Source organism: Paractinoplanes bogorensis (assembly GCF_018829635.1).
In the GTDB taxonomy this organism is placed as follows: Bacteria; Actinomycetota; Actinomycetes; order Mycobacteriales; family Micromonosporaceae; genus Actinoplanes; species Actinoplanes bogorensis.
The window spans coordinates 112,844-224,154 of sequence record NZ_JAHKKG010000012.1 but is presented as its reverse complement, the minus strand read 5'-3'; the positions used below and the strand labels follow the sequence as shown (position 1 = coordinate 224,154).

118 protein-coding genes and 1 riboswitch (2 of these 119 running past the window's edge) are annotated in these 111,311 nt (G+C 70.1%); of the genes, 24 read left to right on the top strand and 94 right to left on the bottom strand.

The genetic code is table 11. The annotated features are described in order from the left end of the window. From sucD to icmB, 3 genes are all read right to left on the bottom strand, one after another. Positions 1–537: the 5' portion of a succinate--CoA ligase subunit alpha gene (sucD, locus tag KOI35_RS35105; RefSeq protein ID WP_215792988.1), read on the bottom strand. Its footprint begins 345 nt before the window's first position; only the first 537 of its 882 coding nucleotides appear in the window; its start codon is at positions 535–537; its stop codon lies off the left edge, out of view. A 4-nt stretch (positions 538–541) separates the two neighbouring features. Then, positions 542–1,720, bottom strand: a complete 1,179-nt coding sequence (sucC, locus tag KOI35_RS35100) for an ADP-forming succinate--CoA ligase subunit beta (RefSeq protein ID WP_215792987.1) — start codon at positions 1,718–1,720, stop codon at positions 542–544. A 439-nt stretch (positions 1,721–2,159) separates the two neighbouring features. Continuing rightward, the gene (icmB, locus tag KOI35_RS35095; protein ID WP_215792986.1) at positions 2,160–2,564 is read right to left on the bottom strand and encodes a coenzyme B12-dependent isobutyryl CoA mutase small subunit; all 405 of its coding nucleotides are present in this window, start codon (positions 2,562–2,564) and stop codon (positions 2,160–2,162) included. Between the two features lie 391 nt (positions 2,565–2,955). Here icmB and KOI35_RS35090 point away from each other — a divergent pair, with 391 nt between their 5' ends. Then, positions 2,956–3,696 (top strand): M23 family metallopeptidase, encoded by a 741-nt coding sequence (locus KOI35_RS35090; RefSeq protein WP_215792985.1) that lies wholly within the window; start codon positions 2,956–2,958, stop codon positions 3,694–3,696. Positions 3,697–3,841: 145 nt separating this feature from the next. Continuing rightward, positions 3,842–4,594, top strand: coding sequence for a M23 family metallopeptidase (locus tag KOI35_RS35085; protein ID WP_308121285.1), 753 nt, complete (start codon positions 3,842–3,844; stop codon positions 4,592–4,594). 109 nt (positions 4,595–4,703) lie between these two features. Here the strand turns inward: KOI35_RS35085 and pcrA are convergent, their stop codons facing one another. Continuing rightward, positions 4,704–7,076, bottom strand: coding sequence for a DNA helicase PcrA (gene pcrA / locus KOI35_RS35080; RefSeq protein ID WP_246614306.1), 2,373 nt, complete (start codon positions 7,074–7,076; stop codon positions 4,704–4,706). 199 nt (positions 7,077–7,275) lie between these two features. Here pcrA and KOI35_RS35075 point away from each other — a divergent pair, with 199 nt between their 5' ends. Both KOI35_RS35075 and KOI35_RS35070 read left to right on the top strand, forming a co-directional pair. Continuing rightward, a complete protein-coding gene (locus KOI35_RS35075) occupies positions 7,276–9,120 on the top strand; it encodes a bifunctional metallophosphatase/5'-nucleotidase (protein ID WP_215792982.1) in 1,845 nt (614 codons plus the stop codon). A gap of 273 nt (positions 9,121–9,393) precedes the next feature. Further along, a complete protein-coding gene (locus KOI35_RS35070; RefSeq protein ID WP_215792981.1) occupies positions 9,394–9,684 on the top strand; it encodes a chorismate mutase in 291 nt (96 codons plus the stop codon). Here the strand turns inward: KOI35_RS35070 and KOI35_RS35065 are convergent. The 8 genes from KOI35_RS35065 to KOI35_RS35030 form a co-directional block, all read right to left on the bottom strand. Continuing rightward, entirely contained in the window at positions 9,681–12,932 is a 3,252-nt protein-coding gene (locus KOI35_RS35065; RefSeq protein ID WP_215792980.1) for an NACHT domain-containing protein, read from the bottom strand. The two genes, KOI35_RS35070 and KOI35_RS35065, sit on opposite strands and share 4 nt — an antisense overlap. A 30-nt stretch (positions 12,933–12,962) precedes the next feature. Continuing rightward, positions 12,963–13,970, bottom strand: a complete 1,008-nt coding sequence (locus KOI35_RS35060) for an ABC transporter ATP-binding protein (RefSeq protein WP_215792979.1) — start codon at positions 13,968–13,970, stop codon at positions 12,963–12,965. Then, positions 13,963–14,949, bottom strand: coding sequence for an ABC transporter ATP-binding protein (locus tag KOI35_RS35055; RefSeq protein ID WP_215792978.1), 987 nt, complete (start codon positions 14,947–14,949; stop codon positions 13,963–13,965). Before KOI35_RS35055 ends, KOI35_RS35060 begins: the two co-directional genes overlap by 8 nt. Next, complete coding sequence (locus KOI35_RS35050) at positions 14,946–15,869, bottom strand: ABC transporter permease (protein ID WP_215792977.1); 924 nt, start codon at positions 15,867–15,869, stop codon at positions 14,946–14,948. Before KOI35_RS35050 ends, KOI35_RS35055 begins: the two co-directional genes overlap by 4 nt. Further along, on the bottom strand, positions 15,862–16,788 hold the full coding sequence (locus KOI35_RS35045; RefSeq protein WP_215792976.1) for an ABC transporter permease: 927 nt from the start codon (positions 16,786–16,788) through the stop codon (positions 15,862–15,864). Before KOI35_RS35045 ends, KOI35_RS35050 begins: the two co-directional genes overlap by 8 nt. A gap of 6 nt (positions 16,789–16,794) precedes the next feature. Next, positions 16,795–18,429, bottom strand: a complete 1,635-nt coding sequence (locus KOI35_RS35040; RefSeq protein WP_215792975.1) for a peptide ABC transporter substrate-binding protein — start codon at positions 18,427–18,429, stop codon at positions 16,795–16,797. Positions 18,430–18,645: 216 nt separating this feature from the next. Beyond that, complete coding sequence (locus tag KOI35_RS35035; protein ID WP_215792974.1) at positions 18,646–19,314, bottom strand: response regulator; 669 nt, start codon at positions 19,312–19,314, stop codon at positions 18,646–18,648. Then, positions 19,311–20,600, bottom strand: coding sequence for an ATP-binding protein (locus KOI35_RS35030; RefSeq protein WP_215792973.1), 1,290 nt, complete (start codon positions 20,598–20,600; stop codon positions 19,311–19,313). Before KOI35_RS35030 ends, KOI35_RS35035 begins: the two co-directional genes overlap by 4 nt. 165 nt (positions 20,601–20,765) lie before the next feature. Here KOI35_RS35030 and KOI35_RS35025 point away from each other — a divergent pair, with 165 nt between their 5' ends. Genes KOI35_RS35025 through KOI35_RS35015 form a run of 3 tightly spaced genes read left to right on the top strand, consistent with a single transcriptional unit; the run spans position 20,766 to position 23,809 of the window. Continuing rightward, entirely contained in the window at positions 20,766–22,178 is a 1,413-nt protein-coding gene (locus KOI35_RS35025; RefSeq protein ID WP_215792972.1) for a PspC domain-containing protein, read from the top strand. Next, positions 22,175–22,537, top strand: coding sequence for a phage holin family protein (locus tag KOI35_RS35020; RefSeq protein ID WP_215792971.1), 363 nt, complete (start codon positions 22,175–22,177; stop codon positions 22,535–22,537). The genes KOI35_RS35025 and KOI35_RS35020 overlap by 4 nt, the downstream gene beginning before the upstream one ends. A gap of 27 nt (positions 22,538–22,564) precedes the next feature. Continuing rightward, complete coding sequence (locus KOI35_RS35015) at positions 22,565–23,809, top strand: phosphatidylserine decarboxylase (protein ID WP_215792970.1); 1,245 nt, start codon at positions 22,565–22,567, stop codon at positions 23,807–23,809. Here the strand turns inward: KOI35_RS35015 and KOI35_RS35010 are convergent. From KOI35_RS35010 to KOI35_RS34995, 4 genes are all read right to left on the bottom strand, one after another. Then, positions 23,806–25,038, bottom strand: coding sequence for a HEAT repeat domain-containing protein (locus KOI35_RS35010; RefSeq protein ID WP_215792969.1), 1,233 nt, complete (start codon positions 25,036–25,038; stop codon positions 23,806–23,808). The two genes, KOI35_RS35015 and KOI35_RS35010, sit on opposite strands and share 4 nt — an antisense overlap. Before the next feature lie 66 nt (positions 25,039–25,104). After that, on the bottom strand, positions 25,105–25,971 hold the full coding sequence (locus KOI35_RS35005; protein WP_215792968.1) for a CDP-alcohol phosphatidyltransferase family protein: 867 nt from the start codon (positions 25,969–25,971) through the stop codon (positions 25,105–25,107). A 252-nt stretch (positions 25,972–26,223) separates the two neighbouring features. After that, positions 26,224–27,126: an NUDIX hydrolase gene (locus KOI35_RS35000; protein ID WP_215792967.1), complete on the bottom strand. Its 903-nt coding sequence runs from the start codon at positions 27,124–27,126 to the stop codon at positions 26,224–26,226. Positions 27,127–27,131: 5 nt separating this feature from the next. Next, positions 27,132–28,082 carry an NUDIX domain-containing protein gene (locus KOI35_RS34995; protein ID WP_215792966.1) on the bottom strand — a complete coding sequence of 317 codons (951 nt, stop codon included), beginning with the start codon at positions 28,080–28,082 and terminating at the stop codon, positions 27,132–27,134. 203 nt (positions 28,083–28,285) lie between these two features. Between KOI35_RS34995 and KOI35_RS34990 the strand changes: the two genes are divergently transcribed. Further along, entirely contained in the window at positions 28,286–28,555 is a 270-nt protein-coding gene (locus KOI35_RS34990) for a PspC domain-containing protein (protein ID WP_215792965.1), read from the top strand. 7 nt (positions 28,556–28,562) lie between these two features. On the opposite strand, the gene guaA is transcribed toward KOI35_RS34990, so the two are convergent. From guaA to KOI35_RS34975, 3 genes are all read right to left on the bottom strand, one after another. Further along, positions 28,563–30,110 (bottom strand): glutamine-hydrolyzing GMP synthase, encoded by a 1,548-nt coding sequence (gene guaA, locus KOI35_RS34985; protein ID WP_215792964.1) that lies wholly within the window; start codon positions 30,108–30,110, stop codon positions 28,563–28,565. Further along, positions 30,107–31,225, bottom strand: a complete 1,119-nt coding sequence (locus KOI35_RS34980) for a S8 family serine peptidase (protein WP_215792963.1) — start codon at positions 31,223–31,225, stop codon at positions 30,107–30,109. The genes guaA and KOI35_RS34980 overlap by 4 nt, the downstream gene beginning before the upstream one ends. 101 nt (positions 31,226–31,326) lie before the next feature. Next, a complete protein-coding gene (locus KOI35_RS34975; RefSeq protein WP_215792962.1) occupies positions 31,327–33,126 on the bottom strand; it encodes a S8 family serine peptidase in 1,800 nt (599 codons plus the stop codon). Positions 33,127–33,257: 131 nt separating this feature from the next. On the opposite strand from KOI35_RS34975, the gene KOI35_RS34970 reads away from it, so the two are divergent. Then, complete coding sequence (locus KOI35_RS34970; RefSeq protein ID WP_215792961.1) at positions 33,258–34,322, top strand: LCP family glycopolymer transferase; 1,065 nt, start codon at positions 33,258–33,260, stop codon at positions 34,320–34,322. A 3-nt stretch (positions 34,323–34,325) separates the two neighbouring features. Here the strand turns inward: KOI35_RS34970 and KOI35_RS34965 are convergent, their stop codons facing one another. Genes KOI35_RS34965 through guaB form a run of 3 tightly spaced genes read right to left on the bottom strand, consistent with a single transcriptional unit; the run spans position 34,326 to position 38,422 of the window. Continuing rightward, positions 34,326–35,747, bottom strand: a complete 1,422-nt coding sequence (locus KOI35_RS34965) for a M1 family metallopeptidase (protein WP_215792960.1) — start codon at positions 35,745–35,747, stop codon at positions 34,326–34,328. Between the two features lie 44 nt (positions 35,748–35,791). After that, positions 35,792–36,910, bottom strand: a complete 1,119-nt coding sequence (locus KOI35_RS34960; RefSeq protein WP_215792959.1) for a GuaB3 family IMP dehydrogenase-related protein — start codon at positions 36,908–36,910, stop codon at positions 35,792–35,794. A gap of 24 nt (positions 36,911–36,934) precedes the next feature. Further along, the gene (guaB, locus tag KOI35_RS34955) at positions 36,935–38,422 is read right to left on the bottom strand and encodes an IMP dehydrogenase (protein ID WP_215792958.1); all 1,488 of its coding nucleotides are present in this window, start codon (positions 38,420–38,422) and stop codon (positions 36,935–36,937) included. Between the two features lie 122 nt (positions 38,423–38,544). Here guaB and KOI35_RS34950 point away from each other — a divergent pair, with 122 nt between their 5' ends. Continuing rightward, the gene (locus KOI35_RS34950) at positions 38,545–38,952 is read left to right on the top strand and encodes a DUF5319 domain-containing protein (RefSeq protein ID WP_215792957.1); all 408 of its coding nucleotides are present in this window, start codon (positions 38,545–38,547) and stop codon (positions 38,950–38,952) included. A gap of 124 nt (positions 38,953–39,076) precedes the next feature. On the opposite strand, the gene KOI35_RS34945 is transcribed toward KOI35_RS34950, so the two are convergent. Then, positions 39,077–39,928: a response regulator transcription factor gene (locus KOI35_RS34945; RefSeq protein ID WP_215792956.1), complete on the bottom strand. Its 852-nt coding sequence runs from the start codon at positions 39,926–39,928 to the stop codon at positions 39,077–39,079. Positions 39,929–40,159: 231 nt separating this feature from the next. Between KOI35_RS34945 and KOI35_RS34940 the strand changes: the two genes are divergently transcribed. Further along, positions 40,160–40,549, top strand: a complete 390-nt coding sequence (locus tag KOI35_RS34940; RefSeq protein WP_215792955.1) for a WhiB family transcriptional regulator — start codon at positions 40,160–40,162, stop codon at positions 40,547–40,549. 166 nt (positions 40,550–40,715) lie between these two features. Here the strand turns inward: KOI35_RS34940 and KOI35_RS34935 are convergent, their stop codons facing one another. The 9 genes from KOI35_RS34935 to KOI35_RS34895 form a co-directional block, all read right to left on the bottom strand. After that, positions 40,716–42,308 carry a molybdopterin-dependent oxidoreductase gene (locus KOI35_RS34935; RefSeq protein ID WP_215792954.1) on the bottom strand — a complete coding sequence of 531 codons (1,593 nt, stop codon included), beginning with the start codon at positions 42,306–42,308 and terminating at the stop codon, positions 40,716–40,718. Between the two features lie 61 nt (positions 42,309–42,369). Further along, positions 42,370–44,064 carry a peptidase M16 family protein gene (locus KOI35_RS34930; protein ID WP_215792953.1) on the bottom strand — a complete coding sequence of 565 codons (1,695 nt, stop codon included), beginning with the start codon at positions 44,062–44,064 and terminating at the stop codon, positions 42,370–42,372. Further along, positions 44,061–45,005: a hypothetical protein gene (locus KOI35_RS34925; protein ID WP_246614248.1), complete on the bottom strand. Its 945-nt coding sequence runs from the start codon at positions 45,003–45,005 to the stop codon at positions 44,061–44,063. Before KOI35_RS34925 ends, KOI35_RS34930 begins: the two co-directional genes overlap by 4 nt. 70 nt (positions 45,006–45,075) lie before the next feature. Then, positions 45,076–46,254: an ROK family transcriptional regulator gene (locus tag KOI35_RS34920; RefSeq protein WP_215792952.1), complete on the bottom strand. Its 1,179-nt coding sequence runs from the start codon at positions 46,252–46,254 to the stop codon at positions 45,076–45,078. Positions 46,255–46,288: 34 nt separating this feature from the next. Continuing rightward, the gene (locus KOI35_RS34915) at positions 46,289–47,545 is read right to left on the bottom strand and encodes a sugar ABC transporter permease (RefSeq protein ID WP_215792951.1); all 1,257 of its coding nucleotides are present in this window, start codon (positions 47,543–47,545) and stop codon (positions 46,289–46,291) included. Next, positions 47,542–48,360, bottom strand: a complete 819-nt coding sequence (locus KOI35_RS34910; RefSeq protein WP_215792950.1) for an ATP-binding cassette domain-containing protein — start codon at positions 48,358–48,360, stop codon at positions 47,542–47,544. The genes KOI35_RS34915 and KOI35_RS34910 overlap by 4 nt, the downstream gene beginning before the upstream one ends. Positions 48,361–48,525: 165 nt before the next feature. Then, positions 48,526–49,632: a sugar ABC transporter substrate-binding protein gene (locus KOI35_RS34905; RefSeq protein WP_215792949.1), complete on the bottom strand. Its 1,107-nt coding sequence runs from the start codon at positions 49,630–49,632 to the stop codon at positions 48,526–48,528. A 387-nt stretch (positions 49,633–50,019) separates the two neighbouring features. Further along, positions 50,020–50,505 carry a Cys-tRNA(Pro) deacylase gene (gene ybaK / locus KOI35_RS34900; RefSeq protein ID WP_215792948.1) on the bottom strand — a complete coding sequence of 162 codons (486 nt, stop codon included), beginning with the start codon at positions 50,503–50,505 and terminating at the stop codon, positions 50,020–50,022. Positions 50,506–50,526: 21 nt separating this feature from the next. Continuing rightward, a complete protein-coding gene (locus tag KOI35_RS34895; RefSeq protein ID WP_308121283.1) occupies positions 50,527–51,684 on the bottom strand; it encodes a class I SAM-dependent methyltransferase in 1,158 nt (385 codons plus the stop codon). Between the two features lie 233 nt (positions 51,685–51,917). Between KOI35_RS34895 and groES the strand changes: the two genes are divergently transcribed. The 3 genes from groES to KOI35_RS34880 all read left to right on the top strand — a co-directional run bounded on the left by groES (position 51,918) and on the right by KOI35_RS34880 (position 54,362). Continuing rightward, the gene (groES, locus tag KOI35_RS34890) at positions 51,918–52,226 is read left to right on the top strand and encodes a co-chaperone GroES (protein ID WP_498368237.1); all 309 of its coding nucleotides are present in this window, start codon (positions 51,918–51,920) and stop codon (positions 52,224–52,226) included. Between the two features lie 71 nt (positions 52,227–52,297). After that, positions 52,298–53,947: a chaperonin GroEL gene (groL, locus tag KOI35_RS34885; protein WP_215792947.1), complete on the top strand. Its 1,650-nt coding sequence runs from the start codon at positions 52,298–52,300 to the stop codon at positions 53,945–53,947. Between the two features lie 121 nt (positions 53,948–54,068). Further along, positions 54,069–54,362 carry a DUF1707 SHOCT-like domain-containing protein gene (locus KOI35_RS34880; protein ID WP_215792946.1) on the top strand — a complete coding sequence of 98 codons (294 nt, stop codon included), beginning with the start codon at positions 54,069–54,071 and terminating at the stop codon, positions 54,360–54,362. Here KOI35_RS34880 and KOI35_RS34875 read toward each other — a convergent pair. From KOI35_RS34875 to KOI35_RS34820, 12 genes are all read right to left on the bottom strand, one after another. Continuing rightward, the gene (locus KOI35_RS34875) at positions 54,352–56,109 is read right to left on the bottom strand and encodes an ABC transporter ATP-binding protein (protein ID WP_215792945.1); all 1,758 of its coding nucleotides are present in this window, start codon (positions 56,107–56,109) and stop codon (positions 54,352–54,354) included. The two genes, KOI35_RS34880 and KOI35_RS34875, sit on opposite strands and share 11 nt — an antisense overlap. Continuing rightward, a complete protein-coding gene (locus KOI35_RS34870; RefSeq protein ID WP_215792944.1) occupies positions 56,106–57,797 on the bottom strand; it encodes an ABC transporter ATP-binding protein in 1,692 nt (563 codons plus the stop codon). The genes KOI35_RS34875 and KOI35_RS34870 overlap by 4 nt, the downstream gene beginning before the upstream one ends. 45 nt (positions 57,798–57,842) lie before the next feature. Beyond that, positions 57,843–58,097: a hypothetical protein gene (locus tag KOI35_RS34865; protein WP_215792943.1), complete on the bottom strand. Its 255-nt coding sequence runs from the start codon at positions 58,095–58,097 to the stop codon at positions 57,843–57,845. A 9-nt stretch (positions 58,098–58,106) separates the two neighbouring features. Then, positions 58,107–59,159 carry a tRNA (adenosine(37)-N6)-threonylcarbamoyltransferase complex transferase subunit TsaD gene (gene tsaD / locus KOI35_RS34860; RefSeq protein ID WP_215792942.1) on the bottom strand — a complete coding sequence of 351 codons (1,053 nt, stop codon included), beginning with the start codon at positions 59,157–59,159 and terminating at the stop codon, positions 58,107–58,109. Beyond that, positions 59,152–59,586, bottom strand: coding sequence for a ribosomal protein S18-alanine N-acetyltransferase (gene rimI, locus KOI35_RS34855; RefSeq protein ID WP_215792941.1), 435 nt, complete (start codon positions 59,584–59,586; stop codon positions 59,152–59,154). Before rimI ends, tsaD begins: the two co-directional genes overlap by 8 nt. Then, positions 59,586–60,491, bottom strand: coding sequence for a tRNA (adenosine(37)-N6)-threonylcarbamoyltransferase complex dimerization subunit type 1 TsaB (gene tsaB, locus KOI35_RS34850; RefSeq protein WP_215792940.1), 906 nt, complete (start codon positions 60,489–60,491; stop codon positions 59,586–59,588). Before tsaB ends, rimI begins: the two co-directional genes overlap by 1 nt. Positions 60,492–60,501: 10 nt before the next feature. Further along, complete coding sequence (gene ung, locus KOI35_RS34845) at positions 60,502–61,185, bottom strand: uracil-DNA glycosylase (RefSeq protein WP_215792939.1); 684 nt, start codon at positions 61,183–61,185, stop codon at positions 60,502–60,504. Between the two features lie 3 nt (positions 61,186–61,188). Continuing rightward, entirely contained in the window at positions 61,189–61,650 is a 462-nt protein-coding gene (gene tsaE / locus KOI35_RS34840) for a tRNA (adenosine(37)-N6)-threonylcarbamoyltransferase complex ATPase subunit type 1 TsaE (RefSeq protein ID WP_215792938.1), read from the bottom strand. Next, on the bottom strand, positions 61,647–62,711 hold the full coding sequence (locus KOI35_RS34835) for an alpha/beta fold hydrolase (protein ID WP_215792937.1): 1,065 nt from the start codon (positions 62,709–62,711) through the stop codon (positions 61,647–61,649). The genes tsaE and KOI35_RS34835 overlap by 4 nt, the downstream gene beginning before the upstream one ends. Then, positions 62,708–63,826 (bottom strand): alanine racemase, encoded by a 1,119-nt coding sequence (gene alr, locus KOI35_RS34830; protein WP_215792936.1) that lies wholly within the window; start codon positions 63,824–63,826, stop codon positions 62,708–62,710. Before alr ends, KOI35_RS34835 begins: the two co-directional genes overlap by 4 nt. Before the next feature lie 192 nt (positions 63,827–64,018). Then, complete coding sequence (locus tag KOI35_RS34825) at positions 64,019–65,473, bottom strand: NAD(P)H-hydrate dehydratase (RefSeq protein WP_215792935.1); 1,455 nt, start codon at positions 65,471–65,473, stop codon at positions 64,019–64,021. A gap of 33 nt (positions 65,474–65,506) precedes the next feature. Then, entirely contained in the window at positions 65,507–65,875 is a 369-nt protein-coding gene (locus KOI35_RS34820) for a holo-ACP synthase (protein WP_215792934.1), read from the bottom strand. Between the two features lie 134 nt (positions 65,876–66,009). On the opposite strand from KOI35_RS34820, the gene KOI35_RS34815 reads away from it, so the two are divergent. Beyond that, positions 66,010–66,294: a hypothetical protein gene (locus KOI35_RS34815; RefSeq protein WP_215792933.1), complete on the top strand. Its 285-nt coding sequence runs from the start codon at positions 66,010–66,012 to the stop codon at positions 66,292–66,294. Then, entirely contained in the window at positions 66,291–67,745 is a 1,455-nt protein-coding gene (locus tag KOI35_RS34810) for an alpha/beta hydrolase (protein ID WP_215792932.1), read from the top strand. Before KOI35_RS34815 ends, KOI35_RS34810 begins: the two co-directional genes overlap by 4 nt. A gap of 80 nt (positions 67,746–67,825) precedes the next feature. Here KOI35_RS34810 and glmS read toward each other — a convergent pair whose 3' ends face one another. Continuing rightward, positions 67,826–69,709, bottom strand: a complete 1,884-nt coding sequence (gene glmS, locus KOI35_RS34805; RefSeq protein WP_215792931.1) for a glutamine--fructose-6-phosphate transaminase (isomerizing) — start codon at positions 69,707–69,709, stop codon at positions 67,826–67,828. A gap of 171 nt (positions 69,710–69,880) precedes the next feature. Between glmS and KOI35_RS34800 the strand changes: the two genes are divergently transcribed. Continuing rightward, positions 69,881–70,729 (top strand): MmpS family transport accessory protein, encoded by an 849-nt coding sequence (locus tag KOI35_RS34800; protein ID WP_215792930.1) that lies wholly within the window; start codon positions 69,881–69,883, stop codon positions 70,727–70,729. Positions 70,730–70,745: 16 nt separating this feature from the next. Further along, positions 70,746–71,924, top strand: coding sequence for a pyridoxal phosphate-dependent aminotransferase (locus KOI35_RS34795; protein WP_215792929.1), 1,179 nt, complete (start codon positions 70,746–70,748; stop codon positions 71,922–71,924). Here the strand turns inward: KOI35_RS34795 and glmM are convergent. From glmM to rplM, 3 genes are all read right to left on the bottom strand, one after another. Beyond that, positions 71,913–73,265, bottom strand: a complete 1,353-nt coding sequence (gene glmM, locus KOI35_RS34790) for a phosphoglucosamine mutase (RefSeq protein WP_215792928.1) — start codon at positions 73,263–73,265, stop codon at positions 71,913–71,915. The genes KOI35_RS34795 and glmM overlap by 12 nt on opposite strands. Positions 73,266–73,376: 111 nt before the next feature. Then, positions 73,377–73,883 (bottom strand): 30S ribosomal protein S9, encoded by a 507-nt coding sequence (gene rpsI, locus KOI35_RS34785; protein WP_246614246.1) that lies wholly within the window; start codon positions 73,881–73,883, stop codon positions 73,377–73,379. A 20-nt stretch (positions 73,884–73,903) separates the two neighbouring features. After that, positions 73,904–74,347, bottom strand: coding sequence for a 50S ribosomal protein L13 (rplM, locus tag KOI35_RS34780; protein WP_215792927.1), 444 nt, complete (start codon positions 74,345–74,347; stop codon positions 73,904–73,906). 655 nt (positions 74,348–75,002) lie between these two features. Here rplM and KOI35_RS34775 point away from each other — a divergent pair. Next, a complete protein-coding gene (locus tag KOI35_RS34775) occupies positions 75,003–76,148 on the top strand; it encodes a uroporphyrinogen-III synthase (protein WP_215792926.1) in 1,146 nt (381 codons plus the stop codon). A 148-nt stretch (positions 76,149–76,296) separates the two neighbouring features. On the opposite strand, the gene KOI35_RS34770 is transcribed toward KOI35_RS34775, so the two are convergent. Genes KOI35_RS34770 through KOI35_RS34755 form a run of 4 tightly spaced genes read right to left on the bottom strand, consistent with a single transcriptional unit; the run spans position 76,297 to position 80,628 of the window. Beyond that, positions 76,297–76,914 carry a GTP-binding protein gene (locus tag KOI35_RS34770; protein ID WP_215792925.1) on the bottom strand — a complete coding sequence of 206 codons (618 nt, stop codon included), beginning with the start codon at positions 76,912–76,914 and terminating at the stop codon, positions 76,297–76,299. Next, positions 76,895–77,257, bottom strand: coding sequence for a DUF742 domain-containing protein (locus tag KOI35_RS34765; RefSeq protein ID WP_203379186.1), 363 nt, complete (start codon positions 77,255–77,257; stop codon positions 76,895–76,897). Before KOI35_RS34765 ends, KOI35_RS34770 begins: the two co-directional genes overlap by 20 nt. Positions 77,258–77,287: 30 nt before the next feature. Further along, positions 77,288–77,695 carry a roadblock/LC7 domain-containing protein gene (locus tag KOI35_RS34760; protein WP_184953694.1) on the bottom strand — a complete coding sequence of 136 codons (408 nt, stop codon included), beginning with the start codon at positions 77,693–77,695 and terminating at the stop codon, positions 77,288–77,290. Between the two features lie 2 nt (positions 77,696–77,697). After that, positions 77,698–80,628, bottom strand: a complete 2,931-nt coding sequence (locus tag KOI35_RS34755) for a sensor histidine kinase (protein ID WP_308121282.1) — start codon at positions 80,626–80,628, stop codon at positions 77,698–77,700. Positions 80,629–81,091: 463 nt separating this feature from the next. On the opposite strand from KOI35_RS34755, the gene KOI35_RS34750 reads away from it, so the two are divergent. From KOI35_RS34750 to KOI35_RS34735, 4 genes are all read left to right on the top strand, one after another. After that, complete coding sequence (locus KOI35_RS34750; RefSeq protein WP_215793107.1) at positions 81,092–82,216, top strand: ABC transporter substrate-binding protein; 1,125 nt, start codon at positions 81,092–81,094, stop codon at positions 82,214–82,216. Further along, entirely contained in the window at positions 82,213–82,962 is a 750-nt protein-coding gene (locus tag KOI35_RS34745) for an ABC transporter ATP-binding protein (protein ID WP_215792923.1), read from the top strand. Before KOI35_RS34750 ends, KOI35_RS34745 begins: the two co-directional genes overlap by 4 nt. Before the next feature lie 92 nt (positions 82,963–83,054). Next, entirely contained in the window at positions 83,055–84,251 is a 1,197-nt protein-coding gene (locus tag KOI35_RS34740) for a hypothetical protein (protein ID WP_215792922.1), read from the top strand. A gap of 108 nt (positions 84,252–84,359) precedes the next feature. Continuing rightward, positions 84,360–84,779: a ribonuclease domain-containing protein gene (locus KOI35_RS34735; RefSeq protein ID WP_215792921.1), complete on the top strand. Its 420-nt coding sequence runs from the start codon at positions 84,360–84,362 to the stop codon at positions 84,777–84,779. Positions 84,780–84,858: 79 nt separating this feature from the next. Here KOI35_RS34735 and thiC read toward each other — a convergent pair whose 3' ends face one another. From thiC to KOI35_RS34690, 9 genes are all read right to left on the bottom strand, one after another. Then, positions 84,859–86,310: a phosphomethylpyrimidine synthase ThiC gene (gene thiC, locus KOI35_RS34730; protein ID WP_215792920.1), complete on the bottom strand. Its 1,452-nt coding sequence runs from the start codon at positions 86,308–86,310 to the stop codon at positions 84,859–84,861. A 56-nt stretch (positions 86,311–86,366) separates the two neighbouring features. Then, entirely contained in the window at positions 86,367–87,113 is a 747-nt protein-coding gene (gene thiD / locus KOI35_RS34725) for a bifunctional hydroxymethylpyrimidine kinase/phosphomethylpyrimidine kinase (RefSeq protein WP_215792919.1), read from the bottom strand. Further along, the gene (locus tag KOI35_RS34720) at positions 87,110–87,673 is read right to left on the bottom strand and encodes a thiamine phosphate synthase (RefSeq protein ID WP_215792918.1); all 564 of its coding nucleotides are present in this window, start codon (positions 87,671–87,673) and stop codon (positions 87,110–87,112) included. The genes thiD and KOI35_RS34720 overlap by 4 nt, the downstream gene beginning before the upstream one ends. Further along, positions 87,667–88,446 (bottom strand): thiazole synthase, encoded by a 780-nt coding sequence (locus KOI35_RS34715; RefSeq protein ID WP_215792917.1) that lies wholly within the window; start codon positions 88,444–88,446, stop codon positions 87,667–87,669. The genes KOI35_RS34720 and KOI35_RS34715 overlap by 7 nt, the downstream gene beginning before the upstream one ends. A gap of 2 nt (positions 88,447–88,448) precedes the next feature. Then, positions 88,449–88,646, bottom strand: a complete 198-nt coding sequence (gene thiS, locus KOI35_RS34710; RefSeq protein ID WP_215792916.1) for a sulfur carrier protein ThiS — start codon at positions 88,644–88,646, stop codon at positions 88,449–88,451. Beyond that, the gene (gene thiO / locus KOI35_RS34705) at positions 88,646–89,647 is read right to left on the bottom strand and encodes a glycine oxidase ThiO (protein WP_215792915.1); all 1,002 of its coding nucleotides are present in this window, start codon (positions 89,645–89,647) and stop codon (positions 88,646–88,648) included. The genes thiS and thiO overlap by 1 nt, the downstream gene beginning before the upstream one ends. Then, positions 89,644–90,222: a thiamine phosphate synthase gene (locus tag KOI35_RS34700; RefSeq protein WP_215792914.1), complete on the bottom strand. Its 579-nt coding sequence runs from the start codon at positions 90,220–90,222 to the stop codon at positions 89,644–89,646. Before KOI35_RS34700 ends, thiO begins: the two co-directional genes overlap by 4 nt. Further along, a riboswitch (TPP riboswitch) is annotated at positions 90,216–90,327 on the bottom strand. Its footprint overlaps the gene before it by 7 nt. 16 nt (positions 90,328–90,343) lie before the next feature. Further along, the gene (locus KOI35_RS34695; RefSeq protein WP_215792913.1) at positions 90,344–91,990 is read right to left on the bottom strand and encodes an ABC-F family ATP-binding cassette domain-containing protein; all 1,647 of its coding nucleotides are present in this window, start codon (positions 91,988–91,990) and stop codon (positions 90,344–90,346) included. Positions 91,991–92,023: 33 nt separating this feature from the next. Beyond that, positions 92,024–92,626, bottom strand: a complete 603-nt coding sequence (locus KOI35_RS34690; RefSeq protein ID WP_215792912.1) for a class I SAM-dependent methyltransferase — start codon at positions 92,624–92,626, stop codon at positions 92,024–92,026. Between the two features lie 97 nt (positions 92,627–92,723). Here KOI35_RS34690 and KOI35_RS34685 point away from each other — a divergent pair, with 97 nt between their 5' ends. After that, positions 92,724–93,584: a hypothetical protein gene (locus tag KOI35_RS34685; protein ID WP_215792911.1), complete on the top strand. Its 861-nt coding sequence runs from the start codon at positions 92,724–92,726 to the stop codon at positions 93,582–93,584. On the opposite strand, the gene truA is transcribed toward KOI35_RS34685, so the two are convergent. From truA to rplC, 33 genes are all read right to left on the bottom strand, one after another. Beyond that, entirely contained in the window at positions 93,581–94,396 is an 816-nt protein-coding gene (gene truA, locus KOI35_RS34680) for a tRNA pseudouridine(38-40) synthase TruA (RefSeq protein ID WP_215792910.1), read from the bottom strand. The two genes, KOI35_RS34685 and truA, sit on opposite strands and share 4 nt — an antisense overlap. A gap of 65 nt (positions 94,397–94,461) precedes the next feature. Beyond that, complete coding sequence (gene rplQ, locus KOI35_RS34675; RefSeq protein ID WP_215792909.1) at positions 94,462–95,028, bottom strand: 50S ribosomal protein L17; 567 nt, start codon at positions 95,026–95,028, stop codon at positions 94,462–94,464. 39 nt (positions 95,029–95,067) lie between these two features. Then, positions 95,068–96,090 carry a DNA-directed RNA polymerase subunit alpha gene (locus KOI35_RS34670; RefSeq protein WP_097322755.1) on the bottom strand — a complete coding sequence of 341 codons (1,023 nt, stop codon included), beginning with the start codon at positions 96,088–96,090 and terminating at the stop codon, positions 95,068–95,070. A gap of 93 nt (positions 96,091–96,183) precedes the next feature. Then, complete coding sequence (gene rpsD, locus KOI35_RS34665) at positions 96,184–96,810, bottom strand: 30S ribosomal protein S4 (protein WP_215792908.1); 627 nt, start codon at positions 96,808–96,810, stop codon at positions 96,184–96,186. A 13-nt stretch (positions 96,811–96,823) separates the two neighbouring features. Further along, positions 96,824–97,231, bottom strand: a complete 408-nt coding sequence (rpsK, locus tag KOI35_RS34660; RefSeq protein ID WP_014440747.1) for a 30S ribosomal protein S11 — start codon at positions 97,229–97,231, stop codon at positions 96,824–96,826. 17 nt (positions 97,232–97,248) lie between these two features. Beyond that, complete coding sequence (gene rpsM, locus KOI35_RS34655; RefSeq protein ID WP_215792907.1) at positions 97,249–97,629, bottom strand: 30S ribosomal protein S13; 381 nt, start codon at positions 97,627–97,629, stop codon at positions 97,249–97,251. Positions 97,630–97,780: 151 nt separating this feature from the next. Beyond that, the gene (gene rpmJ, locus KOI35_RS34650) at positions 97,781–97,897 is read right to left on the bottom strand and encodes a 50S ribosomal protein L36 (protein WP_015619018.1); all 117 of its coding nucleotides are present in this window, start codon (positions 97,895–97,897) and stop codon (positions 97,781–97,783) included. Between the two features lie 54 nt (positions 97,898–97,951). Further along, positions 97,952–98,173 (bottom strand): translation initiation factor IF-1, encoded by a 222-nt coding sequence (infA, locus tag KOI35_RS34645; protein ID WP_018347787.1) that lies wholly within the window; start codon positions 98,171–98,173, stop codon positions 97,952–97,954. Between the two features lie 241 nt (positions 98,174–98,414). Next, positions 98,415–99,038: a DUF1707 SHOCT-like domain-containing protein gene (locus KOI35_RS34640; protein ID WP_246614243.1), complete on the bottom strand. Its 624-nt coding sequence runs from the start codon at positions 99,036–99,038 to the stop codon at positions 98,415–98,417. A 39-nt stretch (positions 99,039–99,077) separates the two neighbouring features. Further along, positions 99,078–99,518: a DUF1707 SHOCT-like domain-containing protein gene (locus KOI35_RS34635; protein ID WP_246614242.1), complete on the bottom strand. Its 441-nt coding sequence runs from the start codon at positions 99,516–99,518 to the stop codon at positions 99,078–99,080. A gap of 25 nt (positions 99,519–99,543) precedes the next feature. Next, positions 99,544–100,377, bottom strand: a complete 834-nt coding sequence (gene map / locus KOI35_RS34630) for a type I methionyl aminopeptidase (RefSeq protein ID WP_215792906.1) — start codon at positions 100,375–100,377, stop codon at positions 99,544–99,546. 1 nt (position 100,378) lies between these two features. Further along, positions 100,379–101,032, bottom strand: coding sequence for an adenylate kinase (locus KOI35_RS34625; protein WP_215792905.1), 654 nt, complete (start codon positions 101,030–101,032; stop codon positions 100,379–100,381). A 74-nt stretch (positions 101,033–101,106) separates the two neighbouring features. Then, positions 101,107–102,453: a preprotein translocase subunit SecY gene (gene secY / locus KOI35_RS34620; RefSeq protein ID WP_215793104.1), complete on the bottom strand. Its 1,347-nt coding sequence runs from the start codon at positions 102,451–102,453 to the stop codon at positions 101,107–101,109. A 242-nt stretch (positions 102,454–102,695) separates the two neighbouring features. Further along, positions 102,696–103,145, bottom strand: coding sequence for a 50S ribosomal protein L15 (rplO, locus tag KOI35_RS34615; RefSeq protein ID WP_215792904.1), 450 nt, complete (start codon positions 103,143–103,145; stop codon positions 102,696–102,698). Continuing rightward, the gene (gene rpmD, locus KOI35_RS34610; protein ID WP_215792903.1) at positions 103,145–103,327 is read right to left on the bottom strand and encodes a 50S ribosomal protein L30; all 183 of its coding nucleotides are present in this window, start codon (positions 103,325–103,327) and stop codon (positions 103,145–103,147) included. Before rpmD ends, rplO begins: the two co-directional genes overlap by 1 nt. Then, positions 103,327–103,950, bottom strand: coding sequence for a 30S ribosomal protein S5 (gene rpsE, locus KOI35_RS34605; protein ID WP_202993662.1), 624 nt, complete (start codon positions 103,948–103,950; stop codon positions 103,327–103,329). Before rpsE ends, rpmD begins: the two co-directional genes overlap by 1 nt. A 13-nt stretch (positions 103,951–103,963) precedes the next feature. Beyond that, the gene (gene rplR, locus KOI35_RS34600; RefSeq protein WP_438870644.1) at positions 103,964–104,359 is read right to left on the bottom strand and encodes a 50S ribosomal protein L18; all 396 of its coding nucleotides are present in this window, start codon (positions 104,357–104,359) and stop codon (positions 103,964–103,966) included. Beyond that, on the bottom strand, positions 104,356–104,895 hold the full coding sequence (gene rplF, locus KOI35_RS34595; RefSeq protein WP_215792902.1) for a 50S ribosomal protein L6: 540 nt from the start codon (positions 104,893–104,895) through the stop codon (positions 104,356–104,358). Before rplF ends, rplR begins: the two co-directional genes overlap by 4 nt. 17 nt (positions 104,896–104,912) lie before the next feature. Then, the gene (rpsH, locus tag KOI35_RS34590) at positions 104,913–105,320 is read right to left on the bottom strand and encodes a 30S ribosomal protein S8 (protein ID WP_133873217.1); all 408 of its coding nucleotides are present in this window, start codon (positions 105,318–105,320) and stop codon (positions 104,913–104,915) included. A gap of 75 nt (positions 105,321–105,395) precedes the next feature. Next, positions 105,396–105,581: a type Z 30S ribosomal protein S14 gene (locus KOI35_RS34585; protein WP_014440734.1), complete on the bottom strand. Its 186-nt coding sequence runs from the start codon at positions 105,579–105,581 to the stop codon at positions 105,396–105,398. Between the two features lie 2 nt (positions 105,582–105,583). Beyond that, complete coding sequence (gene rplE, locus KOI35_RS34580) at positions 105,584–106,153, bottom strand: 50S ribosomal protein L5 (RefSeq protein WP_215792901.1); 570 nt, start codon at positions 106,151–106,153, stop codon at positions 105,584–105,586. After that, a complete protein-coding gene (gene rplX, locus KOI35_RS34575) occupies positions 106,153–106,473 on the bottom strand; it encodes a 50S ribosomal protein L24 (RefSeq protein WP_215793102.1) in 321 nt (106 codons plus the stop codon). Before rplX ends, rplE begins: the two co-directional genes overlap by 1 nt. Next, the gene (rplN, locus tag KOI35_RS34570) at positions 106,470–106,838 is read right to left on the bottom strand and encodes a 50S ribosomal protein L14 (protein ID WP_212823021.1); all 369 of its coding nucleotides are present in this window, start codon (positions 106,836–106,838) and stop codon (positions 106,470–106,472) included. Before rplN ends, rplX begins: the two co-directional genes overlap by 4 nt. A 93-nt stretch (positions 106,839–106,931) precedes the next feature. Beyond that, positions 106,932–107,207: a 30S ribosomal protein S17 gene (gene rpsQ / locus KOI35_RS34565; protein WP_133873220.1), complete on the bottom strand. Its 276-nt coding sequence runs from the start codon at positions 107,205–107,207 to the stop codon at positions 106,932–106,934. Continuing rightward, positions 107,204–107,437 (bottom strand): 50S ribosomal protein L29, encoded by a 234-nt coding sequence (rpmC, locus tag KOI35_RS34560; protein ID WP_215792900.1) that lies wholly within the window; start codon positions 107,435–107,437, stop codon positions 107,204–107,206. The genes rpsQ and rpmC overlap by 4 nt, the downstream gene beginning before the upstream one ends. Continuing rightward, complete coding sequence (gene rplP / locus KOI35_RS34555; protein WP_215792899.1) at positions 107,437–107,862, bottom strand: 50S ribosomal protein L16; 426 nt, start codon at positions 107,860–107,862, stop codon at positions 107,437–107,439. Before rplP ends, rpmC begins: the two co-directional genes overlap by 1 nt. Positions 107,863–107,865: 3 nt before the next feature. Continuing rightward, entirely contained in the window at positions 107,866–108,711 is an 846-nt protein-coding gene (gene rpsC / locus KOI35_RS34550) for a 30S ribosomal protein S3 (protein ID WP_215792898.1), read from the bottom strand. Then, the gene (gene rplV / locus KOI35_RS34545) at positions 108,711–109,172 is read right to left on the bottom strand and encodes a 50S ribosomal protein L22 (protein WP_215792897.1); all 462 of its coding nucleotides are present in this window, start codon (positions 109,170–109,172) and stop codon (positions 108,711–108,713) included. The genes rpsC and rplV overlap by 1 nt, the downstream gene beginning before the upstream one ends. Positions 109,173–109,204: 32 nt before the next feature. Beyond that, positions 109,205–109,486, bottom strand: a complete 282-nt coding sequence (gene rpsS, locus KOI35_RS34540; RefSeq protein ID WP_014440726.1) for a 30S ribosomal protein S19 — start codon at positions 109,484–109,486, stop codon at positions 109,205–109,207. A gap of 14 nt (positions 109,487–109,500) precedes the next feature. Then, a complete protein-coding gene (gene rplB, locus KOI35_RS34535; protein WP_215792896.1) occupies positions 109,501–110,340 on the bottom strand; it encodes a 50S ribosomal protein L2 in 840 nt (279 codons plus the stop codon). Positions 110,341–110,352: 12 nt separating this feature from the next. Then, positions 110,353–110,655, bottom strand: coding sequence for a 50S ribosomal protein L23 (rplW, locus tag KOI35_RS34530; RefSeq protein WP_202993667.1), 303 nt, complete (start codon positions 110,653–110,655; stop codon positions 110,353–110,355). After that, positions 110,652–111,299: a 50S ribosomal protein L4 gene (gene rplD / locus KOI35_RS34525; protein WP_215792895.1), complete on the bottom strand. Its 648-nt coding sequence runs from the start codon at positions 111,297–111,299 to the stop codon at positions 110,652–110,654. Before rplD ends, rplW begins: the two co-directional genes overlap by 4 nt. After that, on the bottom strand, positions 111,296–111,311 hold the 3' end of the coding sequence (rplC, locus tag KOI35_RS34520; protein WP_215792894.1) for a 50S ribosomal protein L3. The gene runs 635 nt beyond the window's last position; only the last 16 of its 651 coding nucleotides appear in the window; its start codon lies off the right edge, out of view; its stop codon occupies positions 111,296–111,298. Before rplC ends, rplD begins: the two co-directional genes overlap by 4 nt.

The following is a 111,311-nucleotide window of genomic DNA, read 5'->3' as shown; positions in this document are numbered from 1 at the left end:
CGCCGTCGAGAAGCCGAAGTCACGCAGCTCGTACATGAGCTGGTAGGTCAGCGTGCCGCTCTTGCTGACCAGGCCGATGCGACCGGCCGGCGTGATGTCGGCCGGGATGATGCCGGCGTTGCTGGCGCCCGGCGACGCGATGCCGGGGCAGTTCGGGCCGATGATCCGGGTCTTCTGACCGCGGTCCACGTTGTAGGCCCAGGCGGCCGCGCTGTCCTGCACCGGCACGCCCTCGGTGATCACCACGGCCAGCGGGATCTCGGCGTCGATCGCCTCGACGATGGCGGCCTTGGTGAACGCCGGCGGCACGAAGATGACCGACACGTCGGCGCCGGTCTCCTTCATGGCCTCGGCGACCGACGCGAAGACCGGAAGCTGGGTGCCGTCGAAGTCGACGGTCGTACCCGCCTTGCGCGGGTTGACGCCGCCGACCACGTTGGTGCCCGCCGCGAGCATGCGCCGGGTGTGCTTGGAGCCTTCGGAGCCGGTCATGCCCTGGACGATGACCTTGGATTCCTTGGTGAGCCAGATAGCCATGAAGTCACTTCCCCGCAAACGCGAGCTCGGCGGCGCGAGCGGCCGCTCCATCCATCGTGTCCACTCGCTCGACCAGCGGGTTGTTCGCGCCGTCGAGGATCGCCCGGCCGGCCTCGGCGTTGTTGCCGTCGAGGCGCACCACGAGCGGCTTGGTGACGGTCTCGCCGCGCTCACCGAGCAGGGCGAGGGCCTGGATGATGCCGTTGGCCACCTCGTCGCAGGCGGTGATGCCGCCGAAGACGTTGACGAAGACCGACTTCACGGCGGGGTCGCCGAGCACGATCTCGAGGCCGTTGGCCATCACCTGCGCGCTGGCGCCGCCGCCGATGTCGAGGAAGTTGGCCGGCTTGACGTTGCCGTGCTTCTCGCCGGCGTACGCGACCACATCGAGCGTCGACATGACCAGGCCGGCGCCGTTGCCGATGATGCCGACCTCGCCGTCCAGCTTGACGTAGTTGAGGTTCTTGGCCTTGGCCGCCTGCTCCAGCGGGTCGACCGCGGACTGGTCGACCAGCGCCTCGTGGTCGGGGTGCCGGAACGACGCGTTCTCGTCCAGCGTGATCTTGGCGTCCAGCAGGAGCACCCGGCCGTCGCCGACCTTGGCCAGCGGGTTCACCTCGACCAGGGTGGCGTCCTCGGCCACGAAGGCCTGCCACAGCTTCACCGCGATGTCGACGATCTGCTCGGCGACCTCGGCCGGGTACTGCGCGGCGGCGACGATCTCGCGGGCCTTCGCCTCGTCCACGCCCTTGTTGGCGTCGATGGCGATCTTGGCGACCCGGTCCGGCTGCTCCTCGGCGACCGTCTCGATCTCCATGCCGCCGGCCACGCTGGCGATGCAGAGGAAGGTGCGGTTGGCCCGGTCGAGCAGGTAGGAGAGGTAGTACTCCTCCGTGATGTCGGCCGTCTCGGCCAGCATCACCTTGTGAACCGTGTGGCCCTTGATGTCCATGCCCAGGATGTCGGTCGCCCGGGCCTGCGCCTCGTCCGCGCCGTCGGCCAGCTTGACGCCGCCCGCCTTGCCGCGACCGCCGACCTTGACCTGCGCCTTGACGACGACCTTGCCGCCGAGGCGCTCGGCGATGGCCCGGGCCTCCTGCGGGGTCTCGGCGACGCCACCGCCCAGCACGGGCAGCCCGTGCCGTTCGAAGAGGTCGCGCCCCTGATATTCGAACAGGTCCACGTGTCTCCTTTCGCTCGCGACGCCATGCGCCGGCAAGCCGCACCGTTGCGTCCCGACCTGTGTGCGCGGCGGCCTCTGAGCGGCGTCGCCGGCGGAAGAATGTCCGGCCCGAAAGGGCCTTCATTCGCAGACTAGCGACCCGGACGGGTCCTTCGAAGGCGCGGGTGCGCGGTGTGCAAGACCGCACACCGGAGGAAGGCGGGACGGGTGTGACGGCCGTTGCGGAAACTTCCCCGCGAGAGGTGCGTAACCACCCACAGGGGGCGTCGTTGAGTGTGGTGTCGGAACGCTACGGCGTCCCGGCGCGAAGGCGGCCGATGCCCTGTCGGTCGAGGGGTGGCGGCGGGGCATCGTGCATGAGAGGCCGGACGTGTGAGGGGTGCGTCCGGCCTCTCCCCTTGCCTAAGCCTTTCCTACATTTACGGTAGGAAGAAGCTGGTCAGCCCACCGGTGACGAGACATTGGCGCGAACCCATTCGATGATGGACGCGGTAGTGGTTCCCGGAGTGAAAATGCGAGCGACGCCGAGCTTTTCCAATTCGGCGATGTCGTCGGCCGGAATGATGCCTCCGCCGAATACCACGATGTCGGCGGCATCACGTTCCGCCAACAGCTCGATCACCCTGCGAAACAATGTCATGTGCGCACCCGACAGAACGGACAAACCGATCGCGTTCGCGTCCTCCTGGATGGCGGTCTCGACAATCTGTTCCGGCGTCTGATGCAGGCCGGTGTAGACGACCTCCATGCCGGCGTCGCGCAGCGCCCTGGCCACGACTTTCGCGCCGCGATCGTGCCCGTCCAGCCCGGGTTTCGCGACGACCACCCTGATCCGTGCCTGCATCCTGACCCCTCCGAGCCACTGACCACGTTGTCACCTGAACGAACGGTAACCCGCGCGGGGGCGGCGGGGTAGCCGACGTCCCAAACACGTGATCACCTGCGGTGACGGAAAATGTATTCTGCGTCACCTCACTTTGTGCTTTTCACTTAATTACTCCGCGTGCGCGAACGAATGCAGAAGGAAAGGCCACCAATACGGACATCTGCTGCGCAATACGGACCACGAAGTGTCAGCGATTTGGCGCTGCGACTTGTGGCGCCGAAGCCGTTTGGTTACCGTGGCTCCCGGCTGTCAACCAGTTAACGCTGATCTGACAGCTCGGACGGGCACGGTTCACCGGATTCTTCGGCCTCGTGACCGCCGCCGATTTGCCACCGACGGAGGGTTGTTCGTGCGCCAGCGCTTGTCGTCTGAGCCCGATCGTTATCGCGGTCGTCGCCGCGTACCCACCCCTCCGCGCAGCCGCTACGCCATCGCCGTCACCGCCGCCTTCGCCGGGGCGGGCGTCGTCGCCATCGGCGCCGCGTCCAACTTCCCCGACCAGAAACAGGTCGACGCGCAGGCCCTGCAGGGCGTGGGCCAGGTCCAGTCGGTCAACGACGAGATCGCGAAGCGCGAGGCCGACACGGCCGCCGCCTCCCGTAGCGACAGCCGGGGCGCCTCGTCCAAGACCAAGGTGAGCGCCGACCAGGCCGCGGCCGACGTCTGGCTGCTCCCCCTCGAAGAGTTCGACTTCACGTCGCCCTACGGCACACGGTGGGGCAAGCTGCACGCCGGCATCGACCTGTCCGCCCCCCAGGGCCTGCCCTACAAGGCGATCCACGCGGGCAAGGTCACCAAGGCGGGCTACTACGGCGGCTACGGCTACATGATCACCATCGAGGACGCGCAGGGCAACGAGGTCATCTACGGCCACTCGCGGCGGCTGCTCGTCAAGGCGGGCGACGTCGTCAAGGCCGGACAGGTGATCGGCCAGGTCGGCAACACGGGCGCCTCCTACGGCACCCACCTGCACCTCGAGATCCACGTCAACGGCAACCCGATCGACCCGATCCCCTTCCTGCGCGATCACGGCGTCGACATCAAGCTGAAGGTCGAGTCGGTGTACGCCGGCATGGCCGCTGCCTCTTGATCCTGCACTTGTAGATACCCCGCAGGCCGCGCACAAACCTCCTCGGTTGCAACTCGGGTGAACCGGGTCGCTCCCACTTCACGAACCCTCCAGGCACGCCGACAGGCAGATGTCGGTATCCGTTCCTGCCTGGGAGGTCGTTCGCGTGGCGCATCGTGCCGAGACCCGTTCCGCCGGTCGTCACCGTCGTGAGCAGGTCCGCCGTCACCACGTGACGAGCATCCTCTCCAGCGACCGCGGCCGGGCCGTGCTGCTGAGCGTCGCCCTGGGCGCGGCGCTGGCCACCGGTGTGGCCGGTGGAGCCGCAGCCGCCTCGGGGAAAACCGCTGCCCCCGTGGGCGCACCCGCCCCGGTCCCGACCGTCGCAGCCACCGCCACGCCGGAGCCCGGCCCGTGGAACGTCCCCGTCGAGCCGCTGGCCTCCGGCGCCCGTCGCGGACACAAGCCCGCCCTGGAAGTCGCCGCGATCCCGAAGGTCGCCACGGCCTGGGTCAACCCGAACCCGTCGGGCACCGTCACGTCCTGCTTCGGCCAGCGGTGGGGGCGCCTGCACGCGGGCGTCGACATCGCCGGGCCGGACGGCTCGCCGATCCTGGCTGCCGGGGCCGGCCTTGTGGTGCGCGCGGGCGCGGCCGACGGTTACGGCAACGCCGTGCTGATCGACCACGGGGACGGCTACCTCACCCACTACGGGCACATGTCGGCCATCGCCGTGCACGAGGGCCAGCGCGTCGAGGCCGGCGAGCAGATCGGCGACGAGGGCTCGACCGGCCACTCGACCGGGCCGCACCTGCACTTCGAGGTGCACCAGGGCTTCTACAAGAACCCGATCGAGCCGGTGCGCTGGCTCCACGAGCACGGCGTCGCGCTAGCCGGATGCGAGACGGCCACCAACTGACCCGATCAAGGCCACAGCATTCTCCCGTACGCGGGAAGGGGTCAGATCTTCTCTTTCCCGTACGCGGGCAGGGCGTCAGATCTTCTCTCTCCCGTACGCGGGCAGGGCGTCAGATCTTTTCGATCGGAGCGTGCCGCAGGATCAGCCACATCACCTGATCGCCGAAGTCGATCTGGGCCCGCGCGCCGGGGCCCTGGCCCTCGACGGTGATCACCCGGCCCAGGCCGTAACGCTGATGGTTGACGCGGTCGCCGGCCGACACCTTGGGCGCCTGGGGAAGCTCGCTGGCCGTCGACAGCTTGCTGCCGTCGATGCCGAGCCGGCTCGCCAGCTGCTGAGCCTTGGGGGTGCCGCCGGAGAACCCGCCACCGCGGAACCGGTCGCCCCCGCCACGGCCACCCACGCCGCCGCCCGTGCCCGACCACGACGTGTAGGAACCGGCCGTGCGTTCCCAGCGGATCAGCTCGGGCGGCAGCTCGTCGGTGAAGCGGGAGGGCGGGTTGTACTGCGGCTGGCCCCACGCACCACGCGTGACCGCCCGGGACAGATAGAGCCGCTGACGGGCGCGGGTGATGCCGACGTAGGCCAGGCGGCGCTCCTCTTCGAGCTCGGTGTTGTCGCCGAGCGCGCGGGTGTGCGGGAAGACGCCGTCCTCGAGACCGGTCAGGAAGACGACCGGGAACTCCAGGCCCTTGGCCGTGTGCAGGGTCATCAGCGTGACCACGCCCTGGTGGTCGGGGTCGTCGTCGGGCAGCTGGTCGGCGTCGGCGACCAGCGCCACCTGCTCGAGGAAGCCGGCCAGGGTGGCGGCCGGGGCCTCGTCGGCTTCATCCGCCTGGGCCTCGACCCGTTCGGTGTACTCGCGGGCGACGCTCACCAGTTCCTGCAGATTTTCCACCCGGCCCTGATCCTGCGGATCGAGGCTCTCTTCGAGCTCGGAGAGCAGGCCCGAGCGCTGCAGCACCAGCTCGAGCACCTCTTCCGGCGGCGCGGTGGCGGCCAGCTCACGCAGGTCGTCGAGGAGCTGCACGAAGTCGGCGATGCTGTTGGCCGAGCGGGCGGCGATGCCGGGCGCGTCCTTCGCGCGGCGCAGCGCCTGACCGAACGAGATGCGGTCACGGTTGGCCAGCGCCTCGACGCACGCCTCGGCCCGGTCGCCGATGCCGCGCTTGGGGGTGTTGAGCACCCGGCGGATGCTCACCGTGTCGTCGTCGTTGACCACCGCGCGCAGGTAGCCCAGCGCGTCGCGGACCTCTTTGCGCTCGTAGAACCGGACGCCGCCGACCACCTTGTAGGGCAGGCCGACCCGGATGAACACCTCTTCGAAGACGCGGGACTGCGCGTTGGTGCGATAGAAGACCGCCACGTCTCCCGGGCGTACGCCCTCGCGGTCACCCAGACGGTCGATCTCGCGGGCCACCCAGTCGGCCTCGGCGTGCTCGGTGTCGGCCACGTAGCCGACGATCTGCTCGCCCGGGCCCTGGTCGCTCCACAGCCGCTTGGGCTTGCGCGAGGTGTTGCGGTCGATCACCGCGTTGGCCGCCGACAGGATCGTCTGGGTCGAGCGGTAGTTCTGCTCGAGCAGGATCGTGCGGGCGTCGGGGTAGTCGCGCTCGAACTCGAGGATGTTGCGGATGGTGGCACCGCGGAACGCGTAGATCGACTGGTCGGCGTCGCCCACCACACACAGCTCACCCGGCTCGAGTTCTCCCCCTTTGTCGCCCACCAGCTGCTTCACCAGCATGTACTGCGCGTGGTTGGTGTCCTGGTATTCGTCGACCATCACGTGGCGGAACCGGCGACGATAGGTCTCGGCGACGTGGGGATGCGACTGGAGCAGATGGACGGTGGTCATGATGATGTCGTCGAAGTCGAGCGCGTGCGCCTCCCGGAGGCGGCGCTGATAGACCTCGTACGCCTCGGCGACCGCCCGCTCGGCCGGCCCCTTGGCCCGGTCTTTGAACTCCTCGGGCTCGACCAGCTCGTTCTTCAGGTTGGACACCTGGGCGGTCAGGCCGCGGGCCGAGTAGCGCTTGGGGTCGAGGTCGAGCTCGCGGATGACCAGCGTCATGAGCCGGCGCGAGTCGTCGGCGTCGTAGATCGAGAAGCTGCTCTTGAGGCCGGCGTGCTCGTGCTCGGCGCGCAGGATGCGTACGCACGCCGAATGGAACGTCGACACCCACATCAGCCGGGCCCGCGGGCCGACGAGCTGGGCGACCCGCTCCTTCATCTCGCCGGCGGCCTTGTTGGTGAACGTGATCGCGATGATCTGGCCCGGATGCACGTCACGAGCGGCGAGCAGATAGGCGATGCGATGCGTCAGCACCCGGGTCTTGCCCGAGCCCGCGCCGGCCACGATGAGCAGCGGCGAACCGGCGTGGGTGACCGCGTCGCGCTGAGGGCCGTTGAGCCCCTCGAGCAGGGACTCAGGGTCGAGTCGCCGCCGCGCTCTCGGCTCCTCGGGAGCGCGCGTGGCGGGCATGGCGAACAGGGCGCCGTCGGGGGTTTCAGCTGAAGGTCGCATCGCGGGGTGAAGTCTATGCCGACCCCCCGACATAAATTCCGCTGTCCACAGGCCATCGATGAGACCACTTGTTATCCACAGGCGGTAGCGCCGATCACCATCGATACATCAGGCTGTCGTCGTCGACTTTCAATCGCTGATCGGGAGACCGAACACCATGGACCGTTCCCGGGTCGCGCTGCGTCACCTCGCCGCGCCCGCTCTCGCGCTCGCCGTCATCGCGGCGTTGCCCCTGGCCCGCTCCGCCGACCCGGCCGTGGCCGCGCCACCGCCGGAGTTCCAGCCCGTCAGCGTGAACTACGGGCTGCCCAAGGGCGCGACCGTCAAGGGCCAGTTCCTGAGCTACAACGACTTCCACGGCGCGATCGACCCGCCGAGCGGGAGCGGCGCCGTGGTCAACGCGGCCGGCACGGCGACGCCCGCGGGAGGTGTGGAATATCTGGCGACGTACCTGAAGAAGTTGCGCGCCGAGGCGAAGACCGAGGGCCGTTCGACGCTGACCGTCGGCGCCGGTGACCTGATCGGCGCGACCCCGCTGGTCAGCGCCGCGTTCCACGACGAGCCGACGATCGAGCTGATGAACCAGGTCGGCCTGCAGGTGAGCTCGGTCGGCAACCACGAGTTCGACGAGGGCGTCGACGAACTGATCCGCCTGCAGCGCGGCGGGTGCCACCCGGTCGACGGCTGCCAGGACGGCGACGGCTTCGGCGGGGCGAAGTTCACCTACCTCGCGGCCAACACCATCGACAACCGGACCAAGCTGCCGATCCTGCCGCCGATCGACATCAAGATGGTCAACGGCACCCCGGTCGGCTTCGTCGGCATGACGCTCGAGGGCACGGCCGGCATCGTCAACCCGGCCGGCATCAAGAACGTGCACTTCGCCGACGAGGTCGAGACGGCCAACAAGTGGGGCAACCTGCTCAAGCTGTTCGGCGTCAAGGCGCAGGTGCTGCTCGTGCACGAGGGTGGCGCGCAGGGCACGGCCACGCCGACCCCGGGCGTCTCCGACTGCACCGGCTTCACCGGTCCGATCGTGCCGATCGTGGCCGGCCTCAACCCGGAGTTCGGCCTGGTCGTCTCGGGTCACACGCACCGGTTCTACTCGTGCAGCCTGCCCAACTCCAAGGGCACGTCGGTCGTCACCAGCGCCGGCACCAACGGCCAGCTGATCACCGACATCGACTACTCGATCGACCGGCGCACCGGCCGCTTCGCCGAGATCACAGCCAAGAACGTGATCGTCGAGAACGGCGTCGCCGACGGCAGCGGCGGCTGGCAGAAGGACGCGAACGGCGTCTACCTCAAGAACCCGGCCACGGTCGACGCGGGCGCCAAGAAGATTGCCGACAAATACCGTACGGCGGTAGCGCCGATCGCCAACCGCATCGTCGGGCGCATCACGGCCGACATCACCCGTACGGCGACCCCGGCCGGCGAGACGCCCCTCGGTGACGTGATCGCCGACGCCCAGTTGGCCCGCACCACCGGTGACGGCGCCCAGATCGCGCTGATGAACCCCGGCGGCATCCGGGCCGACTTCGACGCCGAGGCGTCCGCGGGCGGCGAGGCCATCGGCGAGGTCACGTACGGCGAGGCCTTCACGGTGCAGCCGTTCAACAACCTCGTGGTCACTCAGACCTTCACCGGCGCCCAGCTCAAGGCGGTGCTCGAGCAGCAGTTCGCCGGGCAGGCCGGTCAGACCACGACGAAGATCCTGCAGGTGTCGGCCGGCCTGACCTACACGTGGAGCGCCACGGCCCCGCTCGGCTCCAAGATCTCGGCGCTCGCGCTGAACGGGACGCCGATCGACCCGGCCACCAGCTACAAGGTCACGACGAACGACTTCCTGGCCAACGGCGGCGACGGCTTCTCGGCGCTGACCGCGGGCACCGGCCGCACGACGGCGCCCGGCTTCGACGTCGACGCGCTGGTCGCCTACCTGGGCGCGGGCGCACCGGTCGCACCCGGCCCGGCCAACCGCATCAGCACGGTCGCCTAGCTTCTCCGGGTTCTCACGGCGTCCGGGCGCGATTTCCGGACGCCGTGAGCGTGACGTCCCACGGATCGGGCGGTTTTCTTGCGGAGCGGCTCGTGACGGGGGCATACTCGGCGGCGTGATCCAGCAGACGCGATTTTTCTATGGCACCGGCTCGCCGGCTGCCATGGTCAGCGTCTGAACAACAGACCTCCATCAAGCCCCGGGCCTTCCAGCCCGGGGCTTGATGCTGCCCGGGCCGGGTCGACCGGGGCGCCAGCACCCGAGGAGCACGACATGACCGCCGATCTGATGGACCAGAGCACCGGCGCGGGCCAGCCCCTGGCCGCCGACGAGATCCGCGCGATGCGCGAGCGCATCGACGAGATCGACCAGCAGATCATCGACCTGTGGCAGGAGCGGGCGCGCCTGTCCCAGACCGTCGGCAAGACCCGCATGGCCAGCGGCGGCACCCGCCTGGTGCTGTCCCGCGAGCGCGAGATCGTCGAGCGCTTCCGCGAGGCCCTCGGCGCCGACGGAGCCCAGGTAGCCCTGATGATCCTCCGCGCCGGCCGGGGTCCGCTCTAGCGGAACACCCGCTCCGGGGACGGCTCCTCCGGGAACAGCGACTCCGGAAACGGCACACCGATCGCCGTGAACTCCTCTCGCAACAATTCACGGAAGGGGCGGTCGATAAGGCCCCACGTGTCCGAGTCGATGACGCTGAAGATGTCGACGAGCCTCGGACGGGAACATTTACGCTGGTAACAGACGGCAAGAATGCCTGCGCTGGCCTTAGCGCGCCGAATCCAGTACGGCGGCTGGGCCGACGTCATCGGCTGAGGCGTCCGATCGTCGTTCTCCAGCACCTGCAACACCACCGACGGGTCGACGCGGTGCGCATCGTCCATCAGCATGCGCATGACCACGGCGTCGCCTGCCGGAACGTTTCGGAAGGTATACAGGGCGGCAACGTAAAGGTCGACCAGCCGGGAAGCCTCGCCCTCCTCGCGTGAAGCGAGCAGCAACTCGAGCAGCACTTCGAGATTCGACCCGTACGTCGAAGCGTCGTGGATCCCCCCGAACGGTGTAGCGATCGACCGCCAGAAGGGGGCCACGCTGTGCGCCAGAACGAGGGCCATCCTCGTGTCCTCCCGGAATGCGGCCTCCTTCAACCAACCCCCGGCCACACTCGCCAAGGGAACCGAGACGTCATGGAAGAGTTCAGTTGATCCCCACTTCTCGTCGGGCGATTCCAGGACCGGCGCCCAGGGCATGGAGTGCCACAGGCTGACGCGTGACATGTCCTCGCGGGTGATCGTCCCGTCGCGGCGGTCGGTACGCCACGTCACCCGCAACGCGGTCCAGAGGCTCTTCCAAGCGTCTTCGGGCAAGCGGCTCTCCCACAGCAGCGCCTGTGACCGCCAAGTGACACCGAGCGAGCCGACATCCACCCCTTCCGGTGCCAGAAGCACGAGAAGCGTGACCAGGTTGGCGCTGAAAGCAGCCTCCCGCTCGGACGCCGACCGCCGGATCGGCTGGTAGCCGCCCAGCGACCAGGTCTGCGGCGGGCAGGCCGCGGCAGCCAGCAGTTCGCGCAACAACGCGTCACAGCCGGCGTGCAGTTCCGCCGGCAGACGGCTGAGCATGGTCCGGCCGAAGTCGATGATCGGCCCACGCGCGGAGAGCACCGCGAACGACAACCAAGCCGCCAAGGGTCCCGCGTCGACCGGGCTGGGGTAGGGCCGTTTCGCCTGGTGTGCGCGTTCCTCGGCCAGATCGGTCAGGGTGTTGACCACGAGGCGCGCGACCAGGAACTCGCCAAACGTGGCGTGCAGGAACTCGAAGCTGCGCTCGGGCTGGTCGACGCCTTCGCGGGCGCGGGACTCGTGCAGGAAGAAGAAGCGGCCGACGAGCAGCTGAGCGGCGCTGAGCGGGCGATCACTGTCCGGTTTGTCCACCCGGTCGTCGCGCAGCAGCTCGTGCAGATCAAGATCCAGCTCCCGCTCGGTGACGACTTGCGCGCCCCGGGCGAAGAGCGCCATCGCCACGAACTCCAGCCGGCGAATCTCCCGGGCGATCGCGGCCGCGTCGATCGGGGCGGCGGGTTCCCGCTTGGCCAGCTCGCGCCGGGCGAAATCGGCGAACAAACGCTCGTACAGGTCGGCGCGGTCCAGACTCCCGGCCGAGCGCAGGGCGTTGTCCCAGGCGTCGTAGATCGCGAGCATCAGCAACAGCAGCGGCTGCTCGGCCAGCTCGCGATAGCGGAGGGCCACGTCGAGAGTCAGCGGTTCGATGCTCGAGTTGGTCGCGCCCCACACGTCGAGCCAGGTGCCGATCTGCGCGTCGTCGAAGGGATCGAGGCGCAGCACCACGCTGTCGTCCGGGACGCGGGCGCGGTCGGCCACCACGATGCGCGAGGTGACCAGCACGGCCACCGGACGGCCACGATCGGCCTCGCGGCGTTGAAAGTCGCGTACCTGTTCGAGGTAGTCGGCACGGTTGGCCCCGGACGCTTGCAACAACTCGTCGAAGCCGTCGAGCATCACCACCGGCAACGCACCGACGGCCGAACGCGCCAGCTCCGGCCACGACACCCGCTCGCCGATGGCGGCGTGGACGGCCGCTTCGATCTGGTCCTGGATCGGGGCGTCGGCGGAGACCGAGCGCAGTTCCACCCGTACCGGAAAGAATTCCTCCGGAGGCAGTGTGGCGGCCAGAACTCGGGTCAGCATCGACTTGCCCGAGCCGGGCTGGCCCAGCACCACCAGGGGCGCGGCCGTGGCGTCGGGACTGGTCAGAAAGCCGGCTAGGAAAGGCTGCACGTCGGCCACCTCGACGGCGTCTTCCCACCACGACTCGGCGGCGACAGGCGATCCGGTCTCGGCCCGGCGCGCCCGAGCCCGGGGATTGACGTAGAGATCGGCTGTCGCGGGCAGCCGGATGCCGTCGGGGAGGTCGCCGGCGTCGACGATCGGACGACTCAGCTCGCGTCGGTATTGATCGGACAGGTCGGTGCGGCAGGCGTCGGCGCGCCCGGTCAAACCGGCCAGCAGCGACCGGATTCCGCCAAGACCGGTGCTCAGTCCGGCCACCTGGGACTCGATACCGGCCAGTTGTGAGTCGACGCCGGCGACGCGGCCGGCCAGTTCGGCGCCGACACGCTCGGTGGTCGCGCGGCCCGCCGCCGCGTCGGTCATGGCAGCCCAGATCGCGAACTCGGGCACGTCGACCGCCAACGCTCGGTAACCGATGTCGTAGCGCCGCATGGCCGCGCGCATCAATGAACTCTTGCCGGGGAAGACGGGCGCCGCCTGTTCGAGGCCCTTCAGGAAGTCGAGCGCCCCGATCATGAGGGTCTCGTAATAGGCCTCGAGCTCGACCCGCAACGCCTCGACCGGCTGGGTCGCCGACGGCATCGGGACATCCGCCTCGACCAGGACGTGGACGACGGCGCGACGGTCGCTCTCCACCGCTGTGCTGGTGGCGATCGCGACCTGCTCGGCCAGCGTGATCTCGTCGGCCGCGTCGCCCAGGGCCTCGAAGAACGAGCTGACCACCAGCACCGCGTGGGCGGCGGCGAGTCGTTCGGTGCGATCGAAGCGGTTCAGTCCGGTGACCCGTTCACGGAGCCCGCGGGTGACCGTCTGTCCCCAGTCGACGATCTCATTGCGTACGGCTAAAAGGTCGACCGAACTCAGCGTGGCCGTCGCCACCGCGGCCGTGGGAAGTCCGGCGATCCGGCCGAGCGCCGTGATGTACGGACTGTCACCGGCCCCCAGCAGATGTACCGCATCGGCGTACGTGAGCCCCCGACGGGACGACGGTCGCAGCATGCGCGCAGTGTCCCACTTGGACCAGAGGGACTAGAAGCGCCGCATCACGTTGTGGGGCTCGGCGAAGTGGCACGCGCTGGGGTGTGACGACCGCTGCCTGATCTCCAGCAGCGGCTCGTGCTCGGCGCAGCCCGGCTGAGCCTTCCAGCATCGCGTACGGAAGCGGCAACCCGACGGCGGATCGGCCGGTGACGGCACTTCGCCGGTCAGCACGATCTGCTCGCGCCGGCCGCGCAGGCGTGGGTCGGGAACCGGTACGGCCGAGAGCAGCGCCTGCGTGTACGGGTGCGTCGGCTGCTCGTAGATCGCCGCCTGGTGGCCGGTCTCGACGATCTTGCCGAGGTACATGACGGCGACCCGGTCGGAGATGTGCCGGACCACCGACAGGTCGTGTGCGATGAAGATGTAGGCGAGGCCAAGCTGGCGTTGCAGGCCCTCGAGCAGGTTGATCACCTGGGCCTGGATCGACACGTCGAGGGCCGAGACCGGCTCGTCGCAGACGATGATCTCGGGGCGCAGGGCGAGCGCGCGGGCGATGCCGATGCGCTGGCGCTGGCCGCCCGAGAACTGGTGCGGATAGCGGTTGATGTGGTCGGGGTTGAGCCCGACCAGGTCGAGCAGTTCCTGCACGGCCCGCACCTGGCCGGTGTGCGGGACCGCGTCGGGGTGGATGTCGTACGGCTCCCCGATGATGTCGCCGACCGTCATGCGCGGGTTGAGCGACGTGTACGGATCCTGCATCACCATCTGAATGGTGCGGCGCGTCCTCCGCCACGCGGTTCCGCTCAGGCGGGTCACGTCGTCGCCGTGCACCCGGATCTCGCCGTGCGTCGGTTTCTCGAGCCCGACCAGCAGTTTGGCCAGCGTCGACTTGCCGCAGCCGGACTCCCCCACGATCCCGAGCGTCTCGCCGCGGCGCAGTTGCAGGTCGACCCCGTCGACCGCGCGGACGGCGCCCACTTTGGACCGGAACACGATGCCCCGGGTGATCGGGAAGTGTTTGACCAGGCCCCGGGTCTCGAGCACGAGATCAGACACCGAGAACCTCCCGGACGAAGTGGCAGCTGGCGATCCGCTGCGGCGCGATCTGGTAGACCGGCGGCTCCTCGTGGCGGCAGATCTCGCGCGCGTACGCACATCGGGGGTGGAACGAGCAGCCGCGCGGAACGTCGGTCAGGGCCGGTGGCAGCCCCTGGATCACGTTGAGCTGCCGCCCCTTGTGGTCGAGCCGCGGGATCGATTCGAGCAGAGCCTTCGTGTACGCGTGGGCCGGCCGCCCGTAGATGTCGTAGACCGGCGCCTCCTCGACCACCCGGCCCGCGTACATGACGGCGATCCGGTCGGCCACGTCGGCCACCACGCCCATGTCATGCGTGATCAGCATCAGGCCCATGGTGCGCTGGCGCTGCAGGTCGGCCAGCAGGTTCATGATCTGGGCCTGCACGGTCACGTCGAGGGCGGTGGTGGGTTCGTCGGCGATCAGCACCTCGGGGTCGAGGGCGAGCGCCATGGCGATCATGACGCGCTGCCGCATGCCGCCGGAGAACTGGTGCGGGTAGTCGTTGACGCGGCGCCTGGCGTCCGGGATGCGGACCTGGTCGAGCAGCTCGACGGCGCGGCGCTTGGCCTCACCGCGCGAGGTGCCCCGATGCACCCGGAACAGTTCGGCGAGCTGGAATCCGACCGTATAGACCGGGTTGAGGGCGCTCAGCGCGTCCTGGAAGATCATCGCGATCCGGTTGGCGCGCACCTTGCGCCGTTCGCGTTCCGGCAGTTGCAGCAGGTCGACGCCGCGATAGAGCACCTGACCGCCGGTGATGTGCGCGGGCGGGGTGTCCAGGATGCCCATGATCGCCTGAGCGGTCACCGACTTGCCGCAGCCCGACTCGCCCAGCACGGCGAGCGTCTCCCCCGGGTGCAGCCGCAGGTTGACGCCGTTGACCGCGCGGGCCACGCCGTCGCGGGTGCGGAACTCGACGTGCAGATCGCGCACGTCGAGCAGGATCTCCTGGTTCATCGCAGCCTCGGATCGAAGGCGTCGCGGATGGCGTCGCCGAGCATGATGAAGGCGAGCACCGTGGCCGCCAGGAAAACCGAGGGCCAGACCAGAGGAGCGGCTGCCGTACGCGCGTACGGGCCGGTCTCCGCAATCGCGATGCCCCAGCTCACGGCATCGCCCTTGAGCCCCACCCCCAGATACGACAGGGTGGCCTCGCCCGCGATGTTGATGCCGAGCAGGATGGTCAGCACCACGATGACCGGGCTGATCGCGTTGGGCAGCACGTGCCGGAACATCAGGCGTCCGGGGCCGGCGCCGAGCATCCGGGCCGCGGCCACGTAGTCCTGCCCCTTGGCCGAGATCACCGCCGAGCGCATCACCCGGGCCGCCGTCGTCCAGCCGAGCACCCCGAGCGTGACGATGACGGCGAGCACCCCGTTGCTCTCCGGGTTCGACGACAGCCGCTTGGCCAGCACGATCGCGCCGAGCAGGAACGGGATGCCGAGCATGATGTCGACGAACCGGGACAGCACGGCGTCCAGCCAGCCGCCGAAGTAGCCGGCCGCCAGCCCGACGAGCACGCCGATCACCCCGGCGATCAGGGTCGCGCACAACGCCACCAGCACCGAGTCGCGGGCGCCGTAGACCGTCTTGGCATAGACGTCGCAGCCCTGGAAGTCGAAGCCGAAGATCGCTCCGCCGCTGGCCCCGGCGTCCTTGCGGCCGAGCAGGCAGTCGCGCGGGTCGGCCGAGGTGAAGAGCGAGGGCCAGGCCGCCATCAGCACGACGATCACGACCAGCGCGGCGGCGATCCAGAAGACCTTGCTCGTACGAAGGTCGGCCCACGCGTCCCCGGCCAGCGACCGGTTGGCCCGGCGCGGACGGTCGGGCGCCGGTCCGGGCGCCTCGGCCGTGGTGACAGCGTTGAGGTCACTCATAGCGGATCCTCGGGTCCAGCGCGGCGTACAGCAGATCGACGATCAGGTTGATCACCAGGAAGACGATCACCAGGACGCTCACGAAGCCGACCACCAGCGGGCCGTCCTCGGTGCGGATGCCCCGGAACAGGTTGAAGCCGACGCCCGGGATGTTGAACACGCCCTCGGTCACGATGGCCCCGGACATGAGCACGCCGATGTCCACGCCGATCAGGGTGATGACCGGGATCAGCGAGTTGCGCAAAACGTGCACGCCGATCACCCGGCGGGGGGCGAGACCTTTGGCCTTTGCCGTACGTACGTAGTCGGCTCGCAGATTTTCCGCCACCGACGTCCGGGTGACACGCAGTTCGGTCGCGATGACCAGGCTGCCCAGCACGAGGGCGGGCAGCAGCAGCTCGTACAGGCCGGCGTTGCGCCCGGCGGTCGGCGGGAACCAGCCGAGCTGGATGCCGAAGACGAGCTGGGCCAGCGGCGCCAGCACCACGATCGGCATGGCCAGCACGATCAGGGTCAGCACCAGGGTGACCGTGTCGAACACCCCGCCGCGCCGGATGCCGGAGAGCACGCCGGCACCGATCGCCACGACGGCCGCGATGACGATCGACAGCAGCGCCAGCCGGATGGTGACCGGCCACGCCTGGGACAGCATGTCGCCGATCGACCGGCCGGTCAGCGACTGTCCGAAGTCACCGGTGAGCAGACCCTTGATGTAGTGCCAGTACTGGGCGAAAAAGCCCTCGTCGAGGTGGTAACGGGCGTTGAGCGCCGCCCGCTGACTATCGGTGACCGGACGGTCACCGACGAGCGCCTGCAACGGATCGTCCACGTACGCGAACATCAGCGCGTAGACGACGAACGTCGCCCCGAAGAAGGTGAGGACCATCTGGAGCAGGCGCCGCACGATGAAGCGGAACATGGGGTGCTAGCCGGCGATGTCGACGGCGTAGATGTCGACCTTTCCGAAGAGGTCCATCGTCACGTCGGTGACCTTCTCGGAGTAGCCGAACACGTTCTGCCCGAAGCGCAGCGGGAGCACGGGCATGTCCCGTACGAGCTGATCCTCCGCCTCGTTCCACAGCTTCTGCGACTGCGCGACGGTCGGTGCGGCCGAACCCTGACGCACCAGGCTGTCGAACGTCGTGTTGTTGTAGCCGTAGTAGTTCGACGAGCCGTCACTGGTGTAGAGCGGGCCCAGGTAGCTCTCCATCAGCGGGTAGTCCATGGCCCAGCCGAGCCGGATCAGGCCGACATCCTCCTTGGCCCGCACCTTGGCCAGCAGGTCCTTGAGCTTGGGCAGGCCCACCCCGGTGCAGTTGACGGCCAGCGACGCCTTGATCTGGTTGCACATCGCGTCGACCCACGCCTTGTGGCCGCCGTCGGTGTTGTACGAGATCTTGATGTCGCGCGGACCGTTGGCCGCGGTGTAGAGCTGCTTGGCTCTGGTCGGGTTGTACTCGCACCACTGACCGCAGCTGTTCGGCCGGGCGCCCGCGACCTGGGGCGAGACGAACGACGTGGCCGGCTGCTCGGAGCCGAGGAAGACCTGGTCGGTCATCTCCTGACGGTTGATCGCCATGGAGAGGGCGCGGCGGACGTCCGGGTTCTTGTACTTGTCGTCGTACATCGGGAAACCGACGAACGAGAACGAGGAGCTGGGCGTCCGGGCCAGGCGGGTACCGAGGTCGCTCGAGGCCGACGCCAGGTTTTCGATCGGGATCTTCGTCTCGATGTCGAGGTTGCCGCCGACCAGGTCGGCGTACTGCGCGCCGAGGTCCTGATAGATCTTCCAGGTGATGCCGCTGACCTTGGGAATCGTGCCCTTGAAGTCGGCCACCTTCTCCACGACGATCTTTTCGTCGTGCTGCCAGGTGCCCTTCATCTTGAACGGGCCGTTGCCGATCGGCGCCTCGCCGAAGTCCTTGTTGAGCACCCCGTCGCCGGAGAACGCGGCCTTGGGCAGCGGGAAGAACGCGTCGTAGCCCATCACCGACTGCCAGCCGGCGAAGCCCTCGGTCAGGGTCACCGTGAAGGTCAGGTTGTTGACCTTCTTGAGCCCGCGCAGCTTCTTGGCCTTGGGCTCGGGCGCCTTCTCGGGGCCGCCGTCGTCGGGGTCCTTGGCCTGCAGGTCGGCGAAGCCGTCGATGCGCTGGAAGAAGTACGACGCGAGCTGGCCGTTGGGCCCGTAGGCACCGTAGTTCCAGGCGTCGAGGTAGTTGTCGGCCACGACCGGTTCGCCGTTGCTGAAGGTGAAGCCCGGCTTGAGCCGGATCGTCCACACCCGGTTCGCCTTGTCGTGGGTGATCGACTGCGCGGCAACCGGGTACGGGTTGCTCTTCGCGTCGAACCGCACGAGCGGGTAGAACAGCGACGCGAGCACCTGCGAGCCACTCGTCTCGATCGAGTTGGACGGGACCAGACTCGTGGGCTCGGCGATACCGATGCTGATGCTGTTGGGCAGGACTTCGGTGTCGTCCGAACTCCCACTGCTACAGCCGGCCGCCAGCAGGACGACGGCGGTCGCCGTGGCCGCCACCTTCCACGGGCTCTTCCCAGGCATGTGGGGGGTGCCTTCCTTCAGGAGCGCTCACGGGGGTCGTGTGAGCCGCAGCAACTGTGACACAGAGCCAACGAACGCCAGAGCCCCGTTATCAAGCCGATACTAGTAACAGCTGGGCGGCAGGCTTTTTCCCAGTCTTATTACATGCCCCTGAACTGCGGAAATGCCGGTGGGTGCACGGTCCGCGACCCACCGCAGCGGCCGGTTTCGAGCCGATCAGACGAGGCGTCTATCCGCCGCCCATCGTGACAATTCGTAACGGTTGCTCATTTGGAGCTTGCGCAGGACGTTCGAGACATGTGTCTCGACTGTCTTGATCGAGATGAACAGTTCCTTCGCGATCTCCTTGTACGCATAACCCCGCGCGAGCAGTCGCAACACCTCGCGCTCGCGGTTGGTGAGCTGGTCGAGCTCGGGATCGGCCACCGGCACGTCGGGCCGGGAGGCGAAGGCGTCGAGCACGAACCCGGCCAGCCGCGGGCTGAACACCGCGTCGCCGTCGGCCACCCGGCGGATCGCGGCCGCGAGCTCGTCGGGCGAGATGGTCTTGGTGACGTAGCCTCGGGCGCCGGCCCGGATCAGCCCGATGACGTCCTCGGCGGCGTCGGAGACCGAGAGGGCCAGGAAGCGTACGTGCGGATGGGTCCGCCGCATCGCGTCGAGCACGGCCCGGCCCCCGCCGTCGGGCATGTGCACGTCGAGCAGCACCACATCGGGTTCGATGGCGGCGATCCGGCTGACCGCCTCGGCCACCGAGCTCGCCTCGCCCACCACCTCGACGTGCGCACCCAGCTCGGCCCGGACGCCGGCCCGGAACATCGCGTGATCGTCGACCAGGAAGACCGTGAGCTGCCGCTCGGTCCCGGTGTCCTCGGTGTCGGTCATCGTGCCGTCTCCTTCCCGGCCGCCACGCTCTCCCGCGACGGTGACATGGTCAGCCGGACCTCGGTCCCGTCGCCGGGGGCGCTGCGGATCTCCGCCTTGCCGCCGTGGCGCTGCATGCGCCCGATGATCGAGCCTCGCACGCCGTGCCGCGACTCCTGAACCCCGGCCAGGTCGAAACCGGCCCCCCGGTCGCGGACAAAGACGCTGAGTCCCCCGTCCGACCACCCCGCCGCCGCCCCTGACCCGACTGAAGGCTCTCCTTGCTCGACCTCGGCGTAGAGCGACACGGTGTCTACCCCGGAGTGGCGGGCCGCGTTGACCAGCGCCTCCCGGGCGGCCGCGACCAGGGCGGCGACCCGCTCGTCGCACTCGGTGTCACCCACGACGACCGTCTCGACACTGATCGCGTATGTGTCCTCGACCTCGGCCGCGGCCTGCTCGAGGGCGGCCGCGAAGCGCTCGGTCGGCGACGCCGACGGCTTGTAGAGCCAGTTGCGCAGGCTGCGCTCCTGCCCCCGGGCGAGCCGCTGCACCTCTTTGATGTCGGCCGAGTTGCGCTGGATCAGGGCCAGCGTGTGCAGCACCTGGTCGTGGATCATCGCGGCCAGTTCGGCCCGCTCCTGCTCGCGGATGCGGCCCTCGCGCTCGGCGCGCAGCTGGTTGAACATGCGCCAGAGCAGCGGGGCGGCCACCACGCCGACGCCGAGCAGGCCGACCAGCGCGAAGATCACGCCGTTGACGACCGCGGTCAGGCTGCCGCGCGGGACGTAGACGGCGACGACCCCGATGATGCCGGTGGCGACCAGCACCCCGCCGCCGATGAAGCGGAACAGGAAGAAGCGGCGGTCGCTCTCGGCCACCACGGCGGCCAGCCAGGGTTGCTGCGGCATCGAGCCGCTCAGGTGCCGGCGGCTCGGGTCGGACTGGTGCCAGATGATGCCGGCGCCGACCGCGACGACCGCGACCAGCCAGCCCACCGTCCCGGCCACACTGTCGTCGAAGACCAAGGCCTGCAACAGCACCACGCCCAGGCCGATGGCCCCGAACGGCAGCAGCATGGCCAGGTCACGGCGCTGCGGCGGGTCGGCGGTGACGACCTGCTGCGGGAGCACCGCCCAGAAGGCCGCATAGAGCAGGAGGCCGAGCCCGTTGAAGCCGAGGAGCACGACCAGCGCGACACGCACGATCAGCACGGGGACGCCCAGGTGCTGCGCCAGCCCGGACGCGACACCCGCGATGACGCGGTGGTCGCGCGGCCGGTACAGGCGGCGCGGGGGCGGGTTCACGGCGGCGGTGATGGCTCCTCCTCGGTTACGTACCCCGATCGTCACACGTTCCGGCCGCCCGGACCACGGGGAACAACCCCCGGTATCCGGGTATCCGGATCTCAGGGTGGCCTCAGGGTCGGCGCCGGAAGCGGCTCGGGTGCTCCGGCGGAGAGGATCGGTGTCATGAACGACGAAGCTGCCGAAGCGCGGGGCCGGACCACCGAGCCCGGACCGGCCACCGAGCCCGGACCGGCGACCGAACCCGGCCCGGGCAACGAACCGCCGCCGTGGTTCCCGCCCGCCGGCGGTGGTGGTGGTCCCACTTTTGCGCGGGACAAGCTGATCCGCCCCCGCCAGGGCCGCTACCTGGCCGGCGTGAGCGGCGCCCTGGCCCGGGCCACGAACACCGACCCGGTGCTGTGGCGCGTGCTGTTCGCCGTGCTGGGCGTGCTCAGCGGGGTCGGCGTGCTGCTCTACCTGATCGGCTGGCTGGTCATGCCGGCCGAGGGCGACACCGCATCGCCGGTCGAGTCGCTGCTCGGCAAGGGCCGCTCCGGCATGGCGCCCGCCTCGGTGATCCTGCTGGGCGGCGCGGCCGTGCTGTCGTTCGCCTTCATCGTGCAGGACGGCATGCGGGCGAGCCTGCTGGCCTGCGCGGTCATCCTGGGCGCGGTGCTGCTCATCAAGCGCAGCGGCAACGGCCAGCAGCAGCACCAGCAGACCGGCGCCGGTTTTCCGCCGCCACCACCCTTCGAACCGAGCCCGTTCGAGAAGACTGCCGAGTTCGGCGCGGTCCCGCCCGCGGCCGCACCGCCCACCGAACCGGTGACCGTGCCGCCGATGGCCCCACAGCCACCGCCGCAGGCCTACGCCCCGCCCACCGCCGGATACCGGCCGCCGTTCGCGCCGCACGGCCCGTACGCGCGACCCACCCCGCCGACCTATCCGCCCGCACCCCCGCCGCCTCCGGTAGCGGTCAAGGCGCCGAAGCCCCCGCGCGAGAAGTCCAAGCTGGGCCGCCTCACGTTCTTCGCGGTACTCATGGTGATGGGTGTGATCGCGGCGATCGACATGGCCGGCGCGAGCGTCGCCGTCTCCGTCTACTTCGCCGCCGCCCTGATCACGGTCGCGTTGGGCCTCGTCGTCGGCGCCTGGTTCGGCCGGGCCCGCGGGTTGATCGCGCTCGGCATCATCCTCTCGTTCGGCCTGCTGGTCTCGACCGGCACCGAGCGGTGGGGCGGTGAGGTGGGCAACAGCGTCTACCGGCCCGCGGCCCTCACCGCGGTCGCCGACCGCTACGACTTCACGGCCGGCAACGCCACCCTCGACCTGCGCCAGGTCGACTTCGCCGGCCAGGAGCAGAACGTCGTCGTCACGATGAAGTTCGGTCAGATCCGGGTGCTGCTGCCCGCGAACGTCGACACCACCACGCTGCTCCAGGTGCAGAACGGCCGCGCCGTGATCTTCGGCAAGGAGTTCCAGGACGGCGAGATCAACGGTCAGACGCTGACCGACCTCGGCCCGGACGGCGCCGGTGGCGGCACGCTCAAGCTGGACCTGCAGATGGACACGGGCAACGTGGAGGTCATCCGATGAAGCCGCACCGCATGGACGGCGTGTCCCTCAGCTTCGGCGTCCTGTTCCTGCTGGTGGCCGTGTGGTGGGCGGTGTCCCGGGTGGTCACCGTGCACCTGCCCGCGGTGGGCTGGCTGGTCGCCGGCGGTCTGATCGTGTTCGGCGTGATCGGCCTGCTGGGAGCGCTGCGCTCGGCCCGCTCGACGTCCGAGCAGAAGCCCGTACCGGCCGTCGCCGAGCAGCCCGCGGGTCCGGAACTGCCCGGCGATCTGACCCCCGAGGTGCACGCCTCGATCGTCCAGGAGCTGCTGGACGACTCGGTGGAACGGATCACCAAGGAACATCCGGACCTGAAACCGGAGCAGCCGCGCAAAGAGTGAGACGGGACGCGCAATATGCTCGACCGCATGACTGCCTTCCCCGTCGTGTCCCGAGCGCCGATCGTCGGAGTCGGCGTCACGGCCGCCCGAGCCCTCACCGCCGAGTTCGCCCGCCACAACGCGGCCACCTCCGCCATCGTGGCGGGCGCCGACCACGCGTCACCGGTGGTGGCCAGCGCGGTCGAGGCCCTGTTGCCGGGCGACCGGCTCACCCTGGTGGCCGGCGAGCGCAGCACGGCCGACCTGCTGCGCGACCACATCGACGGCCTCGGCAGCTGGATCGCCGACCGGGTCAACGTGGTCGAGACGCTCGACGAGGCCGGCCAGGCCGACGTGGTGATCGTCGGCGAGCCGCTGACCGGCACCGCCGACGACGTCCGCCAAATGCTCGACACACTGGGCAAACACCTCACCGACGGCGGCGTGGTCACCCTCGCCGTCCCGGCCACTCCCGGTCGCACGGGTGGGGCCGCGGCCGAGATGTTCCGGCAGGAGTCGCTCTTCGGGGTCGGCTCCGACCTGGTGGTCCGCAACCAGCCGCCACTGCGCGTGCACAAGCTGCGGTTCACCCCGGCCGACACGCGGGTGGCGGCCACCCTGGCCCCCGCCTACCGGCCGTCCAGCGTGCCGGTCACCCAGAGCATGCACCTCGACTCCAACGGCGTGGCCGCGGCCGGCATCACGCTCGGCCTCGCCGTCGCGGCCCGGATCGCCCGGCCCAAGTCGAAGCTGTGGATGCTGCCCGCGCTGCTGGCGGCCCCGGTGGCGGCGTTCTTCCGCGACCCCGAGCGAGCGCTGCCCGACGACCCGTCCGCGGTCGTGGCGGCGTCCGACGGCCGGGTGCTGTCGGTCGAGCGGATGACCGACGAGCGTTTCGGGCCGGGCGAGTTCCTGCGCATCGCGGTGTTCCTGTCGGTGCTCGACGTGCACGTCAACCGGGTGCCGGTGGCGGGCCGCGTGACCGACTACTTCGTCGAGGACGGCGGCTACGCGAACGCGATGACCGCCGCGGCCGAACACAACGTGGCGGCGTACACGGTGCTCGACACCGACCACGGCACCGTCGCGGTGGTGCAGCGGACCGGCCTGATCGCCCGGCGCATCGTCCAGCGCGTACCGGTGGGCACGCTGGTGGCCCGGGGCGAGCGGATGGGCCTGATCCGCTTCGGCTCCCGCACCGACGTCTACCTGCCCGCCGACCGGGTCGAGCCCCTGGTCAGCGTCAACGACAAGGTCGCCGGCGGCTCGTCCGTCATCGCCCGCTGGCGCTAAATCGGCAGAGCGCCGGCCGGGAACTTTCCGTACTCCCGGCCGGCCCTGGTCAAAGCCAGGACCCCGTTTCCCCGTACGCGGGTGTCGGGCCCCAACTCCGCCGGAGAGATCGACATCGTGGCGGCCACCGCGAGCGCGTCGCAATAGTCGTCGTCGGTCGGCCACTCTTCGGGCGGTAGCTCCTCCATGTCGGCAAACGTAGGTTTCGTCAGCTCGATCGGCAGGCGCTCGCCGATCGGTTCCTCGCCGGCGTCCGAGTAGTGCCGGATCACTTGCCCGCTCTCGGCGATGGTCCAGCCCGAGGAGCCCGTCTGATCGTCGTACCAATAGGCCTGGGCCTGTCCGAAGCGTGTGCTTAGCTCCCGGATCGCGTCGAGCTCCCGGTCCGGCGCCCAGTACCCGAACACGAGCGTCCAGTCGTCCAACTGCGGGCTCACGAAGACAATCGCGCGGCGCCGCTCGTCCGGCCCCGGACCGTGGCTCGCCGACTCCACCGCCGCCCGCCCGAGCCGCATCGTGGCCGGTCGGGGCTCACTCAGGTCGAGCGCCTCGAGCACGGCGGCCTGGTCCCCGGTCGGCAGCGCGAGCCAGCGCCCGCACGGCTCGTCCCCCTCGATCCGCTCGTCGACCAGCTTGACCCGGATGAGCCGCTCCACCGCCGCCCGATCGGCCTCGGAGAACGCCTCGATGCCCCCGACCTCGGCGAGCGCCTGCAACGCGGCGGCCCGGCGCCGGCCCGGCCCGTGGCGGCGCACCCACCGGAGGTCCGAGGCCACGGCGCTCTCGCCGATCTCCCCGAGGGCCCAGATCACCCGCCGGCGCACCTCGTCGTCCTCGTCGTCAAGCAGCGCGACCAGCCCGGGGACGGCCGGCGCACCGAATTCCCCGCAGTACTGGATGCCCAGAGCAGCGTTCTCGCGCACCCGTGGGCTGGGGTGGCCGAGCGCCCCGACATAGTCGTCGAGCAGGTCGACCCCGAAGCCCATGAAGGCCCAGCCGCACCGCCGCTCGACCTCCCGCGTGGGCGCCGCGGCGATCCCCTCGGCCAGCGGGGCGAAGGCGGGCCGGCCGATCGAGCGCAACACCATGCCGATGTCACTCCAGCCGACCGGTGACCCTTCGTCGAACAGCTCGGCAATCAGCGGCCCGACGGCATCGGCCCCGAGCGCAACGAGCTCGGCGCGGGCCGCCTGCCCGTCGGTGGAGAGCCGAAACATCAGTTCGCGCACAGCCGGAGCCTAGTGAGAAAGCAAACAGGCCGCCCCCTCGATGGGGACGGCCTGTCGAGAAACTGCTTAGGCGCGCTTCGTGCGCATCCACATGATCGGGCCGCTGATCAGGTACGCGGCGACCAGCATGACGAAAGTCAGGCGGACGTCGATCAAGGCACCCACCACCGGCAGCAGCCAGAACCAGGCCGGCAGGCGGACCAGGCGGGCGAGTTTCGCGTACGGGAAGCTCGACACCATGGCGAAAGCCATCAGCGCCACCCCGCCCAGGATGACCACGCCGGGCAGCGGCAGGTCGATCAGCACGGTCACCGCGAGCACGGCCGCGACCAGCGTGGTGGGCACGCCGGAGAAGAACTTGCCGTCCTTCGGTGACACGTTGAAGCGGGCCAGCCGGATCGCGGCGCAGGCGGCCACCATGATGCAGGCCACCGCGGCGGCCGGGGTCGGCACGCTGTGCTCGAGCGAGGCGTAGACCACCACGGGCGCGGCCAGGCCGAACGAGCACATGTCGGCCAGCGAGTCCATCTGGGCGCCGAACGGGCTCGACACGCCCAGCTTGCGGGCCAGGGCGCCGTCGAGGCCGTCGAAGGCCACGCAGGCGACCAGGAAGGCGGCGGCCAGGTGGACCTGGTCGTTCATCGCCAGGAAGATCGCCAGCAGACCCAGGCCCAGGCTGGACAGGGTGCACGCGTTGACGACGGCGAAGCGGAGGCGGCGGGCCGCGGTCTGCTCGCCGGGCAGCAGCGAGGAGGACTCCTCGGCCGCCGACGGGACCGCCAGATGCGGCGCGACCGGCCCGATCAGCCTGGTGGTGTGCTCGGCACCCGTGTAGATGACTTCGGCCCGGGTGGCGGTGGCGGCCCGGCCGGAGTTCCGGCCACCCACCCGCACCAGCAGGGCCTGCCGCGCGATGGTTCCGCTGCGGCGCAACCGGCCTGCCCAACGACGACCGGCGGGACGGGGACTATCCGTCGTACGACGCCGGCGCCAAGGGGTTCTCGGCACGTGCTTCCTCCATGGGTCGGTGGTCCACCGGTGGACGCGGTGGGTTGTGGCCCGGTAGCCCGCCGCACATACGGACCGGGGAAATTGCGGGTTATACCTTCGCACAGCAAAACGATGTTGGCGAGGAGTCAATTCAGCCCGCGGGACAGGCCACGGTCACCTCTCCCTGTCCAGATTTTAACTCGCCGCCTCCGCCGCGATCCGCGCTACGGCCGTGGCGGCGGGTTCGGTGAGGTCAAGCCGGGTCGCGTCGGCGAGTGTGAACCAGCGTGCCTCGGCCGTGGATCCGCCCGCTTCCTCGGTCACCACGGGTGCTGTCGGCGCCTCCACCCGCACCCGGAACAGGACACGGATGACGTGCCAGTCCATCGGGGTGCCTTCCGGGCCGAGAGCTGCGGGATCGTAGCGGTGCGACACGCCCAGCAGGCCGGTCACCCGCCCGCGCTGGGAGGTCTCCTCGATCATCTCGCGGGTCAGCGCCGCCTCGGGGGTCTCGCCGTGGTCGGTGCCGCCGCCGGGCAGGTGCCAGCGGCCGGCGCCGGGATAGCCCTCGGCGATCCGGGTGAGCAGAATCCGCCCGTTCGGGTCGGTCGCGCCGCCGTACGCACCAAAGCGCTGTACTTGCGAGGGACGTGCCAGCTCCTGAGCTTCGTCCGGTTTGTCGGACTCGCCCACCGGCCGCCCCAGCAGGCCGGCCGTGAACGGCATGAGCGGCAGGTCGGCAATCCGGGAAGTCGGCACCCACTCCACGGTCTCGGTGGTGCCGGCCGCCTCCGGGCGCAGCGATCCGCCGACCACGGTGACGTCGTAGATGATCCGGTCGGTGTGCTCGAAGTCGCCGCCGGGCAGCCGGAAGACGTCCGCGGTCACGTTGTGGAGGCCGACGATCCGTACAGACAGACCGGTCTCCTCACCGAACTCGCGCACGACCGCGTGGTCGGGGTGCTCGCCCTGCTCGACGCCGCCGCCGGGCAGGGTCCAGAGGCCGGGAAAACTGCTGAGCGGCGAGTTCCGGGCGAGCAGCACCCGCCCGGATTCATCGCGACATATCCCGTACGCCCCGACCCGTCTGATCTTCACCGGGCCTAGATTAGTCCCGCCTTACGAAGAGCCTCCGCGGTCACCTCGGTCAGCTCGTCCTCGGGCAGGTCGGCGACCTCCTTGACCGGCACCCAGCGGGCCTCGGAGGTGGAGCCGCCGACGTCGCGGATCTCGACCTCGGTCGGCCGGTCGACGATCACCCGGTAGAAGGCGCGCACGCCGTGCCAGTCGATCGGGTAGCCCTCGGGGCCGAGCGAGGCCGCGTCGCGGTGGCTGGCCACGCCGAGCAGCTCGATCAGCCGGCCCTCCTGACCCGTCTCCTCGACAAGCTCGCGGATCAGCGCGGTGCCGGGCTGCTCGCCGTAGTCGGTGCCGCCGCCGGGCAGGTGCCAGCGCCCCTCTCCGGGGTAACCCGGAGCGATCCGGGTCAGCAGCAGGCTGGCGTCGTGCGGGTCGGTGGCGATGGCGTACGCGGCGAAGCGCTGGGCCCGGTGCAGCCCATCGGGCCCCGGGTGGGCATAGAACGACGGGAACGTCGGCGCCACCTCGGGGCGCAGGTCGGCCGAGGCACTGCTCAGCCCGAGCGCGTCTGCCGTGAACTGCCGGAGTTTGAGACGCTCGGCTTCCTCGAGCGTGTGCCACCGGGCCAGGTCGGTGGGGTGACCGACGCGGTCGAGGATCGTCCCGCCCCGGATCGAGACCGCGTAGATGAGCCGGTCGGTGTGGATGGTGACGCCGCGGTGCGGCAGCGAGCGCATGTCGGCCAGCACGTCACGCAGGCCGGTGACGGCCACGGACAGTCCGGTCTCGGCGGCCGTCTCGCGGACGACGGTGTGGTTGGGGTCTTCGCCGTGATCCACGGCGCCGCCGGGCAGCGACCAGACGCCCGGCGTGCCGGACTTGCTGGAGGCACGCACGAGCAGCACGCGGCCCTCGTCGTCAGTGGCGACGGCGTAGGCGGCGATCCGGCGGAGCGGTTCGAGTGCGGGGGTCACGGCGGCATTCTGCCCGGAATATGTTAACTCCAGAAATCGTCTGTCGGATTCCTGACAGGTGGTTCGCGCTGTGTAACCGCTGATCAGAGCACCATTAGGCACAATGGGCCCACGATCCACTACTTTGCGTGAGGGCTATTTCAGGGTACGTATCGGGGTGCTCACCGAGGTCGCCAGGGCCCCCGCGCGGCCACCATGGGGGCATGACACAGCTCCCCGACGGCGGCCTCCAGACCCCGTACAAGCAACTCCGCCGACCCCTCGACGACCGTCTCGCGGCGGGCGTCTGCAGCGGTGTCGCCCGCTACTTCGGCATCGACCCGGTGCTCGTGCGGGTGGCCTTCGCGCTGCTCGCAGTGATCACCGCGGGCGCGGCGCTGATCGCCTACCCGATCATGTGGTTCGTGATGCCGGAAGAGCCCGGACCGTCGTGGCCGGGCTCTCCGTCGGCCGACCAGGGGCCGCAGCAGTAGTGGTGGGTCACTCCCACTCGATGGTGCCCGGCGGCTTGCTCGTCACGTCGAGCACCACGCGGTTGACCTCGCGCACCTCGTTGGTGATGCGGGTCGAGATCTTGGCGATCACGTCGTAGGGCAGGCGTGACCAGTCGGCGGTCATCGCGTCTTCGCTCGAGACCGGCCGCAGCACGACCGGGTGCCCGTAGGTGCGGCCGTCGCCCTGCACGCCCACGCTGCGCACGTCGGCCAGCAGCACCACCGGGAACTGCCAGACGTCACGGTCGAGGCCGGCCGCCGTCAGCTCCTCACGGGCGATCAGGTCGGCCGCGCGCAGCAGGTCGAGCCGCTCCCGGTCGACCGCGCCGATGATGCGGATGGCCAGGCCGGGGCCGGGGAACGGGTGCCGCTGCACCATTTCCTCGGGCAGACCCAGCTCGGCCCCGAGGGCGCGCACCTCATCCTTGAACAGGGTGCGCAGCGGCTCGATGAGCGCGAACTGCAGATCGTCGGGCAGGCCGCCGACGTTGTGGTGCGACTTGATGTTCGCCGTGCCGGTGCCGCCACCCGACTCGACCACGTCGGGATAGAGCGTGCCCTGCACCAGGAACTCGATGTGCCGCTCGGCGTCGAGCTCGCGGGCCGCCGCCTCGAACGCGCGGATGAACTCGCGACCGATGATCTTGCGCTTCTGCTCGGGGTCGGTGACCCCGGCCAGGTGGCCCAGGAACACGTCGGCCGCCTCGACCACCTTGAGCCGGGCGCCGGTGGCGGCCACGAAGTCCTTCTCGACCTGCTCGGCCTCGCCCGCGCGGAGCAGGCCGTGGTCGACGAAGACACAGGTCAGCTGGTCGCCGATGGCCCGCTGGACGAGCGCGGCGGCGACCGCCGAGTCGACCCCGCCGGACAGCCCGCAGATCACCTGCTTGTCGCCGACCTGCGCGCGGATCGCGGCCACCTGGTCCTCGATGATGTTGCCCGGGGTCCAGGTCGGTTCGAGGCCGGCGATGTCGTAGAGGAAACGCTTGAGCATCTCCTGGCCCTGCTCGGTGTGCGCCACCTCGGGGTGGAACTGCACGCCGGCGCGGCGGGTGTTGAGGTCTTCGAACGCGGCCACGGGAGCGCCCGGGGTCGAGGCGGTGACCGCGAAGCCCTGCGGCGCCACGGCCACGCTGTCGCCGTGGCTCATCCAGACCGGCAGACCGTCGGGCAGCTCGCGCAGCAGCGTGCCGCCCTGGGCGGTGAGCAGGGTGCGGCCGTATTCGCGCGAACCGGTGTGCGCGACCGTGCCGCCGAGGGCCTGGGCCATCGCCTGGAAGCCGTAGCAGATGCCGAAGACGGGCACCTCGTTGTCGAACAGCGCCGGGTCGAGGCCGGGCGCGCCGGGCTCGTAGACGCTGGACGGGCCGCCGGACAGGATGATCGCGGCCGGATCCTTGGCCAGCATCTCGGCGACCGGCATCGAGTGCGGGACGATCTCGGAATAGACCCGAGCCTCTCGCACGCGGCGGGCGATCAGCTGGGCGTATTGCGCGCCGAAGTCGACGACGAGAACCGGGCGGGGAGTACTCACCGGCCGAGTTTACCGTTGGCGACCCGCACGTTCCCGGCCCGGTCGACCGCCCGGACGACCACGGTCCGCGCCTTCCGCGGCAGGGCGAAACGGTGCGTGGCCGCGACCGAACGCGCCGTGACACGACCGTTGACGACCAGCTCGAGCCGGGCGATGCCGGACGGGTCGGTGGCCCGGGCGGTGACGTAGCGCTTGGCCTTCACGAGCCGCAGGACGGGAGCGGTACGGTCGGGCGGGGCGATCTTCACGAAGCGCTTCAGCGCCGCCAGCGCGTCGACGCGGCCGGACGCCTGGGACTTCGTGGCGATCAGGGCGGCGCGGATCTGGGCCGCCGTCGGCGCCGGGCTGGTCGACGCCAGCAGGCCCGCCACGCCGGCCACGAACGGGGTCGCCGACGACGTGCCGCAGTACGGCCCGACCACGCCGGACGGACCCTGGGCCGGGTTGCAGCCCGGCCCGGTGACGCCGACCCAGTCGCCGTAGTTGGACCAGTCGTAGCGGGCCCCGGTGTCGGTGACCCCGCCGACCGCGAGGACGGTCGGGATGGCCGCCGGATAGTGCGGGGTCGAGACGCCCCGGTTGCCCGCCGCCGCCACGACCAGCGCGCCCTTGCTGTCGGCATAGGCCACCGCGTCGCGCAGGATCGGGCTGTCGTCGGAGCCGCCCAGCGACAGGCTGATCACGCCGGCGCCGCGGTCGGCCGCCCAGCGGATGCCGAGGGCGATGTCGGAGTAGCTGCCGCCGCCCTTGGCGTCGAGCACCTTGACCGGCAGGATCCGGCACGACCAGCAGACCCCGGCGATTCCCGTACGATTCCCACCCGCCGCCGCGATCACGGTGGCCGCCATCGTGCCGTGCCCGTTGTCGTCGGACGCGTCGTCGTCATGGTTGACGAAGTCCTTGCCCGGCAGCAGCCGACCGGCCAGGTCGGGCAGCGCGCTCACCCCGGTGTCGATCACGGCCACGGTGACCCGCGACGACCCGTGCGTCACCGCCCAGGCGTCGGTCACGTGGGTCTGGCGCAGCCCCCACGCGGGCGCCTCCTCGGCTGCCCGAGCCGGCGCGGCGACCAGCATCGACGCACCGACGACAAGACCGGCGATCAGCTTGCGCATGGGACCTCACAACACGAAAGGAGCCGGCCACGGTGGCCGGCTCCTTCACGTTCGGTCCCTGATCCGATCGCCCGGTCTATTCACCGGTGCGATCAGGGTGTTCAGCGGGTGTAGCTGTACTTCGTCGACAGGGCCGAGTTGCCGGCCTTGTCGTAGGTGCGCACCTGCACGGTGAAGCTCTTCGGCACCGCGGTGGTGCCGAACCGGAACGGCGTCGTCGAGGTGTGCGTCTGCGCCACCTTGCCGTTGAGCAGCAGCTCGTAGCGGGCGATGCCGTACTGGTCGGAGCCGGTGTAGCCGATCGACACCGTGCCCGACAGCTTCGAGCCGCTCTTGGGCGCGGAGGTGATCCGCGAACTCGGCGCCGTGTTGTCGATCGTGATCGTGTTGCTCACGATCTGGTAGTTGCCGGCCTTGTCGAAGACCCGCATCTCGACCTTGGTCGGGCCCTTCGAGGTGCTGAAGTTCAGGCTGATCCCGAACGGCGCGTTGCGGCTGTAGGACCGGAACTCCCCGTTCACCCAGAGCGTCGTCTTCTGGATGCCCGAGCGGTCGTCCTTGAGGTTGACCGGGCTCACCGCGAAGGTGCCGCGCTTGATCGAGCCGTTGGCCGGGGTGATGCCGCTCAGGGTCGGCTTCGTGGTGTCGGTCGGCACCCCGAACGAGGCCGGGATGTCGATCAGACCGTAGTTGACGCCACCGTTGGTCAGCTTGTGGGCCGACGCGCCCTTGTAGATCGAGCTCGCCAGCGACCAGCCGGTGTAGGTCGGGTTCTGCGTCTTCACCAGCGCCGCGGCACCGGCCACGATCGGGGATGCGAACGACGTGCCCTGGGTGCCGGTGTTGTAGTTGCCCTGCCGGTCCATGGCCAGCACGTTGCCCGGGGCGGCCACGTCGACCCAGGTGTCGCCCGCCTTGTTGTAGGACGAGTAGCTCGACCGGGTGGTGGTGCCGGTCGTGCAGTCGGGGTCGGTCGCGAAGGCCGGGCAGCGGTTGGTCGCGGCCACTGTCAGCACGTCGGCGTAGGCCGCCGGGTACTGCTTGGTGGTGTTGCCGGCGTTGCCCGCCGCCGCCACCACGAGCGCGCTGTTCATGTTCGCGTAGGCCACCGCGTCGGACAGCACCTTGGTCGAGGCCGGACCGCCGAGCGACAGGTTCAGGATCTTGGCGCCGTGCTGGACGGCCCAGATGATGCCCTGGGCGACGTCGCTGTCGGTGCCCTCACCGTTGGCGTCGAGCACCTTGACCGGCATGATCTTGCAGGTCCAGCAGACGCCGGCCATGCCCTTGCCGTTGTTGCCGCGCGCGCCGATCAGCGAGGCGACGGCGGTGCCGTGGCCCTCGTTGTCGGTCGTGGTCGTGTTGTTGCTGACGAAGTTGTAGCCCGCCACGGTCGCGCCGACCAGGTCGCCCACCGGGGTGACACCGGTGTCGATCACGGCCACGGTCACCGCGGAGCCGGTGGTGGTGTCCCACGCCGCCGGCGCCTTGATGACGTGCATCTCGTTCTGCTTGCTGAACGAGGGGTCGTTGGGCGTGAGGTCGAACGCGGCGACCCGCGCTTCCTTCTCGACGTAGGCCACATTGGGGTCGCTCTTCAGCGCGGCGATCATCGAGGCCGAGCGCTCGCCCGGCACGGTCACCCGCGCGGCGTTGATCGCGGAGAGCGCCGACGTGGCGGCACCGGCCGCGGTCGTGATGCGCGCACCGGCAACGGACATCGTGCGGGCGGCGGCGGTGCGGTCGGCGCCGTCCTTGTAACCCACGACGAGGCGTACGGGCCCGGTCGGGGTCTTGGTCGTGTTGTCGGCGGCCAGGGCCCAGGTCGTCACGCCGGTCATCGCCACGACGACGCCGGTGGAGATGAGACCGACGGTGACCCGTCGTTTGTTGAGCTTCATTGAAGCGTGTGCCTCCCCCGTTGATTCGCGGCGGTCAGCGTACGGGCGAACCCGCCAAAAGCAATGACCGGTTTCACATTCCGAGATCACAGGAGATTGAGCTGCGGATCATGCTGGCTTACTGTTCCGGAATGCGGAACAACAGGGTGGTTCTGTGGATCGCCGGGGCGGTTGTCCTGGTGGTCCTGGCCGGCGGCGGCATCGCCTGGGCGCGGCATTCGTCATCGGAGAAGCAGGCCGCGAACCCAGCCGCGCCCACCACGACACCATCGGCCGAGCCCACCACCCCGGCCCCCTCGCCCGGCGCCGACATCACCGGACCGCTCGACCTGGTGCTGATCGGCGTCGACACAAGGGTCTCGATCCCCGGGTGGGAGCCGCACGCCGACGCCATCATGCTGCTGCACGTCGAGCCGGGGCTGAAGTCGGCCTATCTCTACTCGATCCCCCGCGACACCCGGGTGGCCATCCCCGGGCACGGCACCCACAAGATCACCGAGGCCATGAGCCGCGGTTCGAAGGTCGCGGGCAGCAAGGAGCCGAACGTCGAGAAGGGCTACCAGCTGCTGACGAAGACGCTCAGCGCGTACACCGGAATCAAGCAGTTCCAGGCCGGGGCGATCCTCAACTTCGGCGGCCTGGCCCGGCTCACCGACCAGCTCGGCGGGGTCGACCTGGTGATCGACCGCGAGGTGAAGTCGCGGCACAAGAAGCCGGACGGCACGAACCGGCCGCTGCGGGGTGGCGACTACGTCGGACCGCAGGCCGTCTACCAGCCGGGCCGGCAGCACCTGGTCGGCTGGCAGGCGATCGACTACGCGCGGCAACGGTACGGGCTGCCCGACGGCGACTACGACCGGCAGCGGCACCAGCGGCAACTGGTCACGGCCCTGCTCACCAAGGCGCTCGGCCAGGGCCTGCCGACCGACCCGGCCAAGCTCGACCAGGTCGTCGCCGCGCTCGGGGACACGCTGGTCTATCTCGGCGGACGCCGGCCGGTCGAATACGCGTACGCCCTGCGCGACCTCGCCCCGACCGAGATCACCCGGGTCAGCCTGCCCGGCCGGGGTGTCGGCCGGGGCAGCGGCTATCTCGGCGAGCAGCTCACCGACGAGGGCCGCGGCTTCCTCAAGGCCGTCGCCGCGGGCCAGGCCGCGACCTACCTGACGAGCCACCCGAAGCTGGTCGACAAGTAGGCCTTAGGGCTTGGCCGGCTTGCCCTCGGTGAACAACCACGACTTGAAGAACTCGTCGAGCTGCTTGCCCGAGATCTGCTCGGCCATGGCGATCAGGTCGTCGGTGCTCGCGTTGCCGTCCTTGTGCTCGCTGGTCCACCGCTTGAGCAGCTGGTCGAACGCGGCGTCGCCGATGGTGCGCTGCAACGCGTAGACCGTCATGCCGCCGCGCTGATAGACCGCGTTGCCGAAGATGCGGTTGGCACCGGGGTCGCCGGCCTCGCCGGGCTGGTCCCACGGATAGTTGTCGTAGACGTCGTCGAAGCTCTGCTGCAGGGTGCTGGTGCCCTCGTGGTCGGACCACAACCATTCCGCGTACGTGGCGAAGCCCTCGTTGAGCCAGATGTCCTGCCACTTCTCCAGGGCCACGCTGTCGCCGAACCACTGGTGGGCCAGCTCATGGGCGATCACGCTCTCGTTCGCGCCGTTGCCGAAGAAAGCCGGGCCGTAGACCGGGCGGCTCTGCGTCTCGAGCGCGTAACCGATGCGCCGGTCGTCGACCGCCACCCCGCCGTTGGCGTCGAACGGATAGGGACCGAACTTGGTGGCCAGGAAGTCGGTGATCTCGCCGGTCTTGGCCAGCGACTGCGCGGCCGGGCCGTTGGCGGGCAGCGACTCGGCCACCGCGAGCACCATCGGCTTGCCGTCGTGGGTGCTGGTGGTGACGCGGTACTGACCGATCACGACCATCGACAGGTAACTGGCCATCGGGGCGCTCTCCGACCAGTTCCAGGTGGTCCAGCCGCCGGTGGTGGTGTGCTGCCCGGGCACGCCGTTGCTGATCGCCTCGACGCCCTCGGGCACCGTGATCGCGAGCTTGAAGGTGGCCTTGTCGAGCGGGTGGTCGTTGACCGGGAACCAGGTGCTGGCCGACTCCGGCTGACCGAGCGCGATGGCGCCGTCGGGACTGGCCAACCAGCCGCCCTCGCCGAGCACGGCGGTGCCGATCTGGCCGGGCACGCCGCCGTACTCGATCACCGTGGTGAACGCCCGGCCCTTCGTCAGCCCGGTGGCCGGGGTGATGGTGAGCTCGGCCCCGGACGCCGACGAACTGGCCCGTACGCCGTCGACCGTCACGTTCCGAGCGGACAACTTGGACAGATCGAGGTTGAAGCGCGACAGGTCCTGAGTGGCCGTGGCGGTGATCGTCGCCGTGCCGGTGAGCTGGTCGCTCGCCGGGTCGTAGCGCACCTTCAGGTCGTAACCGGCCACGTCGTAACCGCCGTTGCCGTACTTCGGGAAGTACGGGTCGCCGATGCCCTCCGCACCGGGCGCGAACACCGGCGCGGAGGACGGGGACGGGGCCGGCGCGGGCTCCTCGTCGGTGGAGCAGCCCGCGATCGCCAGCACGACACAGAGAGATCCGGCAATACCCGCACGCTTCATGGACGCGAGGTTAGCGCCGTCGTTCGAAAAGCCGGGGAAAGGCCTCAGCGGTCGAGGACCAGCGCGACCTTCTGGAACTCCTTGACGTCGCGGTAGCCGCACTTGGCCATCGCGCGCCGGAGCCCGCCGAACAGGTTGAGCTGCCCGTCGGCCCGGTTGGCCGGGCCGTAGAGCAGCTCCTCGAGCGTGCCGTCGGGGTCGCCGGCGATGCAGAACCCGCCGCGCGGCAGCTGCGGGTGGCTGGCCGCCGAGTGCCACCAGGCGCCGCCGGCCGGGGCGCCCTCGGCCAGCGAGAGCGGCTCGCCCAGCATCACCGCGTCGGCGCCGCAGCCGATCGCCTTGGCGATGTCGCCCGAGGTCGAGATGCCACCGTCGGCGATCAGGTGGACATAGCGGCCACCGGTCTCGTCGAGGTAGTCACGACGGGCGGCCGCGGCGTCGGCGATCGCGGTCGCCATCGGCACCCGGATGCCGAGCACGGTGTCGGTGGTCGACCACTCGTCGGCGCCGACGCCCACGATCACACCGGCCGCGCCCGTACGCATCAGGTGCAGCGCCGTCTTGTAGTCGGTGCAGCCGCCGACGATGACCGGCAGATCGAGGTCGGCGATGAACTCCTTGAGGTTGAGCGGCTCGTCGGTGACCGACACGTGCTCGGCGCTGACCAGGGTGCCCTGGATGACGAGCAGGTCGATGCCGGCGTCGAGCACGACCGGGGCCAGCGCGAGGGTGTGCTGCGGCGACACCCGCACGGCCACGGTGATGCCGCCCTCGCGCATGGTGCGCACACGCTCGGCGATCAACTCGGGCTTGATCGGCTCGGAGTAGACCTCCTGCAGCCGGCGGGTGGCGTCGGCGTCCTCGTCGAGCGAGGCCAGCTCCTCCAGGATCTTGGTCGGGTCTTCGTACCGCGTCCACAGGCCCTCGGCGTTGAGCACGCCCAGGCCGCCGAGGCGGCCCAGGGCGATCGCGGACTCCGGGCTCATGGTCGCGTCGGACGGGTGCGCGACGCAGGGGATCTTGAAGGGATAGGCGTCGAGGCGCCACTCGGTGGACACGTCGTCCACGTCGCGGGTGCGGCGGCTCGGGACGATGGCGATGTCGTCCAGGTGGTATCCGCGCTGAGCGGTCTTGCCGAGACCGATCTCCACGACGTCACGCATTTCAAGATCCTCTACAGAATGGGACTAGCGGGAGTGGTAGTTCGGGGCCTCGACGGTCATCTGGATGTCGTGCGGGTGACTTTCCTTGAGGCCCGCCGCCGTAATCCTGATGAGCTGGCCACGCTGCTGCAAGTCGGGGATCGTCTCGGCTCCCGCGTAGCCCATGGCCAGCCGGACACCGCCGACGAGCTGAGCCACAACGCGCGAGAGCGGGCCCCGATAGGGAACCTGACCCTCGACGCCCTCGGGAACGAGCTTCTCCTCCGGCACATCATGCTGGAAGTAGCGGTCCTTCGAGTACGACTTGGCCTGTCCCCGTGACTGCATGGCACCGAGCGAGCCCATTCCCCGGTACGACTTGTACTGCTTGCCGTTGACGAAGATGAGGTCGCCGGGGCTCTCCTCGGAGCCCGCCAGCAGCCCGCCCAGCATGACCGTCTCGGCACCGGCCACGATCGCCTTGGCGATGTCACCGCTGTATTGGATGCCGCCGTCGGCGATCACCGGGACGCCGAACGGCGCACACGCGCGCTGCGCCTCCATCACGGCGGTGATCTGCGGGACGCCGACCCCGGCCACGATGCGGGTCGTGCAGATGGCGCCCGGACCGACACCGACCTTGACCGCGTCGGCCCCGGCCTCGGCCATCGCCTTGGCCCCGGCGTAGGTCGCCACGTTGCCGCCTACGATGTCGGTGGTGGTGTCGCGCTTCAGCCGGGCGATCATGTCGAGCACCTGGCGCTGGTGACCGTGCGAGGTGTCCACGATGATCACATCAACGCCGGCGTCGATCAGGCCCCGGGCCCGCTTGTACGACTCGTCGCCCACCCCGACCGCGGCGGCGACCCGGAGGCGGCCCTGCGCGTCCTTGGTCGCGTTGGGGTACTGCTCGCTCTTGGTGAAGTCTTTGACCGTGATCAGGCCGCGCAGCTTGCCGCTGTCGTCGATCAGCGGCAGCTTCTCGATCTTGTGCTGCTGCAGCAGGCCGAGCGCCTGGTCCTTGCTCACGCCGACCGGCGCGGTGATCAGCGGCATCTTGGTCATGACGTCGCGGACCTTGGCGTTCTCGTCGGTGACGAACCGCATGTCACGGTTGGTGACGATGCCGACCAGGGTGCCGTCGCCGTCGGTGACCGGCACGCCGGAGATGCGGTAGCGCCCGCAGAGCTGGTCGACCTGGCGCAGCGTGTCGTCGGGGCTGCAGGTGATCGGATTGGTGATCATGCCGGACTCGGAGCGCTTCACGAGGTCGACCTGGGCCGCCTGGTCTTCGGCCGAGAGGTTGCGGTGCAGCACGCCGATGCCGCCCTCACGGGCCATGGCGATCGCCATGCGCGCCTCGGTGACCGTGTCCATCGCCGCCGACAGCAGCGGGATGGTCAGGTCGATGTTGCGGGTGAGCCGCGTGTTCGTGTTGACCCGGCTCGGCACGATGTCCGATTCGCCGGGCTGAAGAAGCACGTCGTCGAAGGTCAGTCCGAGCGGAACCGTGCGGGCCGAATCAGTTTCCACGGAGCATCCCTAAAAGCCGGAAGACGGAAAGTTCATCCTACCCATCCGTCCCGGGCCGCCCCGCACGACGGACAGGACGTGCGGGCCAGCACACATCTGTCCGGAGTGAGTACGGTAAGGGGGTGCAAGACGAGCCCATCGACCCGTTCAACGGCGACCCCACCGATCCGGCCGCCGGTCTCGACGACCTCAGCGAGGACGCCGAGTCCGAGCCGCTGACCGACGCCGAACGGCAGGACGTTCTCGAGGATCTGTCCGACCTCGAGATCTATCAGGCGCTCCTGAGCCCGACCGGCATCCGCGGCCTCGTCATCGAGTGCGAAGACTGCCACGAGCCGCACTATTTCGACTGGGATCTGCTGCGCGGAAACCTGCGCCATCTGCTGAGCAGCGGGCGGCCGCGGGTCCACGAGCCGGCCTACGACCCGGATCCCGACCACTACGTCACGTGGGAATACGCGCGCGGCTACGCCGACGGCGTCCACGACACACTGACCGAGGGCTCAGAAGACGAGCCCCCGGCTGAGTAGATGGCTCCGCTTCGCTCCGCGGCAATCGCCTTGTAACCGGTGAGGAGCCAGGCGATTTTCCGACACCCGCAAACCCCGCGGGCGTCGAAAAATCGCTTGGCTCCTCACCGGCGGCGATCGCGAATTAGGCCACTAGCCCGGCTCGGAAGCCGGCCGCGACCGCGTGGGCGCGGTCCCGGGCGCCGAGCTTCCGGAAGAGCCGCCGGGCGTGGGTCTTGACGGTGTCCTCCGAGACGAAGAGCTCCCGGCCGATCTCGGCGTTGCTCTTGCCGTCGGCCATCCCCCGCAGCACCTGCAGCTCGCGCTCGGTGAGCGTGAGCCGCCGGCCCGCGGGCGCCGGGTCGGCCACGCCGACCTGGGTCTCGTTGCCCGGCCAGGCCACCATCGGCCGGCCGGTGGCCGGGTCGATCGGGGCGTCGCCACGCTGGGCCGGCACCATCGGCGCGTTCGGCCCGAGCACGGCCGGCACGGCCGCGGCGTTGTGCGCGCCCACCGCCAGACCGTTCTGATAGGCGGCCCGGGCCGCGGTCGAGTTCTGGTTCCGGGCTCCACCGGCCACCGTGGCCGGCTGGGCGTTCGCCCCGTTGATCGGCATGCCCTGCGGGCGCACCGGGAGCAGCAGCAGGAGCAGGGCCTTGGCCACGACGCTGACCAGGTCGTGCTCGACGCCACGGATGACGCCGCGGGCACCCGCGGCGACGGCCGCCGCGGCGACCCGGGGGTCTTCGGCCCCGAAGAGCACGACCTGCGCCTGCGGCGCGCGGGCCAGTACCCGTCGGGTGAAGCCGACGCTGTCGGGACGAGTTACGGCGGTGTCAGCCAGGACCACTTCAGCCGGCCGTTCAGCCAGGCGGATCATGGCCTCGGTCTCGCTGACCGCGGTCCGGACGACGCCGGTCATGCCGAGCCGGGCCGCGGTGGACGCGACGGTCTGGGCCGCCAGCGGGGTACGGACGCACACGAGGACGGTACGCACAGTGATCCTCCTTCTCTCTCAGAGGAGATCACGCGAGGGCCGCAGCATTACGCGCTTTAGATGGAAAAAATGGGAAAGATCGGTATGAGTTGCTAGCCCGATGCCATGCGGCTTCAGAAGACATCGACATGTTGCGTGTGAGCCAGGGATCACCGGGGTAACACCGCGGCAGGCCTGAGCAAGGGCCCTCGTGACGACACTCCGCGGTGCCGCGCGGGAGGAGGGTGTGACATGTCGAACGTTCGCAGATTGCCCGGGCCCATCGCCGACCTGTGGGACTGGCAGCGACTCGGACTGTGCCGGGGCCGGGACAGTGCTCAGTTCTTCCATCCCGACGGTGAACGCGGTTCGTCCCGCAACCGCCGGGAATCCAAGGCCAAGGGCATGTGCGGCTCCTGCCCGGTCCGGGCCGAATGCGCCGCGCACGCCCTCGCGGTGCGAGAGCCGTACGGGGTCTGGGGAGGCTTCAGCGAAGCGGAGCGGCTGCGGCTGCTCGCCGTCGGCTGGGAGGACCTCGCCGACCGTCATCACGGACGTGTCGACCTTGCTCGACTCGAGGCCCGGCTGGGCCGGCCCCACAAGTCTGCCGTGCCGGCGCAGCGACAGGCACCCGCGGCCTGACGCCGGAGACGCGGCATCACCATGACGATCCGGTCCCCCATCGGGGGCCGGGTCGAGTTGTTCGACGGCTCTTCATCAACCGCATCGGTGGACATGCAAGCCACCGTATGAGCGACTTGCGCACGGATGACGGACCGGTGGTGCGGCCTTCAACCAACCGGCACTTTCAGTCGATGCGCACCTGAATCCGGTGCCACCCGGAGGCCCCGTCCGGTGCCGGTGCGGCCGGGGTGCTCGTCTGCGTCACCCCTTGCCCGTCCGTGGCCCGTACCCGGAGTGAGTGTTCCCCCGCGGTCGCCGGCCACGCGTAGCTCCACTGCCGCCAGGTGTCGCTGGACACTGTGGCCGCGAGGGCCGCCTCGGCCCAGGCGCCATCGTCGACCTGCACCTCGACCTTCTTGATCCCCCGGTGCTGAGCCCACGCCACGCCGCCCACGACCACCGTGCCGGCCGAGCGCCGGCCCCCGTCGCGGGGCGTGTCGATCCGCGACTCCGTTTTGATCGGTGCCTGCGCCGACCAGCCCCGCGGCACCCAGTAGGCGTCGAAGTCGGCAAACCGGGTCAACTCGATCTCGGTGATCCACTTGCACGCGCTCACGTAGCCGTACAGGCCCGGCACCACCATCCGTACGGGAAAACCGTGGTCGACCGGCAGTGGCTGCCCGTTCATGCCCACCGCGAGCAAAGCGTCGCGCCCGTCCATCAGTGTCGCCGTCGGGCTGCCGCAGGTCCATCCGTCGACCGACCGCTGCACCACCTGATCGGCGCCCGGCAGCGGCCCAGCCTCCTCGAGCAGCTCGCGGATCGGCGTGCCCAGCCATTTGGCGTTCCCGATCAGATCGCCGCCGACCTCGTTGGAGACGCAGGCCAGGGTCACGTAGCGCTCGATCATCGGACGTTGCAGCAGCTGTTCCCAGGTGATCGTGATCGGGTTGCGCACCATCCCGTGGATCTTGAGCTGCCACGTCGCCGGATCGACCTGCGGCGGGATCAGGGCGGTATCGATCCGATAGAAGTCCTTATTAGGGGAAATGTAGGGCGTGACATCCGGCACCTGCACCCCGTCCGGCAGCGGCGGCGCGGTCTGGCGCGGCACCGGCAGCACCACGTCGTTGCGGGCCGCGGTCACCGCCTGCCGCGAGGTCAGCCAGCGCCCCGCGAACCCGGTCACGGCGGCCGCGCCGAAGGCATAACCCAGAAGCTTCAGAAAACCCCGACGATCTTTCCCGTACGGGTCGGGAGCGGCGGGCGGCCGAGCGGTTCGAACGCCGTCGTGGTCGGGGCGGTTCCCGGTGGTGGCGCCGACCAGCACCGGGGTCCGCGCCGTCAGGTCGGCGCCCGCCTGGTCGAGCAGCAGCCGCAGCACCCAGACAGCGAGCCCCGCCCCCACCACGGTCGGCAGCCACGCGAAGACACCCGCGTCGTGCCGGGTCATCGCCGCCGCCACGCCGACCGCCGCGAACAGCCCGATCCCGCCCACCGCGGACCGCCACGACCGCAGCGCGACCACGCCGAGCCCATAGGCGTAGACCGCGAGCAGCACCGACGTGCCCACGATGAGCGCCGTCTTGTCGTGCACCCCGAACACCCGTACGCCGAAGTCTTTGACCGGACCGGGCACGTTGTCGACCACCACGCCGCCCACCGCGAGCAGCGGAGCCGACAGCGCCCCGGTCAGCACGGCCACGACTTCGGCCACTCCCACCGCCACCGCGGCCGCCGCCACCCCGGACAACCCGGCGCGTACCGAAAGCTTCACCCGACAATCATGCTCGCCGGGAAAGACCGCACGCCCACCAAAGTCTTACGGAACGAGGACGTCACACCCGGAAGCGCCGCCACGACCGGCGAACGGCGACGACACCGGCCGCGGCCAGAGCCACGCAGAGCACCATGGTGCCGATCGTCACCCCGATGTCCGCCGGATCGCTGGAGAACGTGAACCCCAGCCCCACGGCGACCAGCAGCGCGATCAGCGTTCCCGGCACCAGCACGATCAGCCCGATCAGGCCCGCGGTCCGGTCCCACGACCGCGCCGCGTCGCGACTCCGCCGGGCTTCCTCGGCCCGCGGCGCCGGCTCCGGAATCCGCGCGCGCGGCGGCTGGTCGACCCGGACCGCGGGCGGGATCGAGGCATCGAGACCGGCCCGGGCGCCGTCCGCTCCGGCGTAAAGCGTCGGCTCGAACCAGACCGTGATGCCGTCGGGCCCGACGAACTGGCGGCCGCCGTCGGGCCAGACCCGCACCAGCACACAGTCGGCGAACCGCACGGTGATGCAGCGGTCGTCGGCCGCGACATGGCTGATCCCGTCCGGGCCCACGATCAGGCGCGCATCGGGGTCGTTGAGCGAGACGTACGCCGTCCCGGCGACGGCCGACTCGGAGTGCTCGGGCGCGGCGGTGAATCCGGCCCAGTCGGCGTCCCCCCGCGGGGTCATGAGCAGCCCGCTCGCCACCGCGGCCACCGCCACCTCGGCGACTTCGGCCACGGTGACCGCTCGCGTCTCGGCGATCATCTCGTCGACGTCGCGGACCGCGCGGCCGGCCAGCAGGTTGAGCGCCTGCCCGGGCAGCCGGGTGCCCTGTTCCTCGGCGTTCCGCAGCGCCTCGGTCTGCTTCTTGATCACGGCCGCGACGTCGGCTTCGTCGACCCGGCCGACCCGCAGTGCCGCCAGCAGGTCGACGAAGGCACCGAGCATCGCGCCGTTCTTCTCCGGCAGCGCGTCGGCAACGGCCGTGATCAGGGCGCGGTCGGATCCGAGCGGCTCGTAGCCGGCCTGGGCGGTGTACGAGAAACCGCCGTCGCGCCGCAGCTCGCGCATCATCACCCGGTCGAGCACTCCGGCGAAGACCGACGAGCTCGCCGCCCGCGGCACGTCGGCGTCCCACACCAGCACCCCGGAGGATCCCGGGAACCAGGCCGGGGTGATCGGCAGGGCCGACGACCGCGCCGGCGCCGGCCGCCGCTCGCCGGCCGGGAGGTCGAGCCGCAGCCCGGCCGGAACCCGGTCGCCGGCCACCCACAGCACGGCGTTGTCGCGGGTGAAGTAGCGAGCCACCCAGGCGCGCACCTCGTCGGCGCCGACAACCGGCAGGCCCCACTCCGGATAGCTGGTCATGCCGTAGTCGCGGGCGCCGTGGCGCCACAACGGCATCGCTTCGGCCGGGCCCCGGGTCCGCCCGTTCGCCTCGGCCCGCAGCAGCTCCTTCTCGATGTCGAGGCGCTGCATCGGCAGGTCCCGCAGCGATGCGCAGACCTCGGCGAAGAACTCGGTCAGTTCCGCTTCGGAACCGTGCATGTGGAAGATCGTGTACTCGACCCCGGTAGCGCCGTTGTAGTGGTAGTCGGCGCCGCTCGTCGAGAAGAGCGCCAGATGCTCCACCAGATGCGTGATGCCGCGCCGGGCCAGCGGCTCGTCGGCGAACCCGACCCGGAACGCCAGCCCCGCCTGGCTCTGTCCGATGGTGGGGGCCAGCAGCGCCGGCACCCCGTCGACCTCGGTCCGCGTAATCATCGGGTCCCGCCGCTCAGCGCCCGGCGCCGGTACGTCCGGATCCGCTCGGCCGTGTCGCCGCCCATGTAGGTCCACGGGATCTTGGTGGCGTAGTCGCCCAGCATGGTGAACACCCGGGCCGCCGACCGGCGGTCGTTGAGCACGCTGAAGACGAAGGCGAACGTGCTGGCCGCCTGCACCCAGCCGTAGTCGCGGCCGAAGCCGGGGTGCAGCACCGAGCGCTCGGCCGCCTCGTGGATCTCGTCGCGGACCGCCGCGCTGGTCAGATAGGCGGTGTCGGTGCCGGCGGGCAGGTCGAACCAGTGCTCGATGTGCGCGTCCGCGACCAGTGCGCCCTGCACGGCCCCGGGCGGCGCGGCCAGCATCGCCTCGCGGCAGAACGGGTGCAGCAGCTCCCAGTTGCCGCTCCACTTGGGACAGAGCGACTGCACCATGTGGTTCTGGGCCGGCAGGTGGTGCGGGTCGAGGGCGGCGGCCTTGTCGTAGCGGCGGCGCACCTCGGCCAAGCCGAGTTCCAGCCCACGGGCCGTCACGGTACGGGCGGTCCAGAGTGCCGGATCACGGGGGTTGCGGGCGACGGCGTCGATCAGCACCACCTCGGCCTTGCGCAGCCACCCGTGGAAGTCGGTGAACTGCTGCCGGCTGACGTGCTCGGCCCCGTAGCTCGATCGGATCTCCCAGGCGATGTCGATCAGCCGGAACGCCAGCGCCGCCGCGGCCGCCGAGTCGGCCGGGTCCCGCTCGACCCGTTCGCGCAGGAAGTCCTCGCTGCCGGGCTGCTCACCGCCGCTGCGCAGTGCCATCGTCCGTCCCACCGGCGGCAGGGTGTCGAGCACCCGCCGCGCGCCGTCCCAGTCCCGCGCCGACGCGCACTCCCGCACCGCTATGACCTCGGGATACGCGGCGGCCTGGTCGAGACTCACCGTCTCTCGCACACTCACGGCGGGGAGCATAGATGATCGTGATCATGTACGCGGCCCCGAAAGCGCGGGCACACCCACGTACGGGAAATCAGTTGATCAGAGGGTCTTCGAGGAGGCGCTCGAAAGCGAGCTCGGCCGCGCCGATCAGAGCCGCGTCGTTGCCCAGCTCGGGGGTGCGCAGGCGGATGTGCTCGCGGCAGGCGGGCAGCGCGATGGCGTTCAGCCGGCTGCGGATCTGGGCCGCCGCCACCAGGTAGACGTCGCGCAGCGTGCCGCCGAAGATGACCGCCTCGGGGTTGAAGATGTTCACCAGGTTGCCGACGCCGAAGCCGATCCACTCGCCGACCTGCCGCACGGCGAACTGGGCCTGGCTGTCGCCCCGCATGGCCGCGTCGACCACGCCGAGCACCGCGTCGCGCCCGCTCTGCTGGTCCCGGCCCGCGTGCTTGAGCAGCGCGTACTCGCCGATCTCGGTCTCCCAGCAGCCGCGCGAACCGCAACTGCATTCCCGGCCGTACGGGTTCACGACCATGTGCCCGACCTCGCCGCCGTACCCGCCGTGCCCGGCCACCCGGCGGCCGTCGGCGATGATGCCCGCGCCCACGCCCACGTCGCCGTACAGGTAGATGACGTTGTCGCAGCCCGCGGCGGCCCCCCGGCTGTGTTCGACCAGGGCCGACACGTCGGCGTGATTGCCCAGGGTCAGGGGGCCGGCGTCGCCCAGGGCCGAGCGCAGGGCCGGGCCGACCGGTTCCTCGACCCAGCCGATGGTCGGGGCCAGGCGCACCATGCCGTCGACCCGGCGCACCATGCCCGCCACGGCCACGCCGGTGCCGACGTAGCGGGTGTCGTCGGGCACGCCGACCCGCATCTCGCGGACGAACTCGGCCAGCGGTTCCACCGCGTCGAGCACCTGCATGCCGCGCGGCCGGTCGGTCTCGCGGCGGTCGAGGATGTGCCCGCCCAGCCCGACCCGGGCCGCCCGCAGACGGTCCACCTCGATGCTGATGGCGTAGGCGTACACCCGGGACGACTCGGGCCGGACGACCAGCGACGGTCGCCCGGCCCGGCGGGTCTCGAGTGGTGCCGCCTCGCTGACCAACCCGGCGGTGGTCAGGTCGGCGGTCAGGGCCCCGATGGTGCTCCGGTTGAGGCCGAGCCGGCTGGTCAGCTCGGCCCGGGACGTGGCGCCGTGCACGTGCACGTACCGGAGGAGCGTCCCGAGATTGTGCCGGCGCACCTCCTCCTGGCTGGGGCCGGCTCGCATCAGCGGGCCGTCCCCGGAACCAGGCGGATCTCGTTCATCGGTTGCCGGTTGCGGCCGCTCTGCGCCGGGCCAGGGCGTCGACGCTTGCGGCGACCAGCAGGATCAGGCCGGTCACGATGAACTTGGTGCCCGAGCTGAAGCCCATCAGGCCCATGCCGTTGTCGATGACGGCGATCACCGCGCCACCGATGACGGCGTTGATCACCTTGCCCTTGCCGCCGAAGAGGCTGGTGCCACCGATGACGGCCGCGCCCACCGAGTACAGCAGGATGTTGCTGCCACCGGTGTTGGGGTCGACCGAGCTGGCCCGGCTGACGGCCATGATGCCGCCGATCGAGGCCATGAACGAGCCGATCACGAAGACCGAGATGCGGATCCGGTCGACCGGGATACCGGCGCGGCGGGCCGCCTCGGTGTTGCCACCGACGGCGTAGACGTGCCGGCCGTAGCTGGTGCGGCCCAGCACGAAGGTCCACAGCACCAGGAAGAAACCGATGATCGGGACGACGATCGGCACGCCCTTGAGCGAGTTGATCGCCGGGTTGATCGCGCGCTCCTGGGTCAGGATCGACGTGGCCACGATCAGCAGTACGGCCAGACCGCCGACGCGCATCGCCACGATGCCCATCGGGTCGGTCACCAGGCCCCGCTTGGCCCGGCTGCGCACCTGGTTGAGCTGCGCGCCGGCGTAGCCGACGATCGCCAGGATCGTCAGGATCCAGCTCCACGACACCGGCAGGTTGTCGTTGTTGAGCGAGTTGAAGAACTCGTTGCGGGTGGAGATGTTGGTGCCGCCGCCGAGGAGCACCAGCAGCAGGCCCTGGAAGCCCAGGAACGCGGCCAGCGTGACGACGAACGACGGGATGCCGATCTTCGCGACCAGGAAGCCCAGCACGAAGCCGATGACCATGCCGGTGATCAGGGCGACCGGGATAGCGGTGTACCACTCCCAGCCGTGGTTGGTCAGCAGGATGGCGACGACGGCGCCACACACACCGGAGGTGTAACCGGCCGACAGGTCGATCTCGCCCAGCAGCAGGACGAAGATCAGGCCCATCGCGATGAAGATGTAGATGGCGCCCTGGTTGAACAGGTTCGCGAAGTTGAGCCCGCTGATGAACGTGTCCCGCGCGATGGCGAAGATCAGGCTCAGGACGACGAGGCCGAGGATCGCCGGCAGACCACCCAGGTCACCGCCGCGGACCCGGCTCCAGTAGTCGTTGATGTAGCTCGCGACGGTGGGCTTGACGACCTTGACGCCGCCCGCCGTGGTGGTCGTGGTGGTGGTCACTTCTCGCCTCCCGGCGTGATGTCGACGACGTCTCCGCCGAGTTCCGCGGCGGGCTTCTCGGGAGGCAGGCCGAGGTTGCCGCTGCGACCAGCGGTGATCAGCTCGACGACCTGCGAGTGGGTCACGTCCGTGGTCTTGACCTGGGCCGCCATCCGGCCGAGGTAGAGCGCCGCGATCCGGTCGGAGACCGCGAACACGTCGTTCATGTTGTGCGAGATCAGCACGACGCCGAGGCCGTTGTCGGCCAGGCGGCGTACCAGCTCGAGCACCTGCGCCGTCTGCGCCACACCGAGGGCGGCGGTCGGCTCGTCCAGGATCACGACCTTGGAGTTCCACAGCACGGCCTTGGCGATCGCCACGGTCTGTCGCTGCCCACCGGAAAGGCTGGCGACGAGTTGCCGCAGCGACTTCAAGGTGCGCACCGAGAGGCTGGCGAGGGCGTCGCCGGCCATCTGTTCCATGGTCGGCTCGTCGAGCACGATGCCGCGCTTCTTCTCGCGACCGAGGAACATGTTCTGGACGACGTCCAGGTTGTCGCAGAGGGCGAGGTCCTGATAGACGACCTCGATGCCCAGCGTGGAGGCATCGCTCGGGGTGTGGATGGCGACCTGGTTACCTTCGAAGGTCACCGTGCCCGAGTCGATCTGGTAGATGCCACTGATGCACTTGACCATCGTCGACTTGCCGGCGCCGTTGTCGCCGACAAGCGCGGTGACCTCGCCCGGGTAGACGCTCAAGCTCACATCGTGCAGGACCTGAACGGGACCGAAGCCTTTGTTGATCCCGCTGAGTTCCAAGAGGGGTGTCGCGGCCACGGTGGATCTCCTTCGCTAAGTGACCGGGTTTGCCGCCCCGCGGCGCGCGGCCGGGGACGGCAGGATGGGGGGAAACCCAATTCCGGCGCCGCACCCTCCCTGTTGACCAGGGAGTGTGCGGCGCCGTCGTCAGTTCGGGTCTAGCCCGTCATCAGTTGAGGATTCTCAGCTGATTCCCGCGTCGGTGCAGGCCTTGGCGAAGTCGGCGGTGCAGACCGCGTCCTTGGTCACGAAGCCATCGGCGATGACGTCCTTGACGTTCTCCTTGGTGATCGACTGCGGGTCGAGCAGCACCGACGGAACCTCGGTACCCGACTCCGGGTCCTTGGTGGTGCCGGTGGCCGTGGTCGGCTTCTGCTTCTTGGCCAGCGCGATCGCGAGCTCGGAGGCCGCGTCGGCCTCCTTCTTGATCGCCTTGTAGACCGTCATGCACTGGTCGCCGGCGAGGATGTTCTGCAGACCCTGCACGGTCGCGTCCTGGCCGGTGACCGGGACCTGGCCGTTGAGCTTGTTCTTCTTCAGCACCGAGATGGCCGCGTTACCGAGACCGTCGTTCGCCGCCAGAACGCCCTGGATCTTCTTGTTCGAGGTCAGCATCTGCTCGAAGATCGTGCCGGCCTGCGCGTTGTCCCAGTCCGGAACGTCCTGGTTCGGGCCCTTGGTGAAGGTGCCGTCGGTGTACTTCGGGTCGAGGACCGAGTTGTAGCCCTGCGCGAACAGCGTCGCGTTGTTGTCGGTCGGGGAGCCGTTGAGCTCGGCCACGATCGGCTTGGTGTACTTCTTGTCCTCGAGGCACTTGACCAGGCCCTGGCCCTGCAGCTCGCCGACCTTCACGTTGTCGAACGACACGTAGTAGTCCGCGCCGCCGCTCAGCGTCAGGCGGTCGTAGTCGATCGTCGCGATACCGGCCTTCTTGGCCTTCTCGAGGACGGCCTTGCCGGTGCCGGAGTCCAGGTTGACGATCATGAGGACGCTGACGCCGCTCGAGATCATGCCGTCGGCGATGGTCTGGAACGCCGTCTTGTCACCCTGCGCGTTCTGGATGTCAGCCTGAACGCCGGCCGCGTCGAACGCCGCCTTGAGGAACTTCGGGTCGTCGGTGCCCCAGCGCTGCGAGCTCTTGGTGTCCGGCAGGATGATGCCGACCTTGCCGACGGCGGAGTCGCCGCTGGTGCTGCCGGAGTTCGAGCCGCTGTCGTCGTTGCCGCAGGCGGCGATGCTGCCGGTGGCCAGCAGGCCGACGGCGGCAAGGGCGAACAATCCCTTACGCATTCCTAGTGTCCTTTCGGGTAAATCCGGGCCTTCATCGGATTCGATGGTGTGCGCGCTGCGGGAGTGTCGCTCCCCGAGACGCCGAGTGATCAAAGTGATCAGGAGCTAGTTTGTTGTGTCCGGCAACGTATTCCCGTTGCGGCCGATTACACAAGCGGTGTCGACAGCCGATCTCGTAACCCGGCATAACAATCCGGCAACACGGCAGTGATACAGGCGGAACGGCTCTGGCGAAGACTCGCCCGGGCACTCCGATCGATCGCTGACGTGACTCACGATGTGACGCTAAGTCAGGTCGACGCCCGCTCTGCACCATTCTCAGGAGAAAGATCCCCCCGGCGCGTAACGTTGTCGTAACGGCTCGCGATCGAACGGAGGATTCGGACTCTATGTCCGAATTGTCGCCGTAACCGCTTCCGTGAGGCGGATGAGATCGGCCGGAGCAAGGGCCACCTGAAGGCCCCGGCGGCCGGCCGAGACGTACATCAAATCGAGATCTACCGCCGAGTCATCGATGACCGTAGGCAGTTTCTTGCGCTGTCCGAGCGGGCTGATCCCACCACGGACGTAGCCGCTGCTCCGCTCGGCGGCGGCGCGATCGGCCAGGTTTGCCCGTTTGCCCCCGGCGGCGTGCGCGAGCGCCTTGAGATCGAGGTCGCCGGTCACCGGCACCACCCCGACGACCAGAGCGCCGTCGACCTCCGCGATCAGCGTCTTGAAGACCCGCCCGGCCGCGATTCCCAGGGCCTCGGCCACGAGCGCTCCGTAGTTGGGTGCGTCCGGCGAGACGTCGTACGGATGCAGGGTGTGCTCGACCTTCTGCGCGGTCAGCAGTGCCGTGGCGGGCGTGCCGGCGGCGGCCTTCTTAGCCATGCGGCGCACGCTACTCCGGCTTTACGGCCTACCCAGGATCACCGTCGGCGCGCCCGCCACCCGGGTCAGCACGAGCGAGGCCGCCTCGGGACCGGAGAGCTTGAGGTCGCGCCGCAACTGATCGGGTTCCAGGGCCGAGCCGCGCTTGCGGATCTCGAGCCGCCCGACACCCCGCTCGCGCAGCAGCGCCCGCAACCGCTTGAGCGAGAACCCCAGCACATCGGTGATCTCGACCCTTTTCCCGTACGGGGTCACGTGCGGCTCATCCGTGTAGACGTACGCGATGTCGGGGTCGGCCAGCCGCCCGTCCACGGTCTCGGCGAACTCGGCCACCAGATGTGACCGCACCACGGCCGGCCCGGGGTCGTAGAGATAGGCCCCCACCCCGCCCACCAGCGCTTTCCGGTCGCCGCTTCCGGTCAGTTGCGCAGCCCCGGGCAGCAGCGTCGCGCGGCGGGGCACCTCGGCCAGCGGACCGCACCAGAACGCCGCCTCGACCAGATCGCCGTCGACGCTCACCCACTCCCCCTCGGCACCCGGCGGCAGCAGCGCGTGATCGATGCCGGGGGCGAGCTTGAGCACCGTCCGGGGAACCCGCTCGGCCAGCCCGGCCACGAAGTCCCACGGCGGCGAATAGGAGTTCGGGTCGAACACGCGGCCGCGCCCGGCCCGCCGTCGCGCCGGGTCGGCGAAGACGGCGTCGAAGTCCTCCACCCGTACGGCGGTGGCGTCCTCGCACCGGACGGTGACCCGGTGGTCGAGACCCAGGGCCGTCACGTTGGCCGCGGCGATCTCAGCCGTGGCCGGGTCGGAGTCGACGGCGTACACCTCGATCCCGGCCCGGGCGGCGGCGATCGCCTCGGACCCGAGCCCGCAGCCGAGATCGGCCAGTGTGGTGACACCCGCCGCGACGAGCCGGGCCGCGCGCCGGTTGGCCACCACCGCCCGGGTCGCCTGCTCGAGACCGGCCCGGGTGAAGAACATCGAGGCCGCGTCGGCACCGAACTTCGAGGCCGCGCGGCGTCGCAGATCGACCTGCGTGAGCGCGGCCGCGGCCAGTTCGGGCGGCACCCCGCGGGCCCGCATTGCCGAGGCCGCGGCGAGCGGATCGCCGCTGGTGATCTCGCTGGCCAGGGCCAGGGCGGTCACCCCTTCGGGCGTACGGAGAAAGGCAGTCACGCAGGCATTGTCACAGGCTCACTTTGGTTGGCACTCTGGTTGACGGAGTGCTAGTTCCGGCCTAATCTCCGATTAGCACTCTCAACATGAGGGTGCCAGCCGTGAGCCCATCCGGGCCCGCTGCTTGGCACCAGGCGGACCGGCACCCGCGACGACGGCCCCGCCCGGTGGCATGAGGCATGAGCCCGACCAGGTCCTCTGGTCGGCAAACCTGTACCCAGGAGGGTATGCCCGTGACTACCGCGACCAAGGTTGCGATCAAGCCGCTCGAGGACCGCATCGTGGTCCAGGCGAACGAGGCTGAGACCACGACCGCTTCCGGCATCGTGATCCCCGACACCGCCAAGGAGAAGCCGCAGGAGGGCACCGTCCTCGCTGTCGGCCCCGGCCGCATCGACGACAAGGGCAACCGCATCCCGGTTGACGTCCAGGTCGGCGAGACGGTCCTCTACTCGAAGTACGGCGGCACCGAGGTCAAGTACGCCGGCGAGGAGTACCTGGTGCTCTCCGCCCGCGACGTCCTCGCGGTCATCGAGAAGTGACCTACTGACAGTGCTGATCGCCCTGGCCCGTTGCTGACGGGCCAGGGCGTTGGTGCGTGAAGGGACCAAATATGGCGAAGATTCTCAGCTTCTCTGACGACGCCCGCCACCTGCTGGAGCACGGCGTCAACTCGCTCGCCGACACGGTCAAGGTCACCCTCGGCCCGCGCGGCCGCAACGTCGTCCTGGACAAGAAGTTCGGCGCGCCCACGATCACCAACGACGGCGTCACCATCGCCAAGGAGATCGAGCTCACCGACCCGTACCAGAACCTCGGCGCCCAGCTGGTCAAGGAGGTGGCGACCAAGACCAACGACGTCGCCGGCGACGGGACCACCACTGCGACCGTGCTGGCCCAGGCGCTCGTGCGCGAGGGTCTGCGCAACGTGACCGCGGGTGCCAACCCGATCGGCCTCAAGCGCGGCATGGACCAGGCCTCCGAGGTCGTCTCCAAGGCCCTGCTGGCCAAGGCCGTCGAGGTCGCCGACCACAAGGCGATCGCCAACGTGGCCACCATCTCGGCTCAGGACGCCACCATCGGCGAGCTGATCGCCGAGGCGATGGACCGGGTCGGCCGCGACGGCGTCATCACCGTCGAGGAGGGCTCGGCGATGCTGACCGAGCTCGACGTCACCGAGGGTCTGCAGTTCGACAAGGGCTTCATCTCGCCCAACTTCGTGACCGACGCCGAGTCGCAGGAGTCCGTCCTCGAAGACGCGCACATCCTGATCACGACTCAGAAGATCTCCAGCATCGAAGAGATGCTCCCGCTGCTGGAGAAGGTTCTGCAGTCGAGCAAGCCGCTGCTGATCATCGCGGAGGACGTCGAGGGCCAGGCCCTGTCCACGCTGGTGGTCAACGCGCTGCGCAAGACGCTGAAGGTCGTCGCCGTCAAGGCGCCCGGCTTCGGCGACCGCCGCAAGGCGATGCTGCAGGACCTGTCGATCGCGACCGGCGGCGAGCTGATCGCCCCCGAGCTCGGCTACAAGCTCGACCAGGTCACCCTCGACATGCTGGGCACCGCCCGGCGCGTCGTGGTCGACAAGGAGAACACCACGATCGTCGACGGCGGCGGCAAGTCCGCCGAGGTCGCCGACCGGGTCTCGCAGATCCGCAAGGAGATCGAGGCGTCGGACTCCGACTGGGACCGCGAGAAGCTCCAGGAGCGCCTCGCGAAGCTGTCCGGCGGCATCGCGGTGATCAAGGTCGGCGCGGCCACCGAGGTCGAGATGAAGGAGCGCAAGCACCGCATCGAGGACGCCATCGCGGCGACCAAGGCAGCGGTCGAAGAAGGCACCGTCCCGGGTGGCGGCGCCGCGCTGGCGCAGGTGGCCACCGAGCTCGACAGCGGCCTCGGCCTGACCGGCGAGGAGGCCATCGGCGTCTCCATCGTCCGCAAGGCGCTGGTGGAGCCGCTGCGCTGGATCGCGCAGAACGCCGGTCACGACGGTTACGTCGTGGTGGGCAAGGTGGCCGAGCTGGGCTGGGGCCACGGCCTCAACGCGGCCACCGACGAGTACGTCGACCTGGCCGCGGCCGGCATCATCGACCCGGTCAAGGTGACCCGCAACGCGGTCTCCAACGCCGTCTCGATCGCCGGTCTGCTGCTGACCACGGAAAGCCTCGTGGTCGACAAGCCGGCCGAGGCCGAGCCCGCCGCCGGTGGCGGTCACGGGCACAGCCACGGTGGCCACGGCCACCAGCACGGCCCCGGCTTCTGATCCACTGCTTCACCTCGAAAGGGCGCGCTCCACGCGGGGCGCGCCCTTTTGCATGACCTCAAGCGCTGAAACAGACCGGTCTGTTCAGGCCATCGTGGCGTGGCGGCGGTAGAGTGCGGCCGTGGAAATCCGTGCCTCCGACGAGGACCGCGAGCGCACCGTGGCCGCGCTCGAGCAGCACGCGGGCGCCGGCCGCCTCACGCTCGACGAGTTCGCCGAGCGGGCCCGCACGGCCCACAGCGCCCGCACCCTCGACGAACTGGCCGCCGTCGTGCAGGACCTCCCGGCCGACGCCCAGCCGGCCGGCGCGGTCGCCGCGGTGGCCGAGGAGCCGAGCCGCGACCTGCTGGTCCTCTTCGCCATCGCCGCCGTCGTGCTGATCCTGCTGGGCTTCTTCATCGCCCTCAGATCCTGACCGACTCGTCGCCACGGTCCCGCTCGCCGTGCCACGAGCGCCACAGAGCCGCGTACGGCCCGTCGGCCGCGACCAGTTCGTCGTGCGAGCCCAGCTCGGTGATCCGCCCGTCTTCGACCACGGCCACGCGGTCGGCGTCGTGGGCCGAGAACAGCCGGTGCGCGATCGCCACCACCGTGCGCCCGTGCAGGACGGCCGCCAGCGACCGTTCCAGGTCGCGCGCCGCCCGCGGGTCGAGCAGTGACGTCGCCTCGTCGAGCACCAGCGTGTGCGGGTCGGCCAGCACCAGCCGGGCCAGCGCCAGCTGCTGCGCCTGGGCCGCCGTCAGCGGATGACCGCCCTCGCCGACGACCGTGTCGAGCCCCTGGGGCAACGCCCGGACCCACTCCAGCGCGTGCACGGCGGCCAGCGCGGCATCGACCTCGGCGCCGGGCCGCACCATCGCGATGTTGTCGCGCACGGTGCCGATGAAGACGTGATGCTCCTGCGTCACCAGCGCCACCTCGGTCCGCAGCCGGTCGAGCGGCAGGTCGTGCAGCGACACCCCGCCCACCCGGATCGTGCCGCCGGTCGGCTCGTGCACGCCGGCCAGCAACCGGCCCAGCGTCGACTTGCCCGCACCGGACGGCCCGACGACGGCCAGCCTCTCCCCCGGCTCCAGAGTCAGGTCGAGGCCGTGCAGCACCTCGCGGCCGGTCACATAGGAGAACCGCAGGTCACGCACCTCGATGCGGGAGCCGTCCGGTTCGGGGCCGGACCGGTCGGGCTCGTCGTCGGCCGCCACGCCCAGCAGCCGGGCCAGGGAGGCGGCCCCGATCTGCACCTCGTCGAGCCAGCCGAGCAGCCGGTCGAGCGGGTCGATCAGCAGCTGCACATAGATCACCGCGGCCGTCAGCTGACCCAGCGACACCGTGCCGTGCAGATAGAGCCAACCGCCGGCGAGCAGTGTGGCCACCACCGGCAGCACATAGCTCACCTCGATCAGCGGGAACCACACCGTACGGAGGAAGAGGGTGTATTTCTCGGCCGCCCACGACTGGCTCAGGTCGGCGTCGGAACGCTCGATCCGTTGCCGGCGGCGGTGCAGCGCGTCGACCGTGCGGGCGCCCTCGACGGTCTCGGCGAGCCCGTCGGTGACCGTCGAATACATCGCGTTCTGCCGCAGATATCCCGCGGGGGCGCGGCGCAGATACCACCGGGTGCCGACCACGATGATCGGCACGGCGACGAACAGCGGCAGGGCCAGCAGCGGCCCGGTGAGGGCCAGCGCGCCGACCACCAGACCCACCGTGATCAGCGCGATCATCGTCTCGGGCACGGCGAACCGGACGCACCGCGACAGCGCGTCGACGTCGCGGGTGGTGCGGGTGAGCAGGTCACCCGAGCCGGCCCGCTCCACCGTGGACAGCGGCAGTGCGAGTACCCGGTCGACGAACTCTTCGCGCAGCCGGGCCAGCACCTGCTCACCGAGCCGGGCCGAGGCCACGTAGGCGAAGCGGACCAGAACCGCCTGCACCACGACGAACCCGGCGATCAGCGCCGCGAGCCGGTCGACCACGCCGGCCCCCCGGCCCTGCTGGATCGCCTCGACCAGGTCACCCAGCAGCCGGGGACCGACCAGCCCGGCGATCGCGGCCACCACGTGCAGCGTCAGGGTGATGGTGAGCGCGCGCGGATAGCGCCGGAACAGGTCGCGGGCATAGCGGCGCACCTGTGTCGTGTCGGCCACGGGCAGCAGGTTGCTCACGACTCGTCCTCTCGCAGCACCGTGCGCGCATAGCCGGGTGAACTGGTCAGCAGCTCGTGGTGGGTGCCGTCGGCGACCACGCGGCCGCGCTCGACGAAGAGCACCCGGTCGGTGCGGTCGAGCACCAGCGGGCTCGACGTGACGATCACCGTGGTGCGCCCGGCGCGCGCGGTCAGCAGCCGATCGGCGATGCGCGCCTCGGTGTGGGCGTCGACCGCGCTGGTCGGCTCGACCAGGATCAGCGCGTCGGGGTCGGCGACGAGCGCCCGCACCAGCCGCAACCGCTGCTGCTGGCCGCCCGAGAAGGTGCGCCCGCGCTCGGCGACCTCACTGTCGAGCCCGTCGGGCAGGGCCTCGACGATGTCGGTGGCGGCCGCCGTGTGCAACGCCGCGGGCAGCCGGCCGCTGTCGCCGGGGTCGAGATCGGACCGCATCGGCCCGGTGAACAACCGGGCGTCGTTGTCGGCGACCAGCACCCGCGACCGCACGGTGGCCAGCGCGAACGCGTCGAGCGGCAGGCCGTCGACGGTGGCGCCCTCGGCGTAGCGGCCCAGCCGGTCGGCGACGGCGGCGGCCTCGGCCGGCACCGTGGCGACGATCGCGGTGATCTCGCCGGGCCGCGCGGTCACCCCGGAGGCGGGGTCGGCCAGCTCGCCGGCGAACCGTTCGGGCGCCACCGGGTCGGCCGGGTCGGGCAGGTCGGTCGTCGTGCGCAGCATGGCCACCACGCGGCGGGCCGAGACGTGGCCGCGGGTCAGCTTGTCGATCGCCTCGGTCAGCTGCCGTAACGGCGTGACCAGGAAGGCGGCGTACGCGTAGAAGGAGACCAGCTGACCCACGGTGATGTGCCCGTCGAGCGCGAACCGGGCGCCCAGCCACGTGACCAGCACCAGGAAGATGCCCGGCAGCAGCACCTGGGCCGCCTCGAGCAACGCCTCGACCCGGGCCGTGCGGACGCCGGCCGCGCGCAGCAGCTGCGACTCGGCCCGGTAGCGCTCGCCCATCACCGCCTCGCCGCCGATGCCGCGCAGCACCCGCAGACCGCCCACCAGGTCGGCCGCGCGCCCGGTGAGCCGGCCCTGTTGCTCGCGCGAGGCCTGCTGACGGTGGTGCAGCGGACGGATGAGCAGGCTGACGATCCCCATCAGCAGCGGCACGCCGAACACCACCACGAGGCCGAGCGGCACCGAGGTGGTGAGCAGGATGATGCTGACCACGACCACGGCGAGCAGCGAACTGGTGCCGCGGGCGGTGATGTCGACGGCGCTGCCGATCTGGCGGATGTCGGACGTGCCGATCGCGACGACCTCACCCGCACCGAGCCGGCGGGACAGGGCCGACCCGAGCCGCCCGGCGTGCCGCACCGCGACCTGCACGGTGGCGAACATGCCGCCGATGAAGTTGGTGACCGCGAACCGGTGGCGGCAGATGCCGAACACGGCCTGGCCCAGCCCGGCCGCGAGCAGCACCAGGCTCCAGGTCAGCAGGCCGGACCGGTCGCCGTCGGTGGCAGCGTCGATCGCCTTGCCCACGATCGCGGGCACGAACGCCTGGCAGAGCATCCAGAGGATCGCGAACCCGATCGCCGCGTAGACCGATCGCCAGTGGCGCCGGACCACCCACCGCAGATAGGCGATCGGGGAGCGGTGGTCGGGGATGCCGGGATCGGGGTCGGGATAGGTTCTCATCGCGGCCCCGACGTTACGGGCGGGGTACGACAACCCGCGACGGGTTTACCGATCGACCGGCGTGAAGTCCCAGACGTGCGGCGCGCGGGCGATCAGGTTGGGCGGCGGCGCGGGCAGGCTCTCCGGGCTGTGCCGCCACTTCGAGATGACCACGATGCGGTTGTCGGTGGACGAGAAGACGTCGCTCGACACGTGCTGCGGCAGCACCTCGACGCGCGGCACGGCCACGTCGCAGACCCAGGTCAGCAGCTCGTCGAAGCCGTTGACCGAGGCGCGTATCTCCCACATCCGCGCGATCATGTTCGCTTCCTACCCCGCCACACTGACCGAGGTCAATGGCATCGCGGAATCGGCAGGCAGATCGAGACGACTCGGCGCGACGCCGGCCGCGACCAGCCGGGAACCGAGGGCCGCGACCATGGCGCCGTTGTCGGTGCAGAGCGAGGGCCGGGGGACGCGCACCTCGATGCCGTGCTTGGCCGCGCGTTCCTCGGCCAGCACGCGCAGCCGGGAGTTGGCCGCGACGCCGCCCCCGATGACCAGGGTGGACACTCCGTGCGTACGGCACGCCTCGATCGCCTTGGCCGTGAGCACGTCGCACACCGCCTCTTGGAAGGACGCCGAGACGTCGGGGATCGGCACCGGTTCGCCGGCGCGTTCGCGGGCCTCGACCCAGCGGGCGACGGCCGTCTTGAGACCCGAGAAGGAGAAGTCGAACCGGTGGGCCGCGAGATCCTTGGGCGCGGTGAGTCCCCGCGGGAAGGCGATCGAGGCGGGATTACCTTCCTTGGCCGTACGGTCGATCACCGGCCCGCCCGGGAATCCGAGCCCGAGCAGCCGGGCCACCTTGTCGAAGGCCTCCCCGGCGGCGTCGTCGATCGTCGCCCCGAGCGGCGTCACCCCGTTGGTCAGGTCGTCCACCAGCAGCAACGACGAGTGTCCACCGGAGACGAGCATGGCGATCGCCGGTTCGGGCAGCGGGCCGTGCTCCAGCGTGTCGACCGCCACGTGTGCGGCCAGGTGGTTGACGCCGTAGATCGGCTTCTCGGCGGCCAGCGCGTACCCCTTGGCCGCCGCCACCCCGACCAGCAACGCCCCGGCCAGCCCGGGCCCGCTGGTCACGGCGATCGCGTCGATGTCGGCCAGTTTCACCCCGGCCTCGTCGAGGGCCCGCTGCATGGTCGGCACCAGCGCCTCGAGATGGGCCCGGCTGGCCACCTCGGGCACCACCCCGCCGAAGCGGGCGTGCTGGTCCACACTGGACGCCAGCGCGTCGGCCAGCAGCGTGTGCCCGCGGACGATGCCGATGCCGGTCTCGTCGCAGGAGGTCTCGATCCCGAGGACCAGGGGCTCGTCAGCCATTGCGCATCATCACCAGGGCGTCCGTGTTGCTCGGTTGGTAGTAGCCACGCCGGAGACCGACGGGCTCGAAGTCGTACGTCGCGTAGAGGCGCTGGGCGGGCTCGTTGTCCACCGCGACCTCGAGCAGGGTCTGCTTGATCCCGAGCCGGGCAACCTCACCGAGCAGTGCCTCGAGCAGCGCCCGCCCGGTGCCGCGGCGCTGACCCGACCGGCGTACGGCGATGTTCTGCACCCACGCCTCGTCCGGGTACGTGTTCAGACCCGCGTAGCCGAGCAGCTCGTCACCGTCGAGCGCGACGACGTAGAAGTTGCGCTGGGCCAGCTCGTTCCAGAACATCGCGGGTGTCCACCGCTCGGAGCCGAAGAGATCCTCCTCGACCGGCACGACGTCGGCGATGTGCCACCAGCGGAACCGCTCGATCCGCATCAGGTGAGCACCGGCTTACGGGCCGTCGGTTCGACCGCGTCGGGGCGGCGCAGATAGAGCGGCGTGAGGACCTCACCCGGCGCGCCGGCCCGGATGCGGTCGGCCGCCAGCGCCACCAGCGCCGCACCGGGCGGGAACAGCAGATGCTCCTCGACCGGGACCCCGAAGACGTCGCCGTACTTGAGCGCACCCTCGCCGGCCGCCCGGTCGACCAGAGAGGCAACCCCGGTTTCCCGTACGCCCGGATCGCGCCCGGTCAGGTCGATGCCGTCGTCCCGCGCGGTGGCCTGGCCGATCAGATGGGCGGCCTCGGCCCGGGCCAGCGCCGCGGCCACCCGCGCGGCGTCGGCACCGACCAGAGCCGTGGCCGCCTCGAGCGTCTCGGACTCGGCCAGCGCGGCCGCCTCGGTGGCGGCGCTGTTGCGGGCACGACTGCGAGCCGGGGTGCCGGCGCGGACGATCGCGGCCGCCACATCACTCGGACGGGCGACGTCGGGCCCGGCGACCCGGACCCCGTCGAGATAGGTCGCGAAGTAGACCTCACGCCGCCGGGCGTCGGTCGCGATCAGCACACGACCCGGGCCCGCCGCGCGCCCCAGACCGTCGAGCGAACACACCCCGTACGTGGGAATGGTCAATGTCTGTCCCAGGCTGGCCGCGGTGGCCAGGCCGACGCGGAGACCGGTGAACGGCCCCGGCCCCAGACCGGCCACGATCGCGCCGAGGTCACGCGGCCGCACCCCGGCCTCGGCCAGGACGGACTCGATCTCGGGAGCCAGCTTCTCACCGTGGGCACGGGGGTCGACGGTGCGCCGCTCGGCGATGCCGCGCAGGCCGTCGGCGGTCACCTCGACCAGGGCGGCGGTCGACGCGGGGGTTGCGGTATCCAGAGCCAGTACGAGCACGTCTGGAACCCTAGCCCCCGGAACGCGGGTCCCAGTTGACAACCGGGCGACCGCCGTCGGCCAGGGCCTTGTTCGCCGCGCTGAACGGACGAGCGCCGCGGAAACCGACCCGGTTGAGCGGGCTCGGGTGGCCCGCCTCGAGCACCACGTGGGCCGGGTTGGTGATCAGCGCGGCCTTCTTCCGCGCGTACCCACCCCAGAGCAGGAACACCACCCGGTCGTCGCGGGCGTTCAGGGCCTCGATCGTCGCGTCGGTGAAGGCCTCCCAGCCCTTGCCCGCATGCGACGCGGCGGCACCGGCCCGGACGGTCAGCACCGCGTTGAGCAGCAGCACGCCCTGCTCGGCCCAGCCGGTCAGATCACCGGCGGCCGGGGGCGCGATGCCGACGTCTTCGGACAGCTCCTTGAACACGTTGCGCAGCGACGGCGGGACCTTCACACCCTCGCGCACGCTGAAGCTGAGCCCGTGGGCCTGGCCCGGGCCGTGATAGGGGTCCTGCCCCAGGATCAGCACCCGGGTCTGTCCGGGGAGACACAGCCGGTATGCCGAGAAGAGGTCCTCGATCGGCGGATAGATCGTGTGCGTCGCGTATTCCGAGCTCACGAACTCGCCCAGCGCGGCCGTGGCCGTCTCGTCGAGGAAACCCTCGAGCTCGGTCCGCCACTCGACCGGCAGCAACTCCGCCAGATTCAAAGGTCACTCCTCGGTGTGAAGACGCGCGATGCGTGCGGCCCAGTCTCCGCCGTGCGGGATCAGCTCGAGCACCCGGGTGTCGTCGTCCAGCCGGTCGAGGCGTACCCGCAGGTATTCGTCGTTGAGCTGCTCGACCATCCCGGCGCCCCACTCCACCACGGTCACCGCGGCGTCCGCGTCGGCGTCCAGGTCGAGGTCGTCGATCTCGGCCCGCGGGTCGGGCTTGTCACCCAGCCGGTACGCGTCGGCGTGCACCATCGGGATCCGTCCTCGATGGACCCGCGCGATCACGAAGGTCGGCGACGTGATCGCGTCGGTCACCCCGAGCCCGGCCCCGATGCCCTGGGCCAGTGCGGTCTTGCCGGCGCCGAGCGGGCCGGTCAGCAGCACCAGGTCGCCCGCGCGCAGGATCGAGGCAAGCCTTTCCCCGCACGCACGGGTGTCGTCCACCGTCGGCAGCTTCACGAGATCTTGTCCAGGAACGGGAGCAGCGCGGCGTTGACCTCGTCCGCCTTCTCGAGCATCACCACGTGCCCGCTGTTGTCGACCTTGACGAGTTCGGCGTCGGGCAGATGCTTGAGGATCTCTTCGGAGTGGGTCACCGGGGTCAGGTAGTCACGCGTGCCCACGATGACCAGCACCGGCACGCCCCGCAGGACGGACAGCGCCGGGAACCGGTTGTGGGTATAGAGGGTGTGCAGATATTTGGTCAGCGTCTCGACCGTCGTCTTGGAGTTCATGTTCTCCACAAAGGTGACCAACGACGGACTGGGCTTGGGCTCGCCGAAGCCATACCGGCGGGTGAGCAGCCAGGCCAGATCGGAGGAGACCACCCGGGCCCGGTCGATCGACGAGCCGCCCAGGTGGGCCGCCTTGCCCCAGAGCGGGAAGAAGGGCGAACTGGCCCGGGCGACCAGCGACGGGATGCCCAGCTTGGTCTTGTCGATCAGGCCGGCCGAGGTGGACATGAGCACCACGCCGGTCACCCGGTTACCGAACCACTCCGGGTACTGCTCGGCGAACGCCATGATCGTCATGCCGCCCATCGAATGGCCGACCAGGATGATGTGCCCCTCCGGCACGGCCGCGTCGAGCACCGCGGCCAGCGACTTGCCGAGCGCGGCGATGTCGTAGTCGCCGGACTTGAGCCGGCTCGACTTGCCGTGCCCGGGCTGGTCGTAGAAGACGAGCCGATGGTCGCCGCGTTCGGTCAGGGCCTGGCGCTGGAAATAGAAGGTGCCCATGTCGAGCGCGAACCCGTGCACAAAGACGATCGTGGGCTTGGTCTCACCCTCGACGCTCGGCTCGACGATCTCGACGTGCAACTCGGTGCCGTCGGCCGCGGTGACCGTCATCTCCTCGTCGAACGGCTGGTCGCCGAACGGTTCGTCCGCATGGGGGTCGCCGGGCGCGCTGATCGAACGGCGTACCAGCACCCGCTCGACGGCGAACGCGGTGGCCAGACCGGCCGCCACCACACCGACGGCCGCACCGGCGATACCGAACTGCTTGCTACGCCGGCTCATTTCGCACCTCCGTCGTAGACGCGAGGCACTCGCGTACTGCCGAATCTCGTCACGATCTCGTAGTTGATCGTGCCGACCACCTCGGCCCAGTCGTCGGCCGTCGGCCCGCCCTCGTCGCCCGGCCCGAACAGCGTCGCGACATCGCCCGCCACCACCGGGTCGTCGCCGACGTCGAGCACGATCTGATCCATGCAGACCCGGCCCGCGACCCGCCGCCGCTTGCCGCCGAGCTGCACCGGGCCCACGTTGGAGGCCGCCCGTGGCACCCCGTCGGCGTAGCCCAGCGGCACCAGGGCCAGCGTCGTCTCACGCTCGGTGAAATAGGTGTGGCCGTAGGAGACGCCCTGACCGGCGGGCACCCGCTTGGTCAGCGCGACCCGGGCCCGCGCGGTCATGGCCGGCCGTAGCCCGAACGTCTCCCCCTCGATCGGCGACAGACCATAGACCGCGAGGCCCGGCCGTACGAGGTCGTAGTGCGCGTCGGGCCGGGTCAGGGTGGCCGCCGAGTTGGCGATGTGCCGATAGCGCGGGGTGATGCCGAACCGCTCGGCGACCGCCAGCCCGTCGGCGAACGCGGCCAGCTGATGGTCGGTGGTCTCGTGGCCGGGCTCGTCGGCGTGCACCAGGTGGCTCCAGATGCCCACCACGTCGATCTCGCCGTCGGCCTGCGCCTTGGCCGCCGCCTCGAGCAGGGCCGGCCACTCGGTCACGGTCGCGCCGCCACGGGCCAGGCCGGTGTCGAGCTTCAGGTGTACGCGGGCGGTCCGCTCCGCCCTGCGGGCCGCCGTCACCAGCTCACCCAGCAGCTCGAGGCTGCCCGCGTTGAGGTCGAGATCGGCCTCGACCCCCTCGTGCAGGGCCAGCCCGGGCGAGTGCAGCCAGGCCAGCACGGGCACCTCGACGCCGGCCCCGCGCAGCGCCAGCCCCTCGTCGAGCGTGGCCACGCCGAGCCAGGTCGCCCCGCCGGCCAGCGCGGCCCGTGCCGACGGCACCATGCCGTGCCCGTAGCCGTCGCCCTTGACGACCGCCATGACCTCGGCGGTGGTGCGGGCGCGCAGCAGCGCGACGTTGTCCCGGATGGCGTCCAGATCGATCCGGACCTCGGCCTGCCACATGATTCCCAGCCTAACGAACTGTCAGGTCCTGAACGGTGTGACAAAGAGCGGCGGCACTCAACGGCCCGTCAGGTCCCGCACGGTGTAACGAAGAGCGACGGCCCTCGGCCCGTCAGATCCCGCACGGTGTAACGAAGAGCGACGGCCCTCGGCCCGTCAGGTCGCGCACGGTGTGACGGAAAGCGGCGGCGCTCAACGGCCCGTCAGGTCCCGCACGGTGTAACGAAGAGCGGCGGCGATGTCGGGGGCGGCGACCGGACCGTCCGCGGCGGCCCGGCGACCGGCCAGCCCGTGCGCGTACGCGGCGGCGACCGCGGCCCGCTCCGGCGCCAGGCCCCCGGCCAGCAGCGACCCCAGCAGCCCGGCCAGCACATCCCCGCTGCCCGCCGTGGCCAGCGCGGACGTGCCGGTCGGGTTGGCCCAGACCTCGCCGCCCGGGGTGGCCACGATGGTCCGGTCGCCCTTGAGCAGCACCACCGCGTTCATCCAGGAGGCAAGCTTGAGCGCCGCGCCGACCCGGTCGGTGCCGGGCGCCTCGCCGGCCAGCCGCTTGAACTCCCCGTCGTGCGGGGTGATCACCAGCGGCCCGTTGCGTCGCAGGTCATCGGCGTGCTTCCCGTCGACCAGCAGGGTCAGCGCGTCGGCGTCGAGCACGACCGGCAACGAGGTCGCCAGCACGCTGCGCAGAGTCGTGCGGGCCTCGCCGTCGGTGCCCAGCCCGGAACCGCAGACCCAGGCCTGCACTCGGCCGGCGTCGGCTACCCGGGGCACGGTCACGACCGACGGGTGCGCGCGGACGACCTCTTCGTGGGCGCTCCCGGCATAGCGGATCATGCCGGTCGGGCCGGCCAGAGCGCCGCTCACGCCGAGCAGGGCCGCCCCCGGATAGGTGGCCGAGCCGGTGGCGATGCCGACCACACCCCGGGTGTATTTGTCGGAGGCCGGGCCCGCGTGCGGCCACCACTCCGCGACGTCGGCCGCGTCGGGCACCGAGATCGCCGGATCGGCCCGCAGCACCGGCCCGAGGCCGATGTCGACCAGCTCGACCTGGCCGCAGCGCACGGCGGCCGGGCCGACCACGTGGGCGGGCTTGAGACAGCCGAAGGTGACCGTGACGTCGGCGGTCACGGCGTCGCCCGGCACGTCACCGGTGTCGACGGCCACGCCGCTGGGCACGTCGACGGCCACCACCACGGCCCTTCGTCCGTCGCGGCCGCGCAGGTGGCTCAGGCGCTCGACCACGACGGCGGCCTCCCGGCGCAGGCCGCCCGAGGCGCCGATGCCGACTATGCCGTCGAGCACCAGGTCGGCGTGGTCGGGCAGATCCCGTACGGTGAACCCGCCCGCCGCCCGTAACGCCCGCAGGCCGGCCAGGTGGACCCGGTCGGGCCGCATCAGCAGCGCCCGCACCTGGGCGCCGCGCCGGGCCAGGGCGGCGCCGGCAAAAAGCGTGTCGCCGCCGTTGTCACCGCTGCCGACCAGCAGCAGGACGCGCGCGCCGTAGACACCGCCGGCGTCTTCGAGCAGCAGCGCGCAGCGCCGGGCCAGGCCGGCGGCGGCCCGCTGCATGAGCGTGCCGTCGGGCAGCCTCTCCAGGAGTGTCCGCTCCGCCGCGCGTACGTCCGCGACCCGCCAAGCCTGCCGCATCGACCCTCCGTTTTCTGTCTTTACGCGTCCTGCTCAGGACTCCGCGACCACCATCGCCGAGGCGATCCCGCCGTCGTGCGAGAGGGAGAGATGCCACCGGTTGACCCCGCGCTCGGCGGCGACCGCGGCGACCGTGCCCGAGACGGTCAGCCAGGGCCGGCCGTCGGGATCGGCGACGATCTCGCAGTCGTGCCAGAGCATGCCCGCCGGGGCGCCGAGCGCCTTGGCCACCGCCTCCTTGGCCGCGAACCGGGCGGCCAGCGACTCGGGCGACCGCGGATTGCCGGTGCTGGTCACCCGCTCACCCTCGGTGAAGAGCCGGACCGCCAGCAGCGGCGTCCGGTCGAGAGCACGGGCGAAGCGCTCGACCAGAACCACATCGATACCGACTGACACGATCACGGCCCAACCCTATCGGTTGTCGCCGGAGGCCAAGGGGCCTGTGGACAACCGTCGGCGTTGTCCACAGGCCGTCCCGGGCGGGGTCGCGAAGCCCTACCGTCGCCGCATCCCCTCGCCCCACCCGGAGGTTGCCGATGAATCCCGAACTCGAGGCCGACACCGAGGCGCTGCGCCGAGCGGCGTCCGTGTGGGCCGCCACCGGCGACCGGGTGACGGCCGCGGCCGACGATCCCGCGCCGCCGACCGTCCCGCGCTGGGTCACCGTCGACGCCGCTCTGCTGGCCGCCGAGGCAGCTCGGCAACAGCTGATGGCGATCGGTGCCGAGATCGAGGAGACGGCGCGGCGCATCGCTCTCGTGTCGGCCGACTACGAGCTGGCCGACGCCCGGGCCGTGACCCGTCTGCGGCTGACCCGATGACTGCCGTCCTCGACCGCCTTCGCGTCACCGACCCGGCGCGGTGGCGGGCGCTGGCTCTCCGCTGGCGGCGCTGGGCCGAGGTCGCGGGCCGGTTGATCGCCGAGTGCGGGCCGCCGCTGGCCGCCCTCCGCGCGGCCTGGCGCGGCGCCGCGGCCACCGCAGCCGTTCAGCGACTCGAAGCGCTGCGGCGGCGCCTGGTCCTCTTCCGACTGCACTGCTGGCGCGCCGATCAGGCGGCGGGCGAGTTCGCCGCGACCCTGAGCCGCGCCCGGGCCCTGCTGTCCCGGTCCCTCGCCGACGCGGCGCTCGGGCTGGCGGCGCGAGCTGACGCCGGGGCCGCCGAGCGGTTCGAGGCGCTCACCGAGGCCATTCGCACCCCCGCCGAGCCGCCCGGGCCCGAGCGACCCGACTGCACCAGCGCACCGGCCGAGGTGCACCGGTGGTGGATGGCGCTGTCCCGGGAGCAGCGCAACTGGCTGCTGGCCACCGAGGCGTCGTGGTTGGCCCGGATGGACGGGCTGCCGGCCGCCGACCGTGATATCGCCAACCGGCTGCTGCTCGACAACCGGCGCGACGAGATCGATCAGGCCATCACCCGCGCCTCGGGCCGGGACCGTGACCGGCTGCGTGAGGTGCGCGACGGGCTGGCCCGGCTCAGTGACCGGCTCGCCACCGCATCCGGTCCGCGGGCCTACCTGCTACAGCTCGATCTGGCCGAGGAGGGCCGCGCGGTGGTGGCCCTGGGCGACCCCGACCGGGCCGCCAACGTGCTCACCCATGTGCCGGGGATGACCGCCGACCTGGCCTCGTACGGCGGTGAGCTGGCCCGCGCCCAGCGGGTCGCCGAGCATGCGGCCGAGGTGAGCCCGGGCGTCGCGACCAGCGCGGTGATGTGGCTCGACTACGACGCCCCTGACTTCGTCGACGAGGCCGCGAGCGCCCGCCGGGCCGAGGCCGGGGCACCCGCCCTGCGGCGTTTCCAGGAGGGGTTGCGGGCGGCGCACGAGGGCCCGCCGGGGCGGCAGGTCGTGCTCGGCCACAGTTACGGGTCGCTGGTCGTGGGCCGGGCGGCCGCTGGGGGCCTCGATGCTGACGCGGTGGCCTTCGTGGGCTCGCCCGGCGTCGGCGTCGACTCGGCTCGTGACCTGCGGATCCCCTCGGGCGAGGTGTGGTCGTCGACCGCACGCGACGACGTGATCCAGTATGCGGCGGTCTCCCCCGGCAGCCTGGTGCACGACCTCAGCACGGTCGTGAGCGGCCCGATCGCACGGCCGCTGCTCGCCTTCGGCCTGCCCGAACGCAACCTGTGGTTCGGTCACAACCCGAGCGACCCGGCCTTCGGCGCCCACGTCTTCGCCAGTTCCCCCGGCGGCGGTCACGTCGGCTACTGGGAGCCCGGCTCCCCGTCCCTGCGAACGTTGACCGAGATCACCCTGGGCACCGCCCGATGATGCACGGCCGCCACCACGCTCGGGTGAGCGTGATGGCGGCCTGGGCGGACAGTGCGTGCAGCAAGGAGGAAAGACCGGGGCTATTCGACGGTGACCGACTTGGCCAGGTTGCGGGGCTGGTCGACGTCGTGGCCGCGGGCCGAGGCGATCTCACAGGCCAGGATCTGCAGCGGCACGGTGGTCATCAGCGGGGCCAGCAGCGTCGGCGTCACGGGCACCGGGATCAGGTGGTCGGCGTACTTGCGGACGTCGTCGTCGCCCTCCTCGGCGATCACGATCGTACGGGCGCCGCGGGCCCGCACCTCCTGGATGTTCGAGACGACCTTGTCGCGGATGACGCCGCGACCGGCCGGCGACGGCACCACGCAGACCACCGGCGTGCCCTCGTCGATCAGCGCGATCGGCCCGTGCTTGAGCTCACCGGCGGCGAAGCCCTCGGCGTGCATGTAGGCGAGCTCCTTGAGCTTCAGCGCACCCTCCAGCGCGACCGGATAGCCGACGTGGCGGCCGATGAAGAGCACGGTCGAGGCGGTCTTGAGGTCACGACCCAGCGCCCGCACCTCCTCCATCGAGGAGAGCAGCCCGCGCAGGCTGTCCGGCGTGCTCTGCAGCTTCTCGACCACGGCGGCGACCTCGTCGGCGTACATGACGCCGCGGATCTGGGCCAGGTGCAGGCCGATCAGGTAGCAGGCGACCAGCTGGGTCAGGAACGCCTTGGTCGACGCGACCGCGATCTCGGGGCCGCCGTGCGTGTAGAGCACCGCGTCCGACTCGCGGGGGATCGTCGAGCCGTTGGTGTTGCAGATCGCCAGGACGCGGGCCTTCTGCTCCTTCGCGTGGCGCAGCGCCATCAGCGTGTCCATCGTCTCGCCGGACTGGCTGATCACGATCACCAGCGTGGACCGGTCGAGGATCGGGTCGCGGTAGCGGAACTCGCTGGCCAGCTCGACCTCGCAGGGCAGCCGCACCCAGTGCTCGATGGCGTACTTGGCGACCATGCCGGCGTTGTACGACGTGCCGCAGGCGATGATGAAGATCTTGTCGACGTCGCGCAGGTCCTGGTCGGTGAGGCGCACCTCGTCGAGCACGATCTCGCCGCGATCGGAGAGCCGGCCCAGCAGCGTGTCGGCGATGGCCTGCGGCTGCTCGGCGATCTCCTTGAGCATGAAGTAGTCGTAGCCACCCTTCTCGGCGGCCGAGGCGTCCCAGTCGATGTGGAACTCCTTGCCCTCCTGGGGCGTGCCGTCGAAGCCGGTGATCTCGATGCCGGCCGGCGTGATCAGGACGACCTGGTCCTGGCCCAGCTCGATCGCCTCGCGGGTGTGCTCGATGAACGCGGAGACGTCGCTGGCCAGGAAGTTTTCTCCGTCACCGCGGCCCACGACCAGCGGCGAGTTGCGCCGGGCGGCGACCACCGCGTCGGGCACCTCGACGTCGATGGCGAGCAGCGTGAACGCGCCCTCGAGCCGGCGGACCGTGCGGCGCATGCCCTCGGCCAGCAGCTCGGGGCCGTCGGCCGCGCCCGTCTCGCGCAGCGCGCGCATCTCGGCCGCGAGCAGGTGGGCCGCGCACTCGGTGTCGGTGTCGCTGGTGAACTCGATGCCGGACGCCTCGAGCTCGGCCCGGAGGCGGGAGAAGTTCTCGATGATGCCGTTGTGGATGACCGCGACCCGGCCGTCGGCCGACAGGTGCGGGTGCGCGTTGCGGTCGGTCGGACCGCCGTGCGTCGCCCACCGGGTGTGCCCGATGGCGGTGCGACCGGCGGCGATGCCCGGATCGGCCGCCTCGGCCAGTGCCTTCTCCAGGTTGGCGAGCTTCCCGGCCTTCTTCTCGGTCAGGACGGTCCCGCCCTCGACCACGGCCACCCCGGCGGAGTCGTATCCGCGGTATTCCAGCCGACGCAGTCCGTCCAGAACGATGCTGAGCGCCGGTCGACCGCCGACGTACCCCACGATGCCACACATGGCCGTGACTCTATCCGACTTCCGCTCACCTGTGTTGCGCGAGAAGCACCCTTTCGAGCACACGGGCTGCGCAAAACAGGCCGAACGGCCGACGGCGCCATCGGACGGCTGGCGTCACTGGCGTACCGTCGGCTACCGCGCCACGACAGCGCGCTCGCCCCGGGAGACACGTTGAGCAATCAGCCGGACAATCGGCAGCCGAACGGCAATTCTGAGCCCACGAGGCCGTTCGACCGCCCCGAGGCGTCGCCCCCGCGGCCGCCCACGTTCAAGCCTGGTTACGCGTCGCTGCCACAGCCGCCGAATCCCGACTACCCGCCGACGTCGGAGTTCCCGCCGACGCCGACCAGCGTCTTCCCCGAGGCGTACGAGCCGCCGCCCGGCTACGGCCCACCCCAGCCATCGCCACCCGGCTATGGCCAGGTTCAGCCGCCGCCGCCCGGCTACGGTCCCCCGCCCGGCTACGGCCCGCCTCCGGGCTACCAGCCGGGGCCGCCGCCGCGCCCGCCGCGCCGCAGCAAGGCGCCGTTCGTGGCGTTGATCCTGGCCGTCACGCTGCTGCTCTGCGGAGGCGTCGCGACCGCGGGCGTGCTCCTCGTACGCAAGGCGACCGACAAGGCCAAGGAAGCGCTGCCCGAGATCCCGGCCCTGCCCACGGCCGCGCCGCAGATCCCCGATCTGCCCACCGGGCTGCCGAGCCTGCCGGCCGGTGCACCCGGCGTCACCGGTCGCACGATCAAGGTGACCTACGAGGTCTCCGGCGAGGGCCAGGCGTCCCAGATCCTCTATGTCGAGAAGCTCGGCGACGCCCCCAAGCGGCTGCAGGACGTCGACCTGCCGTGGAAGTTCACCACCGAGATGGAGACACCCACCCTGGTGTCGGTGGTGGCGATGCGGGTCGGCACCACCGAGGGCACGATCAGCTGCCGGGCGCTGGTCGACGGGGCCGAGGTCAAGCAGAAGACTTCCAGCTCGTCGACCGTGGCCACGGCGTCCTGCACGCACTTCGCGATCGAGTGAGGGTAGAAATGAGCGCGTGACGAGCGACCCACTGGTCGAACGGATGCGCCCGTTCGGCACCACGATCTTCACCGAGATGTCCGCCCTCGCGACGCGCACCGGCTCGATCAACCTGGGCCAGGGCTTCCCCGACACCGACGGCCCGGCCGAGATGCTCGACGCCGCGGCCCGGGCGCTGCGCGAGGGCGCGAACCAGTACCCTCCGCTGCCCGGCATCCCGGCCCTGCGTGCGGCCATCGCCGCGCACGAGGAACGCTTCTGGGGGCTGCCGCGCGACCCCGACACCGAGGTCGTGGTGACGGCGGGTGCGACCGAGGCGATCGCGGCGGCCGTCCTGGCCCTGTGCGAGCGCGACGACGAGGTCGTGACGTTCGAGCCCTACTACGACTCGTACGCGGCCTCGATCACGCTGGCCGGGGCCGTACGCCGGCCGGTCACGCTGCGGCCGGGGCCGGACGGCCGCTACCGGTTCGACGAGGGTGAGCTGCGGGCCGCGTTCGGGCCGCGCACCCGCCTGGTGCTGCTCAACTCGCCGCACAATCCGACCGGCAAGGTGTTCACCGCGGCCGAGCTGGGCCTGATCGCCGAGCTGTGCCGCGAGCACGACACGGTCGCGGTCACCGACGAGGTCTACGAGCACCTGGTCTTCACCGACGCCGCCGAGCCGCACGTCCCGCTCGCGAGCCTCCCCGGCATGCACGAGCGCACGCTGCGGATCTCGTCGGCGGGCAAGACGTTCTCGTGCACGGGCTGGAAGGTGGGCTGGGCGACCGGCCCGGCGCGCCTGGTCTCGGCGCTGCTGCGGGTGAAGCAGTTCCTCACGTTCGTCAACGCGGGTCCGCTCCAGCCCGCCGTGGCGGTCGCGCTGGGGCTGCCGGGCAGCTACTTCACCGGATTCCGCGACGAGTTGCAGGCCCGCCGCGACCACCTGACCGCCGGGCTGGCCGAGGCCGGGTTCGCGGTGCAGCCGTCCGAGGGCACCTATTTCGTCACGGCCGACATCACCCCGTTGGGTGGCACCGACGGCATCGAGTTCTGCCGGGCGCTGCCCGAGCGCTGCGGTGTCGTGGCCGTGCCGACCCAGGTCTTCTACGACCACCAGGAGGCGGGCCGCCACCTGATCCGGTTCGCCTTCTGCAAGCGCGAGTCCGTGATCGACGAAGCGGCCCGACGATTGGCGAAACTAGGCCGGTGAAGCCGACCGCACTTCGTCGGCGATCCGCTCGGCCACCGAACGGGCCTGCTCCTCGGTGGCGGCCTCGACCATCACCCGTACGAGAGGCTCGGTGCCCGACGGACGCAGCAGCACCCGTCCGGTCTCGCCCAGCTCGTTCTCGGCCAGCGCCACGGCGGCCTGCACGGCCGGGGCCGCCGCCCCCGCCTCACGGTTGCCGACCCGCACGTTGATCAGCACCTGCGGCAGCGTGTGCACCACCGAGGCCAGGTCGGCCAGCGACTTGCCGCTCGACGCGAGCTGGGCCATCAGGTGCAGGCCGGTCAGCACCCCGTCGCCGGTGGTCGCGTAGGCCGGCATCACGATGTGCCCGCTCTGCTCGCCGCCCAGGGCCAGCCCGCCCGCGTTCAGCTCCTCGAGCACGTAGCGGTCGCCGACCTTGGTCTCGACCAGCTTGATGCCGGACTGCTTCATCGCGATCCGCAGACCCAGGTTGCTCATCACGGTCGCGACCAGCGTGTCGTCGGTCAGCGTGCCCGCGTCGCGCATGGCCAGGGCCAGGATCGCCATGATCTGGTCGCCGTCCACCACGTCGCCGGCCGCGGTCACCGCGAGGCACCGGTCGGCGTCGCCGTCGTGGGCCAGGCCCAGGTCGGCCCCCTCGGCCAGCACGGCGTCGCGCACCTTGTCGAGGTGGGTCGAGCCGCACTCGTCGTTGATGTTCAGGCCGTCCGGCTCGGCGTGGATCGCGATGACCTCGGCGCCGGCCTCCTCGTAGGCGACCGGGGCGACCTCGCTGGCCGCGCCGTTCGCGCAGTCGACGACGACCTTGATGCCGGTGAGCGGGTGCGGCACCGAGCCGACCAGGTGCTTGACGTAGTGCTCGGCCCCGTCGAGCAGGTCATGCACCCGTCCGATGCCGGCGCCGGTCGGGCGGCCGATCAGCCCGTGCCCGTCCTCGATGGCCTGCTCGATGCGCTCCTCGAGCTCGTCCGGCAGCTTGGTGCCGCCGGCCGCGAAGAGCTTGATGCCGTTGTCGGGCATTGCGTTGTGCGACGCGGAGAGCATCACGCCGAGGTCGGCGTTGGTCTGGCCGACGAGGAACGCGACGGCGGGGGTAGGCAGCACGCCGACCCGGACGACGTTGGCCCCGGCACTGGTCAGCCCGGCGACCACGGCCGCCTCGAGCATCTCGCCGCTGGCCCGCGGGTCACGCCCGACGATCGCCAGCGGCTGGTGGCTGCTGTCGCTCTCGACCAGGACGCGCGCGGCGGCGACCGCCACGCTGAGGGCCAGTTCCGGGGTGAGCAGCTCGCCGTTCGCGAGCCCCCGAACTCCGTCGGTGCCGAACAGTCGCCCCATGGCGGATTCCTTTGCGTCGCGCAGTAAAAAAGGGGAGGGAACGCAAACGGCCGGGCGGCCCCCGGTGAAATCCAGGGGCACAACCCGGCCGTTGTCAGACTCGGCGCAAAATCAGCGCTTCGAGTACTGCGGAGCCTTGCGGGCCTTCTTGAGACCGTACTTCTTGCTCTCCTTGACGCGGGCGTCACGGGTGAGGAAGCCGGCCTTCTTGAGGGCGGGACGGTCGTCGGGCTCGTTGGTGATCAGAGCCCGGGCGATGCCGAGGCGCAGCGCGCCGGCCTGACCGGTGATGCCGCCGCCACGCAGGTTGGCGATGACGTCGAACTGCTCTTCCTTCTCGGCGGTCACCAGCGGCTCACGGATGAGCTGCTGGTGCACCTTGCTCGGGAAGTAGGCCTCGAGGTCGCGGCCGTTGCAGGTGATCTTGCCGGTGCCGGGGACGAGACGCACCCGGACGATGGCCTCCTTGCGGCGGCCAACGGTCTGGATCGGACGGCCACCGGGGCGCGGGGCGCGGACGGGGGCCGGCGCGGGCTCCTCGACGACGACGACCGTCTCAGCGGGCTCCTCGACGGCCTCGACGGTCTCGACGACCTCGGGCTCGATAACGTCGGACATGCTGCTGCCTTCTCCCGCGCTCACTGCGCGATCTGGGTGATTTCGAAGGGCTGGGGCTGCTGCGCCGCGTGCGGGTGCTCAGCGCCCGGGTAGACCTTCAGCTTCTTGATGATCTGCCGCGCGAGCTTGTTGTGCGGGAGCATGCCCTTGACGGCCAGCTCGATCGCCTTCTCGGGGCGCTTGGACAGCAGCTCCTCGTAGCCGACCTGCTTGAGTCCGCCCGGGTAGCCCGAGTGACGGTAGGCGACCTTGGTCTGCCGCTTGTTGCCGGTCAAGGCGACCTTGCCGGCGTTGATGATCACGACGAAGTCGCCGGTGTCAACGTGCGGGGCGAAGGTCGGCTTGTGCTTGCCGCGCAGGAGCGTGGCGGTGTGGGTGGCCAGCCGGCCCAGAACGACGTCGGAAGCGTCGATAATGTGCCACTGACGCTCGATCTCACCCGGCTTCGGGCTGTACGTACGCACAGAATTACCTTGTCTTGTCGTCGGTCTGGGGTCGCGCGCTGGTCGCAAAGAACGCGAACGTCAAGCCTACCCGGAAGGGTCAGCTCGCAGCTGTCGCACAACAGCAGGCAACAATACCCGGCCGTGCGGCGCGTGGTCAAAACGTGCACGGGAGCTACACGATCGGTGGCCCCGTCCAGCGCACGGACGCGACCTCCAAGAATAACCTCACCCAGCATACCCGCTTCCCGGACACGCCCGACAGCGGGACCGGGCGACCGGCTCCCGGCGTCACGGACGTCACAGGTCGATGCCTCTTAGCAGGCTCGAAACAAACGGGACGCAAGGGCGAAATTCCTCAACGGCACTCTTCCGACATGGCCAATGGTGCTGACACCTCGACGACGCGGGTCCGGCGTAGCCCCCGCTCGCGTCGAGGACGCACTATGGAGAAGCCACCGTCAGGGTTGAGGACGGACCTGACGGTGTCCGCCGGACCGGTTCCCCGGTTCGGCGAAGAGGAGTCGTGGCGCGCGCTGGCCGGAGGTACGGCGGAGAACGCAGGCGTGACATGGGAGCGGGTCGACGCTGAGGACGGCGGGCTCCGAGCGTGCCCTTCGGTGGACCGGCCGGCCGCGCCACGACTTCTCGTCCCGATACCGGGGGTTCCGGCGGGATGACCGATCGCACGGGGGGAACGCGCCGGACGGTGATCACAGCGGCCGCCCTCGCGGAGCCGACCGCATCACTCTCCGGCTACACGATCGGTGTCACCGCGGACCGCCGCCGCGACGAACTGGCCAACCTGCTCGAGAGCCGGGGTGCCCGCGTGGTGCTGGCGCCGGCCCTGCGCATCGTGCCGATCGCCGACGACGCCGAATTGCGCGCGGCCACCCGGGCCTGTCTCGACGCCCCGCCCGACATCGTGCTGGTCAACACCGGCATCGGCATGCGCGGCTGGCTCGAGGCGGCCGAGGGCTGGGGGCTGGCCGAGCCGTTGCGGGCCGTGCTCTCGCAGGCCTATCTGGTCGCCCGTGGGCCCAAGGCGCGGGCCGCGATCCGCTCGGCCGGGCTGCACGACCAGTGGTCACCCGAGGGCGAGAGCTACGAAGAGGTCGTCGACCACCTGAAGTCGCGCGGCATCGCCGGCCTGACCGTCGCGATGCAGCTGCACGGCGAGAGCCAGCCCGAATACACCGAGGCCCTGGAACAGGCCGGGGCCCGGGTGGTCGAGGTGCCGGTCTACCGCTGGGCCGCCCCGACCGACCCGGCGCCGCTGCACCGCCTGGTCGACCTGATCACGGCCCGCCTGGTCGACGCGGTCACGTTCACCGCCGCGCCCGCCGTGCAGGCCCTGCTGCGCGCGGCCGGCCCGAGCTCGGAGGCGGTTCTCGAGGCACTGCGCTCGGATGTGCTGGCCGCCTGTGTGGGTCCGGTGACCGCCGCTCCCCTGCGCCGCCACAACGTGCCGGTCGTCGCGCCCCATCGGGCCCGCTTGAGCGCCCTGGTCCGCACGATCGTCGACGAACTGCCCAAACGCGCCGTCACCCTCGAGGTGGCCGGCCACTCCCTGACGCTCCGGGGCCACGCCGCGATCGTCGACGGCGAGCTGCGCCCGCTGGCACCCGCCCCCATGGCCGTGCTGCGGGCCTTGGCCACGACCCCGGGCCGGGTCCTGTCACGGGCGGCACTGTTACACGCCCTGCCCCGCGGCGCCGACGAGCATGCCGTCGAGATGGCCGTCGCCCGCCTGCGAGCCGGCCTGAGCGCCCCCGGCGTCATCCAGACCGTCGTCAAGCGCGGCTACCGCCTGCCGGTCTGAAGAAACCGCACCCATTTACGCAGGTCGCCCGTACGATCCGAGCGCTCTGGACGCGCCAGCGGCCAGCTCGGATCGTACGGGTCCCCGCGGGAGCGGCGGTCTGTACCCACCGCCCCGCTGGGACAAAAGGCTCTTGATCTAGAAGGGTTTAGCCGACCGGGGTCGGATAGCCGCCCGACTGCTCGGCCACCAGCGTCGCCATCGCGTGCTCGACGACCGAGACCAGCACCTGCTTGACCGAGTCGCGGTGGCGCGCGTCGCACATCACCAGCGGCACGTGGGGCGGAATGGCCAGCGCCTCCCGCACCTCGTCGGGCTCGTAGCGCGGCGCCCCGTCGAAGCAGTTGAGCGCCACCAGATAGGGCAGGTGACGGTTCTCGAAGTAGTCGAGCGGCGCGAAAGCATCCGCGATCCGCCGCGTGTCGACCAGCACCGCGGCACCGACTGCGCCCCGGATGAGCTCGTCCCACATGAACCAGAAGCGGGTCTGCCCGGGGGTGCCGAAAAGGTAGAGGATCAGATCGTCGGCCATCGTGATGCGGCCGAAGTCCATCGCCACCGTCGTGGTGCCCTTGCCGGGCACCTTGGACGCGTCGTCGACACCCTGACCGGCCGAGGTCATCACGGCCTCGGTGGTCAGCGGTTCGATCTCGGAGACCGCACCGACCAGCGTCGTCTTGCCTACGCCGAAACCTCCGGCGACGACGATCTTGGCGGAGGTGATCTCTCTCGGTGCCCCCGCCCGCTCAGAGCTTGCGAAGTCCACTCAACACCCTTTCCAGCAGGTTCATCCGCTCCGAGAACCCAGTTTTGGGAGCGGCGCTGTGCAACGAGAGCAGCCCGTCGGCCACCATGTCGGCGACCAGGACCCGCGCCACACCCAGCGGTAGCCGGGTGAGCGCCGACAGCTCGGCCAGCGATTGCGCCTTCGCCTCGCACAGCACGGCGATGCGATATTTGTCGTGCCCGGCGAACCGGGCTTCTTGCAGACCGGCCTGGCTGGCGACCAGCACGGCCTCGATCGGGATGTCCCGGCGCGGTTCGGTGCGTCCGCGAGTGACCGCATAGGGACGCACCAGGTTGCCTCTCGGATCCTGCGGCTGGCCCATCGCGATCACCCCCTTCCGTCGAACCGGCGACTAGTGATTGACAGTTTCCCGGGGAGCGGGCGACAGCGAGGCGCCGACCCGCTCGACCAGCAGGGCCATCTCGTAGCCGACCTGGCCCACGTCGCAGCTGCGCGCGGCCAGCACGGCCATCGAGGACCCGTCGCTGATCGTCATGAGGAACAGGTACCCGGAATCCATCTCGATGATCGTCTGCTGGACCTCGCCCGCGTTGAACATGCGGGAGGCGCCCTCGGTCAGGCTGACCACACCGGACGTGATGGCCGCGAGCTGGTCGGCGCGGTCGGCCGGGAGGTCACGCGACGCCGCCAGCAGGATGCCGTCGGCGGACACGGCCACGACGTGGGCGATGCCGGCGACGCTGTTGGCGAAGTTGTTGAGCAGCCAGCCCATGTCCTGCATGGTGGGGGGCCTGGTCACGGTCAGATCTCCTTAGCCTGGGAGGCGGTGGACTCGGCGGTGCCGTCCGTCCGCCCACGTTGCACTCCCCGGTGATACGCGGAAAGGAGTCCGCGGACCTCATCGGGGCTGCGACGGTTCTGGTTGCTCGGTCCGGGCTGTACGCCTCCCGGGACGAGCTGCGCCTGGGGAACACGCTTGGGGAGCCCGGATCGCGTGGTGCCCGCGTCGACCGGCTCGGCCGCTGCCATCGCCTTCTGCCACCCCTCGTCGGCCGACGTCTTCCACCTGTCTTCGGGCGCGGAGCGTGGCTTCGGCACCGACGGTCCATTGTGCCCGTTCGTGCGCGGCGGGGCGGCGGGCGGCGGGGCAGGCTTGGCGGGCGCAGGGGCAGGAGCAGCGGCCGCCGGCTTGGCGGGCGCCGGGCTCACGGCCCCGTTGGGCGGCGGGGCGTAGCCGGCGGTCGGCATGCCCCACTCCTCCTGACTGGCCCCCTCGTGGTTGCGGAACCAGCTCTGCTGCATCTGCACGAAGATCGGGGTGCCGTCGCGCTCCTGGGCCGACGGGACGACCGGCGGCGGGGGCGCCGGCGGCATCGCGGCCAGGGCGGCCCCCCAACCACTGCCAGTAGGCGCGGGCGGAGCCGACGCCACCGGAGGAATCACCACTAGTGGGGTAGCGGCCGCGAACCCGTTCATCGTCGGGGCGGTCTCGTCGATCGCCTTGGTGGCCCGGGTCGGCAGCGGGGGCCGGTTCGGGGTGGGCCGGGTGTCCGGTTCGGACGGCGGGCGCTGCGACGGGAACATCGGCAGCGACGGGTGCGCGGTCTGCGGCTGCGGGGTGGGTTCACGCCACGACGGCTCGGGGGCGATCGTCGGCAGCGTCGCGGTCGCGGCCCGGGCGTTCCGGGCGTCCCAGCCACCGGTGTTACCCCCGTACGGGGCGGTGCCGAGCTCCTGCGGCCGGCTGGGCGCGTCGAGGCGCCGGCTCGGCAGCACGACGATGCTGCTCGGCAACGTGACCTGGGCGACCGTGCCGCCCTCGAGGTTGGCCCGCAGCTCGACCCGGATGCCGTAGCGCGCGGCGAGCCGGCCGACGACGGCCAGACCCATCAGGCGGAAGGCGGCCACGTCGACGCTCGGCGGCTCGGCCAGACGGCGGTTGAGCTGGTCCATCTGCTCCTCGGACATGCCGAGACCGCGGTCTTCCACCTGGATCACCACGTAGTCGCGGATGCGCCGGCCGTCGGCCACCACGATCGTGGTCGGCGGCGAGAAGCGGGTGGCGTTGTCGAGCAGCTCGGCGACCAGTCGCACCACGTCGTTGACGGCCAGCGCGGCGATCGAGATGTCGGTGTCGACGGTGCCGAACTCGATGCGGTTGTAGAGCTCGACCTCGGACTGGGAGGCGCGCAACGCGTCGACCAGCAGAGCGTCCTCGCGGCGCGGGGCGCTGGAGTCGGCGCCCGCGAGCACGAGCAGGTTCTCGTCGTTGCGGCGCATCCGGGTGGCCAGGTGGTCGAGCTCGAACAGCTGAGCCAGACGCTTCGGGTCCTCCTCGGTGCGCTCGATGTGGTCGAGCTCGCCGATCATCCGGTCGACCAGGCTCTGCGAGCGCCGGGCCAGGTTGAGGAACATCGTCGAGACGCTGGTGCGCAGCGCCGCCTGCTCGGCCGCGATCCGGACCGCCTCGCGGTGGACGACGTTGAACGCCTGGCCCACCTGGCCGATCTCGTCGCGGTTGGGCAGCTTGATCGGGTCGCGGATCTCGCGGACGAAGTCGTCGGCGCCGCCCTCACCGAGGTTGCGGGCGTCGCGCAGCCGGGCCACGGCGTCGGGCAGGTCGCGGTTGGCCACCGCGAGGGCACCCTCGCGCAGCCGGCGCAGCGACATGTTGAGCGAGCGGGCCAGGATGACGGCCAGCGTGATGGCCACGATGAGCACGAGCACGACCAGTGCGGCCTCGATCGCGGCCTGGCGCACGACGGAGTCACGGTCGTCGGTGGCCTGCCGCACGACGGCCGACTCGAGTTCCTGCTCGGCCCAGCGCATCAGGTCGACGACGGCGCCGAAGGACTGGGTGATCTCGAGCGCGGTGACCGAGGCGCTGCTGCCGGCCCGGGCCAGGCGGGTGGCCACGCCGTCGACCAGGTTGACCGCGTCACCACTGACCACGTTGTCGACCAGCGAGCGCTGCGTCGGGTCGGCCACCAGCGAGAACGCCTGCAGCGCCTCCTGCTGGCTGGTCTGGGTGGCGATGAACGTGGTGCGCTGCTCGGCGCTGAGGTCGTTGGTGACGCGGGCGGCGTACGAGACCGCCTCCTGCTCGGCGGTGCCCGCCTTGGCCCGCGAGAACGCCGCGATCGCCCGCAGCCGGTCGGCGATGTCGCCGTCGCCGGCGACCTGGCTGACCGCGTCTCCGTACGACACCAGGTCGGTGATCACGACGCTGTAGCGGGAGACCACCTCGGCGACGGCGATGCCGCCCCGGTCGCCGATGGCCGTCCGGGTCGCGTCCATCGTGTTCAGGTGGTCGTCGATCCGGGCCAGCCGGTCGAGCACGGTGCCGGGCGGATTGTCGACGTCGGCCCGGTGGGACCGGTAGACCTGGATCTGCGCGTCGCTGGCCCGGACGGCGGCCTGATAGGCCTTGGCCGCGGAATCGGGCTCGGTGCGGATCGGCAGGATTCCGGCGATGTAGGCGGCGCCCGCCATGCGCTCGACGTGCAGCAGCTGCGTCAGCGCGGAGACGTCGGTCTCCAGTTTGGTCAGTTCCTCGACCTGGGCGGCGTCGGCGGCACGTTGCCCGACGTCGACCAGACGCGTGGTCGCCAGGGCGATGACGGCGACCAGTGGTACGACAAGAATGAGAGCCAGCTTGGCGCGGATCCGAGCGTCTCGCAGGCGGGGAAAGACACCACGGCGCGCCACCTGGGTCGAAGATCCGGTGCTCACGACTTCTCCTCCGTGGTCATCCCCGTGGCTCTTCGCCCGCACAACCTCGCACGGCCCGGGAATTTCATCAGAACGGACATCCATTTGGGAAGTCAGGAAACATCCCGAAACGAACTTCGTGTCCGACTGTTTGGAATCGCTCGCGTTCCACTTTCGACGTTAAATGCACTTTGACGTGCACGAATATAGTGATCGGCACATTCGGTAACGACGCGGTCACTCGACACCCCCAAGATTCCAACCATTATGTGAGACGACCGTCTCGTTCCATCGATGGTGACCCGCTTGACCAGGGGCCTTCACGTTGGCAAGGTTTGGCGCGATCGAACGGACACATTGTCCGTATCGGCACGTCGGCCGGCAGACCACGATGCTGTCAGCTCCCTCGATGCCTTTCCGCCCCCCATAGGAGGCACCCGCAGTGCGGCTCCCCCGCATCACCGCGGCCATTGCCGTGGCCTCGATGCTCCTCGCCGGTGCGGCCGGCTGTACCTCGGACGACGGCACCCCCGACAGCGGCGGGGCCGGCGTCGTGGTGATCGCCGCCGATCTCAACAATTCGTCGCCGATCGACGTCGCGTACGCCCGCGCCCTGCAGTTGCGGATCGAGCAGATCAACGCATCGGGTCAGCTGGGCGACCGGCAGCTGCGCCTGGAGACCCAGGACAACCGGAACGACCCGACGGCGTCGCTGCGCAACATCAGCACGTTCGCCGACAACCCGGCGGTCGCCGCGGTCGTCACCGGGTCGTGCGACCGGTGCGTGGTCGGCGCGGCCAAGACGATCAACGACAAGACCGTGCCGACGATCGCGCTGGCCGCCTCGGACGAGGTCACCTCGCCGGTGGAAGACCGGCAGTACGTGTTCAAGCTGAACCCGAACTCGGCCGACAGCGCGGCCGCGCTGGCCACCGAGCTGAACCGGGCCAAGGCCAAGAAGGTCGCGGTGCTCTACACGAGCGACCTCTACGGCAACGGCGCCTACAAGGCGCTCCAGGCGGCGCTGCGTGGAGTCGGCATCCCCGCCCCGGCCTCCCGCTCGGTCAAGCCCGGGGCGAGCGACATCGCCCAGGCCGTCGGCACCCTGACCGACGCCGAACCGGACGCGCTGGTCGTGCTCACGCCGCCCGACCTCGCCCCGATGGCCGCCACCAGCGCCCGCGCGGCCAACTTCCGCAAGCAGATCTACTTCGACGCGGCGTCCGCCAGCGACCTGTTCATCACCAAGGACGCGGTGAGCGCGACCAACAACGCGACCATGGTGTTCACCCAGATCCTGGCGATCGACGACGTGATCGCGACGACGCCGGCCAAGTCGTCCCGCAAGCAGTGGTTCCGCGACTACACGTCCCGCTACGGCAGCTACTCGGGCGTGGCCTCGTTCGCGGCCGACGCGGCCGATCTGATCGCCGACGCGGTGGCCCGGGTCGGGCTCGACCGGCCGCGGATCCGCGAGATCATCGAGACCTCGCAGGTCGACGGTCTGTCCGGCCCGATCCGCCTCACCCCCGACAACCACTCGGGCCTGATGCCGCAGGCGCTGACCATGCTGGTCGCGCGCAGTGGCCGCTGGCGGCTCGCGTCATGATCCGCATCGACCACGTGTCGCGTACCTTCACCGGCCGCTCGGGCACGGTCGAGGCCCTGCGTGACGTCAGCCTCGACGTGGCCGACGGCGAGTTCGTGGCCGTGGTGGGCCGGTCCGGCTGTGGCAAGTCGACCCTGCTGCGGCTGATCGCCGGCCTGCTGCCCGCCACGTCCGGCGGCATCGAGGTCGGCGGGGCCGCCGTCACCAAGCCGCGCCGCGACGTGTCGATGATGTTCCAGCGCCCGGCCCTGCTGCCCTGGCGCTCGGTGCTCGACAACGTGCTGCTGCCGATGCAGATCTTCGGCAAGCGCAAGTCGGAGCACCGGACCCGCGCCCACGAGCTGCTCGCGCTGACCGGCCTGACCGGGTTCGAGAAGCGCCTGCCGCACGAGCTCTCGGGCGGCATGCAGCAGCGGGTGGCCCTGTGCCGCGCCCTGATCGGCCGGCCCCAGGTGATGCTGATGGACGAGCCGTTCTCGGCGCTCGACCCGCTGATCCGCGAGGAGTTGTCGGTCGAGCTGCAGCGCATCCACATGGAACAGCGGGCGACCACGGTCTTCGTGACCCACTCGATCGACGAGGCGGTGCTGCTGGCCGACCGGGTGGTCGTGCTCAGCCCGCGACCGGGCCGGGTCCGCGAGATCGTCGACGTGCGGATCCCGCGTCCGCGCACGCTCGGCCGCACCGCCCACTCGGACGAGGTGGCCCGGGCCAGCGGCCTGCTCCATGATCTTTTGATGGCCTAGCTAGTCACTCTTTGTATAAATAACTAAGCGGGATTTTAAGAATCCGGTCCCGCTGTTGAGCGCGCAGGCAGGGAAACCGTAACGTGCCGGGCATGGCTTATCGCACCTGGGTGAAGTTGGTGGGGGCCGCATTCGGCGCCGCGGCGCTGGTCGGCGCCGGTCAGCTGGGCCTGGCCTACGGGCTGGGCATCCTCGACTTCTCCCGTGTCGTCGACGTCACCGCGCGTGACCAGTGGACCGCTCAGCTGGGCTGGGTCGCCTGGTTCACGATGACCGCGGCCGCGGCCGGTGGGGTGGCCGGCCGGTCCCGTCTGTCCCCGTCGGCGGGTGCGGGCACCCGGCTGATCGGCGGCATCGCGGCCGGCCTCGGTGCGGCGGCCGTCGTGCCGCTCACCATGCAGCCCGCCCGGGGTGCCGCGGTCGTGGGCGTCAACGAGGTCTTCGTGATCGGCGTCTGCGCCGCGCTCGGTGCGGCCGCGGGCATCTTCGCCGCGTACGCCGCCCTGGGCCGCAACGCCGCCCGCTGGAGCCTGACCACCCTGACCGCCGTGATCTGGCTGCTCGCGCTGGTGTCGGTGGCGCCCGCGTTGCGTTCGGGTCAAGACCTTTCCCCCGTACGCCTCGGCGTGCTGGACGCCGATTTCATCCCCGCGAGCCTCGCCGACCGGGTCCCGCTGTTCACCATGCCGGTCATCGCGCTGCTGGCCGGCCTCATCGTCGGGTTCGCCGCCCGCCGCCGCGGGCTGTCCACTGTGCCCATCGCGCTGGCCGGCCTGCCCGGACCGGCCCTGCTCACCCTGGCCTACCTGGTCGCCGGCCCCGGTACGACCGACTTCCAGGAGATCCCGTACTGGGCCGCGATGACCGCAGCCGGCGCCGGCGTCTTCGGCTCGGTGCTGGCCGCGGTGCTCGGGCGCGGCCCGGCCACCGCCGAGCGTCCGGGTTCGCCGGGCAAGAGCGAGCCCACCCCCGACCGCCCGACCCTGCCGCAGCGGGACGCCCAGCCCGAGTCGGCGATCGCCAAGGCCGGGCAGTCGGTCTCCCAGGGCCCGCCGCTCCCCGGCACGGGCACCGCCCAGGCCGTCACCGGCCGCGCGTCCGTCGCGGCCGCGCGGGCGTCGGTCGCGGCCCGGGCCTCGGTGGCCGCGCAGCGCCCCGAGCACGAGTTGAAGCCGTCCGACACCGGGGTCATCACGATGCCCCCGTTCAACGGCTTCGCCCCGCCCGCCCAGCAGCGCCCCGACGGCGACATCTCGGACTGGGTGAGCGGTCTGGGCGGGCGCCCTTAAGCAAAGACGAACATCGATGGAATGACTCATCGAGGAGGTACCGCGGAGGCGGGCCGGCGACCGACGATAAGGGTCGCCCCCTGACCCCGACGGCATCGGAGTCCCATCATGAAGGTCGTCCGCCGGTTCCTGGCCGGCTTCGCCCTCGTCTTCGCCCTCGCGGGCACCGCCCTGATCGCCCCGGCCGTGGTCGCACCCACGGCCACCGACGCGGCCCAGGCCGCGGTCTACTCGACCTGCACCGTCTCGCGCTGCTCGGCCGCCCGCACGGCGCGGACCGGCTGGAGCTCGCTGGGCTGGCCGACCAGCTCCGGCTGGTACTCGTGGCCGTACGGCCAGTACAACTACACCGGCGGCACGTTCCAGAACCGCGAGCGGCAGCTCCCGCTGAACACGACCTATAGCGAGTACGACGTCTACTCCCGCAGCCGCGGGGCCGCCCGTGACGCGTACCGGATCGTAGTGAACCGCTCGACCCGGGAGACCTGGTTCACCCCCGACCACTACGTGACGTTCTACAAGCTCTGACCGGCAGCCGGGCGGCCGACTGCCCGGCCGCCCGGCCCACCCGGCCGCCCGGCCCACCCGGCCGCCCGGCCCACCCGGCCTACAAAGGGGCTTGAGCCCGGATCTCGTGACTGATCTTCATCGAGCAGAACTTCGGCCCGCACATCGAGCAGAAATGCGCGGTCTTGGCCGCCTCCGCCGGCAGCGTCTCGTCGTGGAAGGAGCGCGCGGTCTCCGGGTCGAGAGCCAGCTCGAACTGGTCCTCCCAGCGGAACTCGAACCGGGCCTTCGAGAGAGCGTCGTCCCACGCCTGCGCACCCGGATGCCCCTTGGCCAGGTCGGCCGCGTGCGCCGCGATCTTGTAGGCGATCATCCCGGCCTTCACGTCGTCGCGGTCGGGCAGCCCGAGGTGTTCCTTGGGCGTGACGTAACAGAGCATCGCCGTGCCGAACATGCCGATCATCGCGGCGCCGATCGCGGACGTGATGTGGTCGTACGCGGGAGCGATGTCGGTCGTCAGCGGCCCGAGCGTGTAGAACGGTGCCCCGCCGCACAGCTCGACCTGGAGATCCACGTTCTCCTTGATCTTGTGCATCGGCACGTGGCCCGGCCCCTCGACCATCACCTGCACGTCGTACGCCCAGGCCCGGTGGGTCAGCTCGCCCAGCGTGCGCAGCTCGGCGAACTGGGCCTCGTCGTTGGCGTCGGCGATCGAACCCGGCCGCAAGCCGTCGCCGAGCGAGAACGTGATGTCGTACCCGGCGAACAGCGCGCACATCTCGTCGAAGTTCTCGTACAGGAAATTCTCCTGCTGATGGGCCTGACACCAGGCCGCCATGATCGAACCGCCGCGCGACACGATGCCGGTCACCCGTGACGTGGTCAGCGGCGTATAGGCCCGCAACACTCCGGCGTGGACGGTCATGTAGTCCACGCCCTGTTCAGCCTGTTCGACGATCGTGTCGCGGAACAACGGCCAGGTCAGCTTTACCGGATCGCCCTTGACCTTCTCGAGCGCCTGATAGATCGGCACGGTCCCGATCGGCACCGGCGAGTTGCGGATGATCGCCTCGCGGGTCTCGTGGATGTGCGGCCCGGTCGACAGGTCCATCACCGTGTCCGCGCCCCACCGGGTGGCCCAGGTCAGCTTGTCGACCTCCGCGTCGACCGACGACGTCACGGCCGAGGTGCCGATGTTGGCGTTGACCTTCACCAGGAACCGCGACCCGATCACCATCGGCTCCGACTCCGGGTGGTTCCGGTTGGCCGGCAGCACGGCCCGTCCGGCCGCGATCTCGGCCCGGACCAGCTCGGCCGGCACGTTCTCGCGGATCGCCACGAACTCCATCTCGGACGTCACCACACCCGCCCGCGCCGACGCGAGCTGAGTGCGGCCGGTCGCCCACGGCGCGCGGAGGGCCGGCAGGGGCGAGCCGCCGGGTCCGGAGGTGTCGTAGAGCCGTACGGGCTCGTTCCCGTCGCTCAGCTCGACCTCCTGGAAGGGCACACGGATGCCTTCGCGCGGCCCCTCGACGTACACTTTGCGCCTCATAATCCTTTTCCTCCCCTGTGGAGGGCACACTGATCCCGTTGTCGGGCGCGCCCTTTTTAGAACCGGAAGTGGTCGAGCGGCCCCGGCCCCGAGCCCAGCCGCCAGTCGCGCCCGCCGAGGAGCGCCGAGGTGACATAGCGTTTGGCGTGGCGCACGGCCACCGGCACGTGATCGCCCAGCGCCAGCCGAACCGCGATCGCCGACGAGAAGCTGCACCCCGACCCGTGGTTGTTTAGCGTGGCGACCGGTTCCCCGCGCAGCGATTCGGTCACGCCGTCGTAGCGCAGCACGTCGACCGCGGTCTCGCTGCCGGTGACCACGACCGCGCGGGCCCCGCCGGCTGCGAGTTGCTCAGCCATGTCGGCCGGGGTCCCGCTCCCGACCAGGGCCGCAGCTTCGGCCTGGTTCGGGGTCAGCACACACGGCAGCCCGAGCAGAGGCGCCACCGCCGCGGTCTCGGCCAGCCGCGCCCCCGAGGTGGCCACGAGCACCGGATCGACCACCAGGTTGGGCAGCCGATCGGCATAGCCGGCGATCAGCTCCCCCACCGCCGGGTCCCCGATCATGCCTACTTTGACCGCCGCCACGGCGAAGTCGGACAGCACAGCATCGAGCTGAGCCGCCACCACATCGACCGGTATCGGATGGATCTTGCGGACGCCGAGGGTGTTCTGCGCGGTCACGGCGGTGACAACCGAGCTCCCGTACGCCCCCAGCGCCGCGAACGTCTTCAGATCAGCCTGGATGCCGGCGCCGCCCCCGGAGTCCGACCCGGCAATGGTCAGCACCACCACCGGCGTCACGACGTCAGCTCCGCCGCCATCGCCTCCGGATCGCGAGCCCGCATGATCGCGCCCATGACCGCGATCCCGGACGCCCCCGCCGCGGCGCACTCGGCGGCCCGCTCCCCCGAGTCGATCCCGCCCAGGGCGAGCCACGGCACATCCCCGGCCAGCACCGCCGCCCGCTCCGGACCCAACGCCGGCCCGTACCCCGGCTTGGTCACCGTCGAATAAATCGGCGATAACGTCACATAATCCTCAGTAGACGGACCGTTAGCCGGCAAACGATGGTGCGCGGAGCGACCGATCAGCCCGACATCCACTTCCGGAACCGGATCGGCCTCGGCCAGATGCACCGCGTCCCCACCCAACGGATCCGGCCCCGCGACGATCAACCGGCCGGGCGGCACCACCTCGCGAACTTCAGAAAAGAGCGCAACCCTTTCCCCGTACGGAAGATCGCGCTCGCGCAAAATGACCCAGGACGCGCCGCCCCGGACCGCCGCCCGCACCACCGAGACCAGCGGCCCCCGAGCCAGCCGCCGATCGGTCAGCACGACCAGCCCACTCGGCGTCACCACTGCGCCCGCCCGGCATCCGAAGTGGACGCCAGCGCATGGAACCGCCGCGGAATCCGCCCCGCCGAAAAGGCCAGCCGTCCCGCCACCACCGCGTGCTTCATCGCCACGGCCATCGCCGTGGGGTCGTCGGCCCGGGTGACCGCGCTCGCCACCAGCACCGCGTCGCAGCCCAGCTCCATCGCCAGCGCCGCGTCGGAAGCCGTCCCGATTCCCGCGTCGAGCACCACCGGCACGTCCACGCTCTGCCGGATCAGCCGGATGTGGTGCGGGTTCGAGATGCCCAGCCCGGATCCGATCGGCGAACCGGCCGGCATCACCGCCGCGCAGCCGACGTCGGCCAGCCGGCGGGCCAGGATCGGGTCGTCGCTCGTGTACGGCAGGACCGTGAACCCGTCCGCCACCAGTGTCTCGGCCGCCCGCAGCAGCTCGACGCCGTCCGGCAGCAGGGTCCGCTCGTCGCCGATCACCTCGAGCTTGATCAGGTCGGTCTCGAACGCGTCCCGGGCCAGGCGGGCCGTTTTCACCGCGTCGCCCGCCGTGTAGCAGCCGGCCGTGTTCGGCAGCACCCGCACGCCGAGCCGATCGAGCATCGGCAGCAGTCCCGGCCCGGCCGCGTCGACCCGGCGCAGGGCCACCGTGACCAGTTCGGTCTCCGAGGCGACGATGGCCCGTTCCAGCGCGGCCAGGCTGTTCGCGCCGCCGGTGCCGAGGATGAGCCGCGATGCCGAAAGAAACGTGGTGCCGAGGTCGAGCCGCGATTCGGAAAGAGACATGGTCATCCGCCCTGGGCCGCGGTCAGCACTTCGACGACATCGCCGTCGGCCAGCGACGTCACCGGCCAGGTCGAGCGCGGCACTACTTCGCCGTTCACCGCGACCGCTACCCCACGCTGGGCCTCGGTGATCGATTCCACGAGCGCCTGCACCGACCGGACGCCGGTATCGACACGTTGACCGTTGACCGTGAGCCGCATCAGAACCTCCGCGGCGAGAAGTCGGCCAGCAAAGGCGACGAGGAACCCAGCACGAGATCCGCGATCAGGTCGGCCGTGATCGGGGCGAGCAGGATGCCGTTGCGGAAATGCCCGGCGGCCACCACCACGTGATCGTCGAGCCAGCCGAGCAGTGGTGCGTTGTCCGGCGTCCCAGGGCGGTGACCCACCGTCGTCTCGATCAGCTCGAACTCAGCGAGCGCGGGCACCAGGTCGAGGGCGGCACGCAATAGTTCATGCACGCCTCCCGCCGTGATCTTCCGGTCGGTCAGTTCCTCCTGGGTCGCGCCGACCACCACCTCGCCATCCGCGCGCGGCACGACGTAGATCGGCCGCCCGTCAACCGCCGCGTCCAGCACGTGGCGCAGCAGGCCGGGTTCGCCACGCAACCGCAACACCTGCCCCTTGACCGGCCGGACCGGCAGCCCGGTGAGAGCCGCTGTGCCGCAACCGGCCGCCACCACCACGACCCGCGAGTCCATCTCGGACAGTGAATCCACCCGTTTGGTGACGATCCGGTCGACGAGCCGGGCCCGAAGTGCATTCACCACCTTGCGCGGATCGACCTGAACCTCCTGCGAGGCAAAAACTCCAGCCCGCACCCGAGCCGATAGCGCCGGCTCAAGCTCGCGCAACTCGGTCGGTCGCAGCAAAGGCAGCGCCTGCCGGGTCCAGAGTCGCGACCGCTCGGCCAGGTCGTCGGCCGTCACCGCCAAACTCAACGTCCCCGCGTCGTCATAACCGACTTCGACGCCCAGTCCCTCGGCGAAACCCGGCCACAGATCGGCCGACCGCTCCATCAGCCGGATCAGCGCCGGATCCTCGTGCTCCGACTCGCCGCCCGGCGCCAGCATGCCCGCCGCAACGTGCCAGGCCCCCACGTCACCGTCGTCGAATACGTGCACATCCACGCCTCGCTGCACGAGTCGCCAAGCGATCGACAGCCCGACGATCCCGCCGCCGACCACCGCGACGTCGCTCATCCCAGCTCCTTGAGGAAGGCGATCGTCGCCGCGGCCGGATCGGCGACGACGGCCGAGATCACGGCCACCCCGTAGCAGTCGAGCGACGCCACCCGATCAGCCGTGATCCCCGCGATGGCGATCACCGGCGTCCCCGGCACGGCCCGCGCGACCGCCGCGACCCCCAGCGGCCCGATCGGCGGCGGCAGCCCCGATTTACTGCTGGTCGCAAACGCCGGCCCGACCCCGAGATAGGTTGCGCCGTCGCCCACCGCGGCCAGCGCGGCACCCGGGTCTCGGCAGGTAGCGCCGACGATCATCGACGGCCCCACCACACGACGCACGGCGGCCACCGGCAGATCGTCGGCGCCCACGTGCACCCCGTCCGCGCCGGCCGCCAGCGCCACCCCGACCCGGTCGTCGACCAGGCAGAGTGCGTCGGCCGCCCGGCACAGCTCGACCGCTGCGCAGGTCAACGCGTACGCGGAACGGTCGTCGGTTTTGACTCGCACTTGAATCGCAACCGGCCCGTGCCCGAGCACGCCCCGAATCACGTCGAGCGAATCGGTGACCACATGAAAACGCGGCAGCGACAACGAAGTCTCCTCCCTGCGCCGGCATGATCCGGATCAGGTTCGACGGTCGGGGGCCGCGTCAGCCCCCCTCTCAGCCCGGTGCACCGGACTCCCGTGGGTTCTCCTGGAAACTAGCAGAAACTCAGCGCACGTCCCAGACCGGTTGCGGAGTCTCCACGACCTCACCATCGCCCTGGAACAGCACGAACCGGTCGAAGGAGCGGGTGAACCAGCGGTCGTGTGTGACCGCGATGACAGTGCCTTCAAATAGCCGAAGGCCCTCCTCGAGCGCCTCGGCCGACGCCAGGTCGAGGTTGTCGGTCGGCTCGTCGAGCAGCAGCACGGTGGCCCCGGACAGTTCGAGCAGCAGCACCAGGAACCGCGCCTGCTGGCCGCCCGAGAGGGTGCCGAAGCGCTGGTCGCCCTGTTGCGCCAGTTCGTAGCGGTTGAGCGACTTCATCGCCCCGGCCCGGTCCATTCCGGACCGATGGTCGTCGCCGCGCCACAGGATCTCGACCAGGGTCCGTTCGAGCAGTTCGGGCCGGTCGTGTGTCTGCGAGAAGTGGCCGGGCCGCACCCGCGCGCCGAGCCGGGCCACGCCGTGGTGCGCGACGTGGGCCAGTGGGGCGCCGTCGACCGGCTTGTTCTCGGCCTCGGGGTCGCTGCCGCCGGCCGCCAGCAGCCGCAGGAAGTGCGACTTGCCGGTGCCGTTGGCGCCCAGCACGGCCACCCGGTCGCCGTACCAGATCTCGAGGTCGAACGGGAACGTCAGGTCTTCCATCTCGAGCTGTTCGCAGATGACGGCCCGTTTCGCCGTACGGCCTCCGCGCAGATTCATCCGCAGGGACTGCTCCTTGGGCGGCAGCGGCGGCGGGCCGGCCTCCTCGAACTTGCGCAGCCGGGTCTGTGCGGCCTGGTAGCGCGACGCCATCCCGTCGTTGAAGGTCGCCTTCTGCTTGAGCGACAGCACCAGATCCTTGAGTTTCTGGTGCTCCTCCTCCCAGCGCCGGTGGTTCTCCTCCATCCGGTCGTGCCGGTGCAGCCGCGCCTCGTGCCACGACGCGAACCCGCCCGGATGCGTCCAGGCGGTGCCGCCCTCGACGGCCACCACCCGGTCGGCCGTCTGGGCCAGCAGTTCCCGGTCGTGCGACACATAGAGCACGGATTTCGCCGACTCGCGGAGCCGGGTCTCGAGCCAGCGTTTGCCGGGCACGTCGAGGAAGTTGTCGGGCTCGTCGAGCAGCAGCACCTCGTCGTCGCCGCGCAGCAGCAGGTCGAGCGCGAACCGCTTCTGCTGCCCGCCGGAGAGGGTCCGAACCGGACGGTGGCGCACCTCGTCCCACGTCTTGCCGAGGATCGCCACGGCCACCACGTCGAACAGCACCTCGGCGTCGTAGCCGCCGGCCTCACCCCAATGAGCCAGAGCGTTCGCGTACGCCAACTGGCTGCGCTCGGTCTCGTCCAGTCCCGCGGCCGCCTTGGCCAGTCGATCGCCGGCCGCCCCCAGATCGTGCTTGACCAGCGACAGGGCCAGTTCTTCGAGCGTCCGGTCGTCGCCGATCATGCCGATGAACTGGCGCATCACGCCGAGCCCACCGGACCGGGCGATCGTGCCCTCGGGCAGTGCCAGGTCGCCCGCCACCATGCGCAGCAGCGTGGTCTTGCCCGCGCCGTTCGGCCCGACCAGCGCGACCTTGGCACCCTCGCCGACCCGGAACGCGACGTCGGCGAACAGCCGGCGCCCGTCGGGCAGCACAAAACCGGCTCCGGCGACGTCTACATAACCCATGGCCGTCATCATCCCCGGCCGCGGCCTCGGACGTCAGTCGGTTTTTCTGCTCACCTTGAGCACGCGGAAGCCCTTCTGGCTGGCCATCCGCTCCACTTCCCAGCCGCCGTCGACGAGCCAGGTGTGCAGCGAGTCACCGCCGAGATGCCGGTTGATCACCAGCCAGGCCACCCCGTCCGGCGCGAGCCGGGGCAGCCACCGCTCGAGGATGCCGTGCAGCTCGCTCTTGCCGACGTGGGTCGGCGGGTTGCTCCAGATCTGGTCGAAGGTGACATCGGACGGCACCTCGTCGGGCGCGGCCACGGTCATGGCCAGCCCGAGCGTCGTCGCGTTGAGCGCGGTCAGCTCCCGGGCCCGCGAGTTCACGTCGACGGCGTAGACGGTCGCGCCCGCCGCCTCGGCGGCCAGCACGCAGGCGATCGGCCCGTAGCCACAGCCCAGGTCGAGAAAGGTGCCGCCGGCCGTGGGCAGGTCGCCCTTGCGCAGCAGCACGGCCGTGCCGGGGTCGAGCCGGCCCGCGCTGAACACACCGGCGGCGACGGTCAGCCGGTAGTTCCGGCCCGCGACGCTGAACTCGATCTCGCCGCGTTTGTCGGGCGCGGCCGGCTCGGCGCTGAAGTAATGATCGGCGGTCACGGGGTCCAGTTTGCCGCCGTTCAACGCGTGAGCGCGCACGGGGGTGCCGCACACCATGTGCGTTCATTGATCACGGTCCGCTTCTAGCGTGGTCGCCATGCGGTTCGGCACCCCTACTCGAGCAGCCCACCGCGCGACCACCGAAGGCGCCCTCCTCCTGGTCCGCGGCATCGGATCGGGCGGACAGCATCGGCCGCCGCCGGCGCCACCCCTGCCGCGGCAACGGAAACCTCCGGGCCGACGGCGTGCGGCTCCGGTTCCGGCGATCACCGTCGAGCCGCAGCGGGCCGCGCAGTGGCTCACCCAGGGCCTGGCCGGGGTCATCATCCTCGGTCTGGCCCTGATGATCGGCTTTCTGGTGATGGCGGCCGACCGGCGCCCCGAGGAGTCGCTGGCCCCGGCCGCGCCCGACTCGGTGGCCCCGACGGAGGCGCCGGGGCTGGCCGAGGTCTTCCCGGAAAGTGACGTACTGCGACCGACAGGTGCCACGGGGACCTATCGGATCGACGTGCGGCACTTCTCCCAGGACTGCCGCGACGCTGCCACCGGCGAACTGGGGGCGGTGCTGGCCGGGCACGGGTGCCGCGAGGTCGTCCGGGCCGGGCTGACCTCGCCCTACGACCGCTATCGGGTCACCGCCGGGCTGTTCACGCTGTCCGACGCGGCCGGGGCGGCGCAGGTCGACGACCTCGTACGCGGGCTGGTGGTCGGTGGGACGGGCGGGTTCTCCACGCTTCCCGAAGGCCACGGCGGTGACCCGGCTACGGGGTCGGTCGGGTGGCACGTACGGGGAAACTTCCTGCTCTACTGCGTGATCACCCGGCCCGACGGTGCGTTGGTGCCCGACGACGACCCGTACGCGAAGAGGATCACCGCCGAGATCGTGGACGACTACCTCGGCGCGTCGGTCCTGGGCCGCCGGGCGGCTCCCCCACAGCCGCCCGGCGCCCTTCTCTAAGCCCTGAGGCGCCTTGTCGCCTCGGCCCGCGCGGCGTACGAATCCTCGTCCGGGTAGCCGACCGCGATCAGCGTGAGCCCGTGCGCCGGGGCCACAGTGACCTCACTGGAGCGTTCCGTACGCGTGAGCAACGTCGACGGCCAGCCCGGGTCCCGCCGCCCGTCCCCCACCGCCAGCAGCGCCCCGACCAGGCTGCGCACCATCGACTGGCAGAACGCGTCGGCCTGCACGGTAGCCACGACCACGCCGTCCGGGTCGCGTCGCCAGTCGAGCCGGGTGATCGCCCGCACCGTGGTCGCGTGTTCCTTGCGCTTGCAGTACGCGGCGTAGTCGTGCTCCCCGGTCAGCCCGGCCGAGGCGACGTCGAGCCGGCCCAGGTCGAGCGGCCGCACCCAGCCGATCGTGTCGTGGCGACGCAGTGGCTCGGGCCCCCACATCGTGTCGGCCACCCGGTATTCGTAGCGCCGGAAGGTGGCCGAGAACCGCGCGTCGAAAGTCGCCGGCACCTGCGTGATCGCCCGCACCCGCGCGTCCGGCGGCATCAGCGCGGCCAGCCTCCGGAGCAAAGAGGATCCGATTTCCCCGTACGCATCCACGGGCAGATCGATATGGCACACCTGACCCGTGGCGTGCACCCCGGCGTCCGTACGCCCGGCGACCGTCAGCCCGAGCGGAGTGTCCACCCCGACCAGCCGCCCGAGCGCCTCCACCAGCACGCCCGCCACCGTCCGGCGTCCGGGCTGGACCGCCCACCCGGAGAAGTCGGCACCGTCGTACGAGACGTCGAGTCTCAGGCGGATCGTTTCCGTCATCCCGCAGCTCCCTGACATGAAGAAACCCGGCACCCCATCGGGGTGCCGGGCCTCTTACGTGGCACTCAGGCCTTGGCGTCGTCGCCCTCGGCCTTGTCGCCGGAGGCGCTCACCGGCGGCTCGGCGTCCTGGTCGGCGACCGTGTCGGAGGCGGTGGCGTTCGAGTCGGCGGCGGCGGGCGCCTCGTCCTCGCGGGCCAGAGCCTCGACCTTGTCCTGCTGCGCGGTGGCCTTGCGGGCCGCCTTCTTGGCCGGGGCGGTGGTCGCCGCGACCTGCAGCTCCTCGACCAGCTCGATGACGGCCATGGGAGCGGCGTCACCCTTGCGCGGGCCGGTCTTGGTGATGCGGGTGTAGCCACCCGGCCGGTTGCCGTAACGCGGAGCGATCTGCTCGAACAGGGCGTACACGACGTCCTTGTCCTTCACCGTGGCCAGCACGCGGCGACGGTTGTGCAGGTCGCCACGCTTCGCCTTGGTGATGAGCTGCTCAGCCAGGGGGCGCAGCCGGCGCGCCTTGGCCTCGGTGGTCTTGATCTTCCCGTGCCGGAAAAGCTCGGTGGCCAGGTTGGCCAGGATGAGCTTCTCGTGCGCCGGGCTGCCGCCGAGGCGGGCTCCCTTGGTGGGCGTGGGCATTCCAAATGCTCCTTGTAAAAGGCGGGGCCGGGGGGCTGCTTAGAGCTGCTCGGTCTCGCGGTAGTCGTCGGTGTCGTAATCCACGTCGCCGAACGAGTCCACGACGTGCGCGGGGTCGAAGGACGGCGCGCTGTCCTTGAGGCCCAGCCCCATTCCGGCGAGCTTCATCTTGACCTCGTCGATGCTCTTCTGACCGAAATTCCTTATATCCAGAAGGTCGGCCTCCGTCCGCCCGATGAGTTCACCAACGCTGTTGATGCCCTCACGCTTGAGACAGTTGTACGACCGGACGGTCAGGTCCAGCTCCTCGATCGGCAGCGCCAGGTCGGCCGCGAGCTGCGCGTCCTGCGGCGACGGGCCGATGTCGATGCCCTCGGCGGTCTCGTCCAGTTCCCGGCACAGGCCGAACAGCTCGACCAGGGTCGAGCCGGCCGAGGCCAGCGCGGTACGCGGCGAGATGGACGCCTTGGACTCGACGTCGATGATCAGGCGGTCGAAGTCGGTGCGCTGCTCGACACGGGTCGCCTCGACGCGGTAGGTCACCTTCATGACCGGCGAGTAGATCGAGTCGACCGGGATGCGGCCGATCTCGGCGCCGGCGCTCTTGTTCTGCGCCGCCGTGACGTAGCCACGGCCCCGCTCGACGGTGAGCTCCATGTCGAGCCGGCCCTTGCTGTTCAGCGTGGCCAGCTTGAGGTCGGGGTTGTGCACGGAGACACCGGCCGGGGGCTGGATGTCGCCGGCGGTGACGTCGCCGGGGCCCTGCTTGCGCAGGTACATGCTGACCGGCTCGTCGTGCTCGGAGCTGACGGTGAGCTCCTTGACGTTCATGACCAGCTCGACCACGTCCTCCTTGACACCGGGGATCGTGGTGAACTCGTGCAGGACGCCGTCGATCTTGATGCTGGTGACCGCCGCGCCCGGGATGGACGACAGCAGAGTCCGCCGCAGCGAGTTGCCGAGGGTGTAACCGAAGCCCGGCTCCAGAGGCTCGATGGTGAACCGGGAGCGGGTCTCGCTGATCGACTCCTCGGAGAGGGTCGGCCGCTGGCTGATGAGCACGCGTTTCTTCTTTCTGTCAGGCCACCCACTATTTGATGGCCGTCCGATGATGCAGCCCGGCGCCGGCCATGACGGCCGGCACCGGGCAGAGCGCTACTTGGAGTAGAGCTCGACGATCAGCTGCTCCTGGACCTGGGTGTCGATGACACCGCGGGCCGGGAGCGAGTGAACGAGAACCTTCATCTCGCTCGGGATCGGCTCGAGCCACGCCGGCACGGCCCGCTGGCCGGCCTGAGCCTGGGCGACGACGAAGGGGGTCATCTCCTTCGACTTCTCCCGCGTGGTCACGATGTCGTGCTCCTTGACGCGGTACGACGGGATGTCGACCTTCACGCCGTTGACCAGGAAGTGGCCGTGCTTGACCAGCTGCCGGGCCATGTCCCGGGACTGGGCGAGCCCAGCGCGGTACACGACGTTGTCGAGACGCGACTCGAGGATCTGCAGCAGCACCTCACCGGTCTTGCCGGGCTTGGTGACAGCCTCCTCGTAGTAACCGCGGAACTGCTTCTCGAGCACGCCGTAGACGCGGCGGGCCTTCTGCTTCTCGCGGTGCTGGAGCAGGTACTCGGTCTCCTTGGTCCGGCCCCGGCCGTGCTGGCCGGGCGGGAAGGGACGCGACTCGAACGGGCACTTCGGCCCGTCGCACTTGCTGCCCTTGAGGAACAGCTTCATCTTTTCGCGGCGGCAGCGCTTGCAGTCCGCACCTGTGTAACGAGCCATCTCTATCTCTCTCTCAGACCCGGCGGCGCTTCGGCGGACGGCAGCCGTTGTGCGGCTGGGGCGTGACGTCGCTGATCTGCCCGACCTCGAGGCCGGCGGCCTGAAGCGAACGGATCGCGGTCTCACGGCCGGAGCCGGGACCCTTGACGAACACGTCGACCTTGCGCATGCCGTGCTCCATCGCCCGGCGCGCGGCGGCCTCGGCGGCCAGCTGCGCGGCGAACGGGGTCGACTTGCGCGAGCCCTTGAAGCCCACCTGGCCGGACGAGGCCCAGGAGATGACCGCACCGGTCGGGTCGGTGATCGACACGATGGTGTTGTTGAAGGTGCTCTTGATGTGCGCCTGCCCGTGGGCGACGTTCTTGCGTTCCTTGCGCCGGACCTTCTTGACTGCGGCCCCTGCGCGTGCCTTCGGTGGCATAAGTCAGTGCGCTCCTATTACTTCCGACCCGGCTTCTTCTTACCAGCGACCGTGCGCTTCGGACCCTTGCGCGTACGCGCGTTGGTCCGGGTGCGCTGACCCCGCACGGGGAGACCCCGGCGGTGACGGATGCCGGCGTAGCAGCCGATCTCGACCTTGCGGCGAATGTCCGCGGCGACCTCGCGGCGCAGGTCACCCTCAACCTTGAAATTGCCCTCGATGTAGTCGCGGAGCTGAACCAGCTCCTCGTCCGTGAGGTCCTTGGCGCGCTTGTTCAGGTCAATCGCGGTGGCGGTCAGTGCCTCGACGGCACGGGTGCGACCGATCCCGTAGACATAGGTGAGCGCGATCTCCATCCGCTTCTCGCGGGGAAGATCGACGCCGACGAGTCGTGCCATAAGTGGGCGTACTCCTCAGAATCGTTCGGAGGTCTGTGCCCCTCCCATCCCGTCTGCCCGGACGGGCCCCGGCCTCCGCGCCGGGGGAAAGCCACTCACGTGGCTGGGACGAGCTTTTTCGCTTGCCGGATCTGGCAGCTGTACCGGGGACTCAGCCCTGGCGCTGCTTGTGGCGCGCGTCGGTCTTGCAGATGACCATGACGCGGCCGTGCCGCCGGATGACCCGGCAGTTGTTGCAGATCCGCTTGACGCTCGGCTTGACCTTCACGGTTTGCCTTAACTCTCAGTCGGACGGGAACTAATCTCCCCGCACCCGTATCCGTTACTTGTAGCGGTAGACGATTCGCCCACGGGTGAGGTCGTACGGCGAGAGCTCGACGACGACTCTGTCCTCGGGAAGGATGCGGATGTAGTGCTGCCGCATCTTGCCGGAGATGTGTGCAAGGACTCTGTGACCATTGGCGAGCTCAACGCGGAACATAGCGTTCGGCAGGGGCTCGATCACGCGGCCCTCGATCTCGATGGCTCCGTCTTTCTTAGGCATGTCCTCCGCTACCTGACATTGGGGTTCGGGGCTGGCAATGCAGCGTTCAACCCGAGCACCTTGTGGGAACTCAGACCAGCCGCGGCACCCGCCGCCTTCGAAGCGCTGAAGACATGCGGGAGTGGACGCTGCGCGCCAGCTAGCCAGTGTACGCGCGCCGCACGGGCCACGCCAAACCGAGGTCGCCCTGACCTGGAGTCGGGTGTGTCGCCCCCGCTAAAAACGGACAAGAAACATTATTTCACCCTTGCGTGTCCGGTCGCCGGGGCTTCGGCGCCAGATCGCCCCGCGAGATCGCCTCGGCGATGAACGCCTTGCGCTGCTCCTTGGACGGATTGGCCGACAGCTCCCCGGCCGCGATGGCCCGCCGGTAGAGTTCCTTGCGCTCCTGCTTGTGCGTCCGCAACCGGCGCCGGTGCTCGGACTCCTCGGCATAGCGACGGGGCTTGCCGTGGGCCAGGCCGTCGATGGTCTGGAACACCAGGACCACGCCGTACGGCCCGATCACCCAGACCGGCCAGTAGAAGAGTGGCTCGCCGCTCGCGATCGAGGCGATGCCCCAGATCAGCGTGAAGAAGGCGGCCATCCGGGCCCACGTGCCCCAGACGTGCCCGAGCCAGGCCCGGGTGGCGTTGTCCTCGACTGCCACCGGGGCCGGGGCCGGGGTGGCCGGCACCAGCGGGGCCGCGTTGGGCAGGTCGGTCAGCAGCCGGTCGAGATCGGCGTACGTCTTGGCCGAGTAGGCCTCCTGGACGCGCTGGTCGTACTCGGTGAGGTCAAGCCGGCCCTCGGTCAGGGCGGCCTGCAGCTGTTCGGCGACCTGGCGACGATCCTCGTCGGCGGCCCTCATCTGCTCCCGGCCCATGTTCTCCATCGTGACAGCCCTCATCCAGTACGGGCCGGCTCAGCGCCCGCGCCCGCCGAAGCGCTGCCCGAAGAAGCCCAGGACCAGGGGGATCAGCATCCAGACGGGCCACGGGTAGATCCAATGACCGGAGGCCAGCATGGTGAAGAGCCAGATCAGCACGCAGACGACCACGACGCCCCCGTAGCCACCCACCCAGGGCGGCCGGCGGACGGCGGCGGGGCCGGCCGCGGCGGCCGGAGGTGGTGGCGCGGCGGCGGGCTGGACCTGGGAGTGCTGCACGGGCACCGTGCCGGGCAGGTCGTCGAGCAGCCCGTCGAGGTCGCCGAAGGTCTTGGCGGCATACGTCCGCTGCAGGCGTTCGTCGTACTCGTGCAGGTCGAGACGACCCTCGTCGAGCGCTGACTTCAACTGTTCGGCGACGGCCTTGCGGTCACCGTCGCCCGCTCGCATCTCTTCCCGGCCCATGCGTCCCAGCATGCCCGAGAGAATCACCCATCGGTAGTCAGGGCTGGCGTGCGGTGACCAGATCGCCCAGCCGGGCCCGGCCGCCGTCGACCGCGGTCGTCACCCAGACCCCGTCGTCGAGCAGGCACATCGTGTGCTCGACGTGGGCCGCGATCGAGTTGTCGCGGGTCACCACGGTCCAGCCGTCGGACAGCTCGGCCGTCCGGGGCGAGCCGAGCGTGATCATCGGTTCGATCGCCAGGCACAGGCCGGGCTCGAGGCGCGGGCCCTTGCCCGGCTTGCCGTGGTTGAGCACGTGCGGGTCCTGGTGCATCTCGGTGCCGATGCCGTGCCCGCCGTAGCCGTCGACGATGCCGTAGCGGCCCGCCTTACGGATCGCCTTTTCGACGTTGAACGAGATATCGGTGAGCCGGCCCCGGCCGTTGGCCGCACCGCGCGCCGCAGCCGCGATCCCGGCCCACATGGCGTCCTCGGCCACCTCGGCCATCTTGAGCAGAGCGGGGTCGGTCGGGCCGACGCCGACGGTGATCGCCGAGTCGCCGTGCCAGCCGTCCAGGATCGCGCCGCAGTCCAGCGAGATCAGGTCGCCCTCGCTGAGCACCTGCTCGGTGCTCGGGATGCCGTGGACCACCTGCTCGTTGACCGACGCGCAGATCGACGCCGGGAAGCCGTGGTAGCCCTTGAACGACGGGACCGCCCCCGCGTCGCGGATGACCTTCTCGGCGATCGCGTCGAGGTCACCGGTCGAGACGCCGGGGGCCACCGCATCCCGCATCGCGTCGAGCGCGGCGGCGACCACCAGGCCGGCGCCGCGCATCTTCTCGATCTGCTCGGGCGTCTTCAGCTGAATATCCAGCTGCTGGCGGCGCACGTCAGCCCCCGTAGGACCGCAGGGCGTCGATGGCGCGCACCGTTACGTCCTCGACCGGTCCGGTCGCGTCGATCCCCACCAGCTTGTTCTGAGCGCCGTAGAAGTCGACCAGCGGCGCCGTCTTGTCGGTGTATTCCACCAGGCGGTTGGCGATCGTCTCGGCCTTGTCGTCGTCCCGCTGGAACAGCTCCGACCCACAGCGGTCGCAGATGTTCTCCTTGGTCGTCGGGTCGAACTCGACGTGCCAGATCTTGCCGCAACCGCGGCAGGTCCGGCGGCCCGAGAGCCGCCGGATGACCTCGTCGTCGTCGACCACGAGCTCCATCACCAGGTCGAGCGCCGTGCCCAGGTCGGCCAGGAGCTTGTCCAGGGCCGAGGCCTGGGGCACGGTGCGCGGGAAACCGTCGAGCAGGAAGCCGTCACCGGCGTCGGGCTCGGCCAGACGATCGCGAACCATGTTGATGGTCACCTCGTCCGGCACGAGGTTGCCGGCGTCCATGTACCGCTTGGCTTCCAGACCCAGGGGCGTGCCCTGGGAGACGTTGGCCCGGAAGATGTCACCGGTCGAGATCTTAGGTACGGCCAGATGGGCAGCGATGAACTCAGCCTGGGTCCCCTTGCCGGCCCCCGGAGGGCCCACCAGTACCAGCCGCACCTACATCGCCTCGCTTCGGTGAGAACGAGCCACGCTTACCGCTGACGCAAGAGCCCCCCGGCCCCGCGTCCCCACTACCGGAGGAACCCTTCGTAGTTGCGCTGCATCAGCTGGCTCTCGATCTGCTTCACCGTCTCCAGACCCACACCCACCATGATCAGCACCGCGGTACCGCCGAACGGGAAGTTCTGGTACTGCTGCTGGTTCAGCCAGATGAAGAAGAAGTTCGGCAGGACCGAGATCAGACCAAGGTACAGCGCACCCGGCAGCGTGATCCGGCTGAGGATGAAGTCCAGGTAGTCGGCGGTCGGCTTGCCCGGGCGGATACCCGGCACGAAACCACCGTACTTCTTCATGTTGTCCGCGACCTCGGTCGGGTTGAACGTGATCGAGACGTAGAAGTACGTGAAGAAGATGATCAGGAGGAAGTAGACCCCGATGTACAGCTCGCTCGTGGGGTCGGCCAGCCAGCGCTGGATCCAGATCTGGTAGCCCTTGAGGTTGTTCGGGTCGAAGAACTGCAGGTACAGCTGCGGCAGGTACAGCAGCGACGACGCGAAGATGACCGGGACGACACCCGCCTGGTTGACCTTGAGCGGGATGTAGGTGGACGTGCCGCCGTACATCCGGCGGCCGATCATGCGCTTGGCGTACTGCACGGGGATGCGCCGCTGCGCCTGCTCGATGAAGACGACCAGACCAATGATGACCAGCACCAGGACGATGACCAGAACGAACTTGCCGACGCCGCTCGACTCCTTGATCGACCAGCCCTCGCCGGGGAGGCGGGCGGCGATCGAGGTGAAGATCAGGACGGACATGCCGTTGCCGACGCCGCGGTCGGTGATGAGCTCGCCGAGCCACATCACCATGCCGGTGCCGGCGGTCATGGTCAGCACCAGGACCGAGAGGGTCAGCCACATCGGCAGCCCGGTGTTCTCCGGGATGATCTGCAGGGTGGCGTTGTTCTGGTCGCAGGCGTTGCCGAAGAGCTGGCCGGTCCGCGCCAGGGCGACGAACGCCGAGGACTGCAGGACGGCGAGGCCGAGCGTGAGGTAACGCGTGTACTGCGTGATCTTCGCTTGGCCGGACTGGCCCTCCTTGCGAAGCTGCTCGAGGCGGGGAATGACCACGGTCAGCAGCTGCAGGATGATGGATGCCGTGATGTACGGCATGATGCCCAGCGCGAACACCGACAGCTGGAGCAGCGCGCCACCTGAGAACAGGTTCAGCAGGTTGAGCACGCCACTGCCGGAGTCTGAAGAGTTCACGATGTCAATGCATCGCTGCACGTTGGTGTAGGAGACACCTGGGCTGGGCAAGGTGGCGCCAAGCCGGTACAGCGCAATGATGAAAACCGTGAACAGCAGTTTCTTGCGCAGGTCAGGCGTCCGGAACGCACTGGTAAAGGCGGAGAGCAACTTCTTCCTCCTGCGCGAGGTTACCGCCGAAAACGGCGGATGGGGGAAGGCATCGGTCCGGACGACCGATATCCCTAGCTGGGAACGGACTCTAACAGTCTTGCCGGAGCGCGGTGTGTCACGGTAGCCGTCACCGCGCGTAGGCATTTGACCGGCCGAGGAAATGCCAGGTCAGACGCCACAAAGGGGATGCTGCCCGAGCGACGCGTTTGGCAACGCCCGGGCAGACACCCCCACAAGCCTCACAGCTCGGTGGTCGAACCACCAGCAGCAGCGATCTTCTCCTTGGCCGACTCACTGAACGCGTGCGCGCTGATGGTCAGCGTCACGCCGCCCAGCTCACCGGAGCCGAGGACCTTCACCGGCTGGTTCTTGCGAACCGCGCCGGCCTCGAACAGCTCGTCCGGTCCGACCTGGCCGCCGTTCGGGAACAGCTCGGCCAGGCGGTCCAGGTTGACGACCTGGAAGACGACCTTGTTGCGGGGCCGGTTCTTGAGCCCCTTGATCTTCGGCAGACGCATGTGGATGGGCATCTGCCCACCCTCGAACGCCGCCGGGGTGTTCTTCCGAGCGCCGGTGCCCTTGGTACCACGGCCGGCGGTCTTGCCCTTGGAGCCCTCACCGCGACCGACACGGGTCTTCGCGGTCTTGGCGCCGGGCGCCGGGCGCAGGTGGTGGACCTTGATCGCCATTACTCGACCTCCTCAACGTCTACGAGGTGGTTCACGGCGAAGATCATGCCCCGAATCTCGGGACGGTCCTCCTTGACCACCACATCGTTGATCCGCTTCAGGCCGAGCGACCGCAGGGAGTCCCGCTGGTTCTGCTTGCGGCCGATCTCGGACCGGATCTGGGTGACCTTCAAACGGGCCATCAGTGCACCGCCGCTTCCGCACGCGCCGCCAGCATCGCTGCGGGCGCCACGTCCTCGACCGGGAGGCCACGACGCGACGCGACCTGCTCCGGCGACTCGAGGCCCTTCAGAGCGGCCACAGTCGCGTGCACGATGTTGATCGGGTTCGACGAGCCGAGGCTCTTCGACAGGATGTCGTGGATACCCGCGCACTCGAGCACGGCGCGCACCGGGCCACCGGCGATAACACCGGTACCAGCCGACGCCGGCTTGAGGAGCACGACACCCGCGGCGGCTTCACCGGTGATCGGGTGCGGGATCGTGGCGCCGATCCGCGGAACCTTGAAGAAGTGCTTCTTGGCCTCCTCGACGCCCTTGGCGATGGCCGCGGGCACCTCCTTGGCCTTTCCGTAGCCGATGCCGACGGTGCCGTCGCCGTCGCCCACGATCACCAGAGCGGTGAAGCTGAAGCGACGACCACCCTTGACGACCTTGGCGACACGGTTGATCGCGACGACCCGCTCGAGATGCGGGGTCTTGTCGACGGGCGCGTTACCGCGGCCGCCCTCACGGCGGTTGTCCCGGCGGTTGCCACCCTCGGTGTTACCGCCGGACCCGCCGCCTCGGCGCTGCTGACCAGGCATTGGTCAATTCCTCCTAGAACTCGAGTCCGGCTTCGCGAGCGGCATCCGCAAGCGAGGCGATCCGCCCCGCGTACTTGTTGCCACCGCGGTCGAAGACGACCTTGGACACGCCCGCGGCCTTGGCCCGGTCGGCGAGCAGAGCACCGACCTTGCCGGCCAGAGCGCTCTTGTCGCCCTCGGTGCCCCGCAGGGAGGCGTCGAGGGTCGAGGCCGAGGCCAGCGTGTGGCCCTTGAGGTCGTCGATGATCTGCGCGGTGATGTGCCGCGAAGAACGCGTGACGACCAGGCGGGGACGCTCGGCGGTACCGCGGAGGTTCCGACGGACCCGGAAGTGCCGACGCGCCTTTCCGACAGCCCGCTTGGCAGCGGCACCCGCGCCGTTGCGGCGCTTGAGCAGCGTGGCGGTCACTTCTTACCTGCCTTTCCGGCCTTACGGCGGATGACCTCGCCCTGGTACTTGACGCCCTTGCCCTTGTAGGGCTCCGGCGGGCGGATCTTCCGGATGTTGGCGGCGACCTCGCCGACCAGCTGCTTGTCGATGCCCGCGACCGTGAACTGGGTCGGCTTCTCGACCGAGAACGTGATACCGGCCGGCGGCACGATGTTGACCGGGTGCGAGAAGCCGAGGGCGAACTCGAGGTCCTTGCCCTTGGCCGTGACCCGGTAACCGGTGCCGTTGATCTCCAGGGTCTTCTTGTACCCCTCGGTGACGCCGACGATCATGTTGGCGACCAGGGTACGGGAGAGGCCGTGGAGTTCCTTGGCCTTGCGCTCGTCGTTGGGGCGGTTGACGTGCAGCTCGGCACCCTCTTGCTCGACCGTGATCGGCTCCGAGACGGTGTGCGAGAGCTCGCCCTTGGGGCCTTTGACCTTGACGGTCTGGCCGGTGATGGTGACATCGACGCCGGCCGGGACCGGGATCGACTTACGTCCGATTCGCGACATGGTTTCTCAGTCTCCAGTTACCAGACGAAGGCGAGGACTTCCCCGCCAACGCTCCGCTTGCGGGCCTGCCGGTCGGTCAGCAGTCCCTGGGACGTCGAAATGATCGCGACGCCCAGGCCACCGAGCACCCTGGGGAGCTCGTCGGACTTGGCGTACACCCGGAGGCCGGGCTTGGAAACGCGCTTGATGCCGGCGAGGCTGCGCTCGCGGTTCTGGCCGTACTTGAGCTCAACGACCAGACGCTTGCCGACAGCGCCTTCCTCGGGCTCCTCAGCCGTCCAGGAGGCGATGTAACCCTCGGCCTTGAGGACCTCGGCGATGTTCGCCTTGATCTTCGAGAAGGGCATGGTCACCTTGTCGTGGTACGCCTGGTTGGCGTTACGCAGACGCGTCAGCATGTCTGCGATCGGGTCCGTCATCGTCATGGGTGTTCGTCAACCTTTCTCGCCGGGGTTCCCACCGTGGGGCAGGCCTACGGCGAAGCGGTGTTGCTTAAAGGGTTACCAGGAAGCCTTCGAGACGCCGGGCAGCTCACCACGGTGGGCCATGTCCCGCACGCAAACGCGGCACAGGCCGAACTTGCGGTAGACCGAGTGCGGGCGACCGCACTTCTGGCAGCGGGTGTACGCACGCACGGCGAACTTCGGCTTCGCGGCCGCCTTGATGATCAGCGCCTTCTTAGCCATGCTCAGTTCTCCTTGAACGGGAAGCCCAGGAGCTTGAGCAGCGCCCGGCCCTCGTCGTCGGTCTTGGCGGTCGTGACCACCGTGATGTCCATGCCCCGGGTGCGATCGATCCGGTCCTGGTCGATCTCGTGGAACACCGACTGCTCGGTCAGACCGAACGTGTAGTTGCCGTGGCCGTCGAGCTTGCGACCGTCGAGGCCGCGGAAGTCACGGATACGCGGCAGCGCGATCGACAGCAGCCGGTCCAGGAACTCCCACATCCGGTCGCCACGAAGGGTCACCTTCGCGCCGATCGGCATGCCCTCGCGCAGCTTGAACTGCGCGATCGACTTGGTCGCCCGCCGCACCAGCGGCTTCTGGCCGGTGATGGTGGTCAGGTCACGCACGGCGCCGTCGATCAGCTTGGCGTCCCGCGCGGCCTCACCGACACCCATGTTCACGACGACCTTGACCAGGCCGGGGATCTGCATGGGGTTGCCGTAGCTGTACTGCTCCTTCAAGCCGGCAACTACCTCGTTGCGGTACTTGAGCTTGAGACGGGGCAGCGTCTTGGTCTCGGTAGCGGCAGTCATCAGAGTTCCTTACCGGTCGTACGCGCGATACGGACCTTGTTGCCGTTCTCGTCGACCTTGTAACCGATGCGCGTCGGCTTGCCCTGGTCGTCCACGATCTGCACATTCGAGATGTGGATCGGGGCTTCCTGGGTCACGATGCCACCGGTCTTCGAACCACGCTGGGTGGTACGGATGCGTTCGTGCTTCTTGACTCGGTTGACGCCCTCGACCAGGAGCTTGTCCTGCCGCGGGAAGGCCGCGATGACCTTGCCCTTGGCACCCTTGTCCTTGCCGGCGATGACGACGACCGTGTCGCCCTTGCGAATCTTCACGGTCAGAGCACCTCCGGCGCCAGGCTGATGATCTTCATGAACCGCTTGTCGCGCAGCTCGCGCCCGACCGGGCCGAAGATGCGGGTACCGCGGGGGTCCCCGCCGTCCTTGATGATGACGGCGGCGTTCTCGTCGAAGCGGATGTACGAGCCGTCCGGGCGACGCCGCTCCTTGGCCGTGCGAACGATGACCGCCTTGACGACGTCACCCTTCTTCACACCGGCGCCGGGGATGGCGTCCTTGACCGTGGCCACGATGACGTCGCCGATGCCCGCATAACGGCGACCGGAGCCGCCGAGCACGCGGATGCACAGAATCTCCCGGGCACCCGTGTTGTCAGCGACGCGCAGTCGCGACTCCTGCTGAATCACGTCTGTCTCCTATGTCTGCCAGTTCTTCGCTGACCTGCGGCGAAGCTTGGCGGAACGATGGTGGCGGGGCCGACCGCGGCCGGCCCCGCGCACTCACTTGGCCTTTTCGAGGATCTCCACGACACGCCACCGCTTGGTGGCCGACAGCGGACGGGTCTCCATGAGCAGAACCCGGTCGCCGACGCCGCACGCGTTCTGCTCGTCGTGCACCTTGAGCTTGCGGGTGCGCCGCAGAACCTTGCCGTAGAGGGCGTGCTTGACACGGTCCTCGACCTCGACGACGACGGTCTTGTCCATCTTGTCGCTGACCACGAGACCCTCGCGGACCTTGCGGTTCGCGCGGACCGTGGCCGTGCTCTCGTCACTCATGCTGTCACCTCGTCCGGCGCAACCGAGAGCCCGAGCTCACGTTCACGCATGATCGTGTAGATCTTCGCGATGTCCTTACGGACAACCTGCAGCCGACGGTGGTTGTCGAGCTGACCGGTCGCACCCTGCACGCGAAGGTTGAACAGCTCCGCCTTGGCCTCCCGCAGCCGCGCGACCAGGTCGTCCCCGGTCAGTTCGCGCAGCTCGGCTGCCTTAACGCCCGCTGCCATCAGCTTTCACCCACTTCGCGTGTCACGATGCGGCACTTCATCGGGAGCTTGTGGATCGCGCGGCGCATCGCCTCGCGCGCGATCGCCTCGTTCGGGAACGACATCTCGAAGAGGATGCGTCCCGGCTTGACGTTCGCGACCCACCACTCGGGCGAACCCTTACCGGAACCCATGCGGGTTTCGGCCGGCTTCTTGGTCAGCGCCTTGTCCGGGAAGATCGAGATCCAGACCTTGCCGCCACGCTTGATGTGACGGGTCATCGCGATACGGGCCGACTCGATCTGCCGGTTGGTCACGTACGCGGGCTCGAGCGCCTGGATACCGAACTCGCCGAAGACGACCCGGTTGCCGCCCTTGGACGCGCCGTGGCGGTCCGGGTGGTGCGGCTTACGGAAGCCGTTCGGGGGCTTACGCGGCATCAGCATGGGTCAGCCCTCCTGCTGCGTTTCGGCCGCGGCCGGAGCAGCGGCGCTGTCGTTCTGCGGCGCGGTCGACTCGGCGGCCGCAGCCTGCTGAGCCGCACGGCCGGCCTCGGTGCCACCCGCGGTCGTGCCGGACGAGCCGGAACGGCCACGGCGCGGACGCTCGGGGCGGTCACCACGGTCACGGCGCGGACGCGCGGGCGCCTCCTGCACGGCCTCGCGGCCGGGCACGGCGTCGCCCTTGTAGATCCACACCTTCACGCCGATGCGGCCGAACGTCGTACGGGCCTCGAAGAAGCCGTACTCGATATTGGCGCGCAGCGTGTGCAGCGGGACGCGACCCTCACGGTAGAACTCCGTGCGGCTCATCTCCGCGCCGCCGAGGCGACCGGAGACCTGCACCCGGATGCCCTTGCAGATCGGGTTCTTCATGGCCGACTGCATGGCCTTGCGCATCGCCCGGCGGAAGCTGACCCGGGAGGACAGCTGCTCGGCGACGCCCTGCGCCACCAGCTGAGCGTCCGACTCCGGGCTCTTCACCTCGAGGATGTTGAGCTGGACCTGCTTACCGGTGAGCTTCTCGAGCTCGCCGCGGATCCGGTCCGCCTCCGCACCCTTACGGCCGATGACAATGCCCGGCCGGGCGGTGTGGATGTCGACCCGGACCCGGTCGCGGGTCCGCTCGATGTCCACCTTGGAGATGCCGGCGCGCTCGAGGCCCTTGGACATCATCCGGCGGATCTTGACGTCCTCGCCGATGTAGTCCTTGTAGAGCTTGTCCGCGAACCAGCGGCTCTTCCAGTCGGTGGAGATACCGAGGCGGAATCCGGTGGGGTGAACTTTCTGGCCCATTACTCGGACTCCTCCGTCGTCTGGGGCTCGGCGGGCGCGGCCTTCTTGGCCGGAGCCGCCTTCTTCGCCGCGGCGGCCTTCTTCGCCGGCCGGGCGACCTGGACCGCCTCGACGGCGATCGTGATGTGGCAGGTGCGCTTGCGGATCCGGTACGCCCGGCCCTGCGCCCGCGGCCGGAACCGCTTGAGCGTCGGACCCTCGTCCACGAACGCCTCGCTGACCAGGAGCGCGTCCGGGTCGAGCCGCTCGTTGTTCTCCGCGTTCGCGATAGCGCTCGCGAGCACCTTGTAGACCTGCTCGCTCGCGGCCTGCGGCGCGAACTGCAGGACCGTGAGAGCCTCCTTCGCGGGCAGACCGCGGACGAGGTTGATCACACGGCGAGCCTTGTTCGGCGAGATGCGGACGTGCTTCGCAACCGCGCGACTGCCCGGCAGAGCCGGAGCGTCATTCTTTGCTGGCATCGCTGTAAACCCCTTTCTTATCCGTGGTCCGACTAGCGCCGACGGCTCTTGCGGTCGTCCTTCTCGTGACCCTTGAACGTGCGGGTCAGAGCGAACTCGCCGAGCTTGTGACCGACCATGGCCTCGGTGATGAACACCGGGACGTGCTTGCGCCCGTCGTGCACGGCGATCGTGTGCCCGAGCATGTCGGGGATGATCGTCGAGCGCCGCGACCAGGTCTTGATGACGTTTTTCGAGTTCTTCTCGTTCTGGACTTCCACCTTCTTGATCAGGTGGTCGTCGACGAACGGGCCCTTCTTCAGGCTGCGTGGCATCTTCTAAACTCCCGTTACCCGCGCTTGCGGGTGGCGTAGCGGCGGCGAACGATCAGCTTGTCGCTCTCCTGGCCCTTGCGGCGGGTACGGCCCTCGGGCTTACCACCCGGGTTGACCGGGTGGCGACCACCGGAGGTCTTACCCTCACCACCACCGTGCGGGTGGTCGATCGGGTTCATGGCGACACCGCGGACGGTCGGGCGCTTGCCCTTCCAGCGCATGCGGCCGGCCTTGCCCCAGTTGATGTTCGACTGTTCGGCATTGCCGATCTCGCCGACCGTCGCGCGGCAACGGATGTCGACCCGCCGGATCTCGCCGGAGGGCATACGCAGCGTGGCGTACGCGCCCTCACGACCGAGCAGCTGGATACCGACACCGGCCGAACGGGCCAGCTTGGCGCCACCGCCGGGACGAAGCTCCACACCGTGGATCGTCGTACCGACCGGGATGTTGCGCAGGGGCAGGTTGTTCCCCGGCTTGATGTCCGCGCCCGGACCGGACTCGACGCGGTCGCCCTGCTTCAGGTCCTTCGGCGCGAGGATGTAGCGCTTCTCGCCGTCGGCGTAGTGCAGCAGCGCGATGCGCGACGTGCGGTTCGGGTCGTACTCGATGTGAGCGACCTTGGCCGGCACGCCGTCCTTGTCGACCCGCTTGAAGTCGATCAGCCGGTACTGCCGCTTGTGGCCGCCGCCCTGGTGCCGCGTGGTGATGCGGCCGTGGACGTTGCGACCACCCTTCTTGGGCAGCGGAACCAGCAGAGACTTCTCCGGGGTGGACCGGGTCAGCTCGGCGAAGTCGGCGACGCTGGAGCCGCGACGGCCCGGCGTGGTCGGCTTGTACTTACGGATAGCCATTGTTCAAACCCCTTAGCTGACCGGGCCGCCGAAGGCCTCGATGCGGTCACCGTCAGCCAGCTTGACCATCGCGCGCTTGGTCGCTTTACGCTGACCGAAGCCGGTGCGGGTGCGCTTGCGCTTGCCCTCGCGGTTCGCGGTGTTCACCGTCAGCACGCGGACGTTGAAGATCTGCTGGATCGCGATCTTGATCTCGGTCTTGTTCGCGTCCGGGTGCACGAGGAACGTGTACCAGTTCTGGTCGAGAACGCTGTAGCTCTTCTCCGACACGACCGGCTTGAAGATGATGTCGCGCGGGTCGGCGATCGTGCTCACTTGTTCTCCTCCTCGGCGGTCGCCGGGGTGCCCAGGAACTCGTCCAGGGCCTCCTTGGTGAAGACGACCTCGTCGGCGACCAGCACGTCGTACGTGTTGAGCTGGCCGGCCTCGAGCAGGTGCACGGTCGTCTCGTTGCGCAGCGACACCCAGTTCAGCTCGTCGGTGCTGCTCAGCACGACCAGGACCTTGGTGGACTCGGTGGCCTTGCGCAGCGTCGCGATCGCGGCCTTGGTCGACGGCTTGTCGCCGCTGACGAACGCCTCGACCACGTGGACGCGGCCGTCGCGGGCCCGGTCCGAGAGGGCGCCCCGCAGAGCGGCGGCCTTCATCTTCTTGGGCGTCCGCTGGCTGTAGTCGCGCGGCACGGGACCGTGCACGACGCCACCGCCGGTGAACTGAGGAGCGCGGATCGAGCCCTGACGGGCGCGGCCGGTGCCCTTCTGCTTGTACGGCTTCTTGCCGCCACCGGCGACCTCACCGCGGGTCTTGGCCTTGGCCGTGCCCTGACGGGCGGCGGCGAGCTGAGCCACGACGACCTGGTGCATCAGCGGGATGTTGGCCTGGACGTCGAAGATCGAGTCCGGCAGCTCCACCGAGCCGGCCTTGTTGCCCTCAACGTTCATCACGTCGACCGAGCTCACTTGGCACCGCCC

Excerpts from the sequence above, each read along its gene's own strand:
- KOI35_RS34865 (WP_215792943.1), bottom strand. The coding sequence starts at position 58,097 with ATGATCGCGCGGATGTGGGAGATACGCGCCTCGGTCAACGGCTTCGAC.
- KOI35_RS35025 (WP_215792972.1), top strand. The coding sequence starts at position 20,766 with ATGAACGACGAAGCTGCCGAAGCGCGGGGCCGGACCACCGAGCCCGGA.
- groL (WP_215792947.1), top strand. The coding sequence starts at position 52,298 with ATGGCGAAGATTCTCAGCTTCTCTGACGACGCCCGCCACCTGCTGGAG.
- KOI35_RS35070 (WP_215792981.1), top strand. The coding sequence starts at position 9,394 with ATGACCGCCGATCTGATGGACCAGAGCACCGGCGCGGGCCAGCCCCTG.
- KOI35_RS34965 (WP_215792960.1), bottom strand. The coding sequence starts at position 35,747 with ATGAAGCGTGCGGGTATTGCCGGATCTCTCTGTGTCGTGCTGGCGATC.
- KOI35_RS35075 (WP_215792982.1), top strand. The coding sequence starts at position 7,276 with ATGGACCGTTCCCGGGTCGCGCTGCGTCACCTCGCCGCGCCCGCTCTC.
- KOI35_RS34765 (WP_203379186.1), bottom strand. The coding sequence starts at position 77,257 with ATGGGCCAGCCGCAGGATCCGAGAGGCAACCTGGTGCGTCCCTATGCG.
- KOI35_RS34825 (WP_215792935.1), bottom strand. The coding sequence starts at position 65,473 with ATGCGGCAGGCTTGGCGGGTCGCGGACGTACGCGCGGCGGAGCGGACA.
- alr (WP_215792936.1), bottom strand. The coding sequence starts at position 63,826 with ATGTGGCAGGCCGAGGTCCGGATCGATCTGGACGCCATCCGGGACAAC.
- KOI35_RS34715 (WP_215792917.1), bottom strand. The coding sequence starts at position 88,446 with ATGTCTCTTTCCGAATCGCGGCTCGACCTCGGCACCACGTTTCTTTCG.
- KOI35_RS35035 (WP_215792974.1), bottom strand. The coding sequence starts at position 19,314 with ATGACCGACACCGAGGACACCGGGACCGAGCGGCAGCTCACGGTCTTC.
- KOI35_RS34750 (WP_215793107.1), top strand. The coding sequence starts at position 81,092 with ATGCTCCTCGCCGGTGCGGCCGGCTGTACCTCGGACGACGGCACCCCC.
- KOI35_RS35040 (WP_215792975.1), bottom strand. The coding sequence starts at position 18,429 with ATGCCTGGGAAGAGCCCGTGGAAGGTGGCGGCCACGGCGACCGCCGTC.
- KOI35_RS34960 (WP_215792959.1), bottom strand. The coding sequence starts at position 36,910 with ATGCGTGACGTCGTGGAGATCGGTCTCGGCAAGACCGCTCAGCGCGGA.
- pcrA (WP_246614306.1), bottom strand. The coding sequence starts at position 7,076 with ATGCCCGCCACGCGCGCTCCCGAGGAGCCGAGAGCGCGGCGGCGACTC.
- KOI35_RS35045 (WP_215792976.1), bottom strand. The coding sequence starts at position 16,788 with ATGTTCCGCTTCATCGTGCGGCGCCTGCTCCAGATGGTCCTCACCTTC.
- KOI35_RS34635 (WP_246614242.1), bottom strand. The coding sequence starts at position 99,518 with ATGCTGGGACGCATGGGCCGGGAAGAGATGCGAGCGGGCGACGGTGAC.
- KOI35_RS34940 (WP_215792955.1), top strand. The coding sequence starts at position 40,160 with ATGTCGAACGTTCGCAGATTGCCCGGGCCCATCGCCGACCTGTGGGAC.
- ybaK (WP_215792948.1), bottom strand. The coding sequence starts at position 50,505 with ATGGCTAAGAAGGCCGCCGCCGGCACGCCCGCCACGGCACTGCTGACC.
- KOI35_RS34695 (WP_215792913.1), bottom strand. The coding sequence starts at position 91,990 with ATGGGTTATGTAGACGTCGCCGGAGCCGGTTTTGTGCTGCCCGACGGG.
- rplE (WP_215792901.1), bottom strand. The coding sequence starts at position 106,153 with ATGACTGCCGCTACCGAGACCAAGACGCTGCCCCGTCTCAAGCTCAAG.
- rpsQ (WP_133873220.1), bottom strand. The coding sequence starts at position 107,207 with ATGAGTGACGAGAGCACGGCCACGGTCCGCGCGAACCGCAAGGTCCGC.
- truA (WP_215792910.1), bottom strand. The coding sequence starts at position 94,396 with ATGACGGAAACGATCCGCCTGAGACTCGACGTCTCGTACGACGGTGCC.
- KOI35_RS34870 (WP_215792944.1), bottom strand. The coding sequence starts at position 57,797 with ATGAGAACCTATCCCGACCCCGATCCCGGCATCCCCGACCACCGCTCC.
- KOI35_RS34740 (WP_215792922.1), top strand. The coding sequence starts at position 83,055 with ATGGCTTATCGCACCTGGGTGAAGTTGGTGGGGGCCGCATTCGGCGCC.
- KOI35_RS35050 (WP_215792977.1), bottom strand. The coding sequence starts at position 15,869 with ATGAGTGACCTCAACGCTGTCACCACGGCCGAGGCGCCCGGACCGGCG.
- KOI35_RS34745 (WP_215792923.1), top strand. The coding sequence starts at position 82,213 with ATGATCCGCATCGACCACGTGTCGCGTACCTTCACCGGCCGCTCGGGC.
- KOI35_RS35015 (WP_215792970.1), top strand. The coding sequence starts at position 22,565 with ATGACTGCCTTCCCCGTCGTGTCCCGAGCGCCGATCGTCGGAGTCGGC.
- rplF (WP_215792902.1), bottom strand. The coding sequence starts at position 104,895 with ATGTCGCGAATCGGACGTAAGTCGATCCCGGTCCCGGCCGGCGTCGAT.
- rpsD (WP_215792908.1), bottom strand. The coding sequence starts at position 96,810 with ATGGCTCGTTACACAGGTGCGGACTGCAAGCGCTGCCGCCGCGAAAAG.
- rplB (WP_215792896.1), bottom strand. The coding sequence starts at position 110,340 with ATGGCTATCCGTAAGTACAAGCCGACCACGCCGGGCCGTCGCGGCTCC.
- KOI35_RS34810 (WP_215792932.1), top strand. The coding sequence starts at position 66,291 with ATGACTGCCGTCCTCGACCGCCTTCGCGTCACCGACCCGGCGCGGTGG.
- rpmD (WP_215792903.1), bottom strand. The coding sequence starts at position 103,327 with ATGGCCCGTTTGAAGGTCACCCAGATCCGGTCCGAGATCGGCCGCAAG.
- rpsE (WP_202993662.1), bottom strand. The coding sequence starts at position 103,950 with ATGCCTGGTCAGCAGCGCCGAGGCGGCGGGTCCGGCGGTAACACCGAG.
- KOI35_RS34685 (WP_215792911.1), top strand. The coding sequence starts at position 92,724 with ATGCGGTTCGGCACCCCTACTCGAGCAGCCCACCGCGCGACCACCGAA.
- tsaD (WP_215792942.1), bottom strand. The coding sequence starts at position 59,159 with ATGGCTGACGAGCCCCTGGTCCTCGGGATCGAGACCTCCTGCGACGAG.
- rpsH (WP_133873217.1), bottom strand. The coding sequence starts at position 105,320 with ATGACGATGACGGACCCGATCGCAGACATGCTGACGCGTCTGCGTAAC.
- rplP (WP_215792899.1), bottom strand. The coding sequence starts at position 107,862 with ATGCTGATGCCGCGTAAGCCCCCGAACGGCTTCCGTAAGCCGCACCAC.
- KOI35_RS35065 (WP_215792980.1), bottom strand. The coding sequence starts at position 12,932 with ATGCTGCGACCGTCGTCCCGTCGGGGGCTCACGTACGCCGATGCGGTA.
- KOI35_RS34905 (WP_215792949.1), bottom strand. The coding sequence starts at position 49,632 with ATGCGTAAGGGATTGTTCGCCCTTGCCGCCGTCGGCCTGCTGGCCACC.
- rpsK (WP_014440747.1), bottom strand. The coding sequence starts at position 97,231 with ATGCCACCGAAGGCACGCGCAGGGGCCGCAGTCAAGAAGGTCCGGCGC.
- KOI35_RS34815 (WP_215792933.1), top strand. The coding sequence starts at position 66,010 with ATGAATCCCGAACTCGAGGCCGACACCGAGGCGCTGCGCCGAGCGGCG.
- rpsC (WP_215792898.1), bottom strand. The coding sequence starts at position 108,711 with ATGGGCCAGAAAGTTCACCCCACCGGATTCCGCCTCGGTATCTCCACC.
- rplV (WP_215792897.1), bottom strand. The coding sequence starts at position 109,172 with ATGCCAGCAAAGAATGACGCTCCGGCTCTGCCGGGCAGTCGCGCGGTT.
- rpsI (WP_246614246.1), bottom strand. The coding sequence starts at position 73,883 with ATGTCCGACGTTATCGAGCCCGAGGTCGTCGAGACCGTCGAGGCCGTC.
- KOI35_RS34585 (WP_014440734.1), bottom strand. The coding sequence starts at position 105,581 with ATGGCTAAGAAGGCGCTGATCATCAAGGCGGCCGCGAAGCCGAAGTTC.
- KOI35_RS34835 (WP_215792937.1), bottom strand. The coding sequence starts at position 62,711 with ATGAGCCGGCGTAGCAAGCAGTTCGGTATCGCCGGTGCGGCCGTCGGT.
- thiS (WP_215792916.1), bottom strand. The coding sequence starts at position 88,646 with ATGCGGCTCACGGTCAACGGTCAACGTGTCGATACCGGCGTCCGGTCG.
- icmB (WP_215792986.1), bottom strand. The coding sequence starts at position 2,564 with ATGCAGGCACGGATCAGGGTGGTCGTCGCGAAACCCGGGCTGGACGGG.
- thiC (WP_215792920.1), bottom strand. The coding sequence starts at position 86,310 with ATGAGGCGCAAAGTGTACGTCGAGGGGCCGCGCGAAGGCATCCGTGTG.
- KOI35_RS34990 (WP_215792965.1), top strand. The coding sequence starts at position 28,286 with ATGACACAGCTCCCCGACGGCGGCCTCCAGACCCCGTACAAGCAACTC.
- rpmC (WP_215792900.1), bottom strand. The coding sequence starts at position 107,437 with ATGGCAGCGGGCGTTAAGGCAGCCGAGCTGCGCGAACTGACCGGGGAC.
- KOI35_RS34975 (WP_215792962.1), bottom strand. The coding sequence starts at position 33,126 with ATGAAGCTCAACAAACGACGGGTCACCGTCGGTCTCATCTCCACCGGC.
- rpsS (WP_014440726.1), bottom strand. The coding sequence starts at position 109,486 with ATGCCACGCAGCCTGAAGAAGGGCCCGTTCGTCGACGACCACCTGATC.
- rplO (WP_215792904.1), bottom strand. The coding sequence starts at position 103,145 with ATGGCGATCAAGGTCCACCACCTGCGCCCGGCGCCCGGCGCCAAGACC.
- thiO (WP_215792915.1), bottom strand. The coding sequence starts at position 89,647 with ATGAGCGACGTCGCGGTGGTCGGCGGCGGGATCGTCGGGCTGTCGATC.
- KOI35_RS34930 (WP_215792953.1), bottom strand. The coding sequence starts at position 44,064 with ATGATTACGCGGACCGAGGTCGACGGGGTGCCGGCGCTGCTGGCCCCC.
- infA (WP_018347787.1), bottom strand. The coding sequence starts at position 98,173 with ATGCCTAAGAAAGACGGAGCCATCGAGATCGAGGGCCGCGTGATCGAG.
- KOI35_RS34920 (WP_215792952.1), bottom strand. The coding sequence starts at position 46,254 with ATGCGAGCCGGCCCCAGCCAGGAGGAGGTGCGCCGGCACAATCTCGGG.
- rplQ (WP_215792909.1), bottom strand. The coding sequence starts at position 95,028 with ATGCCCACGCCCACCAAGGGAGCCCGCCTCGGCGGCAGCCCGGCGCAC.
- glmM (WP_215792928.1), bottom strand. The coding sequence starts at position 73,265 with ATGGGGCGACTGTTCGGCACCGACGGAGTTCGGGGGCTCGCGAACGGC.
- KOI35_RS34980 (WP_215792963.1), bottom strand. The coding sequence starts at position 31,225 with ATGCGCAAGCTGATCGCCGGTCTTGTCGTCGGTGCGTCGATGCTGGTC.
- KOI35_RS34640 (WP_246614243.1), bottom strand. The coding sequence starts at position 99,038 with ATGGGCCGGGAGCAGATGAGGGCCGCCGACGAGGATCGTCGCCAGGTC.
- rimI (WP_215792941.1), bottom strand. The coding sequence starts at position 59,586 with ATGCGGATCGAGCGGTTCCGCTGGTGGCACATCGCCGACGTCGTGCCG.
- KOI35_RS34775 (WP_215792926.1), top strand. The coding sequence starts at position 75,003 with ATGACCGATCGCACGGGGGGAACGCGCCGGACGGTGATCACAGCGGCC.
- glmS (WP_215792931.1), bottom strand. The coding sequence starts at position 69,709 with ATGTGTGGCATCGTGGGGTACGTCGGCGGTCGACCGGCGCTCAGCATC.
- KOI35_RS35020 (WP_215792971.1), top strand. The coding sequence starts at position 22,175 with ATGAAGCCGCACCGCATGGACGGCGTGTCCCTCAGCTTCGGCGTCCTG.
- rpsM (WP_215792907.1), bottom strand. The coding sequence starts at position 97,629 with ATGGCACGACTCGTCGGCGTCGATCTTCCCCGCGAGAAGCGGATGGAG.
- KOI35_RS34970 (WP_215792961.1), top strand. The coding sequence starts at position 33,258 with ATGCGGAACAACAGGGTGGTTCTGTGGATCGCCGGGGCGGTTGTCCTG.
- KOI35_RS34735 (WP_215792921.1), top strand. The coding sequence starts at position 84,360 with ATGAAGGTCGTCCGCCGGTTCCTGGCCGGCTTCGCCCTCGTCTTCGCC.
- KOI35_RS35055 (WP_215792978.1), bottom strand. The coding sequence starts at position 14,949 with ATGAACCAGGAGATCCTGCTCGACGTGCGCGATCTGCACGTCGAGTTC.